This is a genomic window from Asticcacaulis sp. AC402, assembly GCF_000495835.1.
Classification (GTDB): Bacteria; Pseudomonadota; Alphaproteobacteria; order Caulobacterales; family Caulobacteraceae; genus Asticcacaulis.
In genome coordinates this window covers 57,672-149,174 of the sequence record NZ_AWGC01000018.1, presented here as the reverse complement: position 1 = coordinate 149,174, position 91,503 = coordinate 57,672, and the positions used below count along the sequence as shown (strand labels likewise).

78 protein-coding genes (1 of these 78 cut by a window edge) are annotated in these 91,503 nt (G+C 60.2%); 44 read left to right on the top strand and 34 right to left on the bottom strand.

Annotated elements, in window-relative coordinates; genetic code table 11:
- Positions 1-225 precede the first annotated feature (225 nt).
- The 7 genes from ABAC402_RS31945 to ABAC402_RS31920 all read left to right on the top strand — a co-directional run bounded on the left by ABAC402_RS31945 (position 226) and on the right by ABAC402_RS31920 (position 5,563).
- A complete protein-coding gene (locus ABAC402_RS31945; protein ID WP_023449880.1) occupies positions 226-933 on the top strand; it encodes a response regulator transcription factor in 708 nt (235 codons plus the stop codon).
- Between the two features lie 112 nt (positions 934-1,045).
- Positions 1,046-2,392 carry a HAMP domain-containing sensor histidine kinase gene (locus tag ABAC402_RS31940; protein ID WP_023449879.1) on the top strand — a complete coding sequence of 449 codons (1,347 nt, stop codon included), beginning with the start codon at positions 1,046-1,048 and terminating at the stop codon, positions 2,390-2,392.
- Positions 2,389-3,024: a hypothetical protein gene (locus ABAC402_RS0120325; protein WP_023449878.1), complete on the top strand. Its 636-nt coding sequence runs from the start codon at positions 2,389-2,391 to the stop codon at positions 3,022-3,024. Before ABAC402_RS31940 ends, ABAC402_RS0120325 begins: the two co-directional genes overlap by 4 nt.
- Positions 3,025-3,782: 758 nt before the next feature.
- A complete protein-coding gene (locus ABAC402_RS31935; RefSeq protein WP_155847394.1) occupies positions 3,783-4,154 on the top strand; it encodes a hypothetical protein in 372 nt (123 codons plus the stop codon).
- 251 nt (positions 4,155-4,405) lie between these two features.
- Positions 4,406-4,627 (top strand): AbrB/MazE/SpoVT family DNA-binding domain-containing protein, encoded by a 222-nt coding sequence (locus ABAC402_RS31930; RefSeq protein WP_023449876.1) that lies wholly within the window; start codon positions 4,406-4,408, stop codon positions 4,625-4,627.
- Position 4,628: 1 nt separating this feature from the next.
- Complete coding sequence (locus ABAC402_RS31925; RefSeq protein ID WP_023449875.1) at positions 4,629-5,012, top strand: type II toxin-antitoxin system death-on-curing family toxin; 384 nt, start codon at positions 4,629-4,631, stop codon at positions 5,010-5,012.
- A 275-nt stretch (positions 5,013-5,287) separates the two neighbouring features.
- Positions 5,288-5,563, top strand: coding sequence for a hypothetical protein (locus ABAC402_RS31920; protein WP_023449874.1), 276 nt, complete (start codon positions 5,288-5,290; stop codon positions 5,561-5,563).
- Positions 5,564-5,605: 42 nt separating this feature from the next.
- Here ABAC402_RS31920 and ABAC402_RS31915 read toward each other — a convergent pair whose 3' ends face one another.
- Complete coding sequence (locus ABAC402_RS31915; protein WP_023449873.1) at positions 5,606-6,028, bottom strand: organic hydroperoxide resistance protein; 423 nt, start codon at positions 6,026-6,028, stop codon at positions 5,606-5,608.
- A 90-nt stretch (positions 6,029-6,118) separates the two neighbouring features.
- Here ABAC402_RS31915 and ABAC402_RS31910 point away from each other — a divergent pair, with 90 nt between their 5' ends.
- Complete coding sequence (locus ABAC402_RS31910) at positions 6,119-6,565, top strand: MarR family winged helix-turn-helix transcriptional regulator (protein ID WP_023449872.1); 447 nt, start codon at positions 6,119-6,121, stop codon at positions 6,563-6,565.
- A gap of 13 nt (positions 6,566-6,578) precedes the next feature.
- Here the strand turns inward: ABAC402_RS31910 and ABAC402_RS40255 are convergent, their stop codons facing one another.
- From ABAC402_RS40255 to ABAC402_RS31870, 11 genes are all read right to left on the bottom strand, one after another.
- A complete protein-coding gene (locus ABAC402_RS40255; RefSeq protein ID WP_155847393.1) occupies positions 6,579-7,292 on the bottom strand; it encodes a hypothetical protein in 714 nt (237 codons plus the stop codon).
- 48 nt (positions 7,293-7,340) lie between these two features.
- Positions 7,341-8,237 (bottom strand): DUF1080 domain-containing protein, encoded by an 897-nt coding sequence (locus ABAC402_RS31905; RefSeq protein WP_023449871.1) that lies wholly within the window; start codon positions 8,235-8,237, stop codon positions 7,341-7,343.
- A gap of 304 nt (positions 8,238-8,541) precedes the next feature.
- The gene (locus ABAC402_RS31900) at positions 8,542-9,345 is read right to left on the bottom strand and encodes a PhzF family phenazine biosynthesis protein (RefSeq protein ID WP_023449870.1); all 804 of its coding nucleotides are present in this window, start codon (positions 9,343-9,345) and stop codon (positions 8,542-8,544) included.
- A 7-nt stretch (positions 9,346-9,352) separates the two neighbouring features.
- Complete coding sequence (locus tag ABAC402_RS0120320; RefSeq protein ID WP_023449869.1) at positions 9,353-9,946, bottom strand: DUF3617 family protein; 594 nt, start codon at positions 9,944-9,946, stop codon at positions 9,353-9,355.
- A 115-nt stretch (positions 9,947-10,061) separates the two neighbouring features.
- Positions 10,062-10,757: a uracil-DNA glycosylase gene (gene ung, locus ABAC402_RS31895; protein WP_023449868.1), complete on the bottom strand. Its 696-nt coding sequence runs from the start codon at positions 10,755-10,757 to the stop codon at positions 10,062-10,064.
- Between the two features lie 141 nt (positions 10,758-10,898).
- Positions 10,899-13,058 carry a glycosyl hydrolase family 28-related protein gene (locus ABAC402_RS40250; RefSeq protein ID WP_155847392.1) on the bottom strand — a complete coding sequence of 720 codons (2,160 nt, stop codon included), beginning with the start codon at positions 13,056-13,058 and terminating at the stop codon, positions 10,899-10,901.
- 335 nt (positions 13,059-13,393) lie between these two features.
- Entirely contained in the window at positions 13,394-13,804 is a 411-nt protein-coding gene (locus ABAC402_RS31890; RefSeq protein ID WP_023449866.1) for a DUF3617 family protein, read from the bottom strand.
- 130 nt (positions 13,805-13,934) lie between these two features.
- Positions 13,935-14,693: a YafY family protein gene (locus ABAC402_RS31885; protein ID WP_023449865.1), complete on the bottom strand. Its 759-nt coding sequence runs from the start codon at positions 14,691-14,693 to the stop codon at positions 13,935-13,937.
- Positions 14,694-15,114: 421 nt separating this feature from the next.
- Positions 15,115-16,551 carry a DUF6880 family protein gene (locus tag ABAC402_RS31880; protein WP_023449864.1) on the bottom strand — a complete coding sequence of 479 codons (1,437 nt, stop codon included), beginning with the start codon at positions 16,549-16,551 and terminating at the stop codon, positions 15,115-15,117.
- A 793-nt stretch (positions 16,552-17,344) separates the two neighbouring features.
- Entirely contained in the window at positions 17,345-18,448 is a 1,104-nt protein-coding gene (locus tag ABAC402_RS31875; RefSeq protein WP_023449863.1) for a nucleotidyl transferase AbiEii/AbiGii toxin family protein, read from the bottom strand.
- Positions 18,438-19,133, bottom strand: a complete 696-nt coding sequence (locus tag ABAC402_RS31870; RefSeq protein ID WP_031235659.1) for a DUF6088 family protein — start codon at positions 19,131-19,133, stop codon at positions 18,438-18,440. Before ABAC402_RS31870 ends, ABAC402_RS31875 begins: the two co-directional genes overlap by 11 nt.
- Before the next feature lie 119 nt (positions 19,134-19,252).
- Here ABAC402_RS31870 and ABAC402_RS40245 point away from each other — a divergent pair, with 119 nt between their 5' ends.
- The 10 genes from ABAC402_RS40245 to ABAC402_RS39740 all read left to right on the top strand — a co-directional run bounded on the left by ABAC402_RS40245 (position 19,253) and on the right by ABAC402_RS39740 (position 35,514).
- Positions 19,253-19,390, top strand: a complete 138-nt coding sequence (locus ABAC402_RS40245; RefSeq protein WP_023449861.1) for a hypothetical protein — start codon at positions 19,253-19,255, stop codon at positions 19,388-19,390.
- A 476-nt stretch (positions 19,391-19,866) separates the two neighbouring features.
- Positions 19,867-20,145, top strand: coding sequence for a type II toxin-antitoxin system ParD family antitoxin (locus ABAC402_RS31865; protein WP_023449860.1), 279 nt, complete (start codon positions 19,867-19,869; stop codon positions 20,143-20,145).
- Positions 20,142-20,435, top strand: coding sequence for a type II toxin-antitoxin system RelE/ParE family toxin (locus tag ABAC402_RS31860; protein WP_023449859.1), 294 nt, complete (start codon positions 20,142-20,144; stop codon positions 20,433-20,435). The genes ABAC402_RS31865 and ABAC402_RS31860 overlap by 4 nt, the downstream gene beginning before the upstream one ends.
- Positions 20,436-20,805: 370 nt before the next feature.
- Positions 20,806-21,420 carry a DUF1819 family protein gene (locus ABAC402_RS31855; RefSeq protein ID WP_031235657.1) on the top strand — a complete coding sequence of 205 codons (615 nt, stop codon included), beginning with the start codon at positions 20,806-20,808 and terminating at the stop codon, positions 21,418-21,420.
- Entirely contained in the window at positions 21,417-22,019 is a 603-nt protein-coding gene (locus tag ABAC402_RS31850; RefSeq protein ID WP_023449857.1) for a DUF1788 domain-containing protein, read from the top strand. The genes ABAC402_RS31855 and ABAC402_RS31850 overlap by 4 nt, the downstream gene beginning before the upstream one ends.
- Positions 22,020-22,026: 7 nt before the next feature.
- Positions 22,027-25,560: a BREX system P-loop protein BrxC gene (gene brxC, locus ABAC402_RS31845; protein WP_023449856.1), complete on the top strand. Its 3,534-nt coding sequence runs from the start codon at positions 22,027-22,029 to the stop codon at positions 25,558-25,560.
- Positions 25,561-25,594: 34 nt separating this feature from the next.
- Positions 25,595-29,098 (top strand): BREX-1 system adenine-specific DNA-methyltransferase PglX, encoded by a 3,504-nt coding sequence (gene pglX / locus ABAC402_RS31840; RefSeq protein ID WP_023449855.1) that lies wholly within the window; start codon positions 25,595-25,597, stop codon positions 29,096-29,098.
- On the top strand, positions 29,091-31,604 hold the full coding sequence (pglZ, locus tag ABAC402_RS31835; protein ID WP_023449854.1) for a BREX-1 system phosphatase PglZ type A: 2,514 nt from the start codon (positions 29,091-29,093) through the stop codon (positions 31,602-31,604). Before pglX ends, pglZ begins: the two co-directional genes overlap by 8 nt.
- A gap of 8 nt (positions 31,605-31,612) precedes the next feature.
- The gene (brxL, locus tag ABAC402_RS31830; protein WP_031235656.1) at positions 31,613-33,703 is read left to right on the top strand and encodes a BREX system Lon protease-like protein BrxL; all 2,091 of its coding nucleotides are present in this window, start codon (positions 31,613-31,615) and stop codon (positions 33,701-33,703) included.
- Positions 33,704-33,723: 20 nt separating this feature from the next.
- Positions 33,724-35,514: a DUF262 domain-containing protein gene (locus ABAC402_RS39740; RefSeq protein ID WP_031235655.1), complete on the top strand. Its 1,791-nt coding sequence runs from the start codon at positions 33,724-33,726 to the stop codon at positions 35,512-35,514.
- Positions 35,515-36,159: 645 nt separating this feature from the next.
- On the opposite strand, the gene ABAC402_RS39285 is transcribed toward ABAC402_RS39740, so the two are convergent.
- On the bottom strand, positions 36,160-36,825 hold the full coding sequence (locus tag ABAC402_RS39285; protein WP_023449851.1) for a uracil-DNA glycosylase family protein: 666 nt from the start codon (positions 36,823-36,825) through the stop codon (positions 36,160-36,162).
- Positions 36,826-37,266: 441 nt separating this feature from the next.
- Here ABAC402_RS39285 and ABAC402_RS31820 point away from each other — a divergent pair, with 441 nt between their 5' ends.
- The gene (locus ABAC402_RS31820; RefSeq protein WP_023449850.1) at positions 37,267-37,497 is read left to right on the top strand and encodes a helix-turn-helix domain-containing protein; all 231 of its coding nucleotides are present in this window, start codon (positions 37,267-37,269) and stop codon (positions 37,495-37,497) included.
- Between the two features lie 14 nt (positions 37,498-37,511).
- Entirely contained in the window at positions 37,512-38,837 is a 1,326-nt protein-coding gene (locus tag ABAC402_RS31815; RefSeq protein ID WP_200862132.1) for a HipA domain-containing protein, read from the top strand.
- Between the two features lie 274 nt (positions 38,838-39,111).
- Here ABAC402_RS31815 and ABAC402_RS31810 read toward each other — a convergent pair whose 3' ends face one another.
- Together ABAC402_RS31810 and ABAC402_RS39735 are read right to left on the bottom strand one after the other, a co-directional pair.
- A complete protein-coding gene (locus ABAC402_RS31810; RefSeq protein ID WP_162148524.1) occupies positions 39,112-39,483 on the bottom strand; it encodes a DUF86 domain-containing protein in 372 nt (123 codons plus the stop codon).
- A 17-nt stretch (positions 39,484-39,500) separates the two neighbouring features.
- The gene (locus tag ABAC402_RS39735; RefSeq protein WP_023449847.1) at positions 39,501-39,788 is read right to left on the bottom strand and encodes a nucleotidyltransferase family protein; all 288 of its coding nucleotides are present in this window, start codon (positions 39,786-39,788) and stop codon (positions 39,501-39,503) included.
- 339 nt (positions 39,789-40,127) lie between these two features.
- Here ABAC402_RS39735 and ABAC402_RS31800 point away from each other — a divergent pair, with 339 nt between their 5' ends.
- From ABAC402_RS31800 to prpF, 6 genes are all read left to right on the top strand, one after another.
- A complete protein-coding gene (locus ABAC402_RS31800) occupies positions 40,128-40,415 on the top strand; it encodes an AbrB/MazE/SpoVT family DNA-binding domain-containing protein (protein ID WP_023449846.1) in 288 nt (95 codons plus the stop codon).
- Positions 40,402-40,788, top strand: coding sequence for a type II toxin-antitoxin system VapC family toxin (locus tag ABAC402_RS31795; RefSeq protein ID WP_023449845.1), 387 nt, complete (start codon positions 40,402-40,404; stop codon positions 40,786-40,788). The genes ABAC402_RS31800 and ABAC402_RS31795 overlap by 14 nt, the downstream gene beginning before the upstream one ends.
- A 124-nt stretch (positions 40,789-40,912) precedes the next feature.
- Positions 40,913-41,797: a methylisocitrate lyase gene (gene prpB, locus ABAC402_RS31790; protein ID WP_023449844.1), complete on the top strand. Its 885-nt coding sequence runs from the start codon at positions 40,913-40,915 to the stop codon at positions 41,795-41,797.
- Positions 41,798-42,320: 523 nt separating this feature from the next.
- Positions 42,321-43,481, top strand: coding sequence for a 2-methylcitrate synthase (gene prpC, locus ABAC402_RS31785; RefSeq protein ID WP_023449843.1), 1,161 nt, complete (start codon positions 42,321-42,323; stop codon positions 43,479-43,481).
- Complete coding sequence (acnD, locus tag ABAC402_RS31780) at positions 43,481-46,066, top strand: Fe/S-dependent 2-methylisocitrate dehydratase AcnD (protein ID WP_023449842.1); 2,586 nt, start codon at positions 43,481-43,483, stop codon at positions 46,064-46,066. The genes prpC and acnD overlap by 1 nt, the downstream gene beginning before the upstream one ends.
- A complete protein-coding gene (gene prpF, locus ABAC402_RS31775; protein WP_023449841.1) occupies positions 46,063-47,250 on the top strand; it encodes a 2-methylaconitate cis-trans isomerase PrpF in 1,188 nt (395 codons plus the stop codon). The genes acnD and prpF overlap by 4 nt, the downstream gene beginning before the upstream one ends.
- Positions 47,251-47,598: 348 nt before the next feature.
- Here prpF and ABAC402_RS0120290 read toward each other — a convergent pair whose 3' ends face one another.
- The 8 genes from ABAC402_RS0120290 to ABAC402_RS31740 all read right to left on the bottom strand — a co-directional run bounded on the left by ABAC402_RS0120290 (position 47,599) and on the right by ABAC402_RS31740 (position 58,329).
- Positions 47,599-48,105 carry a CAP domain-containing protein gene (locus ABAC402_RS0120290; protein ID WP_023449840.1) on the bottom strand — a complete coding sequence of 169 codons (507 nt, stop codon included), beginning with the start codon at positions 48,103-48,105 and terminating at the stop codon, positions 47,599-47,601.
- Between the two features lie 30 nt (positions 48,106-48,135).
- Positions 48,136-49,014 (bottom strand): 3-hydroxyisobutyrate dehydrogenase, encoded by an 879-nt coding sequence (gene mmsB / locus ABAC402_RS31770; protein WP_023449839.1) that lies wholly within the window; start codon positions 49,012-49,014, stop codon positions 48,136-48,138.
- Entirely contained in the window at positions 49,011-50,036 is a 1,026-nt protein-coding gene (locus tag ABAC402_RS31765; protein ID WP_235079961.1) for an enoyl-CoA hydratase/isomerase family protein, read from the bottom strand. Before ABAC402_RS31765 ends, mmsB begins: the two co-directional genes overlap by 4 nt.
- Positions 50,021-51,148 carry an acyl-CoA dehydrogenase family protein gene (locus ABAC402_RS31760; protein ID WP_023449837.1) on the bottom strand — a complete coding sequence of 376 codons (1,128 nt, stop codon included), beginning with the start codon at positions 51,146-51,148 and terminating at the stop codon, positions 50,021-50,023. The genes ABAC402_RS31765 and ABAC402_RS31760 overlap by 16 nt, the downstream gene beginning before the upstream one ends.
- 169 nt (positions 51,149-51,317) lie before the next feature.
- Positions 51,318-52,085: an enoyl-CoA hydratase-related protein gene (locus ABAC402_RS31755; protein WP_023449836.1), complete on the bottom strand. Its 768-nt coding sequence runs from the start codon at positions 52,083-52,085 to the stop codon at positions 51,318-51,320.
- A 1-nt stretch (position 52,086) separates the two neighbouring features.
- The gene (locus tag ABAC402_RS31750) at positions 52,087-53,583 is read right to left on the bottom strand and encodes a CoA-acylating methylmalonate-semialdehyde dehydrogenase (RefSeq protein WP_023449835.1); all 1,497 of its coding nucleotides are present in this window, start codon (positions 53,581-53,583) and stop codon (positions 52,087-52,089) included.
- A 218-nt stretch (positions 53,584-53,801) separates the two neighbouring features.
- Complete coding sequence (locus ABAC402_RS31745) at positions 53,802-54,869, bottom strand: Glu/Leu/Phe/Val dehydrogenase (RefSeq protein ID WP_023449834.1); 1,068 nt, start codon at positions 54,867-54,869, stop codon at positions 53,802-53,804.
- A complete protein-coding gene (locus ABAC402_RS31740; RefSeq protein WP_023449833.1) occupies positions 54,862-58,329 on the bottom strand; it encodes an indolepyruvate ferredoxin oxidoreductase family protein in 3,468 nt (1,155 codons plus the stop codon). Before ABAC402_RS31740 ends, ABAC402_RS31745 begins: the two co-directional genes overlap by 8 nt.
- Positions 58,330-58,488: 159 nt before the next feature.
- Here ABAC402_RS31740 and ABAC402_RS31735 point away from each other — a divergent pair, with 159 nt between their 5' ends.
- Together ABAC402_RS31735 and ABAC402_RS31730 are read left to right on the top strand one after the other, a co-directional pair.
- Positions 58,489-58,968 (top strand): Lrp/AsnC family transcriptional regulator, encoded by a 480-nt coding sequence (locus tag ABAC402_RS31735; protein ID WP_023449832.1) that lies wholly within the window; start codon positions 58,489-58,491, stop codon positions 58,966-58,968.
- A 73-nt stretch (positions 58,969-59,041) separates the two neighbouring features.
- A complete protein-coding gene (locus tag ABAC402_RS31730) occupies positions 59,042-59,944 on the top strand; it encodes a hypothetical protein (RefSeq protein WP_155847390.1) in 903 nt (300 codons plus the stop codon).
- A gap of 112 nt (positions 59,945-60,056) precedes the next feature.
- Here ABAC402_RS31730 and ABAC402_RS31725 read toward each other — a convergent pair whose 3' ends face one another.
- The 5 genes from ABAC402_RS31725 to ABAC402_RS31705 form a co-directional block, all read right to left on the bottom strand.
- Entirely contained in the window at positions 60,057-60,431 is a 375-nt protein-coding gene (locus ABAC402_RS31725) for a GxxExxY protein (protein WP_023449830.1), read from the bottom strand.
- 222 nt (positions 60,432-60,653) lie between these two features.
- Positions 60,654-63,878 carry an error-prone DNA polymerase gene (locus ABAC402_RS31720; RefSeq protein WP_023449829.1) on the bottom strand — a complete coding sequence of 1,075 codons (3,225 nt, stop codon included), beginning with the start codon at positions 63,876-63,878 and terminating at the stop codon, positions 60,654-60,656.
- Complete coding sequence (locus ABAC402_RS31715) at positions 63,875-65,401, bottom strand: DNA polymerase Y family protein (RefSeq protein WP_023449828.1); 1,527 nt, start codon at positions 65,399-65,401, stop codon at positions 63,875-63,877. Before ABAC402_RS31715 ends, ABAC402_RS31720 begins: the two co-directional genes overlap by 4 nt.
- Positions 65,304-66,071 carry an ImuA family protein gene (locus ABAC402_RS31710; protein ID WP_040409959.1) on the bottom strand — a complete coding sequence of 256 codons (768 nt, stop codon included), beginning with the start codon at positions 66,069-66,071 and terminating at the stop codon, positions 65,304-65,306. The genes ABAC402_RS31715 and ABAC402_RS31710 overlap by 98 nt, the downstream gene beginning before the upstream one ends.
- 128 nt (positions 66,072-66,199) lie before the next feature.
- Positions 66,200-66,436 carry a BolA/IbaG family iron-sulfur metabolism protein gene (locus tag ABAC402_RS31705; RefSeq protein WP_023449826.1) on the bottom strand — a complete coding sequence of 79 codons (237 nt, stop codon included), beginning with the start codon at positions 66,434-66,436 and terminating at the stop codon, positions 66,200-66,202.
- A 187-nt stretch (positions 66,437-66,623) separates the two neighbouring features.
- Between ABAC402_RS31705 and ABAC402_RS31700 the strand changes: the two genes are divergently transcribed.
- Genes ABAC402_RS31700 through ABAC402_RS31680 form a run of 5 tightly spaced genes read left to right on the top strand, consistent with a single transcriptional unit; the run spans position 66,624 to position 70,656 of the window.
- Positions 66,624-68,162, top strand: coding sequence for an OprO/OprP family phosphate-selective porin (locus ABAC402_RS31700; RefSeq protein WP_023449825.1), 1,539 nt, complete (start codon positions 66,624-66,626; stop codon positions 68,160-68,162).
- 14 nt (positions 68,163-68,176) lie between these two features.
- Complete coding sequence (gene modA, locus ABAC402_RS31695; RefSeq protein WP_023449824.1) at positions 68,177-68,914, top strand: molybdate ABC transporter substrate-binding protein; 738 nt, start codon at positions 68,177-68,179, stop codon at positions 68,912-68,914.
- A complete protein-coding gene (locus tag ABAC402_RS31690) occupies positions 68,914-69,273 on the top strand; it encodes a VOC family protein (RefSeq protein WP_023449823.1) in 360 nt (119 codons plus the stop codon). The genes modA and ABAC402_RS31690 overlap by 1 nt, the downstream gene beginning before the upstream one ends.
- Positions 69,273-69,950: a molybdate ABC transporter permease subunit gene (gene modB / locus ABAC402_RS31685; protein ID WP_023449822.1), complete on the top strand. Its 678-nt coding sequence runs from the start codon at positions 69,273-69,275 to the stop codon at positions 69,948-69,950. Before ABAC402_RS31690 ends, modB begins: the two co-directional genes overlap by 1 nt.
- On the top strand, positions 69,943-70,656 hold the full coding sequence (locus ABAC402_RS31680) for an ATP-binding cassette domain-containing protein (RefSeq protein WP_023449821.1): 714 nt from the start codon (positions 69,943-69,945) through the stop codon (positions 70,654-70,656). Before modB ends, ABAC402_RS31680 begins: the two co-directional genes overlap by 8 nt.
- Before the next feature lie 109 nt (positions 70,657-70,765).
- On the opposite strand, the gene ABAC402_RS31675 is transcribed toward ABAC402_RS31680, so the two are convergent.
- Positions 70,766-71,431, bottom strand: a complete 666-nt coding sequence (locus ABAC402_RS31675; RefSeq protein ID WP_023449820.1) for a peptidoglycan DD-metalloendopeptidase family protein — start codon at positions 71,429-71,431, stop codon at positions 70,766-70,768.
- A 46-nt stretch (positions 71,432-71,477) separates the two neighbouring features.
- On the opposite strand from ABAC402_RS31675, the gene ABAC402_RS31670 reads away from it, so the two are divergent.
- Positions 71,478-72,251 (top strand): pseudouridine synthase, encoded by a 774-nt coding sequence (locus tag ABAC402_RS31670; RefSeq protein ID WP_023449819.1) that lies wholly within the window; start codon positions 71,478-71,480, stop codon positions 72,249-72,251.
- Here the strand turns inward: ABAC402_RS31670 and ABAC402_RS31665 are convergent.
- Positions 72,227-72,823, bottom strand: a complete 597-nt coding sequence (locus tag ABAC402_RS31665; protein ID WP_023449818.1) for an alpha-ketoglutarate-dependent dioxygenase AlkB — start codon at positions 72,821-72,823, stop codon at positions 72,227-72,229. The genes ABAC402_RS31670 and ABAC402_RS31665 overlap by 25 nt on opposite strands.
- Before the next feature lie 230 nt (positions 72,824-73,053).
- On the opposite strand from ABAC402_RS31665, the gene ABAC402_RS31660 reads away from it, so the two are divergent.
- Positions 73,054-74,106, top strand: coding sequence for a dienelactone hydrolase family protein (locus tag ABAC402_RS31660; RefSeq protein WP_023449817.1), 1,053 nt, complete (start codon positions 73,054-73,056; stop codon positions 74,104-74,106).
- Positions 74,107-74,350: 244 nt separating this feature from the next.
- Positions 74,351-76,618 carry a GH92 family glycosyl hydrolase gene (locus tag ABAC402_RS31655; protein ID WP_023449816.1) on the top strand — a complete coding sequence of 756 codons (2,268 nt, stop codon included), beginning with the start codon at positions 74,351-74,353 and terminating at the stop codon, positions 76,616-76,618.
- An 84-nt stretch (positions 76,619-76,702) separates the two neighbouring features.
- Here ABAC402_RS31655 and ABAC402_RS31650 read toward each other — a convergent pair whose 3' ends face one another.
- Positions 76,703-77,092 (bottom strand): hypothetical protein, encoded by a 390-nt coding sequence (locus ABAC402_RS31650; protein WP_023449815.1) that lies wholly within the window; start codon positions 77,090-77,092, stop codon positions 76,703-76,705.
- Positions 77,089-77,883: a LytTR family DNA-binding domain-containing protein gene (locus ABAC402_RS31645; RefSeq protein WP_023449814.1), complete on the bottom strand. Its 795-nt coding sequence runs from the start codon at positions 77,881-77,883 to the stop codon at positions 77,089-77,091. Before ABAC402_RS31645 ends, ABAC402_RS31650 begins: the two co-directional genes overlap by 4 nt.
- Positions 77,884-78,021: 138 nt before the next feature.
- Between ABAC402_RS31645 and ABAC402_RS31640 the strand changes: the two genes are divergently transcribed.
- From ABAC402_RS31640 to ABAC402_RS31630, 3 genes are all read left to right on the top strand, one after another.
- Positions 78,022-79,188: an acyltransferase family protein gene (locus ABAC402_RS31640; protein ID WP_023449813.1), complete on the top strand. Its 1,167-nt coding sequence runs from the start codon at positions 78,022-78,024 to the stop codon at positions 79,186-79,188.
- A 52-nt stretch (positions 79,189-79,240) separates the two neighbouring features.
- Complete coding sequence (locus ABAC402_RS31635; RefSeq protein ID WP_031235646.1) at positions 79,241-80,950, top strand: tetratricopeptide repeat-containing sulfotransferase family protein; 1,710 nt, start codon at positions 79,241-79,243, stop codon at positions 80,948-80,950.
- Between the two features lie 82 nt (positions 80,951-81,032).
- The gene (locus tag ABAC402_RS31630; protein WP_023449811.1) at positions 81,033-81,767 is read left to right on the top strand and encodes a hypothetical protein; all 735 of its coding nucleotides are present in this window, start codon (positions 81,033-81,035) and stop codon (positions 81,765-81,767) included.
- 59 nt (positions 81,768-81,826) lie between these two features.
- On the opposite strand, the gene ABAC402_RS31625 is transcribed toward ABAC402_RS31630, so the two are convergent.
- Positions 81,827-84,085: a family 20 glycosylhydrolase gene (locus ABAC402_RS31625; RefSeq protein ID WP_023449810.1), complete on the bottom strand. Its 2,259-nt coding sequence runs from the start codon at positions 84,083-84,085 to the stop codon at positions 81,827-81,829.
- A gap of 285 nt (positions 84,086-84,370) precedes the next feature.
- Positions 84,371-87,019 (bottom strand): TonB-dependent receptor, encoded by a 2,649-nt coding sequence (locus ABAC402_RS31620; protein WP_023449809.1) that lies wholly within the window; start codon positions 87,017-87,019, stop codon positions 84,371-84,373.
- A gap of 383 nt (positions 87,020-87,402) precedes the next feature.
- Between ABAC402_RS31620 and ABAC402_RS31615 the strand changes: the two genes are divergently transcribed.
- The 5 genes in view from ABAC402_RS31615 to ABAC402_RS31595 are tightly spaced (at most 53 nt apart) and all read left to right on the top strand, a layout consistent with a single transcriptional unit that may run on beyond the window.
- The gene (locus ABAC402_RS31615) at positions 87,403-88,713 is read left to right on the top strand and encodes a sugar MFS transporter (RefSeq protein ID WP_023449808.1); all 1,311 of its coding nucleotides are present in this window, start codon (positions 87,403-87,405) and stop codon (positions 88,711-88,713) included.
- A gap of 53 nt (positions 88,714-88,766) precedes the next feature.
- Positions 88,767-89,714 carry a BadF/BadG/BcrA/BcrD ATPase family protein gene (locus tag ABAC402_RS31610; protein WP_235079960.1) on the top strand — a complete coding sequence of 316 codons (948 nt, stop codon included), beginning with the start codon at positions 88,767-88,769 and terminating at the stop codon, positions 89,712-89,714.
- A complete protein-coding gene (locus tag ABAC402_RS31605) occupies positions 89,711-90,475 on the top strand; it encodes a copper homeostasis protein CutC (RefSeq protein WP_023449806.1) in 765 nt (254 codons plus the stop codon). Before ABAC402_RS31610 ends, ABAC402_RS31605 begins: the two co-directional genes overlap by 4 nt.
- Positions 90,462-91,202, top strand: coding sequence for a GntR family transcriptional regulator (locus ABAC402_RS31600; RefSeq protein ID WP_023449805.1), 741 nt, complete (start codon positions 90,462-90,464; stop codon positions 91,200-91,202). The genes ABAC402_RS31605 and ABAC402_RS31600 overlap by 14 nt, the downstream gene beginning before the upstream one ends.
- Positions 91,203-91,213: 11 nt before the next feature.
- A protein-coding gene (locus ABAC402_RS31595; protein WP_023449804.1) for an SIS domain-containing protein crosses the window boundary here: on the top strand, positions 91,214-91,503 show its start. It continues 784 nt past the right edge of the window; 290 of the gene's 1,074 nt are visible here — the first part of the coding sequence; it begins with the start codon at positions 91,214-91,216; its stop codon lies beyond the right edge, outside the window.

Here is a 91,503-nt window from a genome sequence, read left to right as displayed (position 1 = left end):
GTCAATCTTTTCGTTGATAGGTATTACATAAGCTTCCGCTGCATAATCGTCATCAGAAAGCCCCTCAGGCTCGCCGCCCCGCGCCGTCGCCCGCGCGTCGCTCGGCTCTCGTCCTCTCCCAGCAGAAAAAAAGGGAGAGATAAAACTCACCCAAACCTCACAGTGTTTGTAAATTGCGGCACGACAACCTCATCTGTTACCACTGGAACCTGAACCGGGGATTTCATGACCGACACTGCCATCCTGCTGATCGAGGACGAAGCCAGCAACGCCGACATTATTTCGTCGGTCCTGCGCAAGGAAGGCTTTGCCGTGACCTGGGCGCAGACCGGCCAGAAAGGCCTGGCCGCCGCCGGAATGACCCCCTTTGATCTGATTGTGCTGGACCGCATGCTGCCCGACATTTCCGGCATCGACGTCATGACCCGCCTGCGCGGCGCCGGCATCGAGACGCCGATCCTGATGCTCTCGGCCCTGTCGCGGTCGGAAAACCGCTCCGAAGGCCTGGAAAGTGGCGCCGACGACTATCTCGGTAAGCCCTTCGACGACCATGAACTGACCGCCCGGGTCCGCGCCCTGTTGCGCCGGTCGCGCAACCACGTCCACAGCGCCGTGCTGCTGTATGGCGATATCGAACTGCACGTGAAGTCGCGCACCGCCCACCGTCAGGGCATCCACCTGGCCCTTTCGCCCAAGGAATTCGAAATCCTGAAGCTGCTGATGGAGCATGCCGGCGATATCGTCACCCGCGACATGATGCTGAAGGAGGTCTGGCACCTCAACTTCGACCCCCAGACCAATGTCATCGACGTCAATATGAGCCGCCTTCGCCATCGCCTGGAAGACGAATTCGCCACCCCCTGCCTGGAAACCGTGCGTGGCGCGGGTTTCCGGCTGATGGCCCCCAAAGTAAAGAGTCAGAGTCTTGAGTAAAGCAGCTTCCCGGTCCGCGCCTGCGCCCGCTTTGGGCTCCAAGACTTCGGGCTCCAAGGCTTTGGCCCCAAGATCTCTGGCCCCAAGATCTCTGGCCCCAAGATCTTTGGCCATGGCCATCGCCCTGCGCGTGGCTCTGGCGACAGCCCTGGTGTGCACCGCGGTTTTTGGTCTTGTCTACGCCGTCCTGCAGCACCAGTCGCGCGCCGCGCTGCAGGCGACCATCGATACCGACATCGCCGGCCTGTCCGACATCTACCGCGCCGAGGGGGCCGACGGCCTTAGCCAGCGCCTGCGCGAGCGCCTGGACCTGGCCCCGACCGCCAGCGAGCGCCCGGTCTATATCGTCATCGACCGCCAGGGCCGCGCCCTGGTCGGTGATGCCGCTCAATGGCCGAGGCTGGACTCAGCCGTGTCGCAGGCCGGTGTCGTCGTCAGCGGCGGCGAAACCATCCTTGTCCGCGTCACCCAGCTGCGCGGCGGCGTCAGGCTGATGGCCGGCCGATCCATGGCCCTGGCTGAGCAGTCGCTTGGCAATACCCGCCTGCTCTTCCTGGCCGCCCTGGTGTTGATCGTCGCCAGCGCCTTCTTTGTCGGCGAGTTCGCCGCTCGCAAACTTCGGCGTCGGATCGGCGCGATAAACGCCGTCTTCGATTCGCTCCACGACGGCGATTTCAAGACGCGCACCGATGTCGGCGCCCGTCACCCGGACGATCTCGACGCCTTGTCCGTCCACGTCAACCTCACGCTCGACCGGGTCGAACGCCTGCTCAAGGCCCAGCGCGACGTCAGCGACAATATCGCCCATGAGGTCCGCACCCCCCTCACCGCCTTGAACCAGCGTCTGGAAGACGCCCTGGCGCGGATCGACGATCCCCACGCGGTAACCAGCCTGCAGCAGGCGCAAGGTCAGGTGCGTATTACCCTGCGCCTGCTCGATTCCCTGCTCGACATTGCCTCCGCAGAAGCACAGCGCGGTGACCTGCGCGCCCTGGCCGAGGTCGACCTGTCGGCCCTGGCGCGTGAATTGTGCGACCTGTACGAGGCCAGCGCCGAAGACGCCGGCATGACCTTGACCACCGACATCGAAGATGGCGTCGTGGTTCGCGCTGACATCACGCAGATGTCGCGGCTGATGGTCAACCTGCTCGACAACGCCATAAAATATGCGCCCCTCGAAGATGGCGCCGCTGGAAAAACCCTGCACCTCACCCTTCGCCACGGCCCGGTGATTACGGTCGAGGACGACGGTCCAGGCATTCCCGATGGCGACAAGGTTCGCGTTTTCGACCGCTATCACCGTGCCCGGATGTCGCTCGCCAAAGGGCATGGTCTGGGCCTGGCCCTGGTCGCCGCCATCGCTGGCCGTCACAATCTCACGGCCAGGGTTGTAGACACCCACCCGGATAAGGTAAGCAAGGGGGCGAAGTTCATTATATCGCCGGAGAGTGGAGCTTGATCAAGGGGTGGGGGTCGATCGTACCGGTGGTAGCCGCCTCCATGCTGATGGCCTGCGCCCCCGTGTCCGGGACGGATGCCAACCTGGCCCAGGCGGGTGCAAGCCGTCTCGAAAGCCTTGACCTCGACCGGATGCGCGGCGATGCCGATACGGTCGCCGACATCCTGCAACGCGGACTGGCCGCCGAGGCACGCGGCGACGGCGACGCCCTGCTGGTTCAGGCCCAGGCGCTCAGCCTGATGGGCGCCAGGCCCGAAGACGGGGCGCCCGACCTGGCACGGCAATGGGCAACTCGGGCAAGGGCCTTGGGTGCCCGGCCGACGACCGCGGTAGCCTTCCGCGGCCGCACCCTGGGCCCGGGATACAGGTCGGGCAAGGTATCGGCCAACGGCGCCTTCCGCACGCGCCAGACCTACAGCGCCGGCCAGCGTGCCGAAATCGTCCTGGTGCCGGTCGACGACGCCCCCCTGAGCCTCGAAGTCCGGGACGACGAGGGCGCTTCGGTCTGCGCGGTCGCACCGTCGACGCGCAATCTCGGCTGCCGCTGGGTTCCGACCTTTACCGGCGCGAACGAGATCGAGGTCCGTAACGACAACCCTGTGACGGTGAATTTCTACATCGTCTTGAACTGAGCCGTGCCGCGACGGGACCGTCAGGTCTGATGCCGGCTTCGCCATCTTCGGCAACGGACCGCGGAGGTCAGGCTTATACCTATCAACGAAAAGATTGACACATCGACAGTAGGTAGACCCCTCCGCCTCGAGCCTCGCCGGCAGGCAGCGCTGCGCCCTTTGGGCTCGCTTGCTCGGCACCTCCCCATTTGAAATGGGGAGGAGAAGAAACCATTGAACATATTCTTTTTTCTCCTGACCATTCCTTCGATGGGGAGCGGGGTGGCCCGTGCCATGGCGAGCAAGCGGAGATCGAAGATCGTAGCGCTGCCTGCCGACGAGGCTCGAGACGGAGGGGTCCCCTGGCGGAGAGAATGTCAAAGTCAAAGTGCGGCGTCATTATACCAGGAATCGTTCCTTATGAAGCTTGGTATGAGGTCGATTTTCGCCACATTTACACCACACTTGGTTTGGCGATGGATTACAAATTCTGTAACCCCTGTTCAGGGTATTGCAATCGCGCCGCGCGGATGTATCCTGTGTTCAACAAACGAAGAGACGCGAAGTTCACCGGAAAATACAACGTAAAAACAGCAACTTGTCGCAGACATAATCATCAAAACCAAGGCCTTTCCCCTGCCGTTGTGTTGTCGCGGCGATCCGGGTAGCATGGGGAAATGCGCGATGCCGCAGCCACCCCGACTCATCTTTGTGACTGAAACATGGCGACTTTCTGGCCATACGACTATCAACGCAATGGCACGAAAAGGGGCCTCGATATGATCAAATTTGCTGTTGCCGCCGCGGCGGTTCTGGTGCTTGGCGCCATCCCTCCCGGCACTGCCCTGGCGGGCACAGATGCCGAGGCTATGCGCTGCCGTGCCATTGGTGAGACCATGGTGATGATAGGTATCAGCGAGAAGGAAGCCATCACCCTTGCTCGAGAAGGCATGACCAATCCCACGGCTGAAGATCAGGAAACCCTGAACGCCTTGGCAGAGTTGGAAATGTTGACAGATTCGACCATAAGGGTTGGCGAAATGCTGATTGAGATTTACGCCGATGCACCGACCCCGACCGACGCCCTGATGGATGAACTTCTCAAAGCCGACATCGATGCCCTGCTGGATCAGGTGGAAAAGTGCGGATGATGGCATTCATGTTCTGATACAGAGATTTTGTCATCGCGCAGGGACTCCATGGCTTTACGGACCCCTTACGTCAGATACAATCCACCCTCAGCAACCCTGTTGTTTTACATGCCATAACCCCGGCTTTCCGGTCTGCTGACAACGAATAAAAATCCGGCCTCCCGCATCCGCAAAATAGGCGTCGCCAAGCCTTGACTTGTATCGCCTCACGGGTTCTAACGCGCGTACTACTCAGAAGGGAAGCCTGCGCCATGGAACTGAAGGTCACCAAGATCGGCAATTCGCTGGGGATCATCATGCCTAAGGAAGTCCTGACGCGGCTGAAGCTGGACAAGGGCGACAGCATCTTCATTACCGCCACGCCGGATGGCTATCGCCTGGTCCCCTACGACCCCGGGTTCGCCGAGCAGATGAACACGGCGCGCGAGTTGATGCGCCGGCGCCGAAACGTCGTCAACGAACTGAACAAATAAGATGCCGTTCCAACTGATCAAGGACGGGGTGATCCAGGCGGTTCACGACGAAATCTGCGCCCACCACGGCGGCCGTACGGGCCTGCGCGAAGTCAGCATGATGAAGATGTTGTACGCGCGCGCCCACGTCCTGAACATGAGTTCGGCGACCGACCTGGCGTCCCTGGCCGCCTGTTATGGTTACGGCCTGGCCCACGATCAGCCCTTTCACGTCGCCAACCTGCCGACCGCCCTCGTGGTGATCGAGCTGTTCCTCACGCTCAATGGCTACCGGCTCAATGCCGACGATACGGCCTGTTTCCTGGGGCTGATGGTGGTCGCGCAGGGTGAGTTAAGCGCCGAAGCCTTCGCGTCCTGGATTCGCAATCACGTGGTTCCGCTCTAAAGCGCAATCTGCCAAAGTGTGCACCACCCGCACGGGCGCTCCCGATTTCGCAAAAATTGCGCGACAAAGCAGGACCTTAGAGCGCAATCCGATAAAGTGTGACGCACTTTTCGGATAAATTGCGCGACAAAACAAAAACTTAGAGCGGGATTTTGACTCCATCAAAACTCATCCCGCTCTAGAGATGAGCTTTGATTCCATCAAAACTCATCCTGCTCGAGCGGCGCGACTCAGTCCAATAAGCGATCAATCAGTCACGCCTTGCGGATGCGTCCATGTCCAGACCTCAGCCCACCATTTTGGCCCATCCCTTGCCGTCTGCCGACCAGGCCGACCTGTTCGAACGTCCGTTAGCCGACGCCGCAGACGGCGGCATGACGCACGCGACCGCGTCCGTGCGCGCGGATGGCTGGCACAGCCCGGCCCTGCCAGCGACCTATCGCTACGGCGACCGGCCCGCCTACCCGCAGCCACACGGATATCCCGGCCGGGCGGGCTACGGCCCCTATGGTGCCGCCCGCCAGCCGGGATATCCTAAGGTCTATGGCTGATCTCCAGCCGACAGAGGTAAGGCTCTGGTCGTCTTGACAGACCTAGGCCCGAACCAGTGTCACATTGATATTGCCGCGGGTCGCGTTGGAGTAGGGACAGACCTGATGCGCGGCGGCAATCAGTCGGTCAGCCGTGGCGCCATCCAGGCCTGGCAGCGAAATCTTCAGAGTCACGGCCAGACCGAAACCCGTAGGCGTAGGCCCGATACCGACTGACGAGTCAATGCTGGCGTCCGCCGGCACGGCAACCTTTTCCCTGCCCCCGACAAACTTCAGCGCGCCGATGAAACAGGCGGCGTAACCCATGGCAAACAGTTGTTCCGGGTTGGTCCCGTCGCCACCGGCCCCGCCCAGTTCCTTCGGCGTCGACAGCTTCAGATCGAGATTGCCGCTCTGGGCCGTGCCTTCGCGGCCACCGGTAGCCCTGGCATGGGCGGTGTAGGCAGCGGTGATGGTTTGGGTCATGTGTAAGTCTCCTCGCGTCAAATAGGTGATGAACAACTTAATTGTGCACAATCTATTGTCAAGTGCATTGTGTGCAATTAAATTGTCGGCATGACCCGAACCCCCTCCCCGCCCGAACTGCGCCTCGACAGCCAGATCTGTTTCGCCGTCTATTCGGCCGCCCATGCCTTTGCCCAGGCCTATCGTCCGTGGCTGGAGCCCCTCGGCCTGACCTACCCGCAGTACCTGGTCATGCTGGTGTTGTGGGAGCGCGACGGGCGTTCGGTCACCGAGCTGGCCCAGCCGCTCCAGCTCGATTCCGGTACCCTGACGCCTTTGCTGAAGCGGATGGAAAAAGCCGGCTTTCTGACGCGCGGCCGCGATGACAAGGACGAACGGATTACCCGCATCCATCTGACCGATTTCGGACAGTCGCTGCGTGACCAGGCCCGGCGAATCCCCGCGGCCATGCTATGCCATTCTGGGATGGACCTGAACCGTCTGACCGAACTTCGCGAACATGTTCAAGAGCTTGGAAGAACTTTACGGCAGGCGTGAGGTAGCCAAACTACTAAGCGATTGCTATCCAGTTTAAGCCGGAATCTCGCTTCACAAAAGACCAGGAATTTACGTGGTCTTCATAAGACGTCGTAGAAGCTCGCGCTCCCGGATGAGGTACGTGGTACAAAGGAATGGAACTGCCAACATTCCGACTGAGATTTAGCGGGTCACGAGACGCAAACATGGGATTCCCCCATAACATTCTTTTTGCATCGCCGCCCAGACACACGACAGCCTTTACATTTTTCATTTGAGACAAAACGTAGTCGACCACTTTCATTGAGCCGTCAAACACAGGACGTCCCACCGAAAAATCTTTCAAACTATCCGACACGCCGCCGGACTTAAGAAAGAAACAGGCATTTCCATAAAGCACACCGCACGTGGACGAATTTTCTCCGGACAGATTCCCCGAATTCCCAAAAAGAAATTGCATGAGGTTTCTGTTTGTATTGAGCCCAGTCCGGCCATATCTACCGTCTCCGTCGTTGTGCCGAAATGCAACATCCGAAGCATAACCTCGCCGGATTACATCTTCGACTATATCTGAGGGAGCGAAATCCTTGGCAAGAACAAGAAGCTCTCCGCTCCAGTCGCCGCACAGGTGCTCTGTCCCATAAATTACGGACGGATTTATGCCCAACTCGAAAACGTTCTTATAGCCAGGAGCTCTGAGATCCTTGATCCATTGGGGAATTGGGCCAACCTGCGTAGTGTGCGTCATGTAGTCCTCCTGTTATTCAAATTCCCCTAACGATTGATGCTGTCAGAATTAGTCAGCAACCTCGATCGTCGGCAGCCGGTCGATCGGTTCCAGGGTGATATTCCGGAAGAAGGTCTCCGCACCCTCCGACTGGAACTGGATGCGGCCGTGGGTCAGGGGCTGGCACACGCCTGCCGCATCGGTGTCGCACAGGTTCCACACCTCCATGACCGGCACGCCATTGACGACGTGGATGGCGCGGTCGCCGAAGACATAGAGGTCGAGTGTGTTCCACTGACCCACCGGCTTTTCGGCGTCGCGGGCATTCTCGACATTCCAGTCCGCCGTGTTGCCGATGGTGGTGTACTCCGGCGCGCCGACGGTAAAGCGGTGGCCCGGCGCAATGATGGCCGGGTCCTTCATGGCGGTGGTCGTCGCCTTCAGATTGGCGCCAACCGGCACGATCATGCCGGTCGAGCCTGTCATGATCTCGAACTCCGCTGAGCGCATCCAGGTGCCCCACACCGCGCCCGGCTCGCCATGGCTATGGTACAGCAAGCCGTTGTTTTCCGGCAGGTCCAGGCGCGGGGCATGGCGCTTGCCGCTCCATTTATACTCCAGCCGCAGGTGATAATTGCCGTAGTCGCCCTGGTGGACCAGGCTGCCCCAGGTCTTGCCCGAAATGAACAGAGCCGGCGCCCCGTCTTCCTGCACGACCTTGAAGATATCGCCCTTGCCCGCCGGACCGATCGACGGGGCATGGTCGGGTGAATAGGTCTGGGCCGGGTCGGGATAGCCGAGCCAGGCGTCCCAGGCATCGATATCCTTGCCGTTGAACAGTTCGACGGCGGGGCCGGTGGCGACCGGCACGTCTTTCAGGACCAGTGTCTGGGGCGTGTAGACGCCCTCAGCCAGAACCGGCGTGGCCAGCAGGCACAGACCGATCAGAAACGCGCTTCTCAACATGTTTTATCCTTATGGTTTTATACCACCCCAATTTGACTTTGACCTTCTTTCCGAAGGGGCCGCTCCGTCTCGAGCCTCGCCGGCAGGCAGCGCTACGATCTTCGATCTCCGCTTGCTCGCCATGGCACGGGCCACCCCGCACCCATCGAAGAGATGGGGAGGAGAAAAAAGAAAAAGTTCAATAGCTTCTTCTCCTCCCCATTTCAAATGGGGAGGTGCCGAGCAAGCGAGCCCAAAGGGCGAAGCGCGTCGAGGCGGAGGGGTCCTCTTACTTTCGATGTGTCAGCCATTTCGTAGGTTGGCATTACAGTACAAGTTCCGCACGAACCACGGTGACGGCGTGACCGCGCAGCAGCACACGGTTTCCGGCCAGTTCACCCTGGATCTCGGCGCCGCGTTTGGGATGGGCCTGGTAGAAGTCGACCACCGTCTTACCCGTCAGGCGGTGATAGAGCGGCGTCAGCATGCAGTGCATGGAACCGGTCGCCGGATCCTCGTCGATCCCCATGTCGGGCGCGAACAGTCGCGACACGGCGTCGTAGGGTTTCCAAGGATCGGCCAGCGCCGTGACCACGACGTGGCGGTCGTTGTAGACGCTGCCGGCATAAAGCGGCAGGGCCTTCAGATCCGGCGTCAGGCCGCGCACCGTCGCTTCGTCGTCAAACAGGGCGATCAGGGCCGGTCCGCCATAGACGGCTGTCGGCACAGCACCCAAGGCGGCCGCCAGGTCCGGCATAGCGATCGCCACGGGTTCATAGGCCGGGAAGTCCATTTCCAGGCCCCTGTCCGTCCGGGTGACGATCAGGTCACCCGACAGGGTCGAAAACACCAGCCGGTCAGAGTCATGCCCCAGGTCCTCGAACAGGACATGGGCTGAAGCCAGGGTAGCATGGCCACACAGCTTGACTTCGCAGGCCGGCGTAAACCAGCGCAGGTCGAACCGACCCTCTCCGGCCGGCCGCAGATAAGCCGTTTCGGCCTGGTTGTTTTCCATAGCGAGCGCCTGCATCCAGGCGTCATCGGGCCAGTCGGTAAGCGGCTCAACCACCCACGCGGGGCCGCCCTTGAACGGCCCCGTGGCAAACGCATCGACGAGGAATTGACGCATGACGGGCTTACTTGCCCTTCATGGCGTCGGCCATATTGATCTTCATCCCGCCGGGCATGACCATGTCGCCGGGCTTCATGTCGGCGCCGCACGCGCCCAGCCATTTACCGGCGACCGTGGTTGATACATCCTTCATGCCATCCTTCGCCGGATCGAAGGTCGCGGTGATGGTCTGCTTATAGGCGGTATCGCCCATCATCTCCATACGGACCTTGGTGTCGATCGTCTGGGCGCCGTCCTTGCAAACCGCCGACATGTCGATGACATTGCCGATATGAGTGATTGTCTGGTCGCTACAGTTGGTATTGCCCTGCTTCATCGGGCCGGCATTGGTGGTGAAGCTGGTCGAAAGGGCCTCGTCCAGGCAGATCTTGGTGGTGATCGACTGGGGCATCTTGGCGATCTGGGTCTTCAGTTCCCACAGCCCGGCCTTCAGGGCCGGGCCGGTGACGCCCGCGGTTTTGCCCGTGGTCATGGCGGCGGGAGCATCAGCGGGCGCCGCCGATTCACCCATGGCGCCGTCACCGGCCTCCTTCTTGCCGCACGCCGCCAGGGCGAGCACGGCGACGCATACGCAGATACTGAGGTTGAGCCTGTACATATCGATCCTCCTGCTGTCACCGCGAACTTAGCGCCAAGCTGCAGAGGAACCAAATGCTTTCGGGGTCATCTGTCGGGTTTTTGCGCTCTCAGGCGGAGCGGGTTACCCAGCTATCTCACATCTCCGCCGGATTGTCCGGCACGCGCCAGTCGATCGGCGTAACCCCCTGCGCTTCCAGAAACCCGTTGGTCTTCGAAAACGGCTTGCTGCCAAAGAAGCCAGTGTAGGCCGACAACGGCGACGGGTGCGGCGCTTTCAGCACCAGGTGTTTGCCGGTATCGACAAAGGCCGCCTTCTTCTGAGCGTAGCCCCCCCACAGGATAAAGACCACGGGATGAGGCTGGTCGTTGACGGCGCGGATCACCGCGTCCGTGAAAGTCTCCCACCCCTTGCCCTGGTGGGCATTGGCCACGCCCATCTGCACCGTCAGCACGGCATTGAGCAGCAGCACGCCCTGCTTGGCCCAGTGCTCCAGAAAGCCATGCTGCGCCGGTGGGATGCCGAGATCGGCCTGCAGTTCCTTATAGATATTGACCAGGGACGGCGGAACCTTCACGCCCGGCTGGACGGAAAAACACAGACCGTGGGCCTGGCCTTCGCCGTGGTAAGGGTCCTGGCCCAGAATGACCACCCGCACCCGGTCCACCGGCGTCAGGTCCAATGCGCGGAAAAACTCGCTGCCCTTGGGGAAGATGCGCTTGCCGGCCGCCAGTTCCTCGCGCAGGAACTGCTTGAGCCCGGTCATATAGGGCTTGTCGAATTCAGCGGCCAGCGATGCTTTCCAACTGTCGTCAAGTCTGATTTCGGGCATGGCGCATGATCCCGCAAAGAAAGCAAAAACGGAGAGCCCGCGACGAAGTCAGTCTCATGGCGGTCGGTTGGCCCATGCCACGGCACGGTTTCAGACTCTGCATCAAGGTTGGATGCGTTTTGATAGACGTAAAATCCCGCTCTAAATGATCAGAAAATCACTGGCGGTCAGGGAATTGGTGGTAACGCCCAAAAGGGTGATCGTATCGCCGCCATTGTGGAAATCGATATAGGCATTGCCGCCGCTGTAGGTGATGTTGGACAGCAGTTGCGACATCGAGCCGCCAACCATGGCCGAGGCAACCACGATCAGATCGGTGCCATGGCGAACGTCGGTCAGCGTGTCCTGACCGCAGCCCACATCGAAGACGAACCTGTCAAACTCACTTCCGCCCGTCAGGGTATCATTGCCGGCACCGCCCGTGAGGGTGTCGTTGTCGGTGGATCCCTTGATACTGTCGTCGCCCGCACCGCCCAGAATGATATCGGCGCCCTTGCCGGCATCAATAGTATCATTGCCGTCGCCGCCATTGATGGTGTCATTGCTGTCGCCGCCAAAGACAACATCAGCCCCGCCCCCGCCGGCGATCGAATCAATGCCGGTGCCACCATTCAGAATATCGGCGTTCTGTCCGCCAGTCAGGGTATCATTGCCGGAACTGCCGTCGAGGTAGTTGACGCCATTGCCGCCACTCAACCTGTCATTGCCCGAACCGCCCATCATCAGGTCATCGCCGTCGCGGCCAATCAGGCTGTCATTGCCCGACCCGCCGTCGAAGGTGTCATTGCCACCTCCGCCGTCCAGGGTATCGTTGCCCTTGATGCCCAGAAAAGTCTCAGGGGCAGCCGTCCCGATGATGGCATCGGCATAGTCGCTGCCGCGATAGATGCCATCGGCCGGCGGCGGCATTTGAACCGTGGAATTCGAGCCTGTCAGCACCACAGCTGCACCGCGGGTGTTCTGGATGGTATTGCCATAAACAGTGGTGTAGTCCGAGCCATCATTGACTTCGTTGACACCATTCCTGGCGCCAATCGCCTGGTTCTCATAGATCGTGTTGTTGCGAACCGTGTTGTAGAGGGACTCATAGTAGTCGCCGGACGAACCGGCCGTATCGTTATAGGCCTGGATCTGGATCTCGCTGTACTTGGCGTCGCCGAGATCGGAGTTGTTGAAGATGGAATTATTCTGAATCAGGGTGTGGGTCGCGCCGTACAGGCGAATACCGTAGGTGTCGTTGTCGTGGATGCTGGCATTCTCAATGGTGACGTGATCGGCCATCTGAACCAGAATACCACCCTTGGCGTTGTCATAGAATTCGCCGCCGGAAATCGCTACGCGGGTCGGCCAGGTAATGTCCTCGCTGCCGCGCTGGACCGTGACGCCGGCGCCACCATTGCCGTAGGCAACGCTGTTTACGATGGTGAAATCACGCGTGCTGGTGACCACATTGAAGCCATGGCGGCCATTATCATAGGCGACACAATTGACGAAGGTGCTGTTGATCAGATAGTCGGCGGTAAACCCGTCCAGTCCATTGCCATGCGACACGCTGTTGCTCACCGTCAGGTTGACGGTCTGTTCGTGCGGATCAAAGCCATAGCCCTCGCAGTTCATGATCTCGACGCCGTCAACCGTGATGTTGTACGCCTGGCCGGGATTGCCGGGCGCAACGCCGGTAAAGAAACCGTCGATCTTGCCGCTGGTATTGGCGCGGTTGCCATCAAGGGTCAGGTCGCGGACCCCAACATCGTGGGTCTGTACCGCGAAGGGCGTGCGAATGATGCCGGTGATCTTGCCGCTCCAACCATCGGCGACCTTGATCGTCGTCTCCCCCATGCCATCGCCGTATATCGTAACATCACTGAGCAGGCGCAGGGCGCCGGTAGAATTCATGATGTCATTGCCCGTTACAATATAGAGACCGGCAGGCAGGTAGACGCTGCCACCACCGGCGGCATGGGCGGCATTGATTGCGGCCTGGATGGCCTTGGTGTCATTGGCAACCCCGTTGCCCTTCGCACCGAAATCCAGGACGTCGTAAATCAGTCCGCTGGCTTGCACGCCCTGTTCAGCGACCGGGTCCGCCTGGTCCGCCACTGGGGCAGGCGAGCGTCCGGGCGAAGTGGCGACACGAGCGCCGTCGAACGCGACGGGCTCGAAATGAACGGTGGCCTCGGCTAGGTTCCAGCCTGTCTCGGATGCGGGCGCCGCCAGGACGGGAAGGCGACCGTCGGCGTCGGACGTATCGAGCAGACTGCGTTCGGCGCGGGCGGTCATAACTGCGTCAAGCTTGAGCACCGGACACTATCCTTTTCAAGACATCGCAAGCTGGCCACATCGTCCGGCATGCATATATTGCACCGCACAACGTACATGGTTAACACCTGCTCATGCAAGCCCTCCCGCCCAGGAAATCGCCGGCGGTGCCCAGATATATGTGGCCTGCCGGCAACACGGGTCCGCCCCTGCTGACCCATGGCTGCTTAAGCTTAGACTCTGGCGCGCGACGCGTCTTGATGGCGTCAAAGCGCGGCTCCAGGTTTTTGTTCTGTCGCGTAATTATTCTGAAAACGGGAGCGCCCGGGCGGTAGCGTCCACTTTATCGCACGGCGCTACACTTTATCGGATAGCGCTCAAAGGCTGCAGGCGTCGATGACCTCGCCCTTGACCTGGGTGCGCACTGTCTTTCCGCCGGCGGTCACTGTGCTCTCACCGCTGAAGGACTTGCCGTCACCCGAGAAGGTGATCCGCCCCTCGCCTTTCGCTGCCGCGCACTGGGCCGTCCAGGTCACGCTGTCGCCGCTGCGCTGGAAGGTCTGGTTCGGACAGCGTGGCCCCGTCAACTTCTCGATCGGCCGGTTCAACTGGGCCGCGCCCATGCACATATAGGTCATGCGGTTTTCCACCTCGGCGCCGTTCACGCTGGTATCGATGGAGATTTCATATTGCTGCGGCCCGGTCTGGGCCGAAATTTCCGACGCTGTCATCAGGCCACCGGCGCTGAGCAGCAGGCAGGCGGCAGCGAGCCGCGGGAGTTGGGACATAGGCGTATCCTCTGAAAAAGGCGGCCGCCCTAGGATTGGCGGTCTCGTATCGACGCGCACACTGTCCCTCGAACACACCCGGGGGCGTGATCACAACGTCAACTTAACATAGTTAACGCCCGCGGCAAGCTCACGATTGCGCTGGCGGCGGCACCCGGATCGGATTGTCACTATACAGAACCGGATTTTGGCTCTGCCAGTTGCATGCCTCGGCGTCCTTGTGCGCCTTCCATGCCTTCAGCAACGCGGCGCGGCGCTTGGGGTAGCGCTTACCCGTCAGGTCCCAGCTCTTGATACGGTCGGTGCGGAAGCTGCGGAAATCCTGACGAAGCTCGCACCACCCGATCAGCAGCCGGACATGGTCGAAAAAGCCCAGGGCGAACGGCCAGACTGTGCGCTCCGTGGTGTCGCCCTTCAGGTCAGTATACCTCAGGGACACGCACTGTTCGGCCCGGATGGCGCTGCGGATATCGCCCAGGTCGATCGCGCTTTCGTGGCGCGGCCAGGCCGGCGCCACCAGCAAACCGGTCGATTCCAGATCGTCGCTCATATCCTTGGGCAGGACGGCGGCGATCTTGGTCAGGGCGTTGTGCGCGGCCTCACCCAGACGGGCATCCGCCCGGTCGGCGACCCAGCGCGTCCCCAGAACCAGAGCCTCAAGTTCTTCCTGCGACAGCATCAGCGGCGGCAGCATATAGCCTGGTCGTAACACATAGCCGACGCCCGGCTCGCCTTCGATATGGGCGCCCTGGGCCTGCAAGGCGGCAATGTCGCGGTACAGCGTACGCAGCGAAATATCGAGCTCGCGCGCCAGTTCGGCACCGGCCACCGGATAACGATGTCGGCGCAGCAGTTGCAACAGGTCGAGAAGGCGGGTGGCACGCGTCATGGTTCGAAACCGCAAAAGGGATGGCCGGGATACGCTGCACTATGTTTTAGCTCAAGCGCCGCATGGCTCGCGCCACCGTGCGCGGCGGCCGCAGTACTGATTTTGGCGCCCGCTGTGCAGGGGTTCATGAGCCAGGCTCAATCCCCCATCTCGCTATAGTAGCACTAGTGCCAAATTTTGTCAGCAGGCGCACAATTGAACGACGTTTGCCAAAGTCCTGAAACAGGGTGGAGCGGGGGGTAAAGAAAGGCAGATTTCTGACCACGAACGTCACGAACAGACACGAACGAGAGAGATCCCATTCGTCTTGTTCGTGTCTGTTCGTGTGGTTCGTGGTAAAAACCTTATTCTTACAGCCCTTTTGAGCTCTTCGGCGAAAGCCATCGCGAATTGACAGGTGGAGACGGATCTTTACGAGCCGTCACGTCACCAGCGTCCAGAAGCCGACCTTACGTCCGTGTTGCGTCTTGAGTTTGGCCCTGTAGGCGACATGCGACTCAAGATCGTTCGGCGACCATTCTGACTCCGCGACATCCGGGGCCAACCTGTCCAGCGCTGTGAGATAGCGGGCCGCGAACGGATAGGCTTTCGAACGGGCCTTGGCCAGAATATCGTCCAGCAGGGCGCGGTACAGGACCGTCGCTGCCAGGGCATATTCGTGTTCCAGCGCTTCGGCGACGCCCGGCAGGATATGGTATTGTCCGCCATCCCACTTTGTTCGGTTCCGTATGACCAGGTTCGCGGCCAGGTCGCGGCGCGGCCAGCGCAGAAACAGCATCAGGGCGGCATAGAGTCGCGGCGACGACATGGCGTGGTCAAAGGCGCGGTCCAGGGCTTCGAAGTCCTCAAAGTCCGGCAGGGCCTTGATATAGTCCCGCAGGATATCGGCATCCAGGTTCGCCGCGAAGGCCTTCCACCGCAACGCCTGCGCTTCGGGTTTGCGCCCCAGCGTGTCCAGGATCTTCGCTTCCAGGCTGGCGCGATCGGGCGCCATCCCGGCCAGCGCCATGGCATCATCCGAAAAGGAAACATAGCGGCTGACGGGCCTTTCGCGCCTTACCCAGTCCAACGCCGCTTCGGCCCGGCCCGCCGCCAACAGACGCTCCGCCAACGCCATCGGGTCCTGGAGGTTGGGGTGTTTCTCGGCCTCAAGCCTAACATAGGCGTCCAGGTCACCGAGCGCGTCGGCAATGATCTGGCGCACCTCATGGTATTGGCGGGCGTTCGAGATGACGTAGCGGTCTTTCGAGGCCTCGTCCTTGGCCTCCTGCGCCTTTTGCCGTTGCTGCAGGTCGGCGCTCCACGCCTGCAGCGCGGCCGGCGGGACATGGGGGGCGACGGCGCGGGCGGTCCCGATCAGGTAGCCGTGCGAGGTGTCGCCCAGCGCGGCCATGACCCGGTCAGGCAGGAGGGCGGCTTCGTCCGCCGTCAGTTTCTGCGCCAGGTTCCCCAGGTGCTCGATCGCGTCCTCATAGACGTCCTGCACCTGGCCGTGGGAATCGTCGACCCGTTCGAAGACGGGCACATGGGTGGCGACGAAACGCAGCAACCGGTCAATCGCCATGGCGGGTGCGATATCGCCCAATTGGCTGGCAATGGTCGCCACCGTGGTCGCCAGGTCGTCGCGGAAGGCGCGCGCCTTGTTCCAGTCGATGAAGCTGCGCGCAGTTTCCAGCGCCCCCAGCCGCCGGTCAATGAGCTTTGCCACGGCCGCCGGTCCCTGCTGCCCGGCCAGAGCCGCCTTGACCTGTTTGCGAAACTGCGGGTTGCGTTCGGCTTCTTCGAAGACGATCCGCGCCAGGGCGTCGGCGCCCAGCTCACGCAGGCCGTCCAGCGAATAGGCAGGTTTGCGCGCCATCGTTCAGTGTCCTTTGGTTGCGACTCGAAGCGATAAAACACCTGGGCCGCGCCTGTCGACTCCAAATCCTAAACCTAAGGCCTCTTGCGCTTCGGCCAGGCGGCCGGAGCGATGACTGTGCGCCACGAAGACATGGTCTTCGGGCGTGCTGGACGACTTTCCGAACCTGGCAGCCTATGTCGCCGGCGGCGAAGCCCGTCCGACCTATTAGCGTGCCTTCGCCGCGCAGAAGGCGGCCTTCCTGACGGTTGGGGCGACCTTAACAGCCTGCGCCCGGAGGAGCTTATTCCAACCAATGATGACTCTGACTCATCGGTGTTGCTTCCTTCTCCTCCCCATTTCTTCTATGGGGAGGTGGCGAGCAAGTGAGCCAGGCCGAAGGCCAGTGGCGAAACGCGTCGAGACGGAGGGGTCCTGTTTATTGCGATGTGTGAACATCATCGTTGGTTGGCATTATACCAGCCCGCGAAATTCTTGACACATGCTGGGTTGGGGAAAGACAGATTTCTAACCACGAACCTCACGAACAGACACGAACATGAGAGATCCCATTAGTCTTGTTCGTGTCTGTTCGTGAGGTTCGTGGCAAAAACCTTATTCTTGCCCCCCCCCTAAAGCTCCTGCGACCAGCAGCTCAGCTTTGGCGATCGCTTGTTTGCCCTGCGTTTGTCTGCGTTTTAGGTAAAGGAATGGATGTCTTGAATGGCACAGACATTCGACATTCCGCATCACGTACCTGTTTTTCCCATCCCGAGGTGGGCCGCAGCCGTCGTAATTTGATGCGACGAAAGCGCTATCCATCTGAGGCACCGCGATTTACGAAGTCTTCCAGGGCATCGACGCTGCTCATCACGGTTTCGAAATTGGGCGCTTCGCCGAAGATCATGGCGGACATTCGGGCGTAGTCGCGTTGAAGACGGCTCCGCATATCTTCCGTTGGCCTCAAGCGGTAGGTGCCGGGGACGGCGCGCTCATAGCCATGATCTGGTGCTCGGAACATCAGCATCTTGTGTTGGCGGGCCGCTTCAGCCAGTTCGCCCAGAGCGGCGGTTGCCTCACCATATCCATCGGCAGTCCAGATCTGGTGGATGTCGTAGTAATGCCGTGAATAGCGATTGAGATCAGGCACACGTCGGCCTGGGTCCCCAGCAGCCGCGCGCTTTAAGGTCGTTTCGGCCATCGCATGAAGGATCAGGACCTTTTCCCAGAAGGTCCGTTCAGGGCGCACCGTGGTGACGTTCGGCACCGCCAGGGCTTCCGGATTTCCCATTTCAGGCGCAACATAGGGCAAAATTGTCCGTGGCTCGGCGGGAACGGGATCGGGCCTGGCACCACCTTCAATCCGTACGGCCGGCACGACGTAGCCATCGCTCGCATCAAATGCGCTCTTATACGTCACGATGAGGATGTCGAGCGCGTCGGTCTGGCGATAGTCGTCAAAGTCGAAACGCGTCGAGAAGTGGTCAGTGTCGCCGATTTTCGCGGCAGTGTTGGCCAGTTCGGCGTCCAATGCGGTTTTCAATGGCCCCGAAATGTAGGCGCGCGCGGCTTCGTCGACGCGCTCACGCAGGACCCTGTCACGCTGGTTGTTTGAGGCCAGGGCGGCGATCTCAGCTTCCAGGGGGGCGTTGATATCGGCCTTGTAGACGCCAATATCGATGTCTTCAGAGAATCTTTGGATCAATCCAAACGCCTTGCTCAGACTGGTTCCGCCCTTGAAATAAAGGCGGACGCCATCGTCCGGCCTGCGATTGAACAGGAAGTCCAGGATCCAGCAGACATAGAGGTCTTTCTCGATGTTTTCAGCGCGCGTCTTTAGCCTCGCTGCCGTTGTTTCGAACAAGGCCCGGCGGGTATCAATATCGGCACTTAGAATCTCGAGGAATCTACGCTGCATCGTCGCCCTTTTGCTCGGACTTGCGGATGATCATGTCGATAACCGTATACATCCACGACGGCACGCCCGCGCGGTTTTCGCGCAGATCGGCCAGTATGTCGTCACGGCGCGCCGAGCGATCGAGGTAGCGAACAATACCATTGATCAAAGCCGGTTCAGTTGCTCGATCGTCCTTGAACCAGTCAAGAGCCTGGATAATCCGCATCGCGGGATGCCCTGCCCAGAAGGCCGTCCTGGCCGAAATGCGTTTGAAGTCGAGACGGTAGATGACCGGCGCAGTTGCCTTCGGGTCTCCGTAATTTGCCTCGATCTCGATCGTGCGCGGGTGCGTATCGGCGTGAACCGTGGTGCGTGCCGGAACGGCCGTCGTCAGGCCAAGGTCATTGGCGGCCGTCATGCCATCGACAATGACGCGTAATTTGTCGCGCCGCGCGATGGCATCGATGAAGGCCGAACGCGGCGGAAAAACCATCTGTCCTGTTAATGTGCTTGTCGCCGGCTGGTCATAGAGGCCACGGTGGACCCGGCGGATCGTTCCCTGGTCGGTTAGCCGTTGCAGCGCCTTTTCGATCCCGTAGGGAGAAGCTATGTCTAGAAAATCGGCTTTTGACCATACACCTGCGGGCGCCACCGCAGCGATGCGGTTGGCCACTTTCTGCATTGTTTCCGAAGTTGGATCAGGCATGGCATGGTTCCCAGTGACCAGAAAATATATACATATTTTGGTCACTGACAAGTTACTGACCAAATATTATATATAAATTTTGGTCAGTGCCCGACGGGACGTGCGTCACCCCAAGCTTCATGTCCGAAGGGGCCGGCAAAAGCTGGACGACAGTCGGCATCATTCTGCATCCCGGCGATCAGCCGCTCAGCTTTGGCGATCGCATGTCCGCCCTGCCCTTGTCCGTGTTTTGGGCCAAGGGATGGCAGCAGGCTTGACTGGAAAACACGGCGCATCCCCGCTCTTCCTTTCCCTCTCCCCTCTTGAGGGGAGAGGACGAGAGCGGAACGAAGTGAACGCGATCGGGTGAGGGGCCAGGAAGCTGAGGGGCAACTTGCTTTCTTCGACATTGCGTGTGACGTCACCGTGTTACGCCCTAACGTCTCCTCCTCCCCATCCCTTCAATGGGGAGGTGGCGAGCAAGCGAGCCCGAAGGGCGGAGCGCGTCGAGACGGAGGGGTCCTCTTCGTGCCATTGGTACTATACCTCCCCATCTCTCTTCGATGGGGCGGGGGACCGTTCGAGGCTGCCTCGCTGCGAAAGCCTAAGAAGGGTGGTGGGGCGACTTACTGTCTTCGACACTCCGCAACACGTCCCCGCCCCACTCTGGTGCACCCGACAAAGCGCGACTTAAGAATATTTGTGAATTTTTCTTACTCCGTGTTAAGATGCCGGTTACAACGGAGACGCAGCCATGGCGACGATGACGGTATCCTTGCCCGACCAAATGAAAGACTGGATCGAGGCCCTGACGCAAAACGGTGAGTACGCCAGTTCCAGCGACTACGTCCGCGATCTGGTCCGTCGCGACCGTGCCAGTCGCGAAGTCAGGCGCGGGCAAGAGATGACTCTGGAGGACCTTCGCCACCTGGTGGCCGAAGCGCGCGCCGGCGGCATCAGTTCGCGTACCGTCGATGACATATTCGCAGACGCCAAACGGATCGTTCAATCCCGCGCCGGAAAATCCGAGTGAGCGGTTATCGGCTCAGCCTGCGCGCCGAGACCGACCTGCTCGACATTTTCATTTTTGGCATCGAACAGTTCGGCGTCGTCCAGGCGGAAATCTACCAGGAACAACTGACCCATTGCTTCGAGCTTCTGGCGGAGTCGCCGCGCCTTGGACGCCCTGCCCTTGTCTGTGCTTTGGGCCAGGGAATGGCAGCAGGCTCGACTGCAAAACACGACGCGTCCCCGCTTTTCCTTTCCCTCTCCCCTCTTGAGGGGAGAGGACGAGAGCGGAACGAAGTGAACGCGATCGGGTGAGGGGCGGCGAGCCTGAGGGGCGACCTCGGTGGCCCCCGGCAAACGCTGGACGACGCTCGGCATCATTCTTTATGTCGGCGACCAACCGCTCAGCTTTGGCGATCGCTTGTTCGCCCTGCCCTTGTCTGTGTTTTGGGCCAGGGGATGGCGGCCAGCACTAAAAAGTCGTTGAGCTGGCCTTCGGGATGGCAGAAGGCGTGCCCACATCAAGCGTGCGGTACGCTTTGCCTTTCTGCGTTTTGAAACGACTCGGTCTACTAGAGATTTTCGAATTCCAGAACCCTCGCACACAGCCTATCGTGGCGATAACCCGCGATGCACTGGAGACAGCCATCCCGCAATCACAGATCAACTTGTAGACAGCCGACTTATGTCCGTAGCGAAATATTTAATGTCGTTCACCACGGGGGGACTATACCTCAATGAAAGTGTCGCTGTTGCGCGCCTTTATTCTCCAGGTACCGCCTGGGACGACTTGATAGGTGATGCGGTTCAGTTCGGGGCCTTCCCCGTTCGCAAAGAAAACTCAGCTCGCCGCACCATAAGGGAGATAACGAATCGCCTTCGTCAGCTTTCCGACGATGAGATTGTGTTTTTCTGCGAAGCTGAGCGCGCTGATCAGTTGGCATTCCTCTGGTTGGCAGCCTGTCGCGCTTACCGGTTCATCCGCGAGTTTTCTGTTCAAATTCTGTCTGACCGCTTTTTGACGGGCCGATACGAGATCACCTATGGTGATTTTGACGCCTTCTACGAACGCAAAGCCGAATGGGCGCCCGAACTCGCTAAGATTACGACGTCAACTCGGCTGAAACTTAGAGCGGTTCTGTTCAGGATGATGCGCGAGGCTGAAATCTTATCTGAGGATAATCGCATTCAGTCAGCTCTGTTGTCTTCCCGTTTTGTTAGATATGTCGTTACATGCAACAAAGACGAAATATCAATCTTTCCGGGTGGTGAGAGATTGGCAAAAGGGGTTTTGCCGTGAAAGGAACGAAAACAGCAAAGGCCTGGCAGGATCACCTCCTGAAAGTTGTCGGCAGCGATCGCTTTCTGAAAATGCGCGGCCTTAATAATGAAATCCCGTTTTTCATTTGCGCCTACGCACCACATCAGGCCGTCGAGATGGATGACGTTGCACGCAATGTCCGCCGCCAGCTTGGCCATGGCGGCATCACCGTGCTGGATATCAACCTTTACGACCTGAGCCTTTCCCTTCTTCAGGATCGAGGCATTTGGGAGCAGATCCTCGAACAGGAACCGTCAATCGACAAAGGCGAGCTTCTGGAGCTTTTGCAGGGCGTGCTTGACACGAACGACCACCTCATACCGACAATTGCCAGGCGGCTGGCATCCGAAGCCCATGACGTTCTGTTTCTTACGGGTATTGGTGAAGTCTTTCCCTACATCCGTTCGCACAACGTGCTGAACAATCTGCAAAGTACAGCAAAGGATAAGCCGACCGTGATGTTTTTCCCGGGCAGCTATACGCACAGCCTGGCGTCCGGCGCCGAGCTTGTGCTGTTCGGCACGCAATCCGATGACAAATATTACCGCGCATTCAACATAGAACACTACGAGGTCTGAGGGGAACATGGCGAAGCTGAGAGAGATTTTCGAAAAGCCTGTCGACCGTGCGATCGAGGGCGTTATCAAGGCTGATGATGATGCCAGCCTGCGTATAGAGATCGAAGAGTACGTCATTACCAAGGAGATCGAGACACAGCTCGATAAGTTCCTCCACGCCTACAACCACTATCAGACCGCCAACGGTGTCTGGATTTCGGGCTTTTTCGGTTCAGGCAAGTCCCACCTGCTGAAAATGCTGGCTATGCTTCTGGAAAACCGCGACGTCGACGGCACCCGCGCGCTTGACCTGTTCCTACCAAAACTGGGCGACAACGCTATGCTGCAGGCGGAGCTGACCAAGGCGGTGTCGCAGCCATCACAAAGCATTCTGTTCAATATCGACCAGAAAGCCGACGTGATTTCCAAACAGGACGTCGACGCCCTGCTGTCGGTATTCCAAAAAGTCTTCGACGACATGTGCGGCTATTACGGCAAGCAGCCCCATATCGCTCAGTTCGAACGCGATCTGGATAGCCGCGGCCTTCTGGTTAAATTCCGTGATATCTATGCCCGCATTGCCGGCAAAACCTGGGATCGCGGCCGGGAACAAGCGTTGCTTGAGGGCCTGAGCATTGCCAAGGCTTATGCCGAAGCGTCAAACACTGACACAGCCGAAGCGCAAGGCTTGCTGTCCAAATATCGTCAGGATTTCCGCTCATCGATCGAGGATTTTGCGGAAAAGGTTGGCGCCTATATTGCAACCCAGGCCAAGGGCTTTCGCCTCAACTTCTTTGTCGACGAAGTCGGCCAATACATCGCCGACAATGTGAAACTGATGACCAACCTGCAGACCATTGCGGAAAGCCTGAACACGAAATGTCGTGGCCAGGCATGGATCATCGTCACGGCCCAACAGGACATGGGCTCGGTCATTGGAGAGATGAACCAAAACCAAGCGAATGACTTCTCTAAAATCCAAGCGCGTTTCGCGAACCGGATGCCGCTCAACAGCGCCGATGTGGCCGAGGTCATCCAGCGACGCCTGCTGAAGAAAACATCGGCCGGTGTGGACATCCTGTCGAGCCTCTATCAGCGTGAACAGGGAAATCTAAAAACACTTTTCGACTTCACGGACGGCTCAGTAAAGCTCAAAAATTTCAAGGACGAAGAGCACTTTGTCCAAAGCTATCCGTTTATCCCCTATCAGTACGAGCTGTTTCAGCAGTCGATCCAGAACCTGTCTCAGCAAAACGCCTTCGAAGGCAAACATAGCTCGGTCGGCGAACGTTCGATGCTGGGCGTGTTCCAGGATGTCGCGAAGCGCCTGGCCGATATCGAGATTGGCGCCATCTCGTCGTTTGACCAAATGTTCGAAGGTATTCGGACGGCGCTGAAATCAAGTGTACAGCAGTCGATCCTTCTGGCAGAGCGCAATCTCGATAGTCCCTTTGCCACACGCGTGCTCAAGGCTCTGTTCCTTGTCAAATACGTCAAGGCCTTCAAGCCGACGGTCCGGAACGTCGCTATCCTCATGTTGGACGAATTCGACCTCGACCAGGCGAAACATCGGCGCCGGGTTGAGGACGCACTCGCCCTCTTGGAAGGTCAAACCTACATCCAGCGCAACGGACAATATTTTGAGTTCTTGACCGACGAAGAAAAGGACGTCGAGCAGGACATCAAGACGGTCAGCGTGGACAGCTCCGAAGTATCCAGACAGTTGGAAGAACTTATATTCGATGGCGTGCTCAAGAACCGAAAGATCAGGCATGAGGCATCGTCGCAGGAGTTTTCGTATGGCCGTTTGCTGGATGATCGTCTGTGCGGCCGCGACCAGGAACTCTCCATCAATGTCATAACGCCCTTTCATCCTCACGCCGCCAACCTTCAGGCAATCGCGATGGAGAGCATGAGCCGCGCTGAGTTGGCCGTGGTCATGCCGTCGGACAAACGGTTCGTTGACGATCTTCTGATGTACAAGAAGACTGAGAAATATGTCCGTCAGGCTCGCCAAAGCGGGCAGCGCGAGGCCGTCGAACGGATCATTCGTGACAAGGCGGACCAGAACGGCGCGCGGCTTAAGGAACTTACGACAAAGTGCCGGGCCATGCTGTCCGAGGCCGGCCTTATCGTGCGCGGAGAGCCGCTGGATATCCGCGCAGAAGACCCCCAGGTCCGAATCGAGCGCGCGTTTCAGACGCTGGTCGACAAGATTTATACCAATCTCCCAATGTTGCAGGGTGTGGATTACAAGGAACAGGACATTGCAGCGACGTTACGACGCGGCAATGATGGCATGTTCGACGAAGTTGGCACCAGCCTGACCGAGCCTGAACAAGACGTCCTGAATTTTGCGCAATTGAATGGGCGCCAAGGCCTTCGCACCACGGTGAAAGTCGTCCTCGAACGCTTTGAAAAGAAACCCTATGGCTGGTCGATGTGGGCCATTCTTGCTACGATTGCCAGGCTCGTAAGTCGCGGAAAAATCGAGGCGAAGCTCGATGGCGCTGTACTGGAAAACGATGATCTGGAAAAGCGCCTGCGCAACACGATCAACCATTCCAATTTGGTTCTGGATCTCCAACTGGAGTTCACCGCAGGTCAGATCAAAGCGCTGCGTGAATTTTATCGCGACTTTTTCGACCAGCCCGTGGACAGCACGGAAGCCAAGACCCTGGGCAGCGAAACGTCGGAGGCATTCGACCGGCTGGCGAGCGAAATCAAGGCCTGGCGGCATGATATCAAGGCCTATCCATTCCTCGAAAGTCTGGCGGGCTTCGACGCCCCGATCAACGACACTTTGAAGAAGTCCTATGCCTGGTACATCACCGACCTGCCGAAAATGGCCGATACGCTGTTCGATCTCAAGGACAAGGTCATTGACCCCATCCGCAGATTTATGAACGGGCCACAGCGGGCCATTTACGACGATGCCCGCCATTTCCTGTCCGAAAACCAGGCCAATCTGGGCTATGGATTGTCGGACGCGGCGGCGGCGATCACAGGCGTTCTTGACGATAAAGATTGCTATAAGGGTTCTGCGGTCCAACAGATAAAGGGCAGTTTGGACGACCTGAAAATTGCTCTGGAAACGCTGCTAAAGCGAGAACGCGATACGGCAACCTCGGATATTGCCGACATGCGCTCGAAGATCGCAGACCAGGAGGCCTTCCTGTCCGCCGATGAGACGGTCAGATCGCGGATAGATCGGGCCTTTGGTGATGCGGCCCGCGAGATCCAGCAGGCCAGGCTCGTGGCGGTCATACGCGAACGGACATCCAACTTTCGCGACATCACCTACAACAGCCTTCTGGGTCTGCTGGAAGCGCCGCCGCCATCCCCACCAACAGAGTCCGCGGGCGCCGGCGTAGCCGAGCCCCGCGCGACCCCTTTTGTCGCCGCACCGGCAGCGGCACCTATAATCGTTTCGATGTCGTCGGTGCGCGTGAAATTCGAAAAGGCCGTGCTGGCGGACGAAGCCGATGTCGACGCCTATCTGGTGCGCCTGAAGCAAACCCTGGTGAGTGAACTTTCCGCCGGCAAGAAGATCTCCGTTTAATTGGCCCCGGGGCCGCTCGACTTTGGACTGAATTATGGACACCAACGCACTGAAGAAGTTCGCCCAGGATGCACGGCGCCAGCTGATCGCTCAAGTGGGGTCGAAATTGGCCAAGGTCCTGGCGGCTGGAAGTGCCGCGCGACGTGAGTCCTCAGAAGCCGTCAAAGAGCTCGAAAAGGAAATCGCCCGCGCCAGTGAAGATCAGGTCGTCGAACGCGTGGCCTACACCTGGTTCAACCGCTTCACTGCTTTGAGATTTATGGACGCCAATGGCTATACCGGGGTAAAGGTTGTATCCCCGGCAGATGGCCAGACCCGGCCTGAGATCCTGGCCGAAGCCGTTGCCGGCGTGATTGACGACAGCATTCCCAACTCTGTCCGGGAGCGGGTAAGGGGTCTGCTGGACGGCAAGATATCCAGCCCGGACGCACAGGCAGAAGCCTATGCTCTCTTGGTGGTCGCTAGCTGCAATCAGTGGCACAGCACCATGCCATTTCTGTTTGAAAAGATTGCCGACTATTCCGAGCTGCTCATGCCGGACGATCTTCTTTCTGTCGATAGCGTTCTGACCAAAATGCGCGCGACGATGACCGAAGACGCCTGCCAGGATGTCGAGATCATCGGCTGGCTCTACCAGTTCTACATCTCGGAAAAGAAGGACCAGGTCTTTGCGGGGCTGAAGAAGAACATCAAGATCACCGCAGAGAACATCCCCGCTGCGACGCAGCTGTTTACCCCGCATTGGATCGTTCGCTACCTCGTGGAAAACTCGCTCGGGCGGCTTTGGCTGCTCAATCGGCCAGGGTCGAAGCTGGCGGCGCAGATGGATTATTATATCGCACCCGAGGAGCCCGAGACGGACTTCCTGCGCATCACCCGCCCCGAAGATATCCGCATTTGCGACCCGGCGGCGGGGTCGGGGCATATGCTGACCTATGCCTTCGACCTGCTGCATGCGATCTATGAGGAAGAGGGCTATGAGCCGACCGACATCCCCGCGCTGATCCTGACCCATAACCTGCACGGGGTCGAGATCGACATCCGTGCCGGGGCGCTCGCGGCTTTTGCACTGATGATGAAGGCGGCGGCAAAGCTGGGGCGGCGGCGGTTCCTGCGGTTGGGGGTGCAGCCGAATATCTGCGTGATGCAGGATGTGCGCTTTACCTCCGCCGAGATGCAGGATGTGGCCGCCGTTGTCGGGCGCGATCTGTTCACGGCTGACCTACGCGAAACCTTGGGCCAGTTCGAGCAGGCCAAGAACTTCGGCTCCTTGATCGTGCCAAAACTGCGCGATCCGGCAGAGGTGGCCCGCGTGGTGCGGCAGAAGGACTTTGGCGGCGACCTGCTACTGCGCGAGATGCAAGAGAGGGTCCTGAAGGTGCTGGAGATGGCCGAGGCCCTCTCGCCCAAATACCATGTGGTAGTGGCGAACCCGCCGTATAGCGGAACCAAAGGGCTAAACGACATGTTGAATGCCTTTGCAAAAGCAGAATATCCCGATTCAAAGAACGACCTTTATGCAATGTTCATGGAGCGAGCTCTTGTTCTGACACAGCAACAGGGACTGATGGCGATGGTCAATATGCAGTCTTGGATGTTTCTGTCGCGTTACGAGGCTCTTCGTAGCAACCTACTTTCCGTGGGTACACTTGTTTCGATGGCACATTTGGGCGAACGAGCTTTTGATACGATCGGCGGAGCTGTAGTTTCGACAACTGCTTTCACCGTCTTTAAGTCGCATCTTCCAGACTTCCGTGGTGTCTTTCTTCGATTAACCTCTGGAAACAATGAGGCTGAAAAATCGCAGCTTGCAACAGATGCAATTTCGAAAGGAGCGCACCTGCGCTATTTAGCCTGTTCGCGTGATTTTGAGACCTTCCCAGGTAGTCCGATTGCTTATTGGGCATCAAAGCAATTTCTTAAGTCTTACCGAGAGGGGGAAAAGCTTGGCGAAATCTCTGAAACCGCCGTTGGTCTCTTCACGTGCGATAATGAACGCTTTCTTCGGTGCTGGTACGAAATCAATGAAGGCGATACGAGTCGCGATACCGAAGACATAAGTGAGACTTTGGCGAAGTACTACCCGTACAATAAAGGGGGGGGATTTCGTCGTTGGTATGGCTTGAATGAGCTGGTCGTATTCTTTCAGGATAAAGGAATCCAAATTCGCGATCATCGGAAGAACTCCGGTCAATCTTGGTCTCTGCCGGGCGAAAAGTTCTATTTCAAGGAAGGCATCACATGGTCTGGCCTCACTTCCGATGCAAACAGCTTTAGGTGGTCAGGCAAGGGATTTGTTTTTGAGTCCAACAAAGGGCAAATGCTTTTTTCTCAGACGAATAACGAGCTTCTCCCATTCTTGAACTCAAAAGTCTGCGAAGAAATTGTATCCTTGATAAATCCCACTCTGTCTTTACAGAGTAATGAAGTGAAGAAGATCTCATACAATCGTCCGCCTTCGTCTTCAGTAGGCGACGCTTGTATGCGGTTAGTTCAACTTTCTCGCTCCGACTGGGACGGCTACGAAACCTCCTGGGATTTCACCACGCTCCCGCTGCTCGCCCCCGAGCATCGGGCCGAAACGCTGGCGGCCAGCTACACCACCCTGCGCACCCAATGGCAGGGCATGACGGATGAGATGCAGCGGCTGGAGGAAGAGAACAACCGCATCTTCATCGACGCCTATGGGCTGCAAGACGAGCTGACCCCGGAGGTGCCGCTGGAGGAGATCACCCTCACCTGCAACCCCGCCTATCGCTATGGCAGCAAGGCCACCGACGAGGAACTGGAAACCCGCTTGCGGGCCGACACGATGGCCGAATTCCTGCACTATGCCGTGGGCTGCATGTTCGGCCGCTATAGCCTCGATGTCCCCGGCCTTATCCTGGCCAACCAGGGCGAGGGTCTGGCCGACTACCTGGCCCGCGTGCCGGAACCCAGCTTTGACGTCGATGCCGACAACGTCATTCCTGTGTTGGACGGCGATTGGTTTGCCGATGATATCACCGAGCGTTTCCGCAGGTTCCTTTTGGTGACTTTCGGCGAGGCGAAGTTTCAGGAAAACCTTGCCTTTATCGAGGCCGCTCTGGGCAAGGACCTTCGCAAATGGTTCACCCGCGATTTCTTCGACTACCACGTCCGCCGTTTCAAGAAGCGCCCGATCTATTGGATGTTCGCCTCACCGAAGGGCACATTCCAGGCCCTGATCTATATGCACCGCTACACACCTGACACGGTGAATGTGGTGCTGAATGAGTATGTCAGGCCCTTCCGGCATAAGCTGGAAGCCCACCGCACCGGTCTGGAGAAGGCCGGCAAAAGTCCGGACCAGACGCCGGCGCAGCAGGCCAAGGCTCTGAAGGAGGGCCTGACGGTTTCGGCCCAGATCGAGGAGCTCGATAAGTGGGAGCGGGATGTCATCTTCCCGCTTGCGACCCAGAAGATCGCGATCGATCTCGACGATGGCGTCAAAGCCAATTATCCAAAGTTTGGCGTGGCACTGAAGGTCATCAAAGGCCTGGAAGCCGCCGATGAGTGATCCTACGACGGAACGCATCATGCGCTCGCTCAAGGCGCAGTTTGATCAGCACCGCGTCGTGTTCTGGTATGATGCAGAGTCCGAGTTTGCGCATCTGCTACCCGACTTGGCGCTCAGCGACGTGATGGTTATTGAGATGGCCAACAACGAATTCGGGGTGAAGCATCGCATTCTGCGTGAGGCACCAAAAGACAAGTTCTTGATCTATAGCCGCAGGCCCCGGCCCGAGGGCGCGAAGAACTGGCTGTTGGACGTTGAGCTATCACATACGGTTTTCAAAACCGACCAGATCGCTGCCTGGCTGGCGGAGCTTAACCTGCCCGTCAGTTTCGAGGACGTGGTGCGCGAGCATCAGGAGTTCTTTCGTTCCGGAAAACGGCTTGAAAAACTCAAGGCTTCCCTCGACGCCAAGGACACCAGGACCGTTCTTCGCCTGCGCATGCTGGCCATCTGCGCCAACACGGACGCCCGGCTTGATGCGGTCGTGGAGGTCCTGCTTTCGGACTTGGCGCAAGAGCGCGAGGATACGCTTAAGCTGATATCGCGCGTTGGCTTGGCTGACTTTCTTTGGTCTCAGATCGATCGGCACTATGGCTACAAGGTCGAGACGCCAACGGTTCGCGATTTTGCCATTACGCTTTTCAAGTCCTGTTTCGCCGTTGCCCTGAACGTCGCCGGTAGCTTGAATACCGAGGCCGTGGTGTTGTTCAAACGCTGGCGCAACAGCCGAACGGCCGTTAGCGCGTTCCGAACTCTGTCTGCGAGCTATGCCGAGGTTTTACATGTTGAGGGGACGGCGGCTCAGAAGGACTTCCGGACCTTACTTGAGATCGACTATTTCGAGGTCCTTGACCGGGTGATTATCCGAGCCCTGGTCGACGGTCTCAGCCAGCAGGTGTTGAAACCGTCTGACGTCCTGAACTGGGTTCGTCAGCGCCGGCAGTCCTACTGGTACGCCGATTATCGTGACCTGTACGAAGCCATATATCACGGGGCAGAGTTTCAGCAGAACCTGGCCGCAGCTGACCTGACCATGTCCAGTCTGTCCGATGGCATACTGCGTTACCAAAAGACGTGGTATCGTATCGATCAGTTGTACCGCAAATTCGTCTACCACGCCCAGGAGTCGAAGCAGGCGGGCCTCCTGAAGGCGCTGTCGGACCAGATCGAGAACCACTACAGCAATGCCTACCTGCTGCGCCTCAACGACACCTGGCAAGGCCTGGTCGACGCCGCGCCGCAGTGGGAGGCGGCAGGTGTGCTGTCGCACCGGGCGTTTTTCAGGACTGTGGTGGGCGAATTCCGGCGCAAGGACCAGCGGATCTGCGTCATCATTTCTGACGCGATGCGTTACGAGGTTGGCGAGGAGTTTCTGACCCGCATCCGCTCGGTCGATAAATACGATGCCAGTATCGAACCTATGCTGGGGTGTCTGCCCAGCTATACGCAGCTGGGTATGGCTTCGCTTTTGCCGAACGAGACCATCGAGATCGCCGACAACGACAGCGGAACCGTTATTGTCGACGGCTTACCATCGCAGGGTCTGGAAAACCGCAAACGCCTGCTGGCCAACGGACGCACGGGCGATGCGGCCACGGCGATCAAATACGAGGCGTTCATGGGCTTGGGGAAGGACGAAGCGCGGGCCTTGGTCAAGGACCACGACGTTCTCTACATCTACCATAACCTGATCGACAATGTCGGGGATAAGGCCGCAACGGAAGAACGCGTCTTCAATGCCGCGGAGAAGACGATCGAAGAATTGGTCACCGTCGTCAAGAAGCTCAACGCCGCCAACGCCGCGAACATCGTGGTGACGGCGGACCATGGCTTCCTTTACCAAAACCGTCCCATCGAAGAGAGTGACTATTCCACGGCCGTGGTTGAGGGTGATACCGTACTCTACCGCGACCGGCGCTTTATACTGGGCCACGGGCTGAAGGCGGACCATGGTCTGCGACACTTTGCGCCCGCTCAGGTCAAGCTGCAGGGCACGGTCGAGGTGCTCATTCCCAAATCCATCAATCGCCTACGCCGTACAGGTTCCGGAAGCCGCTTTGTTCACGGCGGCGCATCCTTGCAAGAGATCGTGGTTCCGGTCGTCAGGGTAAACAAGAAACGCCAGAGTGATACAGGCCTGGTCGATGTCGAAATCATTGGCAGCTCGAACAATCTCATCACATCCAGCCAGTTCGCCGTTCGCTATTATCAGACGGCGCCGGTCACCGAAAAGATTCAGCCCAGGACGCTTGTGCTGGGGCTATTTTCGCAATCGGGAGACCTGATTTCGGACTCGCACGTGCTCGTATTCGATAGCCGGTCGGACAATCCGCGTGACCGCGAACAGTCCGTTCGTTTCCTGCTCAGTCGACAAGCCGATAACTACAATAACCAGGAGGTCGTCCTTAAGGTCCAGGAACAGGTGGGGGAAACCTCCCACTACACGGACTACAAGACCAGCCGATTCACGCTTCGGCGGACATTCTCGAACGACTTTGATTTTTGACGGTAACCATGAGCACATTAGACGATAAAATAAATCTGCACTTTCCGGGCATGTGCGTCAGGAAGGACCTGGTCAAGACCGTCAAGGGCAATGCGATCGTGCCCTCGTATGTCCTGGAATTTTTGCTGGGCCAATACTGCGCGACGGACGATGAAGCGTCTATTCAGTCGGGTATTGAGACGGTCAAGGACATTTTGCGCAAGCACTATGTTCACCGTAACGAAGCCGGTCTCATCCGCTCCAATATTCGCGAAAAAGGGCGCTGGAAGGTTATCGACAATATCAGTGTCGAGTTGAACACCACGAACGACTCCTACGAGGCGACCTTCTCCAATCTCGGCATCAAGAAGGTCGTTGTTGATACCGGCACGATCAAGGCGCACCCCAAGCTGCTTGTCGGTGGCGTGTGGTGTATTGCCGACGTCGAATACGAGCATACCGATGCCAAGAATGTCTCGCCGTGGATCCTGGGAAGCCTCAAGCCCATCCAACTGTCGAATTTTGACTTTGACCAGTTTAAGGACGCGAGGTCAAAATTCACGACCGAGGATTGGATCGATCTGCTGATTCAAACCGTTGGCTTCAATCCCGAAATGTTCGGCCGACGCAGTAAGCTGCTTCAGCTCATGCGGCTGATCCCCTTCGTGGAAAGGAACTACAACCTTATCGAACTGGGTCCCAAAGGCACCGGAAAGTCGCACATTTTTTCTGAGTTTTCGCCCCACGGCATATTGATCTCGGGCGGTGAGGTCACCGTCCCGAAGCTCTTCGTCAACAACAGCACCGGCAACATTGGCCTGGTGGGTTATTGGGATGTGGTCGCCTTCGACGAGTTCGCGGGCCGACAAAAGCGTGTCGACAAAGCCCTGGTCGACATCATGAAAAACTACATGGCCAACAAGAGCTTTTCGCGAGGGGTTGAGACCCTTGGCGCTGAGGCCTCAATGGTCTTCGTTGGCAACACGGCGCACAACGTGCCGTACATGCTCAAGCACACGGACTTGTTCGAGGAGCTACCCGAGAAATATTACGACTCCGCCTTCATCGATCGGCTCCATGCCTACCTGCCAGGCTGGGAAGTTGATGTCATTCGCGGTGAGATGTTTGCGACCGGGTTTGGTTTTGTCGTCGATTACCTGGCCGCGATCCTGCGCCACATGCGCAACGACGACATGTCGGACCGGTACAAGGCACACTGCACCCTGTCCAAGGACATCTCGACCCGCGACCGCGACGGGGTCAACAAAACCTTCTCAGGATTGATGAAGATCCTGTTCCCACATGACAATGCGACGCCGGCCGAGATCGAGGAAATCCTCACCCTGGCAATTGAGAGCCGCAAACGCGTGAAGGATCAGCTTGCCAGACTGGACAGCACATATCCTGAGACTGACTTTTCGTTCAGTCGCAACGACGGCACAAAAGTGGCTGTCTCGACCTTGGAGGAAATTGAGTATCCGACCTTCTATTATCGCGGCCCACGACCCTTAGCGCCGGATGGCGTATCTCAGCCGGAATTCGATTTGCAGCCACAGACCCAAGCCCCCAATGCAGAGCGGTCCGCTTCGGCCGAGCTTGACGCCGGCAAGGCGAGTCCAGTCGCGGTGGCGGCGGCGGAAGGCCACAAGGTTTTCAATGAGAACCAAAAGGGTGTCAGTTTTCACATGCTGTTCTGGCCTTGGCTGAAGGGCGCCACCGACATCAAGATCACCGATCCCTATATCCGGATGTTCCATCAGGTCCGGAATATGATGGAGTTTCTTGAGATGGTTGCCGTAAACAAAAGTCCTGAAGATGAAGTTTCGGTCCACCTTACGACTTGCCTCGACGACGTAAACCCCGAGAAGCAGCAAGAGAATCTGATCGCCGTTGAGCGTGCGATTGCCGCTGCAGGGGTCAAATTCAGCTGGGGCTTTGACGGCACGAACACGATCCACGCCCGTCACATCACGACCGACACGGGTTGGAAGATCAGCCTGGATCGAGGCCTGGACATTTTTCAGAAGTCTGAAATTGGCGATGCCTTCAACTTAGGCAATCGACTTCAGGTGTACCGCCAGGTGAAGGGATTTGAAATAACCTACTTGAAAGCAAATTAGTTTACCACGGGGCGCGAAAAATGAAAATCACACCGTCTTCTCTTACATTGAACCAGCTTTTCGGATCTGCGAATGAACAATTTGTAATTCCATCCTACCAACGCCGCTATTCGTGGCGGGAAAGGCAGATTTTTGAATTGATTGAAGACATAGACTTGCTGGAAGATGGAGATGTACACCTTCTAGGAAGTATAGTTTGTTTGACCGGGGATCACACAGCGGGTGTAAATAAATTAGAGTTAGTGGATGGTCAACAAAGGTTAACAACCGTATGTATTCTCTTAGAATGCTTAAAGCAAAAATTCCATTCCGAAGGCGATGCTACACGCGCGCAGGAGTTGGCTCGCTTGCTCACCGCACAGAGCTATACTGGCCCAGCAGTTCCGAAAGTTGCATTAGATTCTATTGACCGAGAAGATTTTCAACACTTGGTTTCTTCCCCACAGGAAGTTTCGCTCGACACGTGTGGAAATCGGCATCTTACGGGTGCGTTTCGTACGATACGCGTCTGGATGTCGGATTGTGAAGTGCAAGATCTAGCCGTATTCAGCTACAAACTTATGAACAACGCTCAAATTGTTCGACTGGATGTAAGCAGATCAAAAGATGCATTTAAGCTATTTGAGACTATTAACAACCGAGGTTTAAAACTAAGCCCAACTGATATTATTAAGAATTTCGTACTTGGTAATGCAGCTAGATTCGGAGAGAATGACTTAGACCGTGCAAGAGGGGCATGGGCGAAAATTATAGCATTATTAGATGGGGTGGATACTGATGCATTTTTCAGATATTTTTTAATTTCTACTACGAGTCAACGAATAACAATGTCTCATGTCGTCCGGGAGTTCAGGAGGCTGTTTATGAATGAGGTCGTAGAGGCTGAAAAATTGCCTGATCGACATTTGTATGCTGATGAGATGGAAGACGATATCCAAAATGAAAATGAATCAGAAATAAATATTGATGATGTGCCAATTCAAATAGATGCCTCAGCTCGACTTTCTTTTGAAGAATTTCTTGGACGATTGATTGCTAGCGCAAAGGTTTTCGGCCAACTAATATTGGCGAAAACAGGAGACGGTCAAATCGATAGACATTTGCGAAACTTGAGAATGATTAAGGCTGGCCAGACGTACGGCTTCTTAATGCATCTTATTGTGGGCAATATAGAAAGGAAAACGCTCCTAAATGTACTCAAACTAACCGAAAATTTTGTTCTAAGAAGGCACATTTGTCGGGAGCGTTCGAATGAGACTGAAGCGCTGTTCTCACGGTTGTGTTCTGTTGATCCTTTGGATCCGGTGGCCGCCGTCCGGGCAGCCTACCGCGAGTCTTGTCCGACCGATGAAAAATTTCGAGAGGAATTCACCACTGCTGCTTTTACATCGAATATTATCGACAGAGCACGGTATTGCTTGGAGCAGCTTGAACTCTTAGGTCATGGCAAACATGACGAGCTAGCAGTTTTAGGATCTAGTGACGTTCATGTGGAGCATATCATTCCGCAAAAGATTAAAACCAAGCGCGCAAAGGAGGAGTTTGGCGATTGGGTTACTTATTTGGGCCCCAATGCCGAAAGTCACCACCCAAAAATGGTGTCTCGCATCGGGAACTTAACATTGTTTGCCGGCCAATTGAACATTACCGCTTCAAATAACCCATTTGCAGCTAAAAAGAATGCATACAAAGAATCTTCTATTCGAATAACTAACGGCCTCTGTCAAATGTCCGCATTTAAGTTCAAGCATTTGGTTGAACGTTCAAATTCATTGGCTGAACTGGCCGTAAAGAGGTGGCCAGCACCTTAGTCGATTAGAGAAGGACGAAATGGCGTCAGTGTTAATTTCGTCGTTTCGGACACAAGTCTCGCGCCGACGCCTCCCTATGATGAGCCCGTCCCGCCTGGCCAAAACGTGTCTTAATAAACACCATGGCTACACGCTTGGCCCGCTGCCGCGCCAGCTCTCTTGCAGAGCGCTACGCAGCCGGCTTCGCTACCAACTGAACAGGGCAACGTCCGAGACGTCAAGTTACCGGATCGAAACGCGCTCTAAGCACATGTTTAGCTGAGCAGGCAGGTGAATTCGCGCACAGCGACTTTTCGTTTCTTGGCGCGCAATTACGCGCATTGTAATGATAGCAGCAAGAAATGGGGTCAGTGACAATTACCGCCTCCGCACAAGAGATCGGCCAAACTTATGTTTGCGCCACCTCGCAGGTCGTCTCCGTTGTCGCGCCTATGGCGCTCCAGATATGCCAACCGTTCGTTCATTTCCGTCAGCTTGTTGAAAACCCAGTGATGCTTCTTTTCAACGAACGAGGCTATGTCATTTGCCGTTCTTGAGATTGGTGGCAACTCATGATGGCTTAGGGACGTCATCGCGCCATCACCTGGGTCCCCTTATGTCGGAAAGACTTCCCGGCGAATGACGCCTTATACAGGGTAAGGCTTGTCAAGCTGATCGCTTCAAAATGCGTGACACCAGCGCCGTCGGATCAGATTTTGGATTGGTCCATGCGGCACGAGACGGATGAGTGACCGTCACGACTACAGGGGCTTTCTCGCCAGCATATGCGGTACTTCGCCACCCTCTGTTGTTATCCTCAACATAATGGTCCAACAGTTGGCGCGCATTCAATTTCTTACGAACATAGCTACCGGCGTCATCCCCCATGCATAGGACGATGCGAGGCTTGAGTTGATCAATAACGGCTTGGTGGAAAGGCCAGCACAATGACGCCAAGCGATCGAAATCCGCGCCTATCTCAGCGATACTTCTGGAGCGCGAGAAGATGAGATTGCTGGACGGGATATGCCTCAAATCAATACCGAGACTCTCGAACATATGCGCCAAACGCTTTTGCATCGGCTCCTGACCGGGTCCACGAGCGCTCCAGGTAGCGTCAAGATATGATGACCAAAACCGATTTGGATTTTGTAAAGCCTTCTGAGTCTCATCGTGCACAAGCTCTTCAATTTCCAGACCACGATCACCACCAGGGCTGGCGCCAATAAGATATATCGGCGGTGTGCCTTCGAAGGCCGCACGCCCTGAATAGAAAACCAGTCCGGATTCGTTTTTTAGCTCTAGCGGTACGAGTTTGGCGAAATACTCCATCACGGCATCGATCTCCTCAAGAAGCTGAAACTAGAGACGAAATGGGGACGAAATAGGATCAGTGTCAATCTCGTCGTTTCGGACACGAGTCTCGCGCCGACGAATCCCCCACGACGCGCCCGTTTCGCTAGCCCAAAACGTCTTTGACTAAACACCATGGCCACACGCTTAGCCGGCTGCTACGCCAGCTCTCTTGCAGAGCGCTACGCAGCCGGCTTCGCTACCGACTGAGTTACACCCGTCCTGGACGTCACCGCCGCGATTACGCGGCTTCCCGCCTGCCTGGCTCGTCAAGACATCTGCCCATGCTTCTATATTAAAAACGCTATATTTAATCCTCTCAAACATCCAAGAGGCAAAATTATATCTTAATGCATATAAATCTTGTCGTTTCGCCCCAACTATCGTATTTTATAGCTCTACGACTATGGAAACTGTCCCATGAGCCCGTCGCTTCATAACCCCATCCAATCGGACGCGGCTATTGGCCAGGTCATTCGTGAGCGTCGCAAGGCGATCGGCATGAGCCAGGATACGCTTTCCAGCCTGTCCGGCATCGCCCAACCCAACCTGTCCAAGATCGAGCGCGGCAAGGCCGGGGCCAAACTGGATACCTATCTCAAACTCTGCGCCTTGATCGGCATTGATCTGTTCGCGGTACCGCGATCATGAAGATGGATGTCTGGATGGACGCTGTTGACCAAAGGGTCGGCGTACTCGAACGCGCCGACTCCATGGCGCTGACCTTTACCTACGCTCCCGATGCGCCGCAGACTTCGCCCATCTCCCTGTCCTTGCCTGTCCGGCCGGCCCCCTATCTGGACGCCGACTGTCGCGGATATTTTGAGAATCTGCTGTTCGAAGGACCGCAGCTCGATCGGGCGCTCGACACCTATCGACTGAACCGCGGCGACACAGGGGCGCTGTTGTATCATCTGGGGGCAGACTGCCCCGGCGCTATCTCCATTACGCCCGAAGGTCGTGGCCCCGGAAAGCGTCCGGGCATCTTCCCCGACGACTATGACCGCATCGACGATGAACGGATGCTGGAGATCGTCCAGTCGCTCCATCTCGAACGGCGTCTTCCCCAGGCCGAGCGTGACCCCTCCCCCCTAGCCGGCGTCCAGGGCAAGATCGCCTTACTCTACCACGATCAGCGCTACTATTTGCCCAAACCGGACTCACGCGCACCCACAACCCATATTCTCAAAGTATCGCCCGCCAGAGACCCGCACCTTACCGAGGCCGAAACAGCGCTCCTTGCGATAGCCACATCGTGCGGCATCCACACCACACGGTTCGTCCCCAAAACCTTCAAGGTCCGCGGCCTGACCATCAAGGCCATCCTTCTGGAACGCTTCGACCGGGACGTAAAGGGCGGCCATGTTCGGCGCATCCATACGGAAGACTTCTGCCAGGCCCTGGGGCTGCCGCCCTCGCTGAAATACCAGCGCCACGCCGTTCTGCCGGAGCATCAGTTCAGCGCCAAGGCCGTCGGTACGATCGCCGCGAAAACCTCGACACCCGGCCTTTTCGTCCAGACCTTTCTCGACCATACCCTCTACAATATTCTGGTCGGCAACACCGACAATCACGGTAAAAACGGCACCATCCTGCACGGCGCGGGCGGCACAGAACTGGCCCCGCTCTACGACGTCGTGCCCGTGTTTACCGATACCACCGTAACCCATCGCCTGGCCTTTGACATTGGCACCGCGCACTATGTCGAAGATATTCAGCCGGCGGATCTGGTCGCCATGATGCGTGACATTGGCTTTATCCGGCCGCGCTTTGACAAACGGCTGGAAAAAAAGCTGCGCCATCTGGTCAGCACGATTTCGAACGAAGCTGACGCCAGACTGGCGAAAGGTCTTGCCGATGCCTTGGCCGCGCAAATGGGCGAAGTCGCAACGGCGCTGGGGCTGGACTTGGGCGTTCCGGAAAGGGACTATTTCCCGCGGGTGACGCGCGATGAAAGCCGTGCACCTGGCGGATGGGAACAGTTGAGCTGAAAAAAGCCGGGCATCAGAAGCGGCATCAGAAATAGAAGAAATGGGGGGTCAGTGACACTTACCTCCGCTGCAAAAGACGCAGTATCGCCAAAGCCACGCCAAATGCTTAATTCTAGAGCACAATCCGAAAAGTGGCGTCCACTTTATCGGATTGCGCTCTAAAACATAAGGTTTTGGAATTACCTTGACACCGCCGCAAGATATGAAAAGGGCGTCGCCGCTGTTCAGCTTAACTCTCGCGGCGCATAAAGTTAGCTGGATCTGGAAACGCGCCCTACGGCTGTCGAAGGGCCTCATGGCATGCCGCCTCCAGTCCGTCGAGATGGGCGGTGACAACCGTCCAAATCCGACTCGGCGTCACGGTTTCATAGTCATGCCGCAAAATGTTACCGATGCCTTTTATGTTCGACCATGCGATGTGCGGAGACAAGGTCGCCAACTGAAAGGTAGGATCATCTCTGCGCGCATGCTTTTCAAGATTTCGCACTGCCTCGCTGATGTTCAGTATCGCACGTTCAGTCGCATATTGCGCCATCACATTGGCGGCGTAGGCGTCGTAATCGTATCCAGCAACAAACCCTTTGACCTTACCGATTTCGGCCAGAATCGCCTGCAGGTAATGAAGTTTTGAGGCTGGCTGGGTCACGTTCGCGTCCCCGCCGCTCAAAAAATTCTAACATGGTCTTGGGCGTAGGCGGTCCGGATGTGCGGCGGCATACGCTTTTCCTCGGCCAGATCGAAGTTGTCTGTGCCGATAAAACTTTCAATGGCGGCCGCCACACCGCCCATTTGATACAGATCGCGCACCACGGCTTCGTTGTAGACCACGGCCAAATCGACATCCGAAGCTGGCGTCTCCTCCCCTCGTGCGACCGAGCCGAACAAGGACAAGCCCTCAACTCCCAGGGCACGAAGGTCACTCTGATGGGCGCGCAAGGCGGCTATGATCATATCCCGTTTCACAGTGCCATAATGCAGCCTAAACCTTTACAGGGCAAGACTATTTGAAGGAGACATGGGGTCAGGAGAAATGGGGGCTGGTGTCAAACGTGAAGCTGGGGTCAGTGTGAATTGACGCCTTGGGGTGAGCCACTCGAATAGGTCCACCATGGCCACACGCTTAGCGGGCTGCTGCGCCAGCTTTCTTGCAGAGCGCTACGCAGCCGGCGCCGCTACCAACTGCGCGATACCCTGCCACCGGCCGTCATCCGCGCGCGTTGAGCACGGACAGTCCTTGCATACATACGCAAATGGACCTATCTTACTTTCGTCTTACCTACGGAGACATCCATGTCCGCCTTGCCACAATTGCCCACCCCCGTCACGACGACCGTCTCTACGAAGGGGCAGGTCATTCTCCCCAAAGCCATTCGCGATCTTCGTCAATGGAAGGCCGGGACGCGGCTGACGGTCGAAGAAACGCAGGACGGGGTGCTGCTGAGACAGGCGCCGCTATTTGCCACGACGCAGATAGACGACGTCTATGCCTGCCTGGCCTGGAACGGGGCACCCAAGTCCTTGGAAGATATGGATCAGGGCGTTCTGGCAGAAGCGAAGCGGCGGCATGCAGGCGATTGACACCAATGTCCTGGTTCGCTTCCTGACGGGCGATCATCCGGAACAATCTCAAAAAGCGCGCGCTTTTGTCGGTGGCCATGACGTTTTTGTCGCCACAACGGTCTTTCTCGAAAGCGAATGGGTTCTGCGCAGCGTCTACGACTTTTCCACGACGTCGATCTGCAGAGCTTTGCGAGGATTCGCCGGTCTTGCCCAGGTCACCGTCGAAAATCCGACCCTATTGGCTCAGGCCCTGGATCGAGCCGAAGCCGGCATGGATTTCGCCGACGCCTTGCATCTTGGAGCGGCTGCCCACTGCGATGCGATGGTGACCTTCGACCGCAAATTCATCAAGACTGCCGCCGGTGGCCCATTCGACGTCATAGAGCCATGACGGGCGTGTAAATTTTCAACGGCCGTTGAATTGACCTGCGACGTGGTGTAGGCCTATATGTGGAATTGACTTGGATCGTATCAATAGATACGACCCGAGCGAAAAGCATAAGAGGAACCCAAAGATGGCTCTCGTTTCCGCCGGCCGCAAATTCCGTAACGCATTGGCGGCGGAATCCCCGCTGCAGGTCATCGGCACCATCAATGCCAATCATGCCCTTCTGGCCAAACGCGCCGGGTATCGCGCCATCTATCTGTCGGGTGGCGGGGTGGCTGCCGGCTCGCTGGGGATGCCGGATCTGGGGATCAATAACCTGGATGACGTGCTGATCGATGTCCGGCGCATCACCGATGTTTGCGATCTTCCTTTGATGGTCGATATCGACACCGGCTTTGGGCCGTCGGCCTTTAACATCGAACGCACCGTCAAGTCTTTGATCAAATTCGGCGCGGCCGCCTGCCATATCGAAGACCAGGTCGGGGCCAAACGCTGCGGTCACCGTCCCGGCAAGGAGATCGTCTCGACCGACGAGATGGTCGATCGCGTCAAGGCCGCGGCCGATGCCAAGACCGATCCGGATTTCTTTCTGATCGCGCGGACGGACGCCATCGCGGTCCACGGCGTCGATGCGGCGATTGAGCGCGCGGTCAAATGCGTTGAGGCGGGGGCGGATGGGATTTTCGCCGAGGCCGCCTATGATCTGGACACCTATCGCCGGTTTGTCGATGCGGTGGGTGTGCCGGTGTTGGCCAATATCACCGAATTCGGCAAGACGCCTTTGTTCACGCGTGAGGAACTGGCCTCCGCGGGCGTGGCGATCCAGCTGTATCCGCTGTCGGCCTTCCGGGCGATGAACAAGGCGGCCGAGGCGGTCTATGACGCCATCCGCCGCGACGGCCATCAGAAGAACGTGCTCGAGACCATGCAGACCCGCGAGGAACTGTATGATCGGATTGGGTATTGGGATTTCGAGAACAAGCTGGACCTGCTGTTCAGCGGGCAAAAGTAAAAGGATTCAACTACGAACCACACGAACAGCACGAACTTCAGGATTGTTCTGAACCCGCCGCGCAGCGGCAATCAAAGAAAAGGCGATCCACAGATTTCACAGATTACACAGATTAGATCTGAGCCTTAATCTGTGAAATCTGTGTAATCTGTGGACCTCTTAAAAGATGATGCCGCTGCGCGGCGGGTGCCAGAAATCCTTGAAGATAGCGTTGCGCGTAGAATTTCGAGCACAAGCTGGATCTGCTGTTCAGCGGACAGAAATAAAAGGATTCAACCACGAACCACACGAACAGCACGAACTTCAGGTCTTATTTGAACCCGCCGCGCAGCGGCAATCAAAGAAAAGGCGATCCACAGATTACACAGATTTCACAGATTAGATCTGAGCCTTAATCTGTGAAATCTGTGTAATCTGTGGACCACTTAAATGATGTTGCCGCTGCGCGGCGAGTTCAATCACACCCTAAAGTTCGTGCTGTTCGTGGGGTTCGTGGTCAAAAAATAAAACAGGGAGCCACACCATGGACACTACCGCCGAAGCACCAACCGGCTTCAAGCCCAAGAAATCCGTCGCGCTTTCCGGCACGGTCGCCGGCAACACGGCGCTGTGCACCGTCGGGCGTACCGGCAACGACCTGGCCTATCGCGGCTATGATATCCTCGACCTGGCCGCCACGTCCGAGTTCGAGGAAATCGCCTTCCTGCTGGTCCACGGCAAGCTGCCCAACCGTACCGAACTGGATGCCTACAAGACCACGCTGAAAAGCCTGCGCGGCCTGCCCGCCAACCTCAAAACCGTCCTCGAAAGCCTGCCGCCGTCGGCCCACCCCATGGACGTCATGCGCACCGGCGTCTCGACGCTGGGCTGCCTGACGCCGGAGCGCGACGACCACAACCACCCCGGCGCGCGCGATATCGCCGACAAGCTGATGGCCAGCTTCGGCTCGATGCTGCTCTATTGGTACCATTTCAGCCATAACGGCCGGCGCATCGAGGTCGAAACCGACGACGACAGCATCGGCGGCCACTTCCTGCACCTGCTGCACGGCAAAAAGCCCAGCGACTCCTGGGTGCGCGCCATGCATACCTCGCTGATCCTCTATGCCGAGCATGAGTTCAACGCCTCGACCTTCGCCGCCAGAGTCGTCGCCGGCACAGGCTCCGACTTCTACAGCGCCATCGCCGGCGCCATCGGCGCGCTGCGGGGCCCCAAGCACGGCGGCGCCAACGAATTCGCCTTCGATATCCAGAAGCGCTACGACACCCCCGACGAAGCCGAGGCCGATATCCGCCAGAGAGTCGCCGCGAAAGAAGTCGTCATCGGCTTCGGCCACCCCGTCTATACGGTCGGCGATCCGCGCAACGAAGCCATCAAGGCCGTCGCCAAGGCGCTGTCGGCGGAACAGCACAATATGAAGATGTTCAACATCGCCGAGCGCCTCGAAAGCGTGATGTGGGAGATCAAGAAGATGTTCCCCAATCTCGATTGGTTCAGCGCCGTCAGCTACCATATGATGGGCGTGCCGACCGCCATGTTCACGCCACTGTTTGTTATCTCCCGCACCTCGGGTTGGTCAGCGCACGTTATCGAACAACGCCAGGACGGCAAGATCATCCGCCCCAACGCCAACTATACCGGCCCGGAAGATCGCCCCTTCGTGCCGCTCAACGACCGCCCGTAATGACCTATCGCAAGCCCCTCCCCGGCACCGATCTCGACTGGTTCGACGCCCGCGAAGCCATCGACGCTATCACGCCCGGCGCTTACGCCACCCTGCCCTATACATCGCGGGTCCATGCCGAAAACCTGGTGCGGCGCTGCGATCCGGCCATTCTGGAACGCAGCCTGCGGCAGCTGATCGAACGGCGTCAGGATCATGACTTTCCGTGGTTCCCGGCGCGCGTTGTCTGCCACGACATCCTGGGCCAGACAGCCCTGGTCGATCTGGCTGGGTTGCGCGATGCCATCGCGGCCCAGGGCGGTGATCCGGCCCAGGTCAATCCGGTCGTGCCGACGCAGCTGATCGTCGATCACTCGCTGGCGGTAGAGTACGGCGGCGACGTCAAGGACGCCTTTGCCCGCAACCGCGCCATCGAAGATCGTCGCAACGAAGACCGCTTCCACTTTATCGACTGGACGCGCAAGGCCTTCCGCAATGTCGAGGTCATCCCGCCCGGCAACGGCATCATGCACCAGATCAACCTGGAACGCATGTCGCCGGTCATCCATGCGGTCGATGGTATAGCCTATCCCGATACCCTGGTCGGTACCGACAGCCATACGCCGCATGTCGATGCTTTGGGCGTCATCGCTATCGGTGTCGGCGGGCTGGAGGCGGAAAACGTCATGCTGGGCCGCGCGTCGTGGATGCGCCTGCCCGACATTATCGGTGTCGAGCTGACCGGCCGCCCTGGCCCCGGCATCACCGCCACTGACGTGGTGCTGGCCCTGACCGAATTCTTGCGGGCGCAAAAAGTCGTCGGCGCCTATCTCGAATTCTACGGCGAAGGGGCCGCGGCCCTGACCCTGGGCGACCGCGCCACCATCTCCAACATGACGCCGGAATTCGGCGCCACGGCGGCCATGTTCGCCATCGACCAGCAGACCCTCGACTACCTGACCCTGACCGGCCGTGCCGCCGAACAGGTCCGCCTGGTCGAAATCTACGCCAAGGCCGCCGGTTTGTGGGCCGATGCCCTGAAGACGGCGGTATATCCGCGCGTTCTGACCTTTGACCTGTCGTCTGTGGTCCGCACCATGGCCGGGCCGTCTAACCCGCATAAGCGGTTGCCGACCAGCGACCTGGCGGCGCGGGGCATTGCCGGCGCGTGGGTCGATACCCCGGGCCATATGCCCGATGGCGCCGTCATCATCGCGGCGATCACCAGCTGCACCAACACCTCCAACCCGCGCAATGTTATCGCCGCCGGGCTGCTGGCGCGAAACGCCAATGCCAAGGGGTTGATGCGCAAGCCGTGGGTCAAGTCGTCCCTGGCGCCGGGTTCCAAGGCGGTGCAGCTCTATCTCGAAGACGCCGGGTTATTGCCGGAGCTGGAAAAGCTGGGCTTTGGCATCGTCGCCTTTGCCTGCACCACCTGCAACGGCATGAGCGGGGCGCTGGATCCCGCCATCCAGCAGGAGATCATCGACCGCGATCTCTATGCCACCGCCGTCTTGTCGGGCAACCGCAATTTCGACGGCCGCATCCACCCCTATGCCAAGCAGGCGTTTCTGGCCTCGCCGCCCCTGGTCATCGCCTATGCCATCGCCGGTACCATCCGCTTCGACATCGAAAAGGACGTGCTGGGCTATGGACCCGATGGCGCCGAGGTCCGGCTGATCGACATCTGGCCGGACGATGCCGAGATCGACGCTATTGTGGCCCAAAGCGTCAAGCCGGAGCTGTTCCGCAGCGTCTATGACCCGATGTTCAACTTCGCTGCCCGCGGCAAGCCGGTCGATCCGCTCTATGACTGGCGCCCCCAAAGCACCTATATCCGACGGCCGCCCTATTGGGAGGGCGCATTGGCGGGTGAGCGCAGCCTGACCGGTATGCGGCCGCTGGCAGTGCTGCCCGACAACATCACCACCGACCATTTGTCGCCGTCCAACGCCATTCTGGCCGACAGCGCCGCCGGCGAATACCTGCTGCGCATGAAGGTGCCGGAAGAGGACTTTAATTCGTACGCCACCCACCGCGGCGACCATCTGACGGCACAACGCGCCACCTTCGCCAACCCGACCCTGATGAACGAGATGGCTGTGGTCGATGGCCAGATCCAAAAGGGTTCGCTGACGCGGCTGGAGCCCGACGGCCAGGTCATGCGGATGTGGGAAGCGATCGAAACCTATATGGAGCGCAAGCAGCCTTTGATCATCATTGCCGGCGCTGACTACGGTCAGGGCTCAAGCCGTGACTGGGCCGCCAAGGGTGTGCGGCTTGCCGGGGTCGAGGCCATCGCCGCCGAAGGCTTCGAGCGCATTCACCGCACCAACCTGATCGGTATGGGGGTTTTGCCGCTGGAGTTTTTGCCCGGTACGACGCGGCAGTCGCTGGGTATCGACGGGACGGAGACCTACGACGTCAAAGGCGACCTGACCCCACGCGGTACGGTCACCCTGGTCATCCATCGCCGCACAGGCGAGACCGTCGAGGTGCCGGTCACCTGCCGGCTGGATACGGCCGAAGAGGTGTCGATCTACGAGGCCGGCGGCGTTCTGCAACGCTTCGCCCGCGACTTCCTGGAACAGGCGAAGGTGGCATGACGGGACAGATTCGTATTCCGGCGACCTATATGCGCGGCGGCACCAGCAAGGGCGTCTTCTTCCGGCGCGAGGATTTGCCGGACGACGTCGAAGCGCGCGACCGCCTGCTGCTGCGGGTGATTGGCAGCCCCGACCCCTACGGCAAGCAGACCGACGGCATGGGCGGGGCGACCTCCTCGACCTCGAAAGTGGTCATCCTGTCGAAGAGCACGCGCTCAGCCCACGATGTCGACTACCTGTTCGGTCAGGTGTCGATCGACAGCGCCTTCATCGACTGGAGCGGCAATTGCGGCAACCTGTCGGCGGCGGTCGGGCCGTTTGCCATTTCGAACGGCCTGGTCGGCGAAGTGCCGAAAGACGGTGTGTGCACGGTCCGCATCTGGCAGGCCAATATCGCCAAGACCATCATCGCCCATGTCCCGATGACGGGTGGCGAAGTTCAGGAAACGGGTGATTTTGAACTGGATGGCGTGACCTTCCCGGCGGCCGAGATCCAGCTGGAATTCCTCGATCCGGCCGAAGACGGCGATGGGGGTTCAATGTTCCCGACCGGCAACCTGGTCGACGACCTGGAGGTGCCGGGCGTCGGTATGCTGAAGGCGACGCTGATTAATGCCGGTATCCCGACCATCTTCGTCAATGCGGCGGATATCGGCTATACTGGCACGGAACTACAGGACGCCATCAACAGCGACACCGAGGCCCTGGCGCGGTTCGAGGCCATCCGGGCCTATGGCGCCGTGCGCATGGGCTTGATCGCGGACCTGTCCGAAGCCGCCAAGCGCCAGCACACGCCCAAGGTGGCCTTTGTGGCGCCACCGGCGGACTATGTCGCCTCCAGCGGCAAGGCGGTAGCTGCAGGTGACATCGACCTGACTGTGCGCGCTCTCTCCATGGGCAAGCTGCACCACGCCATGATGGGCACGGCGGCGGTGGCGATTGGGACGGCGGCGGCGGTTCCAGGCACCCTGGTCAACCTGGCGGCCGGCGGCGGCGAACGCACGTCGGTGCGTTTCGGCCATCCCTCCGGCACACTCCGCGTCGGCGCCGAAGCGGCCCTGCTCAACGGCCAATGGACGGTTACAAAAGCCCTGATGAGCCGAAGCGCCCGCGTGTTGATGGAAGGCTGGGTGCGGGTTCCATTCTTTACCTCTCCCCGTTTACGGGGAGAGGACGAGAGCTGAGCGAAGCGAAAGCGATCGGCGCGGGGCGGCGAGCCTGAGGGGCTTATTCCTATCAACGAAAAGATTGACACATCGACAGTAGGTAGACCCCTCCGCCTCGACGCGCTTCGCCCTTTGGGCTCGCTTGCTCGGCACCTCCCCATTTGAAATGGGGAGGAGAAGAAACCAATGAACATATTCTTTTTTCTCCTCCCCATTCCTTCGATGGGGAGGTGGCGAGCAAGCGGAGATCGAAGATCGTAGCGCGTCGAGACGGAGGGGTCCCCTTGCGGAAGGAATGTCAAAGTCAAAGTGGATTGGTATTAACCGCAAGTACCGGTGCACTGACGCTTTTCGAGTCGATCCTCCTCACCGCTCTTCCGCCATCGGCCGGCCGAACCGATCTTCCGCCATCGGCCGGCCGAAAACCTGAGTCCAGTAGTGGCCATACTTCACCTTGCCGACATCGTCCGGAATGTAGACATGGCCGACGCCGGTTTCGGTAAAGCCGCAGGTCAGGATGTTCGAACGGTGGCCGGGGCTGTTCATCCAGCCCGCAACGGTCGCGTCGGCTGTGACATAGCCGGCGCTGATGTTTTCACCGACCATCATCCAGCGGTAACCGGCCGCCTCGGCGCGCTGGGCCACCTTCAGACCGTCCGGATCAACATGGCCGAAGAAGTCCTGTCCAGCCATGGATTCGCTGTGACGCTGGGCCGCCGCTTCAAGCTGGCGGTTGACGACCAGGGCAGGACAGCCGGCAATTTCGCGTTCGGCATTGATCAGCGCCACGACCTTATCGGTCTCGGCATCCCGACCATGACCCGCGCCAGCAATAACGAGATTGGCCACAAAAGCCAGGATAAGCCACTTCATACCGCCAGCATGACATAAAGCCCGTCACGATCAAGCCCCGCGGCGTATCCGTTCAATCATATAGGAAAAGTCCCGACCGGCGTGGCCCTGGGCGCACAGGGCGTCGTACAGCGCATGGGCCCTGGCGCCGAGCGGCGTATCGGCGCTGGCCCCGGTCGCCGCCTGCATGGCCAGGGTCAGGTCCTTCAGCATCAACGCCGAAGCGAACCCCGGCTGATAGTCGCGATTGGCCGGCGATGACGGCACCGGTCCCGGCACCGGACAGTAGGACGTCATTGACCAGCTCTGGCCCGACGCCTTGGAGGCAATGTCGAAAAACACCTGGTCGTCCAAACCCAGCTTTTCGGCCAGGGCAAAGGCTTCGCAGGTCCCGATCATGGTGATGGCCAGCAGCATGTTGTTGCAGATCTTGGCCGCCTGGCCGGCGCCCGCCGCGCCGGCGTGGATCACCGCCTTGCCCATCGCCGACAACACCGGTTCGGCGCGCGCAAAGGCGTCCTTCGTGCCGCCGCACATAAAGGTCAGGGTCCCGCCTTGCGCCCCGGCAACCCCGCCCGACACCGGAGCATCAACCATGGCAAAGCCCTCGGTTTGGGCATCCACAGCGACACGGCGCGCAGTTTCGACATCGATGGTCGAACAGTCGATCAGGACGGCTGATTTCGGCGCGGCGGCAAAGACAGTGCCATAAACCGACACGACATGCTTCCCGGCCGGCAGCATGGTCACCACCGCTTCGGCGTCACGGCAGGCATAGGCGACCGAAGATGCCTCCATAGCGCCATCGGCCACGGCCTGAGCGACGGCCTCAGCGTTGATGTCGAAGGCGCGGACCTCATGCCCGGCCCTGACCAGGTTGGCGGCCATGCCCGAACCCATATGGCCCAAACCGATAAAGGCGATCTTCATAGGGACAACTCATGTTCGAGCGGCGCAAACAAGGAATCGACCATTTCCGGCGTGACGTCAGCCTGCCATCTGGGCGCATTGTCCTTATCTTCGATTACTGCCCGCACGCCTTCGGAAAAATCCCGGGTCGAGGTGATGCGGCTGGCGATACGATATTCCATCCGCATCACGTCTTCGAAGCTGTCCATCTTTCGGCCTTCGCGCAACTGTCGCAGCGACACAGCCAGAGATTGCGGCGAGCGTTTCGTGAGAATTTCCGCCTGTTTGCGCGCCCAGTCGCTGCCGTCGCCATTCAGGGCCAGGGAAATTTCTGACATGGTGCCATGGCCGAAGCAGCGGTCGATCGTCTCGTTGTGCTGGGCATAGGCCGGCGTCGGAACCGCTTGCGCATAGCGGTCAATGACATCGACGCCCTGCGCAAGGATACCGGCCTTAAGTGCCGCAATCTGCTCGGACTGAACAAAATGGGTGGCAATACCGGCCGCCACGACATCGCTGCCGCGCAGCTGCGCCCCGGTAAGGGCCAGCCAGGTGCCCAGTTCGCCTTCCAGCCGCGGCAGGAACCAGCCGCCGCCGACATCGGGAAACAACCCAATGCCTGTTTCCGGCATGGCAAAGATCGTGCGTTCGGTGGCGATGCGATGCGAACCATGGACCGAAATGCCGACACCGCCCCCCATGGTGATGCCGTCGATCACAGCTATACAGGGCTTGGGGTAGCGCTTAATTTGGGCGTTCAATCGATATTCGACGGCGAAAAATTCTCGCGCCTCGACACCGTCGCCACGGCCGGATTGCGCGATTTTGCGGATATCGCCACCGGCGCAGAATCCGCGCGTACCCTCGGCATGGTCGACCAGAACGGCGTGGACCTGCGCGTCGTTTTCCCATTCGGTCAGGGCCTGGGCCATGGCCACGCACATCTCCGTCGTCAGGGCATGCAGCGCCTGGGGCCGGTTCAGGGTGATGCGGCCGATGCCATGTTCGATACGGGTGACCACGTCGTTCATAGATTCTGGCATTTCAACAAATCCCGGGCTATGATGACGCGCATGATCTCGTTGGTGCCTTCCAGGATCTGATGGACGCGCAGATCGCGGACGATGCGTTCGACACCATAGTCATGCAGATAGCCATAGCCGCCGTGGATCTGCAGGGCGTCATTGGCGATTTTCGAGCCGGTGTCGGTTACGAAGCGCTTGGCCATGGCGCACCACCGTGTGGCGTCCGGGGTTTTGGCATCGAGTTTCGCCGCAGCTTCATAAAGCAGGGTCCGCGACGCCGACAGTTCGGTTTCCATGTCGGCCAGTTTGAACTGCGTCGCCTGGAAGGCATTGAGATGTTTGCCGAACTGGCTGCGTTCTCCGGCATAGGAAAGCGCACGGTCCAGGGCATCCTGAGCGCCGCCCAGGCTGCAGGCGGCGATGTTCAGCCGGCCGCCATCCAGGCCCTTCATGGCGTATTTGAAACCATCGCCGGGCGTGCCGAGCAGATTTTCGGCAGGTATGCGCAGATTATCGAACGTGACCTGGCGCGTCGGCTGGGCGTTCCAACCCATCTTCTTTTCATTGGCGCCAAAGCTCAGACCCGGCGCGTCCTTCATTACCAGAAACGTGGAAATGCCATCATCGAGCCGCGCCATCACCACGTAAAGATCGGAAGCACCGGCACCGGAGATGAACTGCTTCGAGCCGTTGAGGACGAAGCTGTCGCCGTCACGGACTGCGCGGGTTTTCATCGATGCGGCATCGGAACCGGAACCCGGCTCGGTCAGACAATAGCTGGCGATCGTCTCCATCGTCGCCAGTTTCGGCACCCAGTGCGCGCGAAGGTCTGGGGCGCCGAAGCTGTCGATCATCCAGGTGCACATGTTGTGGATCGAAAGGAAGGCCGCCGTGGCAATGCAGCCGCGCGACAGCTGTTCGAAGATGATGACGCCGTCGTGGCGCGACAGGCCCGACCCACCGTGTTCCTCATCCGTGTAAATCGCGGCAAAGCCCAGGCCGGCGGCTTCTCGCATGACCTCGACGGGAAAGTATTTGGTTTCGTCCCATAGGCCGGCATGGGGCCGCAGCTTATCGTACGCAAACCGCTGCGCCGCCTCCTGGATCATCACCTGGTCTTCGTTGAGCATGTCCGTCCCTGTTTTTTTTTACCCCTCTCCCCGTTTACGGGGAGAGGTTAGCGTGAGGGGCTTTCGGTACCGTCCGTCGCTCGAACGTATTCAGAAGGCCCCTCACCCGATCGCCTTCACTTCGTTCGGCTCTCGTCCTCTCCCCGTAAACGGGGAGAGGGAAAAACAATCACCTATCCTTAAACTGCGGCGGCCGTTTCTCGGCAAACGCCGCCATGCCTTCCTTCTGGTCTTCCGTCGCAAACAGCGCCGTAAACAGCCGGCGCTCAAACCGCACGCCTTCCGTTGTTGGCAGTTCCAGAGCCCGGCCGACCATCTCCTTGGCGGCCAGGATCGCCGGCATACCATAGCCCGCGATCGTCTCCGCCGCTTCCATGGCCACAGCCATAAGCTCGTCATGCGGCACCACCCGGCTGACCAGACCGATCCGGTCGGCTTCGGCCGCATCGATCATCCGTCCGGTCAGGACCAGATCCATGGCCTTGGCCTTGCCGATCGCCTTGGTCAGGCGGATCGAGCCGCCCATGCCCGGGGTCACGCCCAGCTTGATTTCCGGCTGGCCGAACTTCGCCTTGTCCGAGGCGATGATCAGATCGCACATCATCGCCAGTTCACAGCCGCCGCCCAGCGCAAACCCGTTAACCGCGGCGATCACCGGTTTGCGGCAGGCAGCAAAGGCATCCCAGCCGGCAAAATAGTCGTTCAGGTACATGTCGGCGACATCGCGCCCCGCCATTTCCTTGATATCGGCGCCGGCGGCGAACGCCCGGCCCGCGCCGGTAATCACCGTCACGGCGATCTCCGGATTGCGGTCGATCTGCACGATCAACCCGCTCAGCTCCGTCATGGTCTGATGGTTAAGCGCGTTCAGGGCATCCGGGCGGTTCAGGGTCACCACCGCCACCCGGCCTTTTTGTTCGAAGTCTACGATCTGCATCCTACTTCATCGTCGGAATAATGAAGGCCTGGTCGCCGATATCGCCATCCGGCCAGCGCGATGTCACGGTCTTAACCTTGGTGTAAAACCGCACGCCGTCCTCGCCATACTGGTTCAGGTCGCCAAAGGCCGAGCGCTTCCAGCCGCCAAAGCTGTGATAGGCCACCGGCACGGGGATCGGCACATTGATGCCGACCATGCCGACATTGACCTTGGAGACGAATTCGCGCGCCGCCAATCCATTGCGGGTGAAGATGGCGACGCCATTGCCGTAGGCGTGTTGCGACGGCAAAGCCGCCGCCTCGTCCAGGGTTTCGACGCGAATGACCTGCAGGACCGGCCCGAAGATTTCATCCTGATAGGACTTCATCTGCGGCGTCACCTTGTCGAACAGGGTCGGTCCGATAAAATAGCCGTCCTCATGGCCCTGCAGCTTCAGGCCGCGGCCGTCGAGCACCAGGTCGGCGCCTTCATCGACTCCCATCTGGATATAGGCCTCGACCTTGGCCTTATGCGCCGCCGAAATCACCGGGCCGTAATGCGCCTCGGCATCGGTCGAGACACCGACCTTCAGGGCGCGGGCGGCATCGGTCATGCGTTCGATAAAGGCGTCGGCGGTCTTAGCCCCGACCGGCACGGCCACCGGCAGCGCCATGCAGCGTTCACCGGCCGAGCCATAGGCGGCGCCGACGATATCGCGCACCACCTGGTCGAGGTCGGCGTCGGGCAGGATGATGCCGTGGTTCTTGGCCCCGCCCATGGCCTGGACCCGTTTGCCGTGGGCCGAGCCGGTGGCATAGACATATTGCGCGATATCGGACGAGCCGACGAAGCTGATCGCCCGGATATCGGGATGGGTCAGCAGCGCGTCGACGGCTTCCTTGTCACCATGGACAACCTGGAACACGCCCTCGGGCAGGCCGGCCTCGATCAGCAGTTCGCCCAGGCGCACCGGAACGGACGGGTCTTTTTCCGAGGGCTTGAGGATAAAGGCGTTGCCACACGCCAGGGCGACGGCCGACATCCACAGCGGGATCATGGCCGGGAAGTTGAACGGCGTAATACCCGCCACGACGCCCAGGGGCTGACGCAGCGAATAGACGTCGATGCCGGGCCCGGCGCCTTCGGTATAGTCGCCCTTCAGCAGGTGCGGGATGCCGCAGGCAAATTCCACCACCTCCAGGCCGCGCTGGATGTCGCCTTTCGAGTCGGCGACGACCTTGCCGTGTTCGCTGGATAGCAGCACGGCCAGTTCGTCCATATGCTTTTCCAGAAGGGCCTTGAAGGCAAACATCACCCGGGCGCGGCGTTGCGGGTTGGTCGCGCCCCAGGACGCCTGCGCCTTCACCGCCTTTTGGACAGCGTCATCGATCTCGGCGCCGCAGGCCAGGGCTACGCGGGCCTGAATCTTGCCGGTATTGGGATCGTAGACGTCGCCAAAACGGCCGGAAATGCCCGGCACGGACCGGCCGTTGATGAAGTGATGGATATCGCGCATTCCGCTCTCGTTTCTATGGCCGTAAGAGGACCCCTCCGTCTCGACGCGGTCGCCCCAAGAAGGGCTCCCTTGCTCGCCACCTCCCCATCTTCGATAGGGAGGAGAAAGAAGAAGAAACTCGGTTACCCTTCTCCTCCCCATGACAATGGGGAGGTGGCAGCGCGCAGCCGTAGACGAAGTCGAAGGCAAGTCGCTGACGGAGGGGTCCTCTTTGAATATTAGGCGGCGATGCGGGCGCGCATCCGCCGGGCGGCGTCGAGTTTAACGCGCGCCATCGAATCAGCAACCTCGTTTGTGATCACATTATCGCTTTTTGCCGTGGCGAAGATGGCATCCAGGCGTGGACCGATGGCATCGACGCGGGCGCGGATCAGGTCGGCATCATTGTCGCCCGAGATTTCGCCCTGGACCATGATAATGCCGCCGGCATTGATGACATAGTCCGGTGCGTAAAGCACGCCGCGCTCACCGAGAATACGGCCGGCTTCCGCCGTCAGCAACTGGTTGTTGGCGGCGCCGGCCACCACCGAAGCGCGGATGTAGCGGGCAACATATTCGCTGATCGTTCCGCCCAAAGCACAGGGAGCCACCACGTCCACCGACTGTGTCAGGATGTCGTCGACCGACACGCCAACCGCGCCAAAGCGCATCTGGGCTTCTGAAACGCGCGCCGGGTTGATGTCGGCGACGACCAGGTTCGCGCCCATCTCATGCAGTTCCTGGCACAGATACATGCCGACATGGCCCAGGCCCTGAACGGCGACGCTCAGGCCCGCCAGTTCTGACCGGCCCAGGTGGGCGCGGACGGCCGATTCGATGCCGACGCGAACGCCGCGCGCGGTGAACGGTGACGGGTCTCCACCCGACTTGCCGGCCGCAGCGCTGAGGCCCGAGACGTGTTTTGTCGTGCGGGCCACGATCTGCATATCCGCGACCGAGACGCCGACGTCTTCGGCGGTGATGTACTGGCCGCTCAGGGTGTCGACGGCGCGGCCAAAGGCTTCCAGAACCGCTTCACGCTTTTCGGAATCGACAGGCCCCAGGATCACCGACTTGCCGCCGCCCATGGGCAGGTCGGCCATGGCGTTCTTGTACGACATGCCACGCGACAGGCGCAGGGCGTCGGTCACCGCATCGGCGTCCGAGGCATAGGACCACAGCCGGCAACCGCCCGCCGCCGCGCCCAATGCCGTCGAATGGACGGCGATGATGGCGCGCAGGCCCGTGGCGGCGTCATTGACGAACAGGACCTTTTCGTGGGCGTCGAAATCGGGGTGGTCAAACATTTACAGCTTCCTTGATAAGCACTTTGTCGTTTTGAGGTTTTGGCGGTTGGGCGGTTTCGAACTGGGTCAGCAACTCGGCCCATCGGGTCTTGGCCTTGTCGTAATTGGCCTGCTTGATGTGGCCGAAGCCGCGGATCTCTTCCGGCAGGCGCGCCAGGGCGACGGCGGTGTCAAAATTGTGCGGCGCCAGTTCGCGGGCCAGGCGGTTGATCAGTTGGGCATAGTCGCCGATCAGCCGGCGCTCCATGCGGCGTTCGTCGCTGTAGCCGAAGATGTCGAAGGTGGTGCCGCGCAGGCCTTTCATAGCGTGCAGAAGGGCGAAGGCCTTGAAGATCCACGGCCCGAACTTACGCTTTTTCGGCAGGCCGGTGTGGGCGTCCTTTTCCCCGAAAATCGGCGGTGCCAGGAACAGACTGACCTTGTCGGCGTTCTCGAATTGCGCCGATAACTGCGCCTTGAACGCCGGATCGAGATAGAGGCGGGCGACTTCGTACTCGTCCTTGTAGGCCTTCAGCTTGAAAGCGTAACGCGCCACGGCCTCGGTGAAGGTGGTGGTGCCAAACGGCGCCTCAGCCTTGCGGGCGATGTCGACCAGTGCCCGGTAGTCGCGGGCATAGGCCGCATCCTGATAGGCTTCGAGGTCCTTCATGCGCGCGGCGACAAAGGCATCGAGGTCGAATGGCGATTCCATCTTTTCGGAAATCTTCGGATCCAGCCGGCCAGCGATATAGGCGCGGCCCAGGGCGAACGCACGAAGATTGGCCTTGATCTCCGTTCCGTTCAGCTCGATCGCCTTTTCGATGGCGGCACGGCTGAGCGGCACGGCGCCCGCCTGCCAGGCAGCGCCCAGCAGAACCATGATGGTGTAGACGGCGTCGCCGAGATATTTGCGCGACAGGCCGGCAGCATCGAAGGCCTTGAGGCTCCGGGTCGCCGTCTTGACCCGGCGCTGCATGCTGACCGTGTCGAACCGGGTTTCGGTGTTGAGGGTAAACTCCGCCGTATGGCTCAGAGCCGAGTTCAGAAAGCCCGTGGTGCGGACAGAGTCCATCAGCGGCAGACAGGCCTTGCCGTGCGCCGTCACCATGTCGGCGGCGATCAGGACGTCAGCTTCTGCCACCGGGATCCGGCCGCCGGGCAGCATAACGCCGGGCGCCGCCAGGCGGATGTGGGCGTCGACGGCGCCGCCGCGCTGGGCCAGGCCGATCTGGTCGACGGCCAGGACTTCGATGGCGTCGAGGTGAGCGGCCATGCCGACCATGGCGCTCAGCGAAGTCACGCCCAGCCCGCCAACGCCGGTCAGCAGCAGATTGAAGGGCTCGGCGGTAACTCCCGGCGGACTTATTTCCGGCAAGTCGGAAATCAGGACATCTATGTCGGAGACCTGCGCTTTTTTAAGTTGTGCGCCTTCCAGCGAGACGAAGGACGGGCAGAAACCCTTGACGCAACTGGTGTCGAGATTGCACGCCGACTGGTCGATTTCACGCTTGCGGCCCAGATCGGTTTCCTTGGGTCCAACGGCGATACAGTTCGACTTGACCGAGCAGTCGCCGCAGCCTTCGCAAACGGCGGAATTGATGAAGATGCGTTCCTTGACCTTGGGCGCCAGGCCGCGCTTGCGCCGGCGGCGCAATTCGGTGGCGCACATCTGATCGTAGATCAGCACCGTCGTGCCCGGGGTATTGCGCAGCTCTTCTTCGGCAACCGGCATGTCGTCGCGGTGCCAGAAGCTGACCTTGGCCGGCATCTTGGGATGACCGCGCCAACGGTCGGGCTGATCCGACACCATCATGATGCGGGTGACGCCTTCGGCGGCGACCTGCTGGGCGACGGTGACAGGGTGGAGTTGGCCATCGACGTGCTGACCGCCGGTCATGGCGACAGCATCGTTGTAGAGGATCTTGTAGGTCATGTTGACGCCGGCGGCGACCGCCTGGCGGATGGCCAGCAGACCGGAGTGGAAATAGGTGCCGTCGCCGAGGTTGGCGAAGATGTGATTCTCCTCGGTAAACGGCGCCTGGCCGACCCAGGTGACGCCCTCCCCGCCCATATGCGTGCAGATTTCCGAATTCCGGTTCGGCATAAACTGGACCATATAGTGGCAGCCGATGCCGGCCGTGGCGCGCGAACCTTCCGGCACCGTCGTTGAGGTATTGTGCGGGCAACCGGCGCAGAAGAAGGGCTTGCGCGTATGCAGCGGCACGACATTGTCCTTGACCACCGCCTGCTGGCGCAGACGCGCCGCAATGGCGGCGCGAGCCTCCGTGCGCGCACCTTCGGGCAGGCTGTCGTACAGCGCCAGGGCGACATGGCCGGTGTCGAGGTCGAGCGTGTCGCGGACCAGCGGCTTGCCGGCGGCGTCATGCTTGCCGAGGATGCGCGGACGGCGGCCGTCGGGCAGGCTGTAGAGGACGTCGCGCAGTTGGTATTCGATCAGGTTGCGGCGTTCCTCGACCACCAGAACGGAGTCAAGACCATCGGCAAACGCGGTCGCGGCCTCCGGATCGAGCGGCCACACCAGGCCGATTTTCCACAGGCGCAGGCCGAGATCGCGGGCTTCGGCATCACCGATACCGAGCAGACGCAGCGCGTCCAACACGTGTAGAAACCCCTTGCCCGTGGCGGCAATCCCGAAGCGCGGCCGCGACGAATCACTGACGATGCGGTCGATGTTGTTGGCGCGGGCAAAGGCCTGGGCGGCCGGCAGGCGATAGTGGCGATGCCGTATTTCCTTGGCTTCGGGGGGATCATTCAAACGAATGTTCAGACCACCTTCGGGCATTTCGAAGTCGGGCGTGAAGGTGGTATAACCCGTTGGATCAATGTGGGCCGAGGTCGAGGCGTCCATCAGATCAGCGATGGTTTTCAGTCCGATCCAGCAGCCGCAATAGCGCGACAGGGCAATGCCCTTCATGCCGAAGTCGATGACTTCGTCAATGGTCGCCGGCGCCAGGGTCGGCATTTCGGCATCGAGGAAAGCGAACTCCGACTGGTTGGCCAGGGTCGAGGACTTGCAGCTGTGGTCATCGCCGGCCAGGGCCAGGACGCCGCCATATTGCGAAGTGCCGGCCAGGTTTGCGTGCTTGAAGACGTCGCCGGTCCGGTCGACGCCCGGTCCCTTGCCATACCACAGACCGAAGACGCCATCTTTTTTGGCACCCTGGAACAGCGGCACATGCTGGGTGCCCCAGACGGCGGTGGCGCCCAGGTCTTCGTTGATGCCGCGCTGGACGACGATGTCGTGGGCATCGAGGAGCTTCTGGGCGCTCGACAACTGCATGTCGTAGGTGCCGAGCGGCGAACCGCGGTAACCGGAGATGAAACCGGCCGTGTTCAGGCCGGCCTTGCGGTCGCGCTCGCGGATTAGCATCGGCAGGCGAACCAGGGCCTGAACTCCGGTCATGAAGGCGCGGCCGGAGTCCAACTCATACTTGTCGCCAAGGGTAACCTGCGCGCGCATCCGACAATCCCTGCTTTTTAGTTGTTGCCTTTGATACTAGACTCGTTTTGCAAGAAAGTGCTTCCGAATTGTCGTGCGCAAACCGCTAGTGAAGCGAATGAATTTCTGCGATATTGCGTAAAGATAGATAAAAGTTCTGCTGCAGGGCACAAAAAGGCAATGAAACGTAGCAAACCCGTCCAGGAGCTGGACGATACCGACCGTCGCATACTTCGCCTGTTGCGCGAGAATGCCCACCTTACCACACAAGACATCGCCGACAAGGTCGGGTTGTCGCAGACGCCGTGCTGGTCGCGGATCAGGCGGATGGAAGAGGCCGGTGTGATCGCCGGCTATGTGGCGCTTCTGGATGCGGAGAAAATCGGCCGGCCGCTGTCGGTGATCATCGAAATCAATCTGGAACAGCATGACGACGAGAAGATCGAAGCCTTTTCCCGCCACCTGGCGCAGCAACCGGAAATCACTGACGCCTATCTGACGACGGGTGAGTACGACTATGTCATCATCGCCGCGGTCGAAGACACGGAAGGCTATGAGAACTTTCTGCGCAAGCGGCTCCTGAAGTTCCCCGGCATCCGCCATGCCCGCTCGACCTTTTGCCTGCGCCGGCTAAAGCGCGATGCCTCGCCTTATGTCTGATATGCCGCCTAAAGCCCGCCTCCTCAGACTGCCTCACGAAGGCGTTCGGTCCCTCGTGTGGGACGGCGATACATTGGCCGACTGGGTCGGCGGAATAAGACGCTTTGACCTCAAGGGCGGCTATGAGCCGCCTCGCGTCGGGTATCCCTATCTGTTCGACGCCGCCGTGGCGGACGGCGACGATGCCGTAATTTATACCCGCTTCGGAACAAAAGGGTTGGTTTTGCGCGCAGGAAGCGTTCTTCGCGAGCTAAACCGCAGCTTCTACTACGCCGATGCCTACGACTACCCGATCACCGTTTTTCGTTTGGATAGCGGCCGCAAGGTCATTGGCCATTGTCCGGAGGATTGTAATCGACTTGAAATCGAGGACCTCGAAACGGGTGAGCGGTTGACAGCAAAAAGCTCACGACAATCGGCCGCTTTGTTCCATTCCCGCCTGAGCGTCTCGCCCAATGGTCGTTACTTGATGAGCGCTGGCTGGCTTTGGCACCCGCTGGACCAGATTAACATCTATGATATCGCGGAAGGTCTGAAGTCTCCCGAGCATCTCGACGGCCCGGGTGTTAGAACCGGTACATGGGCCGACAAGGTTTCCGCTTGCTGGACGCATGACAAGCGGCTTATCTTTGGCATCAGTCAGGATGAGGATGAGGAAGACGAAACTCCTGCACCAAAACTCAGGTTCTATGATGTGGCCGAGGGGCTGACCCGTACCTTGGCGTTAGAAGAACAGGTTGGCCAGATCATGCCAGTAGGGGAGGATTACCTCCTGAACCTGTATGATCATCCGAAGCTGATCGATCTCAGAACCGGTGCTGTTGTACAGGCCTGGCCGGACATTCCCTGCGGCCGGCGCACCAGTTCGATCTGCATTCCCAAACCGGATTTTATGCCCACGCTTGCCTTCGATCCGCAGATGCGCCGCTGCGCCATCGCGACGGAACAGGAGATTTTCGTGCTGATGTTTGATTGACTTGGGGAAAGAACAGCGTATGGCCGATACAGGGTTTAGGCTGCGGATGCGATGCAAGAAAGTTGGTCCACAGATAAGCCAGATAAGCCAGATGATCCGTGGGCTGCTGCCACTACGATTTGAATCGTTTATACTCCAGTTTGGCGCCGCCGAAGTTTATCAGCAAGCCCTTCGGGAGGCGTGCTGCCCTAAGGTAGTTCATGATCTGAGCGTCCTCACGTGGCGATAGTTGAACCAAGGCTTTCAGTTCGACCAGCACTTCGTCAAAGCAGATGAAGTCAGCGCGATACTGACATGCCAGGACGGTATCCCGGTAATGAATAGGTAGGGCGAATTCGCGCCGGAATGGGATGCCGGCCCGGTCGAGTTCAATCATCAGCGCTTCATGATAGACAGCTTCGAGAAAGCCATATCCGAGCCGCGTATGCACTTCCATAGCCGCGCCTATGATGGCGTAGGTCTGCGAATCACGTCGGTCCGTAGTCATCTATCCTCTCCCTGAGTCTGTCTCATCTATAGTCGCTTGCCGCTTTTTCGCGCGAAGCGCATTTTTCGAAAAACACTTAATGCGTTGAATTTGGCTCACAGGCCACGATGCCATGAACCATCTGGCTTATCTGGCTTATCTGTGGACAAACTCCTTTACGCGCGTTCCGCAGCCACGATTTTGCCGATCTATTGAATCCCGGGACATTGCAAGCTTACGTGCCTAATGAAAATCCCGCGACTTGACCAGAATGACCGGTGACTGCGCCGCGCGGCTGCCGGTGCGTTTCAGCACCCTTGGATCCATGCCCGGCTCGCCATGGCGGAACTCATCACCGCGGCTATAGGGCAACGGAAAGGCATCGTTGCGGTCGCCGACGCTGTCCAACTTATCCGACAGGTCGATCAGCCGCCGCGCCACCAGGTGGACCACCTCGCCCTCTTTCTGGATCTGACCGCTGATCGCCACCATGCGCGCGGTCAGGACCAGCCGGCGCTGTTCCTCGTACAGTTTCGACCAGATCACCGCATTGACAATCCCCGTCTCGTCCTCGATGGTCATGAAGGTGACCCCGCTGGCCGTGCCCGGCCTTTGTCGCACCAGGACCATACCGGCGACCAGGGCATGGCTCTTGTCCTTGCGGGCATTGGCCGCCTGGCACGTCACGATGCCGCGCTCGCTCAAATCACCGCGAAGAAACGCCACCGGATGCTGGCGCAGCGACAGGCCGATATGGCCATAGTCCTGCACCACCTCGCTGCCGGCCGTCATGGCTTTCAGCACCACCGCCGCCTCGTTTGTCTCGACACCGTCGAACAACGGCAGGGACGTATCGCGCATGCCCTTGAGCGCCCACAGGGCCTCACGGCGCGGCTTGGCCAGCGACGGGAAAAAGGCGTCCGCCTCGGCCAGCTTGACCAGGGTCGAGACCGGCAAGCCGCTATGGCGCCAGACCTCGGGAATAGAGGCGTAACCGTCCTGACGCGCCGCCGTCAGCCGGGCGGCGTCATGTTCCGACAGACTTCTGACCATGCGCAGCCCCAGCCGCACGGCCAGTTTTCCGCGCGTGCCGGTCTCCTCCAGGGTGCAGTCCCAGCGTGAAGTATTGACGCAGACCGGCCGGACCTCGACGCCGTGTTCGCGGGCGTCGCGCACCAACTGCGCCGGAGCATAGAAACCCATGGGCTGCGAATTCAGCAGGGCGCACAAAAACACATCGGGGTGATGGCACTTCATCCACGACGAGGCATAGGCGATCAGGGCGAACGAAATAGCGTGGCTTTCCGGAAAGCCGTACGAACCGAAACCCTCCAGTTGCTTGATCAGGCGCTCGGCGAATTCAGGCGTATAGCCGCGTTCGATCATGCCTTGATACATCTTGTCGCGGAAGTTCTTGACCCCCCCAGTATGTTTGAAGGTCGCCAGGCTGCGGCGGACGTGGTCGGCTTCGTCGTCGGTAAAGCCGGCGCAGACCACGGCCACCTTCATGGCGTGCTCCTGAAAGAGCGGTACCCCGAAGGTCCGGCCCAGAATATCCCTGACCTTGTCATTGGGGTAATCGACCGGCTCCAGGCCGTGCTTGCGGCGCAGATAAGGATGGACCATGTCGCCCTGGATGGGCCCCGGCCGGACGATGGCGACTTCGATGGCGATGTCGTAGAAGACCCGCGGCTTCAGCCGAGGCAGCATCGACATCTGGGCGCGGCTTTCGATCTGAAAGACGCCGACGGTATCGGCCTTGCAGATCATGTCGTAGGTCGGGGTGTCGTCGGCGGGAATGCCGGCCATGGTCATGTCAACGCCCTTGTGCTCGGCCAGCAGGTCGAAACTCTTCTTCATGCAGGTCAGCATGCCGAGCGCCAGGCAATCCACCTTCATGAACTTCAGCACATCGATATCGTCCTTGTCCCATTCGATGACCTGGCGGTCTTTCATGGCCGCCGGCTCGATCACCGCCAGGTCGTCCAGCCGGTCGCGCGTCAGGACAAAGCCGCCGGGATGCTGCGACAGGTGGCGCGGCGCATTGACCAGTTGTTTCGCCAGGTCGAGCGTCAGGCGAACCCGGCGGGATTCACGGTTGAGGTTCAGCCCGTCCAGGTGCGTTTCGTCGATGTCGCTGGCCCAGTGGCGATATTGCTGCGACAGGGTCTTAAGGATATCTTCGGGCAGGCCCAGGGCCTTGCCGACATCGCGCAGGGCACCGCGCGTGCGGTAACGGCTGACGACCGCGACCAGGGCGGCATGGTCGCGGCCATAGGTTTCAAACACCCATTGCATGACGATTTCGCGCCGGGCATGTTCGAAATCGACATCGATGTCCGGCGGTTCGTTGCGGTTTTTCGACAGGAAGCGGGCGAACAAAAGGTCATACTTGGCGGGATCCAGTTCGGTGATCCCGAGCACATAGCAAACTGAACTGTTGGCGGCCGAACCACGCCCCTGGCACAAGATACCCTGCGAGCGGGCGAAGTGGACGATATCGTGGACGGTGAGGAAGTAGTTGGCGTAGCGCATCTCGGCAATGAGATCGAGTTCATGGCGCAGTTGCCTGACGACCTTGTCCGGAACCCCGTCGGGGTAGCGCTTGTCCGCCCCGAGGCGGACAAACTTTTCCAGGGTTTGCTGCGGCGTCAGGTGGGGATGCGATTTCTCATCGGGATACTGGTATTCCAACTCGCTCATATTGAAGGTGCAGCGCGCCATGATCTCGCGCGTCCGGACAAGTGCCTCCGGCCAGGCCTTGAACAATCGCGCCATCTCGTCCGGTGCTTTCAGATAACGGTCGGCATGGCGTTCGCGGCGAAAGCCGGCGTCGTCGATGGTGCAGTTGTGGCGGATACAGGTGACAACATCCTGCAGGATGCGGCGCGAGGCATCGTGAAACAGGACATCATTGGTGGCTATGGTCGGCACGCCGGCGCGGTTCGCCAGTTGTGACAGGTCATACAGACGTAAGGCGTCATTGGGCCGACGGCGCAGGGTCAGGGCCAGGTAGGCGCGATCGCCGAAAACCGTCTTCAACCGGCGCAGGTTCACGGCGCAGGTGTCATTGTCCATGTTGGGCGCCATATCGGGCACCAGGACGGCGATCAGACCTTCATTCCACGCTTCGACATCGCCCCAGTCGAGCTGACACCTGCCCTTGCCGGCGCGGCCCTTGCCGAGGGACAGCAGCCGGCACAGGCGCGAATAGGCCGCCTTGTTGGTCGGATAGACCAGCAGGGAGGTTGCGTCGGTCAGGTCAAGCCGGCAGCCGACGACCAGCCGCACCCCGGTTTCCTTGGCCCATTTGTGCGCCTGGACGATGCCGGCCAGGGAATTGCGATCGGCAATGCCCAGGGCTTCGATCCCCAGTTCGGCGGCCCGGACGAACAACTCCTCCGGGCTGCTGGCGCCGCGCAGAAAGGAAAAATGCGTCGTGACCTGGAGTTCGACATAAGCCGTCATGCGAACATACCGTGCAGGAACCATTGGTGGCTGCCGGTGGCGCTGTCTTCGCCGTCACCGCTGCGAAACAGCCACAGGCGCTCGCCGGTATCGAGTTCGACACGGAAATAGTCGCGCACAGCCCAGGTCTCACCGTCCTGCTTCCACCATTCGCCGAAGATGCGCTCCGGTCCGTCGGCAGCGACCACACGATGACGCGTACCGCGCCAGGTCAGGACCCTGGGCGGATGGTCGGGCAGTTCCGCCAGAGGGAGCACCGGTTCGGGGCGGCGGAACAGTCTGATGGGGCGCGGCCAATGAAGAGGCCAACCGAGTGGGATAACCGCCAGGGGCGAGGTCCGCTTTACCGAGCGTTCCGGCACATCGCTTTCTACCGCCGCCAGGCGATAGATGCGTTCGGCGCCGATGCGGTTGCTCAGGGTGTCGATCAGGCCGGCCAGGTCGGGGGCGTTATTGTCTTGCGTTGTGATCTGGGTGTGCACCCAGGGCTCGGCCTGGGTGGCGATCAGGCGCATGCGTTCGATGCCGAAGCCTGGATCGACGGTCTCTATTCTGTCGCACAGCAACCGGGTCAGGCGGGTGGGATCGCGGACCGGCTGGGCCATGCCAACGCGGACGGCTTCGATACGGCCATCGACGCGGATAAAGTGCAGGTCGAGTTGCCGCGCCCCCTCGCCGCGCGCTTCGAGGGCGTCGCACAGTTGCACCGTCAGCTTGGCCGTATAGCGCGCCAGGGTTTCCGGCGCGCCGATCGGTTCGAAGAACACACGTTTGACCTCGGCGACATCCGGCAGTTCGACCGGATCGATCGGCTCGGCCAGGTGACCGGAAATCTGATCGAGACGGCGGCCCAGTTCGCGGCCGAAACGATGGACCAGCGGGGCGCGCGGCTGGGCCAGCAGTTCGCCGATGGTGTCGAAGCCCAGGACGGACAGGCTTTCGACCAGGTTCATCGGCAGACGCAGGGCGGCCGCAGGCAGGTTGCGGACGGCGCGGGCGCTGTCGCCGGGCGGCACCATCGTAATGGGACGGGCGACGAACCGGGCGAGAGCGTGGGCGGCGCCCCAGGTGTCGGCGATGGCCGCACAGGCTTCGATCTCCTTTTCGCTCAGTTTGCGTATCAGGGCGTCGAGCAGCGCCGCCTCGCCGCCGTGCAGATGGGCGGCGCCCGTGATATCGAGGATCAGGCCGTTGGGCGGATCGGCGGCCACCACGGGAGAATAGGTCTGCAAGGCCCAGCCGGCCAGCCGGTCCAGAGCCTGGCTGTCGCCGTCAACGTCAGCATCGTGCACGATCAGGTCCTCGACCAGGGCCTGGGCCTTGGTCAGCGGCATACCGACCCTCAAACCGGCCCTATGGGCGGCGCGGTCGGCGGCCATGACGACGCGCCGGCGGCCGTCTGAGCCTTTCAGCACCAGCGGCACCTCAGGAGGCAGCGCGGTAGCCGCCTTGTCCGTACCCAGCTGCCGCCGCAGCCGGTCGGTCGGCCAGCGGGGCAGATAGAGCGAGACCAGCCTGGCCATTATGTGCCTCCACATCGAATTCTGCGGTGTTCCCGCCTTTGCAGCGCAACAGTTCCAGACGCCAGCGCGCCGTGCCGATACCCGGCACCGGCAGGGCGCGCGACGCTTCCGCCGCGATGCGCCAGCGCGTCACGGCGGCCGTCGGCAGGCCGAACTCGGCGGCATCGCGCGGCCGGCTCCACCGCCGCAGCACCAGGCCAAGGGTCCGCGTACTCTCCGCCGCCAGTTGCAGCCGGCGCGAGGCCGTCAGCGACAGGCGCGACACCTCGGCGACAACCGCGCCCAGGCTGCCGTGGCGCAGGGCTTCCTCGCAGCACATCAGGACGCTTTTTTCATCGCCGGCCTCGACACAGATAACGCGTTGCGGATCGAGGCCGGCCTGGGCCAGGCCAGGCGCGAACAGGTCGGGCTGGGTCAGGCACCACAGGACCTGGCCTTCGCTGCGCGCGGCGATACCGGCAACGAACAGGGCCGCCGCCGCACCATCGACGACGCCCTGGTCACGGCCGGCGACCTCATGTACGGCGCCCAGGGTCAGTCCCCCGCCGGGAAGGCGGGTGTCTATGCGCTCTATGCCAAACGGCAGGGCGCCGGCGGCACGCCGGCTGCCCTCCAGCATCTGAATATGCTGGCGAAGCTCGGCGAGACCCAAGGGTACAGGCTTCGACATGTGGACCATCCATCACCGATGTTTTCGGCATTATGTTCTTGTTTTGTTCCTAAAATCTGCAAGAGTCAAGGCGGGATGGAAGGCTGGGCAAATTGTTGAAGAGATTCAGAAAGTAAGTTGCCCCACCCTCAGGCATCCTTAGCCACGGTTTCCAGGGCCAGGGCGTGGAGCGGGCCGCTGAGCAGGTCGGCCAGGGCACGGTTGACCAGCTGATGCTGACGCACCCGTGCCAAGCCGTTGAACGCTGCTGATACGATCCGCGCCTTGTAATGGTCACCGTCGCCGGCCAGGTCGGTGATCGTCACCTCGGCATCGGGAAAGGCCGCTTCGATACGCGCCTGCAAATCACTCTGGGCAATGGCCATGTCCGGCTCCTGTCTTTGACCAGCGCTTTTATACGAAATTCCGGCAAGGGGAACCCTGACATCGAACTGTCACAAAAGAACTACGTCCGAACTCCGACTCAAGCCATACAGACTTGAGTCCCTGCGCGTAAGATGCGAACTATCATCCGCGACTACGGTTAAGGACCTGTGCGGGGAGTTATTTTGCATGCATCAGTGCCACAGGACTGCCCGGATCTTTGCCCTCAGCACTGTAATCCTGGTTGCCGCCGTGCCTGCCCTGGCCCAACAGATCCCGCCCGAAGTTCAGGCCAGGATGGACGCCATGCAGGCCCGGATCGACGCGCAGCAGGCGCAGATCGATGCCCAGCAAACCGAATTGAACGGGCTGAAGGCCGAGATCGCGGCGCAATATGGTGCGCCCGCTCCGGCGACGCGTGTCGCCGCCGCCCCCATTCCCGCCCCGACGCCTGTGCCGCCGGCGGCGGCTTCGGTCACCCTCAACAACGGCACCGCGACGATCGCCTCGACCGATGGCGCCTTCAGCGTGGCGCTGAAAAGCATGTTCCAACTTGACGCCGCCAGCTACAGTCAGGACAAGGATCTCGATGCTGCCGTCATTGGCCGCGACCTCAATTCCGGCGTCAACTTTCGCCGCGCTCGCATCGGTATGGGCGGCAAGCTGTTTACGGATTTCGACTACAATATCATCCTCGACTTCGGCGGCTCCGGCGCCGAGGATGTCGGCCGCTTCCACGAAGCCTGGCTACAGTATTCCGGCTTCAAATCGGTCAAGCTGCGCATCGGCGAATTCGCCCCCAATGCCGGTCTGGAAGATGCCGGGTCCGTCATGGCCTCGACCTTCCTCGAGCGTGCCTCGGTCTCCGACATCGCCCGCAGCCTGACCGGCGGCGACACCCGAATGGGCATCTCAGCCTTCAACGCCTATGATCGCTGGCTATGGTACGTGTCGCTGACCGGCAACACGGTATCGACCCTGAGCACCCAGGCCGCCGGCTTCACCGTTGCCAATGCTGACGAACAGCTGGGCATGACCGCTCGCCTGGCCGGCACGCCGTTCAAGGGTGACACCTGGCTGGTTCACGCCGGGATCAACTATTCGCGCATTATCAACCCGGCCGATGCCGGGGACTCGTCCGCTACGCGCTATCCCGTTGCCTTGCGTGACCGTCCCGAACTGCGCCTCGACAGCACGCGCCTGGTCGACACCGGCGCCATCGATGCCCAGTCGGCGGACGTGACCGGGCTGGAGTTGGGCATGCAGAATGGCCCCTTCTTCGTCGAGGTTGAAGCCTTCGCTTTCAACATTGCGCGCTACAATCGCGCTCCCGGCCTCACCGATCCAGATTTTTTCGGCTGGTACATCGAGGGTGGCTGGGTTCTGACCGGCGAGACACGCAGATACAATACCGTTACGGCGGCCTTCGACGGTGTAACACCGAAGAACAATTTCGACGCGAAGAGGGGCCAGTGGGGGGCTTTCGAACTGGTTGCGCGCTTTTCAACGCTCGACCTCGATTATAACCCCGACGCAGTCCTGACCGCCGACCAGGTGCGTGGTGGCAAACAGGATATCTTTTCGCTGGGTCTGGGCTGGACGCTCAACCCCGCCATGCGTCTCGTCTTTCAGGGCCAGGACGTAAAAGTCGAACGGCTGAACAGTTCAGGCGTGCAGACCGGACAGGATTATACTAGCTTCGCTGTCCGGAGCCAGTTCGGCTTCTGATTTCGGAGCTGCTGATGAAACGCGCCGGCCTGCTTGCCCTGGTGATTGCGCTGAGTGCCGGACCGGCTGCTGCCGGTGATGTTCAGGTGGCAGTGGCCGCCAACTTCACCGAACCGGCCAAGGCCATCGCCGTCGCCTTCCAAAGGAAGACCGGCCATACGGTCACCCAGAGCTTTGGGCCAACGGGCGGGTTCTACAGCCAGATCCAGAACGGCGCGCCGTTCGAGGTCTTCCTCTCGGCCGATCGCGACCGCCCAACGCGCCTCGAAAGCGAAGGCCACGGCGTGAAAGGCACGCGCTTCGTCTATGCCTATGGCGCCCTGGTACTGTGGAGCGCTACGCCGGGTTTCGTCGACGCCAAAGGCGCTGTGCTGAAGGGCCGTTACGACCACATTGCCATCGCCGATCCGGCCAGCGCACCCTATGGCGTCGCTGCGGTCGAAACCTTGAAAAAAATGGGCCTGTACGAACAGATTGCGCCGAAAATCGTAAGGGGCGTCTCGATCGCCCAGGCTTATACTTTCGTTTCGACCGGTGCGGCGGAACTGGGTTTCGTTGCCCTGTCGCAAGTCGTTCATGAAAAAGGCGGCTCGCGCTGGGTCGTACCAAAGTCGTACTACACGCCGATTGACCAGCAAGCTATCTTGCTGAAGCCCGGCGAAAAAGACCCGGCGGCCAAGGCCTATCTTGACTTTTTGCGCAGTCCGCAGGCCCTTGCCATCATCAAATCCTATGGCTACGAGGTGAAGTGATGATCGATCATATGGGCCTGCTGGTCTCCGACCGCAAAGCCAGCAAAGCTTTCTACACGGCCATATTTGCGCCCCTGGGCTACAGGCTGATCGTGGATGAGTCCTACGGCAGTGGTTTTGGCATTAACAAACCCGATTTCTGGTTGGTTGACGGCATGCCGCTCGACCTTATGCACGTTGCTTTCCAGGCGCAAAGCCGCGCCGCAGTCGATGCCTTTCATAAAATCGCCCTTGCGGCCGGAGGTGCGAACAACGGCGCTCCCGGCATCCGCGAGCACTATCACCCCAACTATTACGGCGCCTTTGTGCTCGATCCTGACGAGCACAATATCGAGGCCGTTTGTCATAAACCCGAATAATGACCGGCCTGGGGGATACCATCGTCGTCACTATCAACCTGGCGGCTGTGACCACAGTCTGCCTGGTCGTACTGGCGACACCCCTGGCGTGGTGGCTGTCGCGAGGATCGGGTCTGGTGCGCGATATGGTGACCGCGGTCGTCGCCTTGCCGGTAGTTTTACCGCCGACGGTACTGGGGTTTTACCTGCTGGTCGCCATGGGACCTAACTCGCCCTTGATGGCCGTGTTGCAGCCCTTCGGCATCCGGACCTTGAATTTTTCCTTTGCCGGTTTGGTCATCGGCTCGATCCTCTATTCCCTGCCGTTCGCCGTTCAGCCGATCCGCAATGCTTTTGAGGCCATCGGCGCGCGGCCGTTCGAGGTCGCGGCGACCCTGCGGGCCGCGCCGTGGGACGCCTTCTGGAGCGTCGCCCTGCCCCAGGCACGCAAGGGGTTTCTGACCGCGGCACTGCTGGTGTTTGCCCACACAGTGGGGGAATTCGGCGTGGTGCTGATGATCGGCGGCGCCATTCCGGGCAAGACCGAGGTGGTATCGATCCGCATCTTCCAGTTGGTCGAACAACTGAACTTCGCCGGAGCGCATCTTCTGGCCGGCGGGCTGATGGTGTTCGCTTTTGCGGTGCTGCTGGCTTTACTGGTTATCGAGCGCCGTATCGGGAGGGCTGCGCGTGATTGAGGTCTCCCTGACAGGCGTCACGGGCGGCTTCACGCTCGAAGCGGCGTTTTCGATCCCGGCCCAGGGAGTCACCGCTGTCTGGGGGCCGTCGGGTTCGGGCAAAACAACCTTGCTGCGGGCCATCGCCGGACTGACGCGATTTAACGGCCGGGTGATGGTCGATGGAGCGATCTGGCAAGACGGCGCGCAGTTCGTCCCCGTGCATCAACGCCGCGTTGGCTATGTCTTCCAGGAGCCTTCGCTTCTTTCGCATCTCAGCGTCCAGGGCAATCTCGACTATGCCCGCTACCGGTCAGGGGCTTCGGTCGATTTCGACAGGATCGTAGCCCAGACCGGCATCGAGGACTTGCTGGGGCGCGGGGTGGCAAAACTGTCTGGCGGCGAGCGCCAGCGGGTGGCCATGGCGCGCACCCTGCTGTCGGCACCGCAGCTGCTGTTGATGGACGAGCCGTTATCGAGCCTGGACGCCGAGGCCAAGGCAGGTCTGGTTCCGGTTATCGCTGCGATCGGCAAGACGGTGCCGGTGCTCTATGTCAGCCATGATGCCTTCGAGATTGAACGTTTGGCCGACCGGGTGTTGCGTCTGTCGAAAGGGCGGCTGATCGATGTGCCGGAATTGGACTTCGCCGCCGAAGTCGAGGGTTTGAGCGAGGCCGAGTTGAAAGCCCTGGCGCGAGCGGCTTTGAAGGCGGGGATACGGGTATAATCCTGAACCTTTTCTTCGCGCCTTCGCGTGAGACAACTTCCGCCGATCAAAGAGGTTTCACGCGAAGACGCGAAGGCGCGAAGTTCATGGTCACCACGATCGGGTGTGCTCAGGCAAGCCCCAGCAAACCCGTTGGATCAGGACATATCCGTTTCCACCGGTCGCGTTCGCTGTGTTTGAAGACGCCGGGATAGTCGCCGGATTTGTCCAGGATATCCAGTATGACCTGGAAATGCAGATGTGGGGTCCAGCCGCCATTGACGTGGGCCTCGCCCAGCCAGGCAATGCGGTCGCCAGCCTCGAAGCGTCGGCCGACACCTAAACCGTCCAGGCTGTTGCGGCTCAGGTGCCCGTACAGCGTCCAGAAGGTCAGGTCTTCAACTGCATGCTCCAGCAGTATCGTCGGACCATAATCCTTGACATTGGCATTGTTCTGAAAGCTATGCACACGCCCCGGGATCGGCGCAAACACTTCGCTCCCGGCAGCCGCAAATATGTCGATGCCGAGGTGGATGGTACGCGGCTCGCCCGATTCCGGAACAAACACCGGGCTGTCATAGATGGCGCGGTCCTCGTCGTAGCCGCCCCAGGCCAGGCGATCACCCTTCTGCACGGGCAGGTCGGCGGGGAAACTGACCGGCCAGTTGTTGGCCGCCAGACCTTCGGCATCCAGGCGCACCCGGTCGCAATCGCCGTGCAGCCCGCGAATAACTTCGGCCGGGCGATCGGTGCGCGCGGCCAGCCAGGCATGATACAGGTGGAAAACATCGCTCATCTGTCTGTGACTAGCTTAAACGCACAAACTTCGCTAGGACCGCGCCATGTCCCTGAGCAAAACATATGACGGCACAGAGCCGATCCGGCTGAACAAGTGGCTGGCCCAGAGCGGCGTCTGTTCACGCCGTGAAGCCGACACGCTCATCGAAGAGGGTTGCGTCGCCATTGCCGGCGAAGTCGTCCGCGATGCCGGCCGCAAGATCCTCTCAGGTCAGACCGTGACGCTGGATCGCGGCAAAACCCTGCCCATGACGGTCATCTACAACAAGCCGATCGGCATCGTCTCGGGCCAGCCAGAGCCTGGAGAAACGCCGGCGGTGCGCATGATCCGCCGTGCGAATGTCTTCGGACCGGCCGATGTCTATCCCGACCAGACTTCCAAGCTGGCGCCGATCGGGCGGCTCGACAAGGACTCGCATGGTTTGTTGATACTTTCCGAGGACGGGGTTTTGGCCAAGGCGGTCATCGGCCCGGATTCAGAACTCGACAAGGCCTACCACGTCCAGGTCCGCGGCCAGATCATTGAGGCCAAGCTGGCGTGGTTGCGGCACGGCCTCGAACTGGACGGCCGCAAGCTGAAACCGGCTGAGGTGACCCAGACCGGCCCACAATCACTGACCTTCGTACTTAGGGAAGGCCGCAAACGCCAGATTCGCCGCATGTGCGACATGGTCGAACTGCGGGTGACCGACCTGTACCGCGACCGGATCGGACCGCTGCACCTGAGGGATTTGCCGGAAGGCCAGTGGCGGCTGATGACATCGGACGAACGCGACGCCCTCATCAAGGCCGGTCACACCCCTTCCGGCGCCACATAGCGCATCGTCAGCGACAACCTACGGCCGCGCGGCAAAACCAGGCCGCCGACGCGGTCCGACTTGCGGCCGACAATGCCATGCATCCACTGTTCGCGCACCTCGCCCGTCATCACCACCAGGCTGCGCGGCCGCAGATAGTGCGAGCGAGTGACCTGGCCAGGCCGGGTAAAGTCCATCATCACCGCCGAACCCAAACTTACGATTGCCACCGACCGGATAAGCTCGATATCACGGTCCTTATGCGCGCCGATCCCCTGCCCCGGTTCATATTCGTTGACCAGGGCGCGCTGCGGCACGCCGCCAAACCAACCGTCGGCCTGTAATCGGCGCGCATGGATATTCAGCCATTCTTCCATCGGCTGGGATTGATAATCGGTTGGCCGGCCCACGGCCGTGTCGTCATAGTCCCAACCATACCACTGCCGGCGGCGCAACAGGTCCAGCGACCACGGCCGGCGATCGATCTGGGCGATCAGTTCGGCCTCTTCGGCCAAGGTGATGTAATCTTCGCAGTAGCTGAGCCCCGCCACGGGCTCAGGCTCGAACAGATCCAACAGAGACAGGGCGGACATTCTGCGACTCGATTAAGGAACAAAAGAAGAACATAATGCCCGAGAAAGGGCAAGAGGCTAAATCACCGCCCTGACGACCGTGTGCCGGTACCCGTTCAAAACAATGCAGGGAGATCGCGCAGCACGTCTGGCTGATACAATTGCGACCAAGACACCGAGCCAAAGACATCAGACTCTGACAGGCTCGCCTTATCCCATGACCGTCACACACCGGATAAGGATTTACTCCCATGACCACGCAAAAACTGGCCGCCTTGGCCATCGTATCCCTGATCGGCCTGGCGCTTTGCCAGCGCGCGCTTTCGCAAACGGTCTCTTATGACTCCCCCGCCGTTGGAATCGTCACACCATCGCCACTGATGACGGCCAAATACTATCTGACCGACATCCCCAACCTGGCCACGTCCGGCACCATCGCGGCCAATCCGAACCTTGATGCCAACCTACAGTCCGCCGCCGCCGAAGCCTCCCTGCTCAGCACGCCGCCGAAACTGAAAGCTTTTGTATGGACGCCGTCGGGCACCGCACCCGCCAGTGGCTGGCCTGCCGTGGTCATGATGGGCGGTCATGGCGGCATTTATTCAACTGACAAGCCAGATAAAAACCCCGGCACCTTCGAAAAACTGAGCAACCGATCCAAGATGTGGGGCGATTACTGGAAGTCGAAGGGCTTCGTCGCCATCTTGATGGACGACTTCACCGCCTACGGAATGCCGATGGGATTCCCGGACACCGACGCCAGCAACCGTCCCGGTTGGGCCAGCGCAGCCAATGCCCGCCCCTACTTCGCGTACAGCGCTTTGGCGGCGATCAAGGCGAAGTTCGATCACGTCAACGAAACCCAGGTGGTACTCATGGGGTGGTCCAACGGTGGGACGACCACCTTGTCCGCCCTCGCCGCGACCAATACGCCCCTGCCCGTTAGTTTTGCCGCCAACACGTCTTCGGGCTTCCAGGCCGGTTTTGTCCTCTACCCAGCTTGCGGCATGGAAAACCGCTACGCTATCTCCGGCAATGGCGTCGGCAACTATGATTCCTATGTCCCCATTCATCTAATCAATGCCGCCGCCGACACCAAGGTCGACATTACGGTTTGCAATCCCAAACTGCTTGATGTCGTCGCCGCCAAAAGCGACCGCCTGACCATGGAGACCCGCGCCGGCGCTACGCACAATTTCGATGCCAACAACGCCACAACCAATGGCAACAGCAATAATGTGGCAGCCCGCGACCATGCCCTGACCTATGCCGTTACATTTATCAAAGACAAACTCGGCCTGTAACAGGTTTGGCCGACACGCTGAAAACGTGCCGCGGCAACACCAAAAAGTAGTGCTCAAAAATCGCACTTCCCCTTCCACGGGAATCACCACCTAATCGCTCGTATCAACTCCACCTTGCGGCAGTCTCCAACCACCCCGGAGGCTGCCGTTTTTTTGTTGCAGTGTGTCCTGGCACGATGCTTGATAGGCCTCTCCAGAAGAAGCCAGTCGGGGGCGTAGCGTGATTTCGCGTAGGCGTTTGTTAATGTCGGCCGCTGCCACGGCGGCAGCCCTTGCCCTGCCCGTTCGCGCCGATCCGCTGGGCCGGGCCGATCCGACCATTTTCATCGATCCGATGATCGGCACTGGCGGCCATGGTCATGTCTTCCCCGGCGCCACCGTCCCGTTCGGCATGATTCAGCTGTCGCCCGACACCGACAATGCTCGCTGGGATGCCTGTTCCGGCTATTACTACGACGACTCGACCCTGCTCGGCTTCTCGCATACCCACCTGTCCGGCACCGGCGCCAGCGACATGATGGATCTGCTGGTGGTGCCTTTCCTTGGTGAGACCAGGCTATCGCCCGGAACGCTGGCCAATCCGGAAGGCAGCTACCGTACCCGAATGAGCCACGAACACGAGGTGGCCACACCCGGCTACTACAGCCTGATCCTGCCCGACACCGGCATCCGCGCCGAACTGACGGCCACGGCGCGCGCCGGCCTGCACCGCTATACCTTCCCCGCGGGTCAGCCCGCCCGCATCCTGCTCGACTGGACCCACGGCTATCGCGACCGCGACCTGTCACAGACCCTGATCGCCTCGGCCCAGTTCCAGGCCAACAGCCAGACCGTCCTGGCCGGATCGCGTCGGGTGCTGCAATGGGCCAATGGCCGCCATATCCACTTTGTCATGCGGCTGTCGCAACCGTTCGAGACCATTCAGTTTTACGAAAACGACGAACCGGTCGACGAAATCGCCGCCTTCACCGGCCGCAAGCTTAAGGCTGTGCTCGATTTCGGTGTCCTGAACGAGCCCTTGCTGATCAAGGCTGCCGTGTCAGCGGTCGACATCCCTGGCGCCCTGACAAATCTCGACACCGACCTGCCGCACTGGGATTTCGAAGCCGTTCACGGTGCCGCCCGCGCCGCGTGGGCGCAGGCCCTGTCGCCCATCCGCATCGAAACCGAGAGCGAATCCGACCGGCGCATCTTCCATACGGCCATGTACCACGCCCATATGGCGCCGACCCTGTTCAGCGACCACGACGGCCGCTACCGCGGCATGGACGGCGCGGTTCACACCCTGGTGCCCGGCGAGGTCAATTACAGCACCTACAGCCTGTGGGACACCTACCGCACCTGGCATCCGCTGATGACCATACTGGCGCCCGACCGCGCCGCCGCCTACGCCCGCAACCTGATCGAACAAGGCCTGCAGAGCCCGGCCGGACCGTGCATCTGGCCGCTGCAAGGGGTCGAGACCTATTGCATGATAGGCTGGCATTCCGCTGTGGTGATCGCCGAAGCGCTGAACAAGGGGCTACCCGGCATCGATGCTGCCAGGGCCTGGTCTTTGTACCGTCAACTGGCGTTTCAACGCACCGAGTTCGGGCTGGACAGCTATCGCGCCAAGGGCTTTATCCCTGCCGATGTCCAGAACCAGTCGGTCAGCAAGACCATCGAATACAGCCTCGACGACTGGGCCATGGCCCATATCGCCGAATTTGCCGGGGAGACGCGTGATGCCGACGCGCTGCGTCAGCGCTCGGGCAATTACCGCAATGTCTTCGACAAGAAGACCCGGTTCATGCGGCCGCGTCTGAAGACCGGCCGCTGGGCCGAACCGTTTGATCCGCGCGCCATGGGTCATAGCCCGAGGTGGTGGGACTATTGCGAGAGCAATGCCTGGCAGGCGACCTTCGGTGTCCAGCACGACATCTATGGAACCATCGCATTGTTCGGCGGCGACGCAGCGTTCGAGGCACGACTGGACGCGTTGTTTGCTGCGTCTTCTGAACTGCTTCCGGGCTCGCCTCCGGACATGGACGGCATGATCGGCCAATATGTGCACGGCAACGAACCGTCGCACCATATCGCCTATCTCTATGCCTTTGCCGGTGTGCCGTGGAAAACGCAAGCGATGGTGCGCAAAATCCTGCGCGAGCAGTACCGCGACGGACCGGACGGCATGTCGGGCAATGAGGACTGCGGCCAGATGAGTGCCTGGTACATCATGTCGGCGCTGGGCTTCTATCCGGTAGATCCGGTCAGCGGCATTTACGTCTTCGGATCGCCACTGTTCCCGGTGGCGGAAATCAAGGTTGGTGAAGGCTCATTGCGTGTTGTGGCCGAGAATGTCGACAACGGCCCTTACATCCAGAGCGTGACCCTGAACGGTCAGCCGTATGACCGGTCGTGGATAAGCCATGCCGATATCATGAATGGCGGGGAACTGAGGTTTGTCATGGGCGCTGAGCCGAACACAGCGTTCGGCGCGAATGCGGCGGACAGACCGCCTTCTTTCGTGTAATCCCGCCGTCTCGACGCGATCGCCCAAGAAGACGCCGAAAGCGTAGCGAGTCGCGACGGAGGGGGCGTGAAGCCCACCACTGCGTCAGGAACTCGGGTGCCTGCCTGTCCAGCGGTCCCGCCCGGCCCAATATGTACAACTCGGGCATTCTTCACCTTCCGGATAGTCGATCCCTTCCTCATGCGGACAGCCGATCAAGCGGTCCACCATGGCTATGGAATGTACGTCGTGTTCGTGCAAGAAGTCGACAATCTCGATGATGATGGAAGCGTCCTTTCGCACATCCACTGTTTCGGAAAACCAGCGGCGCAACTCATCAGGCTCGCTGTCCGGCGCGCCCATGATGCTGACAACGACCTTGCTCGCCCGTGTGTTGTCGGGACCGTAGAAGGCAACGGTGCCGATCGGATAAGACCGCGCGCCCTTCTTCGCCTTCTTTTCCAACCATTTCCTGGCTTTGAATTCAGGCGTCATGATTGAGTCTCCTTGTCCAGCAATGCACTCCGATATCTTCTGCTCGCGACGATTTCGCGGCCATCGCTCAGGGTAATGCGCAGATCGCCCGACGGCGTTGCTGTATAGCTTTTCATATGCACCGGGTTCAACAACCGCGACCGGTGGATGCGCGCAAAGCCCGTCAGCCGCTTTTCCAAAGCGCTCAGGGTACCGCGGATCAGCAGCGGCTTCGTCGCCAGATGAAGTTCGACATAGTTGCCGGCCGCCTCGGCATAGATGATCTCGTCCGCCGCCAGATACAGGGTCCGACCGTCGGTCTTGACCTCGATCCGGCCGTCACCCTGCGGCAAAGGCTTAGCCTCTGTCACCCGCTCATAAGCCCAGAAAAACGCCAGGAACAGCAGATAGGCCAGGCCATCCTTGCGGCCCTCATAGATCAGATGCAGCAGCAGATTGCCATGGGTGAAATCATAGGCCGACCCCATGGTGGCATAGACCGCCTTGCGCATGACCACCATGATCGCGACATGGCTCAACGAGAACATCACCAGTCCGACGGCATGAACAACACAGAACAGGGTCAGGCCCAAACGCCGCCAGTGAAATTGCCGGTAGCCCAGCCAGATCACCGGCAAGACGATCATGATGGTCAGGGCGCTGCTGATCTCCCAGGTAAACGGCTCCCAGATGTGGAACTCACGGTCGCCGGGTGGGTTTTCTATCAATTCGGACGAAACATTGACGATGGTGTGCATCCACACCAGAACCATGACCGCCAGATAGAGGCGCCACGGCATCCATCCGTTCATCCCGGATCCCTCGCCGCTCGTCCCTGAATTGCCGCCGCTGGTCACCGCTCGTCCCACGCCTGCTGCCGCCCATGTCGCGGCTCTTGCCACAGGATAACCCTATGTCACGGTCTGCGCCACGACTTTACGGAGACATCCATGGAAACGACGGCGCGGCGCTACGATCTCGACTGGTTGCGGATCATAGCCTTCGGACTATTAATTTTTTACCATATCGGCATGTTCTACGTGACCTGGGGATGGCACGTCAAAAGCGACCATGCCTCGCCCGCCATCGAGCCCCTGATGCTGGTCGTCAATCCATGGCGGCTCGACTTGCTATTCTTTATTTCCGGCGTCGCCACGCGCTTCCTGGCTGACAAGATGCCGGCCAGACTACTGGGCTGGAAACTGGCCGGTTCGCGGTTCAATCGCCTGTTCTGGCCGCTGGTCTTTGGAATGGTGGTCATCGTCGCACCGCAAGCCTTCTACGAGATCAAGACCGACTTGAACTATACCGGCAGCTATCTCGAATTCTGGGGCAGGTACCTGACCGGCTACAACAAGTGGTGCGACCAGGAAGGATGCCTGATCGTCCCGACCTGGAACCACCTGTGGTACGTCGCCTATCTCCTGGCCTACAGCCTGATCTTCGCCTTCCTCTGGCCGCTGCTGAAACGCATTCCGATGGCCTGGGCGAAAACCTTGCCGGCCTGGGTCTACCTGGCTGTTCCTGCGGCGTTCTACTGGTTCTGCAACGGCTATCTCGAGCCCCGCTTCGAGGAGACTCACGCCTTTATCGACGACTGGGCGCTTCACGCCATCTCGTTCGGCTTCTTTATGCTGGGCACGCTGGTCGCCAAGTTCGATCGCCTGTTCGAGATCGCGCGCCGCTGGCGCTGGCTCAACCTGGCCACCGGACTGATTGCCTATGGCCTTGTCGCCTGGCTGCGCGCACTGTACTACGCCGGCCAGCTTTCTCTGCCGCTTGAGATCGCCTTCCCGCTCGGAAACTTCATAGAATCGATGCAGGCCGTCTTCATGATGATGGCGCTTCTGGGCTTTGCCCGTCAGCATCTGGCCAAGGCCGACGGTCCGATACGCCGCACCCTGACCGAGGCGATTTTTCCCTTCTATATCGTTCATCAAACCCTCACCGTGGTCGCAGCCTATGAACTGAACCGACTGCATTGGCCGGTCCCCGTCGAGGCCATAGCCCTCATCGTCATTACCTTTGGCGGTTGCTGGCTGAGTTATGAGATCGTGCGCCGGATACCGCCGCTGCGGCCGCTGTTCGGCTTGCCGCTTCGATCGCGAAAGGCTTGACCGGCAAGGCAAAACGCGAAAGACTCCGGTCACGTTGAACAAGGACCTCACCGTGGCCCCATCCCCTCATCCGCTGGTTCTCAATGGTCGTCAGGCCTTCAAGGCCGGTGACCTTCCGGGTGCCATGAGCCTGTGCGAACTGCGTCTTCACGACGCGCCCACCGACACGCAGGCTCTGGAGCTGAAAGCGGTCATCCTGCAAGGCCGTGGCGATGCCGCCGGCGCCGAAGCGGTCATGCGCCGGGCGATCACCGCCGATCCGGCCTGCGACTGGGCGCTCAACGACCTGACCTTGTTGCTGCGCGCCCAGGGCCGCGGCGGCGATGCCGAGATGGCAGCGCGCGAAGCCGTCGCCGCCCGGCCGGCCGACGCCCAGGCCCACCTGCAACTGGGCGTCATCCTGGCCGAAAAGGACGACCTGCCCGCCGCCGAATACCACAATCGCAAGGTCATCGAACTGGCAGGTGCCCACCCCCAGGCCCTGCTTAATCTCGGCCTGACGCTCTACAACCAAGGCCAGATCGCCGAGGCCGAAGACCTGCTGCTGCGCGTCCATCGCCAGGCGCCCGACAACGCCATGATCATGGCGCACATTTCGCGGTTGTTCGAGGCCAGGCGTGACATGGACAGCGCTTTTGCCTGGCTGGATCGCGCCGAAGCGGCCGGCCGCAAGACGGGCGAAGATTTCACCGTCCTGCGCGCCATTTATCTCCGAAATACCGGCCGGGCCCGGGAAGGCCTCGACCTGATTGACCGGACGCCAAACCCGGAAGCGCCTGCCCGCCTGGAACGCGGACACCTGCTTGACAAGCTGGGCCGTTACGACGAGGCGTGGCAAGCCTTCAGCAACGCCAAGGCCGGCCTGGCCCGCGACCGCGGTGTGAGATACCACGCCGACAAGGTCACCGCGCAGTATGCCGCGATGAAAACCTTCTTCACCCGCGACACGCTGCGCCGCCTGCCCAAGGCAAGGGTGCGCAGCGACATCGCTCAACCGGTCTTCATTCTCGGTTTTCCGCGCTCGGGCACAACCATGCTGGAGCAGATGCTGGCGAGCCACCCGCAGGCCGGCGCCGGCGGCGAACTGCCGTTCGTATTCGAGTGGCAGGCCCTCGTGCGCACGCTTTTGCCCGGCGACCGCAACTTTCCGGACAAGCTCGCCTTCCTGACGGCGGGCGACTACCGCCACGTCCCTGGCGTCCTGCGTGACTACTATCTCGGCCGCGCCGAAACCTATGGGGTTATGGGTAAGGGCAAGACGCGGTTCAGCGACAAGATGCCGCTGAACGACGTCTACCTCCCGCTGATCCAGATGGCTTTTCCGGCAGCGCCGGTTATTCGCCTGGTCCGCCACCCGCTCGATATCGCTGTCTCGGTCCTGTCGCACAACCTGACCCATGGCGAAAACTTCGGCTACGCTATCGAGACCATCCTGGCGCACATGATGGCGACCCATGACTTGAACCAGCATTACAAGGCCGTGCTGGACCATACCGTCATGGAGCTGAAATACGAAGACTTTGTCGCCGATCAGGACGGCCAGACCCGGCGCGTCCTCGGCCATTGCGGCCTGGAGTACGATCCGGCCTGCCTGCGTTTCCATGAGAACCCCCGCCACGCTCCAACGCCGTCCTATGCCCAGGTGTCCCAGCCACTCAACAGCCGCTCGGTCGGCCGGTGGCGCAACTATCGCCGTCATCTTGAACCCTATCTGGACCGGATCGCGGCGATGATCGCGGATCTGGGCTATGGAGTCGCCTGAAAGCCACGCTTGTGTGGCATTGATGACAGTCGTGTGATTTCGCATTAGCGAAGGTTGTCCTCCCCATGTTAGCTTTTTTGGGATGGACGGGGTTGGAACAAGCAAGCTGGCACAGGAAGCGGCGTGGTGGCACGCCTGGCGGCGGCTTGACCTGTCGTGGGACGGCCTGACGCGCCGGGAAGGTCATGACGGGGCCACGCTGCAGGACTATTGGCGCAACGAGTCCGGGCGATTGATCCCCGAGCCCGGAACGCAGCGCCTGTGGACCCGGTTCCATTGTCCCTTCGTCTTCGAGGATGGCACGGCTTCGCCGAAATCCACCTGGACGGCGGCCGACTGGGCCGACCTGCATGCAAGCTTGCGCACACGGCTGGCCATGGGAACGGAAGGCAAGCCGTGCCTGCTGACCGGTGCTGTCCTGGATGGGCTGTTCGAGGCCGAAGCCGAGGTGCCGGATGAGGCCGGATATTTGTGGTTGCGGGCCAACTGGACCTATTTCCGCGATGGCGTCGATATGAGCCGCAACGGCCTTGGGCTGGCCGATTTCCGTGCGGCCTGGTTCGGCGGCAAGGCGGTGTTCGAAGGCGCCCGCGCTGTCACCGCCGAATTCGACGGGGCTCTGTACAGCGAACGCATGGGCGGGACCGAGGTCCAGGTCCGCGCTGACACAAACGTCGAACCGGTTCGCGTCCAGCCCCGCCTGGTCGAGCCGGAGCCTGAGACGGCTAGGAGGGGTCTAACAGGCCGGATAGTGGCCGGCATCGTTGTTTTGGGCGGTCTCGCGGTCGCGCTTTGGTTCCTTATCCAAAACGCCTGATACTTATCCTCCCCCGCAAGCGGTGGAGGATAAGTTGATAAGCCCCTGGAGATCAGACCTCACTCCGTCACCGGCGTCAGACGAACCTCCTGCAGCGCCCATTCCGGCGGCGGAGCGCCTTGCGCAAAGGTGAAGCAAAGGTCGTTCGTCCCAGCCACAGCCGGCACAGCCGCCGTCAGAACCGTCACGCCCGTCGACTTCGCAGCTTTCGCCAAAGGCAACCTCGCCACCGGTTCGCCCGTACAGCCGCCGACACGGACCAGCAGTTCGCCGTCCCTGGTCTGCGGCGTATCGAAGACGATCGGAGCCGGCCGGTTGCCGAGCTGGAAGTTGAACGGATAGTTGGCCACCTTCGCCGTGAGCTTGAGCCCTTTCGACGTATCCGCCCCGCGCCAGATCCAGCAGGGTTTCAGGATATCCATCAGCATCACCGCCCGCTCGCCATTGGTCGCGCCGTCATCCTCCAGCGCCAGGTTCAGCTTGCCCTCGCAGATCTCCAACTGATAACTGTCTCGCGTTTCCAGCGCCGCCCGCGTCACCGCCAATCGACGTTCGCGCCCCAGCGGCGTCCCGTTCAAGAAGGTCTGCACCGTCAGGATGGTGCCGTCGGCGACCGTCACCGGCACACCATATACCGCGCCATCGACGCGGATCTCACCCAGGTCGAGACCGTTCTTCAGCGCGACGGTAATCTTGCCGTCCGCCGCCGGAGACAGGGTCATGTGCGGCTCGAACGGTACAGTATTGTAGCGCATACCGGTCGCGCGCAAACGATTCAGGCCGGCCGGCAGACGGCGGGTAAAGTCAGTCCAGTCATGGCTCGCCGCCGGGCTCCAGCCAACCTCGGCCACGGCCAGCAAGCGCGGGAAGGCCATGATCTCGACGCGTTCGTCGGTGCGGATATGTTCGGTCCACAGATTGGCCTGCAGACCCAGCACATGCTTGCGCTCAGGCGGCGTCATGGCCTCCAGCGCCGGGTTGAAGTCATAGACCGTTCGCAAGGTCGTCGGCACACCACGGCCCGGCGGTTCATCGCTGAAAGAGCTCTGGCGATGATCAAAATACAGCATCGGCGCTGGCGACAGCACCGTATCATGTCCCGACCGGGCCGCGGTCACCGCGCCATCGACGCCGCGCCAGCTCATCACGGTGGCATCGGGGGCGATACCGCCCTCCAGGATCTCGTCCCAGCCGATCAGCCGCCGCCCCCGCGCCGACAGAGTCTTGCCGACGCGCTGGATGAACCAGGACTGAAGTTCGTGCTCATCCTTCAGCCCCAGCTCCCTGATCTTCGCCTGAATGGCTGGCGATGCCTGCCATTGCGGCTTGATGGCTTCATCGCCGCCGACGTGGATATAGGGGCTGGGAAAAAGGTCCATGACCTCGTTGAACACCGTATCGAGGAACGCAAAGGTGCGGTCCTCGACATTAAGCAGGTTGGGATAGACGCCCCAGTCGGACATGCCTTGTTTCGGCTTCGTCCCCTCGGCGCCGAACTCCGGATAGGCGGTAATGATCGCCGTGGCGTGGCCAGGCACGTCGATTTCCGGTACCACCGTGATATTGCGCGCGGCGGCATAGGCGACGATGTCGCGGACCTGATCTTGCGTGTAATAGCCACCGTACCAAAGCGGCTTACCGTCCCTCGTCCAGCCCGCCGCGCCGGCCGGCTGGCGAAAGGCAGTCTTTTGAATCAGTTTCGGATAGGCCTTGATCTCCAGCCGCCAGCCCTGGTCGTCGGTCAGGTGCCACTGCAGGACGTTGAGCTTATGGATCGCCATCGCATCGATGATCTTCTTGATCTGCTGCGGCGACTGGAAATGGCGCACCGAGTCAAGCATCAGCCCGCGCCATTGGAAGCGCGGCGTGTCGGCAATAGCCACGGCGGGCAGGTTCGCTGCACCATTTGTGGCATCCTGGGTGGCCAACTGCCACAGGGTCACGGCACCATAGAACAGACCTTCGCGCGCGCCGGCGCTGATAGTGACCGAGCCGGGCGCAACATCCAGCCGATAGGCTTCGGCATGACCGGCAGCCGGGCTGCGGACAAAGCGGATCGCGGCTTCGCCTGGCGCCGGTTCACCGGTGACGATCTCAATCGTGAGGTTTCGGGTCGTCTTCAACTGTTTGCGCAGGTAAACGGCAGCATTGCGCGCATCGGCATCTCCGGCCGGCACATAGATCCGCGTCTTCGGCGTCAGGGCGAATGTCCCCTCGCCGTCCGTCATCTGCGCCGGAACCGGGGTCAGCGCGGGCGCGGCCGCAACGGGCGTCGCCACCAAAGCCGCCAGCAAAGCAGCAAGGACTGTCAGTTTCATGTTTCCGCCTTTTATGTTACGGCCGACTGTGGACCTCTCAAAAAACAAGAGCAAGTCCGGTGTGACGCCGGACTTGCTCGATTTTTCTGGTCCACCGCAGGAGGATCTGCGGTGGTGAGGAATGGCCGGTTTTTGTCATGCCGGGATCGCGTCCGCCAGAAGGGCGGCAAACACAGGATCGAAAACCCCGGCAACCGGTCAGCACCGCATTGGGAAGACGACGGCGGACCAGAAGATTCCGGACCGGAAGTGCCACACCTCCGGCCCGGGTAACGCTTTACGCAATCAATATTTCAAACGGGCGCCAACATAGAAGGACTGACCGTTGTCGTAGTAGGCGCGCGGGATGCTGGGATCGCCGACGAAGTAGTAGAGCTTCTCATGCAGCAGGTTTTGGGCATCAACCGTCAGGGCGACGCTTTCGGTCACGTTGTAGCTGAAGGAGCCATCCAGCGTGCCGTAGTCGTCCTGCCACATCGTCGTGCCACGATCGCTGCCCGAATTGAACTTCGAGCGGAAATTATAGGCCAGACGCGTGCTGATCTTGTCGTTTTCGTAGTAACCCGTCAGATTGTAGGTGGTCTTCGAATTGCCATCCAAGGGTTTGCCATTGTCGTATTTGGCGTCGACATAGGTGTAGTTGAAGATGACACCGAAGCCGGTATCGCCGAACGGCTGCTGGGCGTTGAACTCAAAGCCCTTGGCCGTCGCCTCGCCGCCGTTCGCCGGACCCGACAGCGTGAAGTTGGCGCCATTGGGGGTCTGCTGGGTGCGGAAGAACTGCTGGAAGCTTTCGGTCGTGATGTAGTTGTCGATGTCCAGGTTAAAGACACCAAACGACAGCAGCGACTGCGGCGCATAATACCATTCGGCCGTCAGGTTGTACTGCCAGGCGCGATAAGGCTCCAGGTTCGGATTGCCGCCCGCCGTACCGGTAAGGTTTGAGTCGACCAGCGAGAAGGCGCCGGCCAGCTGGGCATAGCCCGGCCGGGTAATGACCTTGGCGGCGCCGGCACGGATCAGCACGTCATTGCCCAGGTCGTAGGTCAGGTCAGCACTGGGCAGGTAATCCCAATATTCTTTTTCGGTGGTTTCTGAGCCCCACGAGCCAAAGACGTTGGTGACGGTCTTGACCGCCGCATTGGCAGACCACTGGGTCGAGGCCGTCTGCGTTTTGACAGCGCGCAGGCCGACATTCGAACGCCAGTTGTCGCCGGCCAGCTTACCCATCACATAATAGGCCGTCGTCTTTTCCTTTACGCCAAAGCTCAGCGGCGGATAGAAGGCAAATCTCCGGCCGCCATTGTTCGAGTCAAGATAGGCATAGACCGCGTCGGCGTCAGCGTAGGAGTAGCCGGGGATGTTGCCCAGTCCGTCGGCATAGTTATCCGGCGTCACGCCGCCCTTGAAGACGGTACCAAGGTCGACATTGCTGGTGCCGCCGTTGGCGCCATTGCCGGCCCAGGCATAGGCCAGGTAGTTCAGATCACGCTGGTGGTCGGTATAGCGGGTGCCGAACAGGACCGACTTGAAGATGCCGCTGTCGAAGTCATAGCGGAAATCGAGCTTGGCATAGGCTTCGGTGTCCGGTGACGAAATCGTGCCGCCCCACGACCAGCTGTACTTGTTGTTCAGGTAGGTCGCGGCCGTCGGGTCCGAGCCCAGGCCCGGGAAGCTGACCTGGGTGATCGGGTTGCCCAGGGTATAGCTGGCGCCCACGTTATCCCAGTAGGTTTCCCATGCGGCGGTGTCGTCGGTGACACCCTCACCCGAGGTGAAGCCGACCTGCGCCTTCATCGAGAAGTTCTCGGTGAAGTCATAACCGACATCGAGGTTCAGCACGTAGGTACTGGAGTGGGCCTTGCGGAAGATGTCGTCCTGGACGATCGAACCGCCCGCGGCCGCGGCATCGGCCGCGTCCCAGGTGGCCGAGGTGACGTAGCCGTTCGAAGTGGTGTAGCTCGTCGGGGTCTGGCCAGCCAGGCGCGAACCCCACAGCATGAAGTTGTGGTTTTCGTTGTCAGCGCCCAGGTGCGTGACCAGGCCCGAGAAGGCGATGTCGAGGTTTTCACCCTTCCATTGCGTCATGAAGTTGACGCCCTGGCGAATGCGCTCCTGGGTAAAATAGGCTGAACCGATCAGCGACGGCACCAGGAGAGTCTGGCCCGAACCGGCGAAATTGGCCTGCGGCGTGTAGCCCAGGATTTCCTGGCCATCGCGGCGGAACTGACGCTTTTCATAGTAGGCGCCGATCAGGAAGCCGAAGTCGCGGTTGTCGCTCTTCCAGCTGTACATGCCCGACACGTTGGGTGACCATTCGTCGGCCAGAGTGGCGTACATGCCCTGGGCCGAAACAGCGAAGGTGCCAGCCGGCAGGTCCAGGGGCTTGCGCACATGGACGTCGACCGTGCCACCGATGCCGCCTTCGGGCAGGTCGGCGCGCGAGGCCTTGATGATTTCGACGGAGCCGACAACTTCCGACGGCAGCATGGTGTAGTTGAACGAACGGCCGCCATTGGTCTGGTCCAGCACAAACCAGTCGCCAGTGGCGATGTTGTGGCCATCCATCAGGGTCAGGTTCAGGGTCGGGTCGGTGCCGCGGATCGAGATGCGTTCATTTTCGCCGAAACCGCCGGCATTGGCCGAACCGGTGACAACGTTTACGCCTGTCGCCCTGGCAAGGGAGTCGGCAACGTTCTTATCCGGGAACTTGCCGATGTCTTCGGCGGTGATGACTTCGGTGACGCCATCCGAGCTCTTCTTCTGGCGCAGGGCGCTTTGCAGCGATTTGCGGATGCCGGTGACGACGACGACGGTCGAGTCGTCTGTAGCGGCTGCGTCCTGGGCCCAGGACGCGGAGGTGATGCCTGCGGACATGGCCAGGGCCAGGGTGGCCGCGCCTGTCATCATCAGGACCTTGCGTTGAAACTTCATTGAATTCTTTCCCTATTCAGTTACTTGCCGCCAGCGGCTGTGGCGCGCCTCGGAAGCATTTTATTGCCGCGAATAGCTTTGGACAGGGGCATTTACAGTACCAGTAGGTAACCAATAAATACCAAGAGCATACCTTTAGCGGAGTAAACGGTGTGTTGATTCTAGAAATATGTCAATAATTTTTTACATTGGCCTTGCTTTGGGTCAGCGATACGGCGCCAATGTGACAATTTTGTCGCGCAATGCGCCGGCCTCCCGGGTGCGAAAGCCTTGTTTTCAAAGCCTTCCGCGCAGAATGTCTGTTTTTTGACGTCGCTTCTTGCTTTTTGGCCTGAACTCAGCCATACCAGTTGCAAGAATTGGTATTATCAGGGAACGAAAACATGTCAGAGACCGGAATCGCCACCGGCGCCACAGCACCGCAAAAGACACCCTGGGGGGCTGTCTTTCTCTTTTGCCTGCTGTTCTTTATCTTCGGGTTCGTAACGTGGCTGAACGGGCCGCTGATCACCTTCGTCAAGCTGGCCTTCAACCTCAGTGATGTCGACGCCTTCCTGGTGCCCTCGGTCTTCTATCTGTCCTACTTTTTCCTGTCCTTGCCCTCGGCCTTTATCCTGCGCAAGACGGGTATGAAGCGAGGCATGGCGTTGGGTCTTCTGGTCATGGGTATCGGCGCGGCCTGTTTCGGTCAGTTCGCCACCATGCGCATCTTCGAAGGCGCCCTGACGGGACTTTTCATCATCGGTGCCGGCCTGTCGATCCTGCAAACGGCAGCCAATCCCTACATTTCCGTCCTGGGGCCGATTGAGTCTGGCGCCCAACGCATCGCTGTCATGGGCATCTTCAACAAGTTCGCCGGCTTCCTGGCGCCCATCCTGGTCGGGACCTACATCCTGCACGGCGTCGGCGGTCTTGAAGCCGAGGTCAAGGCTGCCACCGATCCGGCGGTCCGCGACGCCATCCTGAATTCTTTCGCCGCCCGCATCCACACACCCTACATGGTGGTAGCCGCATTCCTGGCCCTGATGGCCGTCGCGACCTGGTTCTCCCCTCTGCCGGCCATTGGCGACGATGCCAACCCCTCCTCGGGCAAAAGCACAGGCGGCGCGATCGTCCAGATGCTGTTCGGTTTTTTCGCTATCTTCACCTATGTCGGGGTCGAGGTCATGGCCGGTGACGCCATCACCACCTATGGCAACAGCTTCGGTATGCCGCTGGACCAGACCAAGTTCTTCACCTCCTTCACCCTGGTCGCCATGCTGGTCGGCTATGTCGTCGGCCTGATAACGATTCCGCGCTTCATCAGCCAGGAACGTTACCTGATCCTTTCGGCGATCCTGGGCATCATCCTGACGGCCGGCGCCTTCTTCACCAAGGGCTTCCCTTCGGTCTTGTTTGTGGCCGCGCTGGGCTTTGCCAACGCCATGATGTGGCCGGCCATCTTCCCGCTGGGCATCCGCGGCCTGGGCAAGCTGACCGAATTCGGCGGCGCCCTGCTCGTCATGGGTATCGCCGGCGGCGCCGTTATCCCGTGGCTGTTTGCCTACCTCAAGGAGAGCATGGACTTCCAGTTGGTCTTCGTGATCCTCATGGTACCCTGCTACGCCTACATCCTGATCTTCGGGCTGATCGCCGGCCGCGAAGGCAAGGCGGCGGCGGATGCGAGGACCAAGGCCAGCGCGGCCGAGTTCTGAGCCCCGTCAAGCTTGAGCCAAAAATGTCCTTCGATTCGCGTATGATACCGGTCATGAACCAGAGTTCCGCCTTTCAGATGCCAGACTGCCAGATCCCAGACTGCCAGATCTTTGCCGGCGTCGACGGCGGCGGCACCAAGTGCCGCGTCCGCCTGCGCAATGCCCAAGGTGTCCTGATCGGCGAAGCCGAGGGCGGATCGGGCAATATCCGCCTGGGTCTCGATCTGGTGTGGAACAACATCCTGACGGCCATCGATCAGGCGCTCGTCAATGCCGGGGCCGGGCCGGGCCGCAACAGCGCTGTGTTCGGCAAGATGTCGCTGGGCCTCGGCCTGGCCGGTATCTCCGACGCCGGTGACGCCGCCCGCACAATCGCCGCCGGACCAAGGTTTGGCCGCTGCGAAGCGTCATCCGACGCCCATACGGCCGTGCTGGGCGCCTTTTCCGGCCGCGACGGCGGTATCCTGATCTCCGGCACCGGCAGCGCCGCCTATGCCTGGGTCGGCGGAAAGGGCATCCAGGTCGGCGGTTGGGGCTTCGAGCTGTGCGACGACGGTTCCGCGGCGGATCTCGGGCGCGACGCCCTGCGCGCCGCGCTTGATGGTCAGGACGGTATGGCGCCGACAACGGACTTTACCCGTGCCGTGATCGCCCGCTTTGGCACCGCCACCGACATTGTCCACTTCGTCACCGACGCCCGCCCCAGGGACTATGGCCAATTGGCGCCGATGGTGATGCAATTTGCCGATGCCGGCGACGCGGTCGCCGTCGCCCTGGTCGAGCAGCAGGCCCGCTTCATGGGCCGCTACATTGCCCGCCTCAATGAAATCGGCGCGAAAAGTGTCTGCCTGGTTGGCGGCATGGCACCGGTCTTCCAGCCATGGCTGTCGCCGGCGGCGCGTGCCGTGCTGGCCGAACCCGAGCATGACGCCCTGGAGGGTGCCATCCTGATGGCCCAGGGTCATGCCAACGGACTGACACCCGCAAAGGTCACGGGATGAGCGACTACCTGCTCGAGGTCTGCGTCGATACGGCGGCCGGTGTTCGTGCCGCCGCGATGAGCGGCGCCGACCGCATTGAACTGTGCGCTGCCCTGGCCGTCGGCGGTTTGACGCCATCGAGCGGCCTGATGCGGCTGGCTTTGGAGACCGGTTTGGATACCCGCATCATGGTCCGCCCGCGCGCGGGCGACTTTATCTATTCGGCCGACGAACTGGACGTCATGCGTCATGACATAGAAGCCGCCGCCAGCATCGGTCTGGCCGGTGTCGTTTTCGGCGCCAACCATGCCGACGGCCGCCTGGATATCGAGGTCCTGGACCGCCTGATGCACCAAGCCCGGCGCTATGGCCTGGAAACGGCCCTGCACCGCAGCTTCGACCTGGCGCCCGACCTGTCGCAAGCCCTGGAAACGACGATTGCGCTCGGCTTCGACACCGTCCTGACCTCCGGCGGGGCCCGATCTGCGCCGGCCGGGGTCGACCGGCTGCGCGATCTGGTTGAACAGGCTGATGGCCGCATCGAAATCCTGGCCGGCGCCGGTGTCACCGCCGCCAATGCCGGCGCTATCCTGATGTCCGGCGTCAAAGCCCTTCACGCCTCGTGCAGCTCACAGGTTCCGCTGCGCAGTCCGCGTGCGGTCGACCTGGGTTACGTCGCACCGGAGCAGCGCGACACCGACCCGGGGCTGGTTGCCGCCTTGCGCGCCGCCCTTGATACCCATGAGGCCAAACCTCGAGAGGATAGTCATGTCGTTTGCTGATTCCGTCGGCCATCTCAGCAAGGAAGACCCGGCGCCACTGTACCTTCAGTTGCAGCGGGCGCTGCGCGAGGCCATCACCCGCCGGCAACTGCATCAGGACGACGCCATTCCCCCCGAGCGCAACCTGGCCGAAGACTTCGACGTGTCCCGCATCACCGTGCGCAAGGCGATCGACGGTCTGGTCTCCGAAGGCCTGCTGACGCGCCGGCGCGGCGCCGGCACCTTTGTGGCCAGTCGGGTCGAAAAGAGTTTTTCAAAGCTGTCCTCCTTCTCGGAAGACATGATCTCGCGCGGCCGCAAACCCCATTCCGAATGGGTCAGCAAGTCCGCCGGCGCGGTCACGCCGGAGGAATCTCTGTCGCTGGGGCTTTCACCCGGTGCTTTGGTCTACCGCTTCCATCGGGTGCGTTATGCCGACGGCACGACCATGGCACTGGAACATTCGACCATTCCCGGCTATTGCCTGGCCTCGACCGAACAGGTGGCCAATTCACTTTACGAGGCGCTGGAACGCACCGGCCATCGTCCCGTCCGCGCCCTGCAACGGCTGCGGGCCATCGCTTTCAATGCCGAGCAGGCGGAACGACTGGGTGTCAAGCCCGGCGATCCCGGCCTGTTCATCGAACGCCGCGGCTTCCTGCAGGACGGCCGCGCCGCCGAATTCACCCAATCCTATTACCGCGGCGATGCCTATGATGTGGTCGCCGAGTTGAACGACATCAGTTAAGGACCAACCTTATGCCCTCCCCCACCCTCACTGCCCCTGTCGAGGCAGGCCAGACCTTGATGTTCTCCGAAGCCGCTGAAGGCGGCGCGGCGGTCGCACGTTTCCTGAAGCACAACCGGCCCGCCCTGGCCCGTCTTGGCGCCCGGCTTAAGGCCCAACCGCCGCGTTCGGTGACCACCGTCGCCCGCGGCTCGTCCGACCATGCCGCCACCTTCGGCAAGTACCTGATCGAGACGCTGACCGGGGTGCCGACCTCGACCGCCGCCATGTCGGTATCGTCCATCTATGCCGCCCCGGTCGT

Bases quoted from the DNA above. Each gene is read 5' to 3' on its own strand.
- ABAC402_RS39285 (WP_023449851.1), bottom strand. From the start codon at position 36,825: ATGGAGTATTTCGCCAAACTCGTACCGCTAGAGCTAAAAAACGAATCC.
- ABAC402_RS31690 (WP_023449823.1), top strand. From the start codon at position 68,914: ATGATCGATCATATGGGCCTGCTGGTCTCCGACCGCAAAGCCAGCAAA.
- ABAC402_RS31645 (WP_023449814.1), bottom strand. From the start codon at position 77,883: ATGAACGGATGGATGCCGTGGCGCCTCTATCTGGCGGTCATGGTTCTG.
- ABAC402_RS31815 (WP_200862132.1), top strand. From the start codon at position 37,512: ATGGACGCTGTTGACCAAAGGGTCGGCGTACTCGAACGCGCCGACTCC.
- ABAC402_RS31700 (WP_023449825.1), top strand. From the start codon at position 66,624: ATGCATCAGTGCCACAGGACTGCCCGGATCTTTGCCCTCAGCACTGTA.
- ABAC402_RS31925 (WP_023449875.1), top strand. From the start codon at position 4,629: ATGCCGTTCCAACTGATCAAGGACGGGGTGATCCAGGCGGTTCACGAC.
- brxC (WP_023449856.1), top strand. From the start codon at position 22,027: ATGGCGAAGCTGAGAGAGATTTTCGAAAAGCCTGTCGACCGTGCGATC.
- ABAC402_RS31720 (WP_023449829.1), bottom strand. From the start codon at position 63,878: ATGACGGCTTATGTCGAACTCCAGGTCACGACGCATTTTTCCTTTCTG.
- ABAC402_RS31725 (WP_023449830.1), bottom strand. From the start codon at position 60,431: ATGACTACGGACCGACGTGATTCGCAGACCTACGCCATCATAGGCGCG.
- ABAC402_RS31875 (WP_023449863.1), bottom strand. From the start codon at position 18,448: ATGCAGCGTAGATTCCTCGAGATTCTAAGTGCCGATATTGATACCCGC.
- ABAC402_RS40245 (WP_023449861.1), top strand. From the start codon at position 19,253: ATGTCCGAAGGGGCCGGCAAAAGCTGGACGACAGTCGGCATCATTCTG.
- prpB (WP_023449844.1), top strand. From the start codon at position 40,913: ATGGCTCTCGTTTCCGCCGGCCGCAAATTCCGTAACGCATTGGCGGCG.
- ABAC402_RS31745 (WP_023449834.1), bottom strand. From the start codon at position 54,869: ATGTTTGACCACCCCGATTTCGACGCCCACGAAAAGGTCCTGTTCGTC.
- ABAC402_RS31750 (WP_023449835.1), bottom strand. From the start codon at position 53,583: ATGCGCGATATCCATCACTTCATCAACGGCCGGTCCGTGCCGGGCATT.
- ABAC402_RS40255 (WP_155847393.1), bottom strand. From the start codon at position 7,292: ATGACGCACACTACGCAGGTTGGCCCAATTCCCCAATGGATCAAGGAT.
- ABAC402_RS31755 (WP_023449836.1), bottom strand. From the start codon at position 52,085: ATGCAGATCGTAGACTTCGAACAAAAAGGCCGGGTGGCGGTGGTGACC.
- ABAC402_RS31800 (WP_023449846.1), top strand. From the start codon at position 40,128: ATGTCCGCCTTGCCACAATTGCCCACCCCCGTCACGACGACCGTCTCT.
- ABAC402_RS31940 (WP_023449879.1), top strand. From the start codon at position 1,046: ATGGCCATCGCCCTGCGCGTGGCTCTGGCGACAGCCCTGGTGTGCACC.
- ABAC402_RS31610 (WP_235079960.1), top strand. From the start codon at position 88,767: ATGAACCAGAGTTCCGCCTTTCAGATGCCAGACTGCCAGATCCCAGAC.
- ABAC402_RS39735 (WP_023449847.1), bottom strand. From the start codon at position 39,788: ATGATCATAGCCGCCTTGCGCGCCCATCAGAGTGACCTTCGTGCCCTG.
- ABAC402_RS31900 (WP_023449870.1), bottom strand. From the start codon at position 9,345: ATGCGTCAATTCCTCGTCGATGCGTTTGCCACGGGGCCGTTCAAGGGC.
- ABAC402_RS31640 (WP_023449813.1), top strand. From the start codon at position 78,022: ATGGAAACGACGGCGCGGCGCTACGATCTCGACTGGTTGCGGATCATA.
- acnD (WP_023449842.1), top strand. From the start codon at position 43,481: ATGACCTATCGCAAGCCCCTCCCCGGCACCGATCTCGACTGGTTCGAC.
- ABAC402_RS31600 (WP_023449805.1), top strand. From the start codon at position 90,462: ATGTCGTTTGCTGATTCCGTCGGCCATCTCAGCAAGGAAGACCCGGCG.
- ABAC402_RS31615 (WP_023449808.1), top strand. From the start codon at position 87,403: ATGTCAGAGACCGGAATCGCCACCGGCGCCACAGCACCGCAAAAGACA.
- ABAC402_RS31710 (WP_040409959.1), bottom strand. From the start codon at position 66,071: ATGTCGAAGCCTGTACCCTTGGGTCTCGCCGAGCTTCGCCAGCATATT.
- modB (WP_023449822.1), top strand. From the start codon at position 69,273: ATGACCGGCCTGGGGGATACCATCGTCGTCACTATCAACCTGGCGGCT.
- ABAC402_RS0120320 (WP_023449869.1), bottom strand. From the start codon at position 9,946: ATGTACAGGCTCAACCTCAGTATCTGCGTATGCGTCGCCGTGCTCGCC.
- ABAC402_RS31795 (WP_023449845.1), top strand. From the start codon at position 40,402: ATGCAGGCGATTGACACCAATGTCCTGGTTCGCTTCCTGACGGGCGAT.
- ABAC402_RS31870 (WP_031235659.1), bottom strand. From the start codon at position 19,133: ATGCCTGATCCAACTTCGGAAACAATGCAGAAAGTGGCCAACCGCATC.
- ABAC402_RS31885 (WP_023449865.1), bottom strand. From the start codon at position 14,693: ATGACGCGTGCCACCCGCCTTCTCGACCTGTTGCAACTGCTGCGCCGA.
- ABAC402_RS31865 (WP_023449860.1), top strand. From the start codon at position 19,867: ATGGCGACGATGACGGTATCCTTGCCCGACCAAATGAAAGACTGGATC.
- ABAC402_RS31625 (WP_023449810.1), bottom strand. From the start codon at position 84,085: ATGAAACTGACAGTCCTTGCTGCTTTGCTGGCGGCTTTGGTGGCGACG.
- ABAC402_RS31920 (WP_023449874.1), top strand. From the start codon at position 5,288: ATGTCCAGACCTCAGCCCACCATTTTGGCCCATCCCTTGCCGTCTGCC.
- ABAC402_RS31930 (WP_023449876.1), top strand. From the start codon at position 4,406: ATGGAACTGAAGGTCACCAAGATCGGCAATTCGCTGGGGATCATCATG.
- modA (WP_023449824.1), top strand. From the start codon at position 68,177: ATGAAACGCGCCGGCCTGCTTGCCCTGGTGATTGCGCTGAGTGCCGGA.
- ABAC402_RS31735 (WP_023449832.1), top strand. From the start codon at position 58,489: ATGAAACGTAGCAAACCCGTCCAGGAGCTGGACGATACCGACCGTCGC.
- ABAC402_RS31910 (WP_023449872.1), top strand. From the start codon at position 6,119: ATGACCCGAACCCCCTCCCCGCCCGAACTGCGCCTCGACAGCCAGATC.
- ABAC402_RS31705 (WP_023449826.1), bottom strand. From the start codon at position 66,436: ATGGCCATTGCCCAGAGTGATTTGCAGGCGCGTATCGAAGCGGCCTTT.
- ABAC402_RS31760 (WP_023449837.1), bottom strand. From the start codon at position 51,148: ATGCTCAACGAAGACCAGGTGATGATCCAGGAGGCGGCGCAGCGGTTT.
- ABAC402_RS31905 (WP_023449871.1), bottom strand. From the start codon at position 8,237: ATGTTGAGAAGCGCGTTTCTGATCGGTCTGTGCCTGCTGGCCACGCCG.
- ung (WP_023449868.1), bottom strand. From the start codon at position 10,757: ATGCCCGAAATCAGACTTGACGACAGTTGGAAAGCATCGCTGGCCGCT.
- ABAC402_RS0120290 (WP_023449840.1), bottom strand. From the start codon at position 48,105: ATGAAGTGGCTTATCCTGGCTTTTGTGGCCAATCTCGTTATTGCTGGC.
- prpF (WP_023449841.1), top strand. From the start codon at position 46,063: ATGACGGGACAGATTCGTATTCCGGCGACCTATATGCGCGGCGGCACC.
- ABAC402_RS39740 (WP_031235655.1), top strand. From the start codon at position 33,724: ATGAAAATCACACCGTCTTCTCTTACATTGAACCAGCTTTTCGGATCT.
- pglX (WP_023449855.1), top strand. From the start codon at position 25,595: ATGGACACCAACGCACTGAAGAAGTTCGCCCAGGATGCACGGCGCCAG.
- ABAC402_RS31945 (WP_023449880.1), top strand. From the start codon at position 226: ATGACCGACACTGCCATCCTGCTGATCGAGGACGAAGCCAGCAACGCC.
- ABAC402_RS31655 (WP_023449816.1), top strand. From the start codon at position 74,351: ATGTCGGCCGCTGCCACGGCGGCAGCCCTTGCCCTGCCCGTTCGCGCC.
- ABAC402_RS31820 (WP_023449850.1), top strand. From the start codon at position 37,267: ATGAGCCCGTCGCTTCATAACCCCATCCAATCGGACGCGGCTATTGGC.
- ABAC402_RS31880 (WP_023449864.1), bottom strand. From the start codon at position 16,551: ATGGCGCGCAAACCTGCCTATTCGCTGGACGGCCTGCGTGAGCTGGGC.
- ABAC402_RS31665 (WP_023449818.1), bottom strand. From the start codon at position 72,823: ATGTCCGCCCTGTCTCTGTTGGATCTGTTCGAGCCTGAGCCCGTGGCG.
- ABAC402_RS31660 (WP_023449817.1), top strand. From the start codon at position 73,054: ATGACCACGCAAAAACTGGCCGCCTTGGCCATCGTATCCCTGATCGGC.
- mmsB (WP_023449839.1), bottom strand. From the start codon at position 49,014: ATGAAGATCGCCTTTATCGGTTTGGGCCATATGGGTTCGGGCATGGCC.
- ABAC402_RS31605 (WP_023449806.1), top strand. From the start codon at position 89,711: ATGAGCGACTACCTGCTCGAGGTCTGCGTCGATACGGCGGCCGGTGTT.
- pglZ (WP_023449854.1), top strand. From the start codon at position 29,091: ATGAGTGATCCTACGACGGAACGCATCATGCGCTCGCTCAAGGCGCAG.
- ABAC402_RS31675 (WP_023449820.1), bottom strand. From the start codon at position 71,431: ATGAGCGATGTTTTCCACCTGTATCATGCCTGGCTGGCCGCGCGCACC.
- ABAC402_RS31620 (WP_023449809.1), bottom strand. From the start codon at position 87,019: ATGAAGTTTCAACGCAAGGTCCTGATGATGACAGGCGCGGCCACCCTG.
- ABAC402_RS31740 (WP_023449833.1), bottom strand. From the start codon at position 58,329: ATGCGCGCGCAGGTTACCCTTGGCGACAAGTATGAGTTGGACTCCGGC.
- ABAC402_RS31915 (WP_023449873.1), bottom strand. From the start codon at position 6,028: ATGACCCAAACCATCACCGCTGCCTACACCGCCCATGCCAGGGCTACC.
- ABAC402_RS31670 (WP_023449819.1), top strand. From the start codon at position 71,478: ATGTCCCTGAGCAAAACATATGACGGCACAGAGCCGATCCGGCTGAAC.
- ABAC402_RS31890 (WP_023449866.1), bottom strand. From the start codon at position 13,804: ATGTCCCAACTCCCGCGGCTCGCTGCCGCCTGCCTGCTGCTCAGCGCC.
- ABAC402_RS31855 (WP_031235657.1), top strand. From the start codon at position 20,806: ATGTCCGTAGCGAAATATTTAATGTCGTTCACCACGGGGGGACTATAC.
- ABAC402_RS31765 (WP_235079961.1), bottom strand. From the start codon at position 50,036: ATGCCAGAATCTATGAACGACGTGGTCACCCGTATCGAACATGGCATC.
- ABAC402_RS31630 (WP_023449811.1), top strand. From the start codon at position 81,033: ATGGACGGGGTTGGAACAAGCAAGCTGGCACAGGAAGCGGCGTGGTGG.
- ABAC402_RS31935 (WP_155847394.1), top strand. From the start codon at position 3,783: ATGATCAAATTTGCTGTTGCCGCCGCGGCGGTTCTGGTGCTTGGCGCC.
- ABAC402_RS31715 (WP_023449828.1), bottom strand. From the start codon at position 65,401: ATGGCCAGGCTGGTCTCGCTCTATCTGCCCCGCTGGCCGACCGACCGG.
- prpC (WP_023449843.1), top strand. From the start codon at position 42,321: ATGGACACTACCGCCGAAGCACCAACCGGCTTCAAGCCCAAGAAATCC.
- brxL (WP_031235656.1), top strand. From the start codon at position 31,613: ATGAGCACATTAGACGATAAAATAAATCTGCACTTTCCGGGCATGTGC.
- ABAC402_RS31650 (WP_023449815.1), bottom strand. From the start codon at position 77,092: ATGACGCCTGAATTCAAAGCCAGGAAATGGTTGGAAAAGAAGGCGAAG.